The following is a 96,044-nucleotide window of genomic DNA, read 5'->3' as shown; positions in this document are numbered from 1 at the left end:
CGAGACCCCGCCTGAACCGAGCACCGCAGGTTGCCCGCAGCGAAGCGAAGGGACGCAGCAACCAGGGTCGCCTTTTCTTTTGCTTACTTTTCTTTTGGCGAAGCAAAAGAAAAGTGAGTAGCCGCCGGGCTACCCCCGGCCAGCAAGCCCAAGCAGATGGCACACACCCAGAACCACTACAGCTTGAGCGAAGAAGGCAAATACTTAGCCATCAAGTCCTCATAAAAAGACTTGAGTTCAGCCAACACCGGCGGCCGCTCATTCTTCGAATAAAGGTCATAAGGATTGAACCTCTGAACCCAAGGGAGGTTCGCCCCATCCTGGGCATCAGTCAAATGCCCATACCCCCCTTCCCTATGCCACGCATAAAACGAGTGATACCGGATCATGTACAGCGCCGGCAAGGGAAGGTGCGGCTTCATCAGCTGGTACAAATACTCGTCATGCCCCCACGACATGTGCACCGCATCCAGCCCGCAGCCGGGCGTATAAATGCCGTTCTCACTGTTGTAGCGCGCATCCGCGCTGTCGGTATTCAGCGCAAAGTACTCCGGATAGACGATGCGGTCTGAAAACCGGCACCCCACCGGAAAGGTATCCCCCACCACGGCCCATTGCGGCTCGCCGAACAGGCACAACACCTTGCCCAGGTCGTGGATAAAGCCTGTCAGCACAAACCAGTCCGGATGGCCGTCGGCGCGTATCGCTTCGGCGGTCTGCAGCAAGTGGCTGATCTGCGGCAGCTCGATGTCGGGATCCGACTCATCGACCAGGGTGTTGAGGAATTCCAGCGCGGCCCAGGGTGTCATTTCGCGCTGCGTGAAGCCCAGCCACTGCGCCTTTTTGGCCAGTACAAAGTCCAGCGTCTGGTGCTGGTGGTTGTTGCGATAGAAAGTGCGCACCCTGTCGAGGCCGGGCTGGGCGTAGTCGCGGTAGGCGGCCCGTTCGGGCTCGCCGGCCAGCAGGGCGGCTTGTACGGAAGGGCTGGCGGCGCTGATGGGTTGGGGCATGGCGGCGTTCATATACGGGCCATTGTAGGAAGCGCCGCCACTGCGTGCAAACCCCGCTCACGGGCCGGGCCGCAGCGGCTATATTGGCGGCAACCCCTGCCCCGGAAAGCGCCCATGCCACGCAGACACCTCTTACGCGCCCTCGCCGCCGGCCTGCTGCTGACCCTGGCTGGCCAGTCCGCTTTTGCGCAAAGCGCGGCAGCGCCCCGCGTCGTCGATATTCCCACGCGTCCCGGCGTCACCCAGCGGTTTGTCTACATCGCCCCCTCGGGCCCGCCCAAGGCCTCTGTCATCCTGATGGCCGGCGGCCATGGCGGCCTGCAGATTACCGACGGCGGCGGCTTCGCCGGGGGCGGCGGCAACTTCCTGGTGCGCACGCGCCAGCAGTTCGCCGATGCCGGCCTGGCCGTCGCCGTCATCGACGCGCCCTCCGACAAACAGTCGCCGCCCTACCTGAGCGGCAACCGGCAAAAGCCGGAACACAGTGCCGACGTGCTGGCCCTCATTGCCTGGCTGAAACAGCAATCACCCGTGCCTGTATGGCTGGTCGGCACCAGCCGCGGCACCCAGTCGGCCGCCTACATCGCCACCGAGGCCACACCAGCCCAGGGCGGCCCCGACGGCCTGGTGCTGACCTCCACCATCCTGGTCGACCCCAAGGGCCGCGCCGTGCCCCAAATGCCGCTCGAAAAACTCGCCATCCCCGTGCTCGTGGTCCACCATGAAAACGACGGCTGCAAGGTCTGCCTTTTCAGCGACATGCCGATGTTGATGGAGAAGCTCGCCAAAACCCCGAAAGCCGAACTCATCAGCGTAAGCGGCGGCCAGAGCCGGGGTGACCCCTGCGAGGCCATGGCCTACCACGGCTTCAACGGCCTCGAGACCGACGTGGTCGGCAAGATCAGCCGATGGGTGATTGCGGCAAAGCCTTGAACCTTTGAGAAGGCGGGCGGCTCAGGCCTGTTCGGGCTTGTCCAGCGCCATGTCCTTGGGGCTGCTGCCCATGGCCGCATGGTTCAGCGACAGGCTCACGCCCGCCCGCTTCTCCGCCTTCTGCGCCGTGTCCATCGCGTCCGGGTCAGGCGCCACACCCCAGGCCATGGCGGTGGTCAGCACCACCAGTGAGGGGATGGCGCGCAGGTAGCGCGGGCGGAACAGAAAGTCGGCAATCTTCTTCATGGCAGGCACTCCATCAGCAACAACAAATCAACAAGGGTTTGATGCTGCGCCGCCCGGCTTAGGGCTGTGCGTCTGCCGCGTTGCGGTTTGTAAGGAAATGCCTCAGCGCCAGGTAAAGATGCGCCCCGGAAGCCCTCATTCCAGGAAGCGGTTCACGCTCGCCATCACCAGCTCCGCCTGGTCCTTGTGCGCCTCATGGCCCGCGAAGGGAATGTTCAGCAGTTTCGCGCCGCGCACCTGCTCCACAAGCTCGAACACGCTGGCGCGCGACACCAGGGGGTCTTCATCGCCGCGAACCGCCAGCACGGGGCAGCGTATCCGCCTGACGCTGTCGCCGGGGTAGCCGTTGCCGCTGTCGTCCAGCCACATCGGCACGACGGCATTGACCAGCGCCTTGAAGTCGGGTTGCGGGTTGAGCGCCTGGTACAGCGTCACCGTCTCGGGAAATTTTTTCGTCCAGCTTTCCGCCGTGACGCCGGCCAGCAGCTTGCGCACCGGGTCGTCGGGCTTGAGCATCTTGTCGGTGCCTATGGCCACCAGCCGGTCGATACGCGCATCCGCCTGCGCGGCCATGCGCAAGGCCGTGATGCCGCCGTCGCTGAAACCCACCACGCTGTAGCGCTCAACGCCCAGGTGCCGCAGCACGCCGGCGGCGTCAAGCGCCAGCCGCTGGTAGCTCATCGCCGCCGTTCCCAGCGTTGACTTGCCGTGGCCGCGGCTGTCCAGGCCTATCACCCTGAAACGCTTCGCCAGCCGCGGCAGCACATCGTTGAAGTCCTTCATGGTGCCCAGCCCGCCGTGCAGGAACAGCAGCGGCGGGTCCGTGCTGTCGCCACGGACCTCAAAGTAGATCTTCGCGCTGTCCAGCGCCAGGTGGTCGCCGCTGTGGTGATTGAAAATTTCCACGCTCACGCCTCAGCGCCCCGTCGTGCCCCGGCGCGACTGCAGCTGGTTGCTGCCGCCCACATGCGACTCCCGGTCGCTGCGGCTGTTGGCCGTGCGCTGGCCTTCGTTCTTCTGCGTGGGCTTTTGTTCGCCCATCTGGTTGAAGTCGTTCTCGACCTTGCCGCCGTGGCCTGATGAGGCCTTGGGGTCGGTGTTGGTGCCGGTGTTGGTGTCTTCCTGCTCAATGGTCGGGTCGGCAGCGGTGCCGCTGATGCCCACGCTGCGCTGGATATTCGGTTTGCCGGGTTTGTTCGCCATGGTGTGTGTCTCCTTGTGAAGGGGTTTGAGAAAAAGTTCAGGCGTGTTCAGCCTGCGTCGCCGTGCCCGGCTCGGCGATCTTGCGGTGCTGCTCGGCCGAGACCTGCGAGGGCGTGACCTTGGCCATCGCCACCTCCAGCTTGTTCTTCAGGCCCGCCACCACGTCGGCCTCGCCGTCCATCATCGCCTTGAAGCCGATCTTCGCGACCTCGGCCGGGTCCATCTTGCTGTCGGTCGCGACCTTGGTGTCCAGCATGCCGGCCCGGGCAAAGAACTCCGTGTCCGTCGGGCCCGGCATCAAACAGCTCACCGTGATGCCCGTGTCCTTGAGCTCGTTGCGCAGCGCCGCCGCGAACGAATCGATAAAGGCCTTGCTGCCGTTGTAGACCGCCTGGAAGCTGCCCGGCGTAAAGCCCGCGATCGAACCCGTCAGCAGGATGCGGCCCCGGCCCTGCTGGCGCATCGCCTGCCCCACCTTTTGCACCAAATAAATCGTGCCCGAGATATTGGTGTTGATCACATGCAGCACCTCGGCAAAATCCTGGTCCAGGAAGCCGTGGCCCAGGCCGTGCCCGGCATTGGCCAGCAGCGCGTCCACCGTGCGGCCCCGCACGGCCGCCAGCAAGGCCTCCAGGCCCTCGCGTGTGGCCAGGTCAACCTGCACCGCATCCACCTGCGCGCCCAGCGCACTAAAGTCCAGCACGGCGGCATCCAGCGGCTGGTCCGCCGCGATCACCAGATCAAAGCCGTCCTGGGCCGCGCATTGGGCCAGGTGGTAGCCAATGCCCGAAGAAGCGCCCGTGACAATCGCCAGCGGGCGAAGCGAAGAAGATTCCATGATGGAGGCCTCCAGAAGAAGAAAAAGGGTTGAACACACGCCGGCGATGCTGGAAAGCCGGCCCGTATCAACCCATTCTGGAAACCCCGAAAACCCGACGGTGTCAGACAGCGCCCCGTACCCCCGCGCGACAAGGCGAGGCCCGGCGCTTATTAATCCGTCAGTCAGCCCGCAGCGGACATGTCCGAAAACTGCGCCTCGATCTTGTGCCCATCCAGGTCTCGCACAAAACAGCCGTAGTACTGCGGCCCATACATCGGCCGCGGCCCCGGCGCGCCAGCCCCCTGCCCACCCAGCTCCAGCGCCTTGGCATAAAAGGCATCGACCTGGGCCTGGGACACAGCCAGGAAGCCAAAGTGCGAGCCATTGCCCACATGCGCCTTGCCCCCGTCATGCGGCACACCGACCCAGAACTCCGGATACGCGCGGCCAAACGCGATGGCCCCGGGGTGCTCCATGATCACCTTGATCCCCAGCGCGCCCAGCACGGCCGTGTAGAAGGCCCTGGCGCGCGGGAAGTCGTTGGTGCCTATGGAGACGTGGGAGATGATGCTTTCGGGGAGGGCGGGGGTGTTGGGCACGGGCTTTGTCCTTGTTGGTTGGGAGAGAAAAGCTTAGCGAGCGACCCAGCCATTTGCAATGAATATGCCCGCCGTTCGGCGGGCTTTAATAGGTTTCACGACTTGTGATCAAGGCCTCCGGGACACGTTTCTTTCAGCCGAAGCTAGCGCGATAAGAAACAGGGTCAAGAATGCAATGAGCCGCCGGATCGCCTTGAAGCGAAAAGGCTCTCGGCTTCAATCGGAACTCAAACACACGGTAAATGTGGAACTGGCTTTCATTGAGTCGCGCAAATGCCAGTTCCGAGTTGGTAATAAAAAACGGAGTTGCCACACCAAATGCTGTGGTCTTCACTTCTATGAATTTGTCTTCGCCACTCGCATTAAATGAATGGATGTCGTAGCCAAGGCCATCACCTTTGGTTGTAGATACCCAATCGACCTTTGCAGCAAGCCGAGCTTCCCCGAATTGGCGTAATCGCCAGCGCTCGTACTCCAAAACAAACTCCTCACCAGCCCGACCAAGAGATCGGTTTCTAGCTTCGCGCTCAAGGTAATCCCTGCGGATAGGCGTAAACGCGTAGGCAGGCTCCTTTGCACGTGGCGCTAGTTTTGGGGGCTCACTTATTACGTTCGCGAAGTCTGTTGGTATCTGGGGCAGTGCTGGCAATTGGACTGCTGCTAGTGCGGCTTCATCAAGCCATGGTGCTGCGGCGATTTGTTCGGGTACGACGGAATCAAGAAGTCTTTGGTAATTCCACAATGGCTTATAGCCAGGCAAATAGTGAAAACCAAGCTTCTCGACCACCGCACTGATATTTGCGCGTTTTCTTTCGACTGACGCATCGTTGCGCCCAGCGAGCTTAGGAAGTAACTCACTCCGTCGCTGGGCTTTATTGACTTGTTGTCCCGAAAAGTGGGCAGCCAGCATCGCCAGGTAGTCGGCGACAACAATTTCGACTTCCTCTCGGGACCAATCCATCAACTGCCTCTTTTTATCTAGCGCCTCAACCAGAAGAAAATCCGTGGATCACGCGCCCATCCTTAAATCACTTATCCCATTCCTGCAGCTTAGTCATCAGCTGCATGGCCAGGGCATGGTAATCCATACACCGTCCAAACCACTCGCCATCGCACGCCCAGTTATGTCAACAACACAACGCTTCGCGTCTACGCGATCGACGATTTAGCAAAACTCTCTAAGATTTTGCTGCTGGGAACCGCAGCTAAGCTAACTAATTTGTTAGCTAGCGCTATTGGCAACAATGCGTTCTCGTACATGTCGCATTTGAGTTGCTCGATGTGCGTGAGGATGGCCCGCAAATTTGGTATATCTCCCTCAACCGGTTCTGGTTTGAGCATCTCTACGGGCAGGGAAACAACATACATCTGCCCACCTCGAGTTTTAAAAATAACTTTATGCCCATAGTAGGAAGTTACTGCATAGGGTCGTGTCAAACCGGCAGAGGGAGGTGTTATGTATTTATAAATATACGAGTTACCCAGCACGATAAAAGAACTAGCAGGCATCACTTGCTGAATCTGCCTCGCGTGCTCAACAAATGCGCCACTCTTCTCAAGTCCAGCAAGAAATACCCCGCTCGAATTAAAAAGCCAAGACATCAAATCCATCATTGGAATGATGAGTCGAGACGTGTTTCCAAAGAAACCCGTCGGCCGATCCATGATCATCAAGGACCGGCGCATACCTCCATCAAATCGCATTAAATTTCGAATCAAATGCAGAAGGATGAGATGTTCCACAACTCCAGCGACATAGCCACATATGCCCGCAGCACCCGTCTGCTCGTCAATACGTTCGTGAAGACGGAAAGCATCTATTAAATAAAGCGTCGCACCGGTCTGATCTTGGAACGTATAGCCAGACTTCATATCCAGCTCTTTGAAAACGAATCCACCTTCACCATGCGGCAAACTGGTGAGCTCGTACTCGCCCTCTTCGATTGAACGAGCGGCACCTTTGTATTGACGAAACAAGAACCACGCGAGAGTGTCCATTAGAGGCATTGATTCGCCCAACTTCTCCGCGCAAAGAAACTCATGCAAAGTAAGCCGTACAGAATCCACAAGTGATTCGCAATCATTCCGCCGCGTGTTAAGAGTGGGCAGTGGAAATTTCACGCGGTCAATATTCTTTAGCCGCGCCATGTCATCGGGGTCGGGGTGACGCGAGACTTCTAACTTACGTAGTGCCTCGAGCGTAAAGTGCACCGCCCCAAACTGAAAGAAATGCATCGCCGAGCCAGGAAATCCCTGTTTTAGCGGGGATTCCGTATATCCACCATCAATTGCAAATACATCAGTGATGCTAGTCTCTATCGGCTGAAACGGTATCGAATAGTCAGAAATTGAGTCCAATGAAACCGTCGGTGGAATATGCAATTTTCCGACTAGCGCCTGCACCCGCACATCATTAATGATGTGATGATGTGCCGCCTTGGACGCATATTCAATTGGCTTCGGCCCAGGGCTGGAGTAGGTCATTTCGACTCCGGGGCAAACCTGTCTACTTGCATGGGGATGACAAACGCGTTGCTATAAGTTTTTACGCGCGCAAAACCTTTATCTGTTTCTTGACTGAACTTGAGAAGTGAGTCACCAAAATCGCTGAAGTCGTAGTATTTTTTTAGCTCGCGAATTTCATCCGCGTTATTCAAATGAGAGATGAACCAATTCTGTGTATTTTTTAGAATATTGCCGCTTATAGAACTCACCTCCTGAGTCGCAAACACCAAACCCAGCTGCAACTTCGCTCCTTCCTTCGCCAAACGGTTATAAATCTGCGAGAGATCTTTATCCGCTTGCTTAGGAAACAAGTTGTGTGCCTCTTCGAAATAGAACTGGACGAAGTTATTTGGCAGGTTAGACGTAAACCGCCTCATTGAGTCGCGGAACACATGACGGCTAATTCGTTCTGAGTACATGCGCTGCAACTCTTCCTCACCACTTGAAAGGTCCACAATTACGATCCTTCCCTTCCGAAGATTTGAAAGAATGTCCTCTTCAAATGGCGCCTGATCAACGCTGGTGTGAAGTGCGGTGAGGCCCCTCAACGCAAGGTATCCAGAACAATCCGGTCCGTTCCCGGATTTTCTAGCCCTAGTCATCATGACTAGCAACGCTTTTAGATCGTCATCGGCCCATTCCTTACCGCCCTTATCCTTCTTGTACTTCGCGAAAAGTCCCGTGTCGTCATCATCATAAATTTTCCAGAATCGCTCCCACCAGTCAGCGATTTCCGCTAGAGACAGCCCCTTCCCGGGGTCCACTTGATCATTTACTAGCTTACGAACTTCAGCATTGGCTGTGAACTTCAACTGGAATCCAGTTGGCGCTTTAAAACCCGCGCGATGCAATATCGCGTGATAAACCGAAAGTCTCCGGTCATATCGGGTTTTAGCTGAGACATCGGTGTTGTAGTCTTCCGGTTTTTCAAGAACAACCGATCTAAATGCAGCCATGAATCGAGTGCCGTCGTCCGCCACGCTTGGGTGCGACCGAATGAGTTCGAAGCCACTCGATACTTCTTTATAAAAATTGACCTTTAAGACCTTAAAGCCGTCTTTCTCGACTATTGAATAGCGCTCTGTTTTTTCCTTGTACAAATCAAAAATCGCAGTCCCCGCGTCTTGAAGGTTCGCGTTGGCGTACTCACCGTTCATATCGAACACCAGCTGGCCGACAGGATATTTCGGTGAGCCATCGGCGGTAAATGGTTTAACGACCTCTTCAACGGACTCTTTCGCCACGTCAAGAACCAACGCAGCTTGTTCGCTTATCTGCTCATTTGCCTGGATGATTTTTTTTATCGTGTTGGACTTACCTGTACGCGTCATGCCAAACAGACCCGTCCTCTTTCCCGCAAAGTCGGTTGCCTTCACATAGATAGGAACCTCCTTTTCCGCGGCTTTGAAGCGCCTGCTTGAGCTGTAACGAACATGTCCGATGCGAATGTCTCCGGATCCTCCTGGAACACCAACCTCTCTGAAATTAACGATAAATTTCAGTAAATCAGACGTTGGTTTCACAACGGAGTAGTTGTGAGCGCTGAAGAAATTTTCCACGTCGGCGCCGAATCTCAACTTTCCATCATCCAGATAAAAACATCCCAAGATGGAACAAGATAGCCCACTGAATGAAAAGTCATACCGTGTGAATTGGTCTAACTTACTTCCCATAGTGCTGCCCGTTCGAATATTCTCTTTGTAATACTCGACCATCGCCCCAACGACGTCCCGCTCAGTGGGAAGAGGGGCAGGTTCACGGACCCTAAGGAGAAGAGCTTCTTCCAAATGAGGCTGCCCGGGGTCACAGTCATAGTAGGCAAGCAAAAAGCATCCTTGCGGAATCCCTTTTGCCTTCTCCTTCCACGCATCTCCAACGACTATTTTTGCTGTTGAAAAATCCAAATGAAAAGGGCGTCCTACGAACGCCCCTGTATCCCACTCCCAATCGTTGCCTTGCGAGCTCCGTTTGAAAAGATCGATGCCACCTAACTTTTCCGCTACGCTCATTTGAGACCTCCTTCTTTTTCCGACAACAAGGGATCCTTGAATCGCAATTTAGATTGCCGAACAAACTCGCGCTGAGCGTCAATGCTTAGCCATTGGCGCCCCAGCAGTGCAGACATATATCCTGTTGTGTTACTCCCTCCAAATGGGTCCAACACCAAATCTCTTTCATCGGTTAGATACTGAATGAAGAAGGAAGCTAGCCCACCGGGCATGCGTGCTGGGTGGGGTGTGATTTTTGCCTTCTTGCAAGCCTTGTGAAAAAAATCTGTCGAGGAATTATTTGCAAGCGAAAAGGCATTCGGCAATCGAACGATTCTTCCATCTTGCATACTTTCCAGTTCAAAAAAGTTATGCGCGATCGAGCCGCCCTGATCTTTCAGAAAACCCGTATCGCTAATTTGGTGTGCAGATGGCCGGCGTCCTGCGTTGTAGGCTCCCTTTTTTAGGAGGCTCTTCATTGCATTGCTATAGGGCCTCAGGACCTTCGTGTTATCAGCCTTGGGGAAATCTGACTTCGCAAGCCACCATACGTGTGTGAAGCTATCAACCGTTCTTATGCGGTCAACCGTAACCCAAGATGCCGGAGACGGCAGACGCGATGGGTTGTAGCAAACAAATTGCTGAATAAGACGAAGGCCAGCGGTGGGATGTTTAGCAAAACCAAGAAGCGCTTCCAAATGCAAAAGCGATTGAACAGGTCTTCCAGGTTCCCAGCTATTTCCGAGCTCAATGACTATCGAACCATTTGGCGCCAACATTTCTGAAAAAACGGGCGCTAACTCCGTGAACCACTTTAAGTAGTCGTCGCCTTTTAAGTTGCCATAGCTCTTTTTGTCATTCAGGGGATAGGGTGGTGAAGTTAAAAGAAGTTGAACTTTTCCCTTAACTTTCTTAAACGCATCCGAGCTAAGTAACTTAACCGAATCACCAACATAGTAAGCCCCACCATGCGTTGCGTACGCTTGCTTAGTTGTGTTGCTTGAAGGTAGCTGAATCAGTCTCTTTTTCTTTTTAACGGCTAGATCAAGGATTTCTGGGATGCTTTCCTCGGGCGCAACCAAACAATCTTCTTCCATCTTGCGCTCTGCTCGTTTTCGTTCCATATCCCCTCCCACATGGCATCTTTATAGAGATACGCGTGAAAATTTCTGAACAGTGAATACTTGCCGCGTGACCTGCTTATCAGAGGCTCATTCCAATTTCGGCATTGGCAAAATCAGGTGCTCATCACGCCGCTGAGCGTATTAGCCCACGCCTTCACGTCAACCGTCTGCGGACGACCTTCTGCGGCTTAGGCTCAAAGGAAAAGCGCTTGATTACGCATAACCATCGCATAGTAATCCATAGCCCCTAGAGCTCACAAGCTATCTCATCCAGACGCCAATATTCACGTATCGGCGTACCTAGCCATCAACGCCCCCACCCCCGGCTTGGCACACCGCTGCAACGCCAGCAACAAACCATGGTCAGGCCTGGCCACCCGGTGTCGGCTGCGCAAGTCATCCTGGATCTGCCCCAACAAGGATGCCGCCATCTCCGCATCGGCCATGGCCCTGTGGGCGCGGCCGGCTTTGGGCAGGCGGTGGTAGTCGATCAGCACGCCTAGCTTGTGGCTGGGCGCCTGGGGGTACAGCCTTCTGGCGACCAGCATGGTGCAGGCAAAGGGTTGGCTGGCTGCCTTCTCCCCTGCCAGGCCCAGCTCGGCTTCCCAGAAGCGGCGGTCAAAAGAAGCGTTGTGGGCCACCATGGGGGCGTTAGCGACAAAGCGGCTGGCTTCCCTCATCACGGTATCGGCCGCGGGTGCGGCGGCGACCATGGCGTTGCTGATGCCGGTCAGGCTTTCGACAAAGGACGGGATGTAGCGCCCGGCGTTCATGAGGCTCTGGAAGCTGTCGACCACTTTGCCGCTGGCCTGGTCCACCAGCACGATGGCGATTTCCGTCGCACGGTCGCCCATCGCCGGCGAGAGGCCTGTGGTTTCGAAGTCGATGACGGCGATGCAGTTGCTGCTCATAGCTTGCCGTCGTTGTGTTTGTTGTTGTTCATGCAAAGAAAAACACCATGAATGGACTCATGTGAGAGCTCACTCATGGTGTTCATCAAGGTCCGATCAGCGAATGCACCGAGCGGGCCAGGCCTTGTTGTTCGCTTACCTACTTATTTATAAAACGACTCGACCTTGCCTTTGAGCTTGATCATGAAGGGGTTGCCTTTGCGGTCGACCTTGTTGCCGACGGGGACCTTGATCCAGCCTTCGCTGATGCAGTATTCGGCGACGTCAAAACGTTCTTTGTCGTTAAAGCGTATGCCGACGTCGTGTTCGAAGATGGCTTTGACGAAATGCGGGCTGCGCTCGTCGGTCGAGAGGTGGTCGGGCAGCGCCGGGCGTTCGGTGGATGCTGCTGCTGCAGTTGCTGTTGTGATTTCTTCGGTCATGGGTATCAAAAGGCTGGTTGGCGTTTGTTGGCTTAAACGTCGATGTTGGCGGCGCGCAGCGCGTTCTGCTCAATGAACTCGCGGCGCGGCTCGACCTCGTCGCCCATCAGCATGGTGAAGACGCGGTCGGCTTCGATGGCGTCGTCGATCTGCACGCGTAGCAGGCGGCGCACGGTCGGGTCCATGGTGGTTTCCCAGAGCTGGGCGGGGTTCATCTCGCCCAGGCCTTTGTAGCGCTGGCGTGCCGTGGCGTTTTCGGCCTGGCCGATGAGCCATGCCATGGCCTGGCGGAAGTCGCTGATCTTTTCTTCCTTCTGGCGTTCGCCTTCGCCGCGCATAACTTTCGCGCCTTCGCTGATCAGGCCGCGGAAGGTGGCGGCGGCTTCGGCCAGGGTGGCGTAGTCGGCGCCGTGCACAAAGTCTTGTGTCAGCACGCTGCTCTTGACGTTGCCGTGGTGGCGGCGGCTGATGCGCAGGATGGGCTTGTCGTTGCGGGTGTCGAACTCGCCGGCCACTTCGGCGGGCGTGCCGGTGGTGTTGAGTTCACGCAGCTTGGCCTGCAGGGCGACGGCGGAAACTTCAGCGTCGGCCACGGTGTCGAGGTTCAGGCTCACGCCGTCGGCGATGGCGCGCAGGGCTTCGGCATCCATAAAGCCGCGCAGGCGAGCAATGACGGATTCGGCGAGCTGGTGTTTGCGGGCCAGCTCGGCCAGGGTGTCGCCGGTGAGGGTGGATTTTTCGTCGGGGCCGGTCTGCACGCTGGCGTCCTTGAGGGCGATGCGCAGCAGGAAGCCGTCGAGGGCGGCCGTGTCCTTGAGGTACTGCTCTTCTTTGCCGGCCTTGACCTTGTAGAGGGGCGGCTGGGCGATGTAGATGTGGCCGCGCTCGACGAGCTCGGGCATCTGGCGGTAGAAGAAGGTCAGCAGCAGCGTGCGGATGTGGGCGCCGTCAACGTCGGCGTCGGTCATGATGATGATGCGGTGGTAGCGCAGCTTGGCAACGTTGAAGTCGTCGGTGCCGGCCGTGCCGCCGACGCCGCCGGCCTTGCCGATGCCGGTGCCCAAGGCGGTGATCAGCGTCAGGATTTCATTGCTGGTCAGCAGCTTTTCATAGCGGGCTTTTTCGACGTTGAGGATCTTGCCGCGCAGGGGCAGGATGGCCTGGAACTTACGGTCGCGGCCCTGCTTGGCGGAGCCGCCGGCGGAGTCACCCTCGACCAGGTAGATCTCGCACATGGCGGGGTCTTTTTCCTGGCAGTCGGCGAGCTTGCCGGGCAGGCCCATGCCGTCGAGCACGCCTTTGCGGCGCGTCATGTCGCGGGCCTTGCGCGCGGCTTCGCGGGCACGCGCGGCTTCGATGATCTTGCCGACGATGATCTTGGCGTCGTTGGGGCGTTCCTGCAGGTAGTCGTGCAGCAGGCGGCTGACGATGTCTTCAACCGGGCCGCGCACTTCGCTGGAGACCAGCTTGTCCTTGGTCTGGCTGCTGAACTTGGGCTCGGGCACCTTGACGCTGAGCACGCAGCACAGGCCTTCGCGCATGTCGTCGCCGGTGACCTCGACCTTGGCTTTTTTGGCCAGCTCGCTGTCGTCGATGTATTTGTTGATGACGCGGGTCATGGCGGCGCGCAGGCCGGTCAGGTGGGTGCCGCCGTCGCGTTGGGGAATGTTGTTGGTGAAGCACAGCACCTGTTCGCTGTAGCCGCTGTTCCACTGCATGGCGACTTCGACGCCGATGTTGGTGCCCTGGTCGCTCTGGCGGTCGCCCATCGCCGCGAAGACGTTGGGGTTCAGGATGGTCTTGCCTTTGTTGATGAAATCCACAAAGCCGCGCACACCGCCGGCGCCGGAGAAGTCGTCTTCCTTGCCGGTGCGCTCGTCTTTCAGGCGAATGCGCACGCCGTTGTTAAGGAAGCTCAGTTCGCGCAGGCGCTTGCTGAGGATTTCGTAGTGGAAATCGTTGTTCTCTTTGAAGATGTCGGTGTCGGGCAGGAAGTGGACTTCGGTGCCGCGCTTGTCGGTGGCGTCCATGACCTTCATGGGTGACACGTCGATGCCGTCGACCTGTTCGATGATGCGGTTCTGCACGAAGCCGCGCGAGAACTCCATGACGTGGACCTTGCCGTCGCGGCGGATCGTCAGGCGCAGCATCTTGCTGAGTGCGTTGACGCAGCTCACGCCGACGCCGTGCAGGCCGCCGGAGACCTTGTAGCTGTTCTGGTTGAACTTGCCGCCGGCATGCAGCTCGGTCAGGGCGATTTCAGCGGCCGAGCGTTTGGGCTCGTGCTTGTCGTCCATCTTGATGCCGGTGGGGATGCCGCGGCCGTTGTCGGTGACGCTGACGGAGTTGTCGGTGTGGATGGTGACGACGATGTCGTCGCAATGGCCGGCCAGGGCTTCGTCGATTGAGTTGTCGACGACCTCGAAGACCAGGTGGTGCAGGCCGGTGCCGTCGGAAGTGTCGCCGATGTACATGCCGGGGCGCTTGCGCACGGCTTCCAGGCCTTCGAGGATCTGGATGGAGCCTTCACCATAGGCTTCGGACGCGCCGGCCTGGTTGGTGTCGATCTTGGGCTGGAAATTGGAGCTTTCCTCGGTGGCTGCGCCTTCGGACACATGCACCTGTTCGGCTTCGTTCACTTTGTTTTCTTCAGTCATATCCGGCTTCTCTTCCGATCTTTTTATCGATCATTTATCGAATTGCTTCGATTTCTTCAATCTCTTGAATGACCAAACCCGCGGAAGGTCGCGGGTCTGTCTGGGTTCTGGAGGTGTGCTGTGCGCTAGATGCGCATCGGCATCACCACGTATTTGAAGGCCGCATCGTCGGGGATGGTCAGCAGCGCGGAGCTGTTGGAGTCAGCCAGTTCGATCTTCACCATGTCCTGGTCCATATTGGCCAGGGCGTCGATCAGGTAGGTGACGTTGAAGCCGATTTCGATGGCGTCGCCGCCGTAGTCGATGTCGAGCTCGTCGACGGCTTCTTCCTGCTCGGCATTGTTGGAGGCCACGCGCAGGGTGCCGGGCTCGATGTTCAGGCGCACACCCTTGAACTTCTCGCTGGTCAAAATCGCGGTGCGCTGCAGGCTGGCCAGCAGGGGCACGCGGCCCAGGGTAATGATGTTTTTGTGGTTCTTGGGGATCACGCGGTTGTAGTCGGGGAACTTGCCTTCGACCAGCTTGGTGACGAACTCCATGCCTTCAAAGCTGAACTTGGCCTGGTTGCCGGCGAACTGCATCTCGATGGCGCCCTCTTTGTCGCTGAGCAGGCGCTGCATTTCGAGCACCGTCTTGCGCGGAAGGATGACTTCCTGCTTGGGCACTTCGACGTCGAGCATGGCCGAGGAAAAAGCCAGGCGGTGGCCGTCGGTGGCGACCAGGCTCAGCTGCTTGCCTTCGGCGACGAACAGGATGCCGTTGAGGTAGTAGCGGATGTCATGGACGGCCATGGCGAAGGAGACCTGGTTGAGCAGCTCCTTGAGCACCTTTTGCGGCACCGAGAAGCCGGGGCCGAAGTTGGCGGCTTCCTGGACCAGGGGGAAGTCTTCGGCGGGCAGGGTCTGCAGCGTGAAGCGGCTTTTGCCGCCCTTGAGGATCAGCTTGTTCTGCGAGGACTCGAGCGAGACGGTCTGGTCGCTGGGCATGGAACGCAGGATGTCGATGAGCTTGCGGGCACCCACGGTGGTGGTGAAGTTGCCGGCATCGCCGTCGAGCTCGGCCGTGGTGCGGATCTGGATTTCGAGGTCGCTGGTGGTGAGCTGCACTTGAGCGCCGGTTTTGCGGATCAGGACGTTGGCCAGAATCGGCAAGGTGTGCCTGCGCTCAACGATGCCGGCGACCGATTGCAGTACCGACAAAACTTTATCCTGGGTTGCTTTCAGAACGATCATGACTTCCTCTGTATATATCTTTAATTCTTTAATTCAAATTAGTAGTAGTAGATAAGGGCAGCGCCAATCTGTGGATAGCGCCATTTTCCCCTTTTTGATCAACCACTTGGCGTTTGTTTAACCATGTGTCCAGATACCGTGGAAGCCTGCTGCCGGATATGAACAACTTTCGATTGTCATCTGCTTCTGTGGATAAACCATGGGTTGTTCAAAAGTTGTCCCCAAACTTGTTGCGAAGGCATTTAAGCCGGGGATTGGGCCTGAAAAACTGAGCGCTAAAGGATTCATTTGCCATATTTGCGATGGGTGCCATATAGAGGGAGCGCTTTCAGCCCTTCAGGGTCTGCTCCAGCACATGCAGCTGCTGGTTGAGTTCGGTCATCTGCTGGCGCTCTGCGGACATCTTGCGGACGGCGTGCAGCACCGTGGTGTGGTCGCGGCCCCCAAAGAGCTCGCCGATCTCGGGCAGGCTCTTCTGGGTCAGTTCCTTGGCTAAATACATGGCGATCTGGCGCGGCCGGGCGATGCTGGCGGGCCGTTTCTTGGAATACATGTCGGCGACCTTGATCTTGTAATAGTCGGCGACGGTTTTCTGGATGTTCTCGACGCTGATCTGCCGGTTCTGGATGGACAGCAGGTCGCGCAGGGCCTCCCGGGCCAGCTGGATGGAGATTTCCTTGAGGTTGAAGCGGGAGTAGGCCAGGATCTTGCGCAGCGCGCCTTCGAGCTCGCGCACATTGGAGCGCACGTTCTTGGCGACGAAGAAGGCGACTTCTTCGGGCATGGAGGCGCCTTCGGCCTCGGCCTTGCGGATCAGGATGGCGACGCGCATTTCGAGTTCGGGCGGCTCGATGGCGACCGTGAGGCCGGAATCGAAGCGCGACACCAGGCGCTCGTGGATATCCGTGAGGCCCTTGGGATAAGTGTCGCTGGTCATCACAATGTGCGACTTTTTGGTCAGCAAGGCCTCGAAAGCGTTAAAAAACTCTTCCTGGGTGCGGTCCTTGTTGGCGAAGAACTGGACGTCGTCAATCAGCAGCAAATCCAGGGAGTGGTAACGCTCCTTGAATTCATCAAAAGTCTTGCGCTGGTAAGCTTTAACCACATCTGAAACAAACTGTTCAGCGTGGATGTAGAGAACTTTGGCGTTGGGGTTGTCGGCCAGCAGTTTATTGCCGATGGCGTGCATCAGATGGGTCTTGCCCAAACCGACGCCGCCGTAGATAAAAAGCGGGTTGTAAAGCTGGCCCAGGCTGCTGGAAACATGCAGCGCGGCGGCACGGCCCATGCGGTTGGCCGTGCCTTCAATCAGGGTGTCGAAGGTCAGCGCGCTGTTGAGGCGGTTTTTAAACGGCGCGCCGGCGGCTTCTTCGGGCACGCCCAGGCCGACCGGCTCGGGAATATTCGAGCCTTCGAAGCTGCGAATCAATGATGCAGATTTTACGGGCGCTTCACGAGGAGCGAGCGCTAACTCAAGCGGTATGCTCTGGCCGGAAATCTTCTCGAGCAGGGCTGAAATACGGCCGGCGTACTGTGCGCGCACCCAGTCCAGCTTGAAGCGATTGCCCACCAGAACGGTGACTTTGGAGAGGTCGGCCGCGACGTTGACCACCAAGGGACGGATCCAGGTGTTGAACTGCTGCTCGGGTAATTCCTGCGCCAGATGGTCGACGCAGCTTTGCCACAAGTCCTGGCTCAGGTTTTGGACGGATGCCTCACTCATGCTGGTTTTTGCCGGGTTGCCGGCCTGGCAGAAGAGGCCGGGCGGCGTGTCGCTGCTTGTGGATATTGTTAATTTTGAGCACCGGCAATTGTAGTCCGGACGGGGAGTTATCCACAAAATAATTGCTTCGGGTTTCAACCTATTTCGGGCTCCCCCAGCGGGGGTTCGGCCGGCTCCGGCGGCGCCCGGCGGACCGGCCAGGGGCTTCTCAGCCTTTACCCCCAATGAGCGGGCTAACTTGTTGCCAGCGTTGGGAAATCTGCGATAATCATGGGTTTCCCTGATTCGCAGCGGGTTTGATACCTGTTTGCAGACTTGCAGAGTTGGTTGTGTTGTACGGCCACCAAGATCATTCGAATCGCCCAGGGGGAAGCTTTGCAGCTGACCGGCTAACAAGCTAATAGGCTGACAAGCAAACAGGACCAGGACTCATCATGAAACGCACATACCAACCTTCCAAAGTCAAACGCGCCCGTACGCACGGCTTCCTGACGCGCATGAAAACGCGCGGCGGCCGCGCAGTGATCGCTGCACGCCGCGCCAAAGGCCGCAAACGCCTGGCTGTCTAAGCCTGTCGTTTTTGCTGGCCATCCGCAGTTTTTCGAACTGACGCCTGGCGCTCGTGCAGCGGCTTCAAACCCGTTCCCAGTTCCAGGCAGTCCTTGCCGGCGCCATCGTTGCAAAAACAGTGCATTTCGCATTGCACCGCAATGCGCTCGATGCCCAGCCCGTGCAAGCCGAATCCGGCAGCCTTGTTGATGTCCCCGCGGCAAGGTCGCTGTTCCCCGTCCAGGACGTCTGGCTCGGGGCGATGGTTCCCAAACGCTGGGCCAAACGGGCTGTCACGCGCAACGCCATCAAACGCCAGATCTACACCGTGAGCGCTGATTTTTCGCATCAGTATCCCCAGGCCGCGTATGTGGTCCGCTTGCGGCGTGATTTTTCGCGCAAAGAATTCATCAGCGCCACTTCCGAGCCGCTCAAGCAGGCCGTGCGCGCCGAAGTCCAGGCCTTGATGCAGGCGGGGGCCAAAGCGCCATGAATCCCGTGCTGGCCGCCGCCGTCCGCCTGCCGCAAACGCTGTTGATCGGCCTGGTCAAAGGCTATCGCCTGCTGCTCAGCCCCTGGCTGGGCTCGGCCTGCCGCTTCGAGCCCACCTGTTCCGCCTATTCCCTTGAGGCGCTGCAGCAGCACGGCGCTGCCGTCGGCAGCTACCTCACCTTGCATCGCCTGGCCCGTTGCCACCCCTGGTGTGAAGGCGGGCACGATCCGGTGCCGCCGGCCGCCTCAGCGGCGCGTCCTTTCTCTCTCTTTTCCCGCCTGGCCACACCCGTGGCCCCTACCCCTTCTAAAAAGACGCCGTCATGAACGACATCCGCCGCACCATCTTGTGGGTGATTTTTGGTTTCTCCATGGTCCTTCTGTGGGACCAGTGGCAGGTTTTCAACGGCCACAAGGCGACCTTCTTCCCCTCGAGCACGCAGTCCGCCAAGGCCCCCGCCGTGGGCGCCTCCGCACCGGCTGCCGGCGCCTCGGCATCTTCGGTGCCCGCGCCCCAGGCTTCTTCGAATGCGGCTCCGGCCACGCCCGGCGCCGTGCCCGCAGGCGCCCCGAGCACCGCGCCCGCGGCGACCAAAGAGCGTGTGGTGGTGAGCACCGACGTGCTCGCGCTGACCTTTGACAGCGAAGGCGGCACCCTGGTGCACTCGGCCTTTGCCAAATACAAAGACCAGACGCACAAGGACCAGGGTTTTGTGCTGCTGGATGAAAGCGCCAACCGCGTTTACGTGGCGCAGACCGGCCTGATCGGCAGCGGCAGCCTTCCCACGCACAAGACCCTGATGAAGGTCGTCCCCGGTGAGCGTTCGCTCAAGGAAGGCCTGAACGAGCTCGAAGTCAAGTTCGAGTCGGCCGACGTCGGCGGCGTCAAGCTGGTCAAGACCTATACGCTCAAACGCGGCGCCTACGACATCGCGGTGCGCCACGACATCGTCAACACCGGCACGGCGGCTGTTTCGCCGCAGCTGTACCTGCAGCTCGTGCGCGACGGCAACAAGCCGCCCGGAGAGTCCTCCTTCTATTCCACCTTCACCGGCCCGGCGATATACACCGATGCCAAGAAGTACCAGAAGGTCGAGTTCAAGGACATTGAAAACAACAAGGTCGACGTCGAGAAACAGGCCAGCAACGGCTACGCCGCCATGGTGCAGCATTACTTTGCCTCGGCCTGGATTCTGGGCGACGGCGTCAAGCGCGACCTGTTTTTCCGCAAGGTCGACACCAACCTCTACGCCGTCGGCATGATCACGCCGCTGGACGTGATCGCCCCCGGTACGACCAAGACCATTGATTCGAAGTTCTTCGTCGGTCCGCAGGAAGAAAAAACCCTGGAAGCCATTTCCCCCGGCCTGGAGCTGGTCAAGGACTACGGCTGGCTCACCATCCTGGCCAAGCCCTTGTATTGGCTGCTCGACAAGCTGCATGGCTTTATCCACAACTGGGGCTGGTCCATCGTGGCGCTGGTGCTGCTGCTGAAGGTCGCTTTCTACTGGCTCAATGCCAAGGCTTACGCCAGCATGGCCAAGATGAAGGCCATCAATCCCAAGATCATGGAAATGCGCGAACGCCTGAAAGACAAGCCGCAGGAAATGCAGCAGGCGATGATGAAAATCTACCGTGAGGAAAAGGTCAACCCCATGGGCGGCTGCTTCCCGATCATGATCCAGATCCCGGTGTTCATTGCGCTGTACTGGGTGCTGCTGTCCAGCGTCGAGATGCGCAACGCGCCCTGGATCCTGTGGATCCACGACCTTTCAGCGCCCGATCCTTTCTTTATCCTGCCCGTTGTGATGACGCTCACGACCATGCTGCAGACGGCGCTCAACCCCGCGCCGCCGGACCCGATGCAGGCCAAGCTGATGTGGTTCATGCCGCTGATCTTCAGCGTGATGTTCTTCTTCTTCCCGGCCGGCCTGGTGCTGTACTGGATCACCAACAACATCCTGTCGATCGCGCAGCAGTGGGTCATCAACACCCGCATGGGCGTGCCGCCACAGTTCAACCTGCCTAAATTCAGGTAAGGCGGACAGGGAATAAAAAAATCGGGCCGCTTCGCGGCCCTTTTTCTTGGGAAATCGCCTGGGGGGCGGGCCCTGCCCTCAGGCGGCCCCGCCGGGCGTTTGCCCCTTAATATCTACCTCTACCACCATGCTGGCCCGACACCACGACCCCATTGTTGCCATTGCCACCGCGCCGGGCCGCGGGGCCGTGGGCATCGTGCGTGTGTCGGGCAAACACATCGCGCCCGTCATTGAAGCGATTTGCGGCCGCGCGCTGCAGCCGCGCCAGGCAAGCTACCTGCCCTTCCGGGACGCGCACGGTGCGGCCATAGACCAGGGGCTGGCCCTGCATTTCCCGGCGCCGCATTCCTATACCGGCGAAGATGTGCTGGAGTTGCAGGCGCATGGCGGCTCCGTGGTGCTGCAGCTGCTGCTGGCGCGCTGCCTCGAAGCCGGCGCGGTGCCGGACCCGGTGACAGGCCAGGCGGCGGTGCCGCGGCTGCGTGTGGCGCAACCCGGCGAATTCACCGAACGCGCCTTCCTCAACGACAAGATAGACCTGGCGCAAGCCGAGGCGATCGCCGACCTCATAGACGCGAGCACCGAAACCGCGGCGCGCTCGGCGGCGCGTTCGATGTCGGGCGAGTTTTCGCTGGCGGTCAACACGCTGCTCGAGCAGCTGATCCATTTGCGCATGCTGGTCGAAGCCACGCTGGACTTTCCCGAGGAAGACATCGACTTCCTGCAGAAGGCCGACGCGCAGGGCCAGCTTGAGCGCCTGCAAACGACGCTGGCCGGCGTGATGCAGCGTGCCGTGCAGGGCGCGCTGCTGCGCGAGGGCATCAAGGTCGTGATCGCGGGCCAGCCCAATGCGGGCAAGAGCTCGCTGCTCAACGCACTGGCCGGCGCCGAGCTCGCCATCGTCACGCCGATTGCCGGCACCACGCGCGACAAGGTGTCGCAGCTGATCCAGATCGAAGGCGTGCCGCTACACGTGGTGGACACCGCCGGCCTGCGCGAGGCGCTTGATGAAGTGGAAAAAATCGGCGTGGAACGCGCGTGGGCTGAAATCGCCAGCGCCGACGCCGTGCTCTTCCTGCATGACCTGACCCGGCACACCGCTGATTACCTGGCCGCCGACGCGCACATCGCGCAGGTGCTGGGCCGCGAATTGCCGCGCAACACACCCATCATTGATGTCTGGAACAAGTCCGATGCGGCGGGCGCGGAGCTGCTGGGCACGATCAGCGGCGGAGTGTTGATCTCCGCCAAAACCGGCGCCGGCCTGCAGGACCTGCGCCGCCGGCTGCTGGAGGTCGCGGGCTGGCAGGCGGTGCCTGAAGGCGTGTTCATGGCCCGTGAGCGCCATGTGCGTGCTTTGAACCAGGTGCAAGAGCAACTCGTGAAAGCCGGCGCACAACTTCATGCCGTGCAACCGGCGCTGGATTTGCTCGCCGAGGATTTGCGGCAGGCCCAAATGCATCTCGGCGAAATCACCGGCACGTTCACGCCGGACGACCTTCTGGGCGAAATTTTCTCGAGATTCTGCATCGGAAAGTAATGAACCGGCGACAGGCGGGTGCCGTGCACGGACCAGCGGTCACAGACCCTCGGTAATGGTCAAAAATGGCCTTCTCTCGAGGGGAAATTACAAAATCAGACCCTCCTGTATCAGGTGTAAGCGGGCGTTAGTGGCCCTTGCTGCGCTTGTAATGCGAAGGTATCTTCCGTTGCACTATGAACGCTCCACTCCCCGCCGCCATCCGTTTTGACATCCAGGGCCTTGCCCAGGCCATCCTGCATTGCCACGCCAGCGATGCCTTGCGGTGCCAATTCAACCAGCCGCACTGGGACATCCTGGCCAGCTACCTGCAGCCCTTTGCGCTGAACAGCGGCCAGGTGTTGATGGAGCAAGGCGCGCTGGACCGCACGCTGTACTTTGTCGAAAGCGGCACCTTGAGTGTTCATTACGAGGATGAAAAAGCGCGTGTGCGCATGGCGCTGGTCGGCGCCGGCACGGTGCTCGGCGAAGGCGCGTTTTTCTCGCACATGCCGCGTAGCGCCACGGTGCATGCTTCCACCCCCTGCAAGCTCTGGTGCCTGACTCCTATGCGCTTCCTGGAATTGGCCAACCGCCACAGCCCCATCGCACTGGAGCTGACCATGGCCATGGGTTCGGTGATGGCCAAGCGCCTGTACAACCGTCCCAAGCGCGTCGCGGTGACCTGAGGCGAAATGCGGGCGCATTCATAGCTCGCACAGCAGTTATCAGAAGACGGCTTCTTGAAAACTAAAGGTTTCGTCGACCAAATGGCAAACCGGCAACGCGCGTGATTTTTTACCGTGCGGTGCTGCGGGCGATTCGATAAAGTCATCCTTAATCAACCGCCAAACAACAGCGTTCCGGATTTGTGGGCATTGCTTACAGACTTGGCGCCCCGCCTTGACGGAAAATGCAGTTTCATTACAAGAACGCCGAACATGTCTTTTCTACACTGGTTTTCCAGCAAGCCGCAGCAAGCCAAATCTTCTTCCGCGGAGGAGCACAAGCGCGCCTCCGCCGGGCGTGACAAGTCACCTCCCTCCATCCCGGGCCGGCTCCCTGTCGAACCTGTCATGCCCGGTGACGGCACCAAGCTCAAGCGCCATGCCCGCCGCGAACAGTTGTATATCGCGATTCGCGAATCCATGACACGCTCCGGCGTGCTGTCCGCCAGCTATAAATTCAAGGTGCTCTCGCTGGACCAGCGCGGCAACGAGTTCCTGGTCATGATGGACCTTGCCAAAGCCTTCGGCCGCCCCACGGAGCAGCTCGGTGAGATTGAAACGCTGATCATCCAGAATGCCAGGGCGCGGTTCGAAATCACGGTGCCGGCGGTGTACTGGCGCATCGATGAAACAGCGGTGGTGGTCAAACCCAAGCCCCTTGCCCAGGACGCGCCGCCACAAAGCGCGGCAGTCCCCGCGGCCGCCGCGGCCGATACGGTGGTCAAGTCCGCCAGGCCGGGCGCTCCGCGCTACGAGCCCATCCAGGCCGACGAAGTGGCCGCGTTCAAGCAGGCCCTGCAGGCCGCGTCCGCCCAGGGGCCGGCCGCCGCCGCGCCCGAGAACAACGCCAAGGACGGGGTCAAGGTCAAAAGCGGACCGCGTTCCTATGCATTGCTGACCGGCTTCGAAGACACGGAGATGCCGGAATCGCCGGCTTCGCCGGCGCTCAGCAGCACGCAGTACGGCGACCTGATCTAGGCGCTCACTGCGCCGGCCGGACGCCGGCGGCGTTCAATGCCCGGCGAAATCCACCAGCGTGAACAAAGGCAGGCCCGCGGCCCGCAGCTTCGCCGACCCGCCCAGTTCGGGCAAATCCACAATGGCCGCGCCTTCGGTCACGGTGGCGCCCAGCTTCTCGAGCAGCTTTTTGCCGGCCATCATGGTGCCGCCGGTGGCGATCAGGTCGTCGATCAACAGGACCTTGTCACCGGCTTTCACGGCGTCGGTGTGCAGCTCCACGGTGGCACTGCCGTATTCCAGCTCGTAGGTTTCCTGCACCGTGGTGAAGGGCAGCTTGCCTTTCTTGCGGACAGGCACAAAACCGACATTCAGCTCATAGGCCACCACGGCACCCAGGATGAAGCCGCGAGCGTCCAGCCCGGCCACCACGTCGGGACGCAGCGCCGGGTCCATGTAGCGGTGCACAAAAGCGTCTATCAGGACGCGGAACACCTTGGGGTTTTGCAGCAGCGGCGTGATGTCGCGAAACTGCACCCCCGGCGCGGGCCAGTCCGGCACGGTGCGGATGTGGTCTCGCAGGTACTCGCTCGCGGACTGTTTTGGCATGGCAAACACTTTCAGGAAACGCCGGTATCCCGGCTGGCCGCGAATGCGCACAGCACCGGCAGCACCCCCAGCAACAAGGCCGCGGGCAACAGCAACAACAGCACGCCCGCGGCGGCGGCAAGCTGGCCGCCCAGCAGCTTCAACAGGGACATCAAAAGAAAAGCCACAAGGAGTGCGGCGGCGGCAAGGGCCAGCAGGCTGAAGACGGCCACGGCAATGCTTGCCCAGCGCTGCGGCGAAGTCTGCATGACCAGGTGCAGGCTGCTTTTCGCGGAGAGCCCGTCGATCAGCAATGCCGGCAGGAACACCCAGAGGCAGGGTACCCACGCGGCGGGCCACAAAAGGAAGGACAGAGGCCCCACAAGGTAAGACCCGGCCACCAGTACGAGGCCTGCGGCCGCGAGGGGCAGCGAGACCCCAAAAATCCTGCCTGCCGATGCGGCCCAGCCCAGCGCCAGTTCCGTGAACGGCACGCTGGGCCGCAGAGCTACGCGCCAGGCCAGCAGCAGGATGGTGCACAGGAACAATGAAAGCACGAGCAAAGACAGCACCAGGCTCAACACATCGCCGGAACCCAGCCAGGCGGTGGCCAGGCTTTCCAGCAGGGCCAGGCCGAGCCACAGCAGAGGGCGTGCAAACAACAGGCCGGTACCCTGTTTCAGCCAGCGGGACCCGGTCAGCCATGCGCGATTCCAGTCGATACCTGCCATGGCGGTCGGCCTAGCCTCTCAGCAGTTTTTCTTCGGCGATCGCCAGCGCGGCGGACCGCCCTGACAGCACCAGGGTGTCACCGCCCTCCAGCCGGGTTTCATCATCGGCCTGCAGCGTCTTGCCGTTGTTGCGCCGCAGGCTGACGACACGAACGCCCACCGCCTGCAGCGCCAGGGCGGCCAGGGGCTTGCCGGCGGAGCGGTTTCCCAGCGGCAAGGTCACGGTGGACAGCCGCTCCTGCTCCAGCTCATTGACCGTGTCGTCGTCGGCGCCGCGGAAGTAGCCGCGTAGCAGGTTGTAGCGCGCGTCGCGCTGGTCCTGCACCACGCGGATCACACGGCGCATGGGCACGCCCACCAGCGCGAGCGCGTGGCTGGCGAGCATCAGGCTGCCCTCGATGGCTTCAGGCACCACTTCGGTGGCGCCGGCCGCCTGCAGCTTTTCCAGGTCGTGGTCGTCCACCGTGCGCACGATCACCGGCACCGTGGGCGCATGGGCGCGCGTGTTGGCCAGTACCTTGAGGGCGCTGGCCGTGTCCAGGTAGGTGATGACCACCGCGCTGGCGCGCGCCAGGCCGGCGGCCATCAGGGCTTGCAGGCGCACGGCGTCGCCGAACACCACGGAGTCGCCGGCGGCGGCGGCCTGCCGCACGCGGTCGGGGTCCAGGTCCAGTGCCATGTACTGGATGCCTTCGCGTTCCAGCATGTGGCCCAGGTTCTGGCCGCAGCGGCCGTAGCCGCAGATGATCACGTGCTTGTTGGCGTTGATGGACTTGCGCGCGATGGTGGTCATCTGCAGCGACTGCTGCAGCCATTCGCTGGAGACCAGCTTCATCACGATGCGGTTGCTGTACATGATGATGAAAGGCGTGGCCAGCATGGACAGCACCATGCTGGCCAGGATGGGGTTCAGCAGGGCCGGCGGCACCAGGTGGTTCTGCTGGGCCAGCGTGAGCAGCACGAAGCCGAACTCGCCGGCCTGGGCCAGGTAGAGGCCGGTGCGCAGCGATACGCCGGCGGTGGCGCCCAGCGCGCGGGCCAGCGCGGTGACCAGCACCAGCTTGAAGACAACGGGCAGCGTCATCAGCAGCAGCACCAGCGGCCAGCGCTCCAGCACCAGGCGCCAGTCGAGCAGCATGCCGATGCTGATGAAGAACAGGCCCAGCAGGACGTCGTGGAAGGGCCGGATGTCGGTCTCGACCTGGTGCTTGTATTCGGTTTCGGAAATCAGCATGCCGGCGATGAAAGCGCCCAGCGCCAGGCTCAGGCCGGCGCGTTCTGTCAGCCAGGCCAGCGCCAGCGTGACCAGCAGCAGGTTGAGCACGAAGAGCTCTTCGCTTTTGCGCCGCGCCACGATGGTGAGCCACCAGCGCATGACGCGTTGCCCGCCCGTCAGGAGCAGCCCCACCAGGACGGCAGCCTTGAGCCCGGCGATGGCCAGCGCCATGAGAAGCGCGTCGGCGGGCGCGCCCAAGGCGGGAATCAGCACCAGCAGCGGCACCACGGCCAGATCCTGGAACAGCAGCACGCCCATGATGCGCTTGCCGTGTTCGGACTCCAGCTCGAGCCGCTCCGACAGCAGCTTGACGACGATGGCGGTGCTGCTCATGGCGATCGCGCCGGACAGCGCCAGCGCGGTCTGCCAGCCCATGGTCCAGAGGCTGGGCGCCATGCTGGCGAGGAACAAGGAGCCCACCGTGGCCAGCACGATGGTGAGCGCCACCTGCAGCAGTCCCAGGCCGAACACGTGGCGCCGCATGGAGCGCAGCTTGGGCAGGTTGAATTCGAGCCCTATCACGAACATCAGGAACACCACGCCGAACTCGCCGAGGTGCCGCACGCCGTCGGAATTCTGCGCCAGCGCCAGCGCGTTGGGGCCTATGACCACGCCGACGGCCAGGTAGCCCAGCATGGGCGGCAGCTTGAGCGAACGGCACGCGACCACGCCCAGCACGGCGGCCAGCAGGTACAGCAGGGTCAGTTCAAGCGCGCTCATGCGCCGATGGTAGCTGAGGAAGTCCGGGCGGCATGGGCCTTTGTGCGCCTCTATAGAATGCAGCCATGAACCCGGACCCCGTGAAAATTGACGCCGAGCAGGTGCTGGACCTGGCCCGCAAGACCTTTGAGATAGAAGCCGCTGCCGTGATGGGTCTGGCGCAGCGCCTGGGCGGCGAATTTGCCCAGGCGGTTGAATTGGTACTGGCCTGCCCGGGCCGCGTGGTGGTCATGGGCATGGGCAAAAGCGGCCACATAGGCCGCAAGATCGCGGCCACGCTGGCCTCCACCGGCACCCCCGCCATGTTTGTGCATCCGGCCGAAGCCAGCCATGGCGACCTGGGCATGATCACCGGCCAGGACGTGGTGCTGGCGATCTCCAACAGCGGCGAAAGCGAGGAACTCACGGTGATCCTGCCGGTGCTGAGCCGCCAGGGCGTGCCCATGATCGCCATCACCGGCGGCGCCCAGTCCGCGCTGGCGCGCTACGCGCGCGTCACGCTCGACAGCAGCGTCGCGCTGGAAGCCTGCCCATTGAACCTGGCGCCGACGGCCAGCACCACCGCCCAGCTCGCCATGGGCGATGCGCTGGCCGTGGCGCTGCTCGACGTGCGCGGCTTCAAGGAAGAGGACTTTGCCCGCTCGCACCCGGGCGGCGCGCTGGGCCGCAAGCTGCTGACGCACGTCAGCGACGTGATGCGCAGCGGCGACGACGTGCCGCAGGTGCGGCCCGACACCAGTTTCACCGACCTCATGCGCGAGATGAGCGTCAAGGGCCTTGGGGCCTCCGCCGTGGTCGACGGCGCGCGGCGCGTGCTCGGCATTTTCACCGACGGCGACTTGCGCCGCCTGATCGAAAAAGGCGTGGACCTGCGCAGCAGCAAGGCCGGTGACGTGATGCATGCCGACCCGCGCACCGTGCGGGCGGATTCGCTGGCGGTTGAAGCGGTCGCGTTGATGGAGCAGCATCGCATCACCAGCGTGCTGGTGGTCGACGAGGCCGGCGTGCTGTGCGGCGCGCTCAACACCAACGACCTGATGCGCGCGAAAGTCATCTGATGGCTGTCACGCCTGTCCTGAACTTCGCTCCCGAACTGCTGCTGCGTGCGCAGGGGGTCAAGGTGGCTTTTTTTGACGTCGATGGCGTGCTGACCGACGGCGGCCTGTATTTCTCGGAGTACCCAGACGGCCATCCGCTGGCCCAGCCCGGCGGTGGCTACCGCCCCGCTGGTGAAATCATCAAACGCTTCAACACGCTGGACGGCCACGGCCTGAAATTGTTGCAGCGCTGCGGCATCACCCCGGTGATCATCACCGGGCGTGACAGCCATGTGCTGCGCGCCCGCCTGCAGGCGCTGGGCATTGCGCATGCGTATTTCGGCACTGAAGACAAGCGACCCGCGGCCGAAACCACACTGCAGGCGTTGGGCCTGGATTGGACCGCGGCGGCCGCCATGGGCGACGACTGGCCGGACCTGCCGGTGATGTCCCGCGTAGCCTTGAGCTGCGCGCCGTCCAATGCGCACGCGGAAGTCTTGGCGCAAGCCCACCATGTCACGCGGGTGCCGGGTGGCCAGGGCGCGGCGCGCGAGTTCTGCGACCTGTTGCTCGTCGCAAGCGGGCGCTACGCCGAGCTCCTTGAGGAATACCGCCAATGACGACCGCGACGCAGAACTCAGGCGCGGGCCGCAGCGGCCCGTTCCGGCCGCTCAGGAGGGCCTGGCGCAGCTTGCTGCGCGTGTGGGACAGCATGGCCATCTATATGCCGCTGCTGATGATGGGCGCGCTGGCGCTGGGGACCTACTGGCTGGTGCGCAACACGCCCATTTTCAGCACGCCGGAAGCCGTGCGCGAAGCCAGCCACGACATTGACTATTTCATGCGCAAGTTCACCGTCAAGACTTTTGACGAGGGCGGCCAGCTCAAGAGCGAGATCTACGGCATCGAGGCCAGGCATTTCCCGGACACCGACATTCTTGAGATCGACCAGGCGAGGATCCGCAGCATCAGCCCCGACGGCCGCATCACCGTCGCCACGGCCAACCGCGCTTATTCCAACGGCGACGGCTCGGAAGTGCAGCTGGCCGGCAATGCGCGGGTGGTCAGGGAAGCCAGCACGGATGCCAGCGGCAAGGAAACGCCGCGCATGGAGTTTCGCGGCGAGTTCCTGCATGCTTTCCTGAACGACGAGCGCGTGAAATCCCACAAGCCCGTGTTGCTGATCCGCGGCACCGACCAGTTTGTCGGTGACACTTTCGCGTATGACAACCTGGACCAGGTGGCCGACCTCAAGGGCCGCGTCCACGGCATCCTGGTGCCCCGCTCCGCGGCGAGCGCTGCGGGCCTTCCCAGCTTGACCTTGCCGACGGCACCATCGGCGCCGGCAAGTTCCACCAGACCGGCCACGCCTTAGCGGCCGGCTTTTTTAACGGCCGCCTATGTCCAGACTCGTATTCATCACCGGAGCGTCCAGCGGCATAGGCCAGGCACTGGCCATGCGGTTTTATTCAGCGGGCTACCGGCTGGCGCTGGCCGCGCGCCGCACGGCGGAGGTCCAGGCCTGGGCAGAGGCCAACGCCCTTGGCGCGGGCCGCTACCAGGTCTACAGCGCCGATGTGGCCGACACCGACAGCATCGTCGCGGCAGGCCTGGCCTGCGTGGCCGCGCAAGGCGTGCCCGATGTCGTGATCGCCAACGCCGGCATCAGCGTCGGCATGGACACCGCCGTGCGATCTGACCTGGACGTGATGGCGCAAACCTTTGCGACCAACAACGTCGGCGTGGCGGCTACCTTCCATCCCTTCATGGCCGGCATGGCGGCGCGTGGAAGCGGTACGCTGGTGGGCATAGGCAGCGTGGCCGGCATACGCGGCCTGCCCGGCCACGGCGCGTATTGCGCCAGCAAGGCGGCGGTCATCGCGTATTGCGAAAGCCTGCGCGGTGAGCTGCGCCCCAGCGGCGTGAAAGTGGTGACGATCTGCCCCGGCTATATCGATACGCCGCTGACCCGCGAAAACCGTTACCCCATGCCCTTCCTGATGAAGGTCGACACGTTCGCCGACAAGGCGTTCGCGACCATTCATGGGGGACACAGTTATCGCGTAATTCCCTGGCAAATGGGCATCGTGGCCAAGCTGATGCGCCTGCTGCCCAACGCGCTGTTTGACAAGGCCGTGGCCGGGCGCGCGCGCAAGCATCGCCAGGATGAGCGCTGACCGCGCTTTTCTCAGGCCGAAAAGCAAAAAGGCGTCAAAACCGAAGTCTTGAAGCCTTTTTAGCGCTCTTTCAGCCGGGGCTGAAGAGCGGGTTCAGCAGGGCTTAGTAGCCGCCGCGTCCACCACCACCGCCGCCGCCTGAACGGCCACCGCCGCTACCGCCGCCGCCGTAAGGGCTGCGGAAACCGCCGTCGCTGCCGCCGCCGGAACGACCACCACCGCCGCCGCCGTAGCCACCACCGCCGGAGCGATCGCCGCCACCGCCGTAGCCGCCACCACCGCCGCCGAAGCCGCCGGTACGGGGAGGACGTGCCTCCATCGGACGGGCTTCGTTCACCACGACGCTACGGCCGCCCAGAGGCTGGCCGTTCATGCCGTTGATGGCTGCCTGGGCTTCTGCATCGCTGCCCATTTCGACAAAGCCAAAGCCCTTGGAGCGACCCGTGTCGCGTTCCATCATGACTTTAGCGCTGGTGACAGCGCCGAATTGGCCAAAAGATTGTTGCAGGTCTTCGTCGCGAACCGAGTAAGGCAGGTTGCCGACGTAAAGTTTGTTGCCCATGAAGGGACTCCTCTAAAACACAAAAACAAAAGCGATGGGGTCCCGAAAGCACAACAAATCTTGATACGTACCGCTGTAGCGCGCGAAACTGACCGATCACCTAACGTGTGCGAATGCTGGCATTCGCACCGGCATATTATGCTCGACGAAAATAAAACACAATCCTCTAGCGTTACTACCTAGACTGCGCCAGCCCGCATGAACAGGGGCTCTCCGGCCTCTTGTGGTGCCAGCTGGAGCCGGGTTTTTGCGGCCAAAGCGAGTCCATAACGAGTGGCGACGGCAAGCCAAAATGAAGCATAAAGACTTCCATGCCTTGCCAACCTCCAACGGACTTGACTTCTGAAAATTCTTTTTAAAAAACAAGCCGCAACTGATTTACGAGCTAAGTTAGTGCCTACATTGAAAAAATCGATGTCATAAAAACCAGAGCCGTGCTGGTTTATTGGGCTTGCGAAGCACGGCCGGGTTAAACCCTTGGACCGCCGCGTGTGAACCTCCACAAAGAGCCGAAAGAGAGCACGCTGCGCACGTAGTTTGTTCCAACTTCAGGGAAATAGTTACACAAATTTGCATTCACGAAGAGTGCTGTTCTTGTCTGTGTAGCGCGCTCTCTTTTACGCGCGGCATCGGCCCCCGTCGGCCGCGCAACAAGGCGCTATTTCGGTAAATTGTCTGCGGCCCGGCCTGCCGCCGCCTGCTCGGCCGCGCCGGTGTAGTGGCGCCAGCGCTTCATCGCGACGCGCAGGGTCAGAATCTGGTTCTCGAATCGGGGGCAAGCCTCGCAGGCCATCAGGTGCAGCTTGAGCGCGACGTGGTCCGGCAGGCTGAGCGCGCGATCCTCGCGCGCAATCAGCAGGGCCGCGGCCTCCCGGCAGGTGCGTCGTAACAGGGTGATCTTGGGTTTCACGTCAGGGGTGGAAAGCGTCAGGTGCCGGGTTGGCCGAACCAGTGGATATTCAGGCACTCCTGCAGGCGCAGGCGGGCCCGGTGCAACTGGACATAAAGATTGGTCGGTGTCAGCGAGAGTTCCTTACAGACTTCTTGTGAGGAAAGCTCCAGCCATTCGCGCATCAGGAACAGCCGGCCCAGCGCCGGCGGCAGGCGCTCCATGCAGGCGTCCAGCACCTGGAAGAACTGCACCTGCTGCAGGGTCTGGTCGGGGTTACCCCAGTCGTTGGGCGTTTCGGCGAAATGGCCGTCGGCCTTGAAGGACAGCCGGTCAAGCTCGTCGCCTTCCTCGTCGGCCTGCGCATCGGGCACGGCCACCAGGCGGGCATTGCTGCGGATCAGGTCTATGACCTTGTGTTTGAGGATGCCGACCAGCCAGGTCTTGAGTTGCGAGCGGTTGCCGAAGGATTGGGGCTTGGACAGCGCCGCGAGCAGGGTCTCCGACACCGCGTCTTCCGCCCATTCGTCGTTGCGCAGTTGCAGGCGCGCAAAGCGAAGGAGGTAGAGCCGGTGTTCGACCAGCTGCTCTTCAAAAGTAGGCATGGCCGGAAGTCTAGCGGCAGGCGGCGCTGGCCGCTACCAATTGACTTCGCGGTCCGGCGTCGCGCCGATGCGGTGGATCGAAAGGTCGGCGCCTTCAAACTCTTCTTCCTGGCTCAGGCGTAAGCCCATCGTCGCCTTGAGGGCGCCGTAGACGGCAAAACCCGCCAGCAATGCCCAACCCACGCCCATCGCGCTGCCTATAAGCTGGGCGCCAAAACTCACACCGCCCAGGCCGCCCAATGACTGGCTGCCGAAAATGCCGGCCGCGATACCGCCCCACAGGCCGCACAAACCGTGCAGCGGCCAGACGCCCAGCACGTCGTCGATCTTCCATTTGTTCTGCGTCAGCGTGAACATCACCACGAACACAGCACCGGCCACACCACCGGTCACCAGCGCGCCCAGCGGGTGCATCAGGTCCGAACCGGCGCACACCGCCACCAGCCCGGCCAGCGGGCCGTTGTGCACAAAACCGGGGTCGTTCTTGCCGAAGGCCAGTGCCGCCAGCGTGCCGCCCACCATGGCCATCAGCGAGTTGACGGCGACCAGGCCGGAGATCTTGTCAATGGTCTGCGCACTCATCACGTTGAAGCCGAACCAGCCCACAGTCAGGATCCAGGCGCCCAGCGCCAGGAAGGGAATGTTCGACGGCGGATGGGCCGATACCGCGCCGTCCTTGCGGTAGCGGTTGCTGCGCGCGCCCAGCAAAATCACCGCCGGCAACGCCAGCCAGCCGCCCACCGCGTGGACCACGATGGACCCTGCGAAGTCATGGAATTCCGCGCCGGTCAGCGACTTGATCCAGGTCTGCACGCCGAAGTGCTGGTTCCAGACAATGCCCTCGAAGAAGGGATAGACCAGCCCGACGATGACGGCCGTGGCGATCAGCTGCGGATAAAAGCGCGCGCGCTCGGCGATGCCGCCGGAAATAATCGCTGGAATCGCCGCGGCAAAGGTCAGCAGGAAGAAAAACTTGACCAGCTCGTAGCCGTTTTTGGCGGCCAGCTGTTCCGCGCCGACGAAGAAGTGGGTGCCGTAAGCGACGCCATAGCCCACCACAAAATACACCACGGTAGATACAGAAAAGTCCACCAGGATCTTGACCAGCGCATTGACCTGGTTCTTTTTGCGAACCGTGCCCAGTTCCAGAAAGGCAAAACCGGCATGCATGGCCAGTACCATGATGCCGCCCAGCAAGATGAACAAGGCGTCCGAGCCCTGTTTTAGTGCTTCCATAAGTCCCTCTTCAGATGAAATGTGATGTATTGGTGCGTAATTCCGCGAATTTCAGGAGCCGCACCAAATACAAGCAAGAAATGCGCCGGAACTGTGCGAAATGGCCTGCCAGAGCGGGTTGAGGAGGCATTCGAGGGGAAGCTTCGGAGACTAAGGATAGAATGCAGGTTGTCATTGGGGAGTAGCCAGCCTTTCAATCCTGAAAGGGGCTTGCGTCAACAGACTTGTTCTAGAACCTGTTTTCAATCTATACGAGGCCGCGCAAGCGCCTTCTCGGGATGGGATGCAAGGCGCGGCGCGCCAGCCCATAGCACCGCTATGGGCCAGCGCCGCAACGCCGCAGACCGCCCGAGAAGGCACTTGCCCTCCGGGTTGGGGTGAAATCGGGCGATTGAGCCACCCGGGCCCTTGCATGGGCATTAGCCCATGCGGCGTTCCCGGTCGGCCCACTCATCCCGATTGCACCCCAACGCGGCCCCGTATAGATTGAAAACAGGTTCTTTGGGCATGGCGCAAGCGGTCTTCGGATCACGCGAGACCTTTGACTGCACAGCCTCCGCTTCAGGCCGGGGATGCCGTGCAGTCATGGGTTTCGTCCGGCCGGAGTCTTTTTGAATGGAAGCTTTCCTCGTCTCCACGGGCATCGTCGCCCTCGCCGAAATGGGCGACAAGACGCAACTCCTCGCGCTCATCCTCGCGGCTCGCTTCAAAAAGCCCTGGCCCATCGTTGCCGGCATCCTGGTCGCCACCCTGGCCAACCATGCCCTGGCCGGTGCCGCCGGCGCCTGGGTGACCACGCTGATCAGTCCCCAAATGCTGCGCTGGATCCTGGGCGCCTCGTTTCTGGCCATGGCCGCCTGGATGCTGGTGCCCGACAAGCTGGACGCGGACGAGGACGAAAAACCGCCGCGCTACGGCGTCTTCTTCACCACTGTGCTGGTGTTCTTCCTGGCAGAGATGGGCGACAAGACGCAGATCGCCACCGTGATGCTGGCCGCGCGCTACGACGCCATCGCCAGCGTGGTGGCAGGCACAACGCTGGGCATGATGCTGGCCAACGCGCCGGTCGTCTGGCTGGGCGAACGCGTCACGCGCCTGGTGCCGCTGCGCGCCGTGCACATTGTGTCGGCGCTGATTTTTGCCGGCTTGGGCCTGGCCGCTCTCTTGATGTGACCCCGGCTTGCTATACTGGCCCTCAGCGCCGATTTGCTCAGCTTGCGGGCGCTTAAAAAGTACAGCTAAAGACGACCTCCAGAAACCCGGACTCGCTTTAGCGACGCCGGGTTTTTTGTTTTGCAGGTGATTTTTTGACACTTATTGCCACCCCGCTCAGCATGCATTTTGTCGAGGCACTGCCGCTGCAGAGCGGCGCGTCGATACGCGCCTACGACCTGAGTTATGAAACCTACGGCGAACTCAACGCCGACAAATCCAATGCCGTGCTGATCTGCCACGCGCTCAATGCCTCTCACCATGTGGCGGGCGTCTACCTCGATGCGCAGGGCCAGCCGATCGACAAATCCGAAGGCTGGTGGGACACCATGATCGGTCCCGGCAAGCCGGTCGACACCGACCGCTTCTTCGTGATCGGCGTCAACAACCTGGGCTCCTGCTTCGGCACCACCGGCCCCATGCAGCCCAATCCCGACACGCAGGAACTCTACGGCGCCGACTTCCCCGTCGTCACGGTGCAGGACTGGGTCAGCGCGCAAGCCCGCCTGCTGGACCGCTTGGGCATACAGACCCTGGCCGCCGTGATGGGCGGCAGCCTGGGCGGCATGCAGGCCCTGGCCTGGACGCTGCAGTACCCGGACCGCGTGCGCCACGCCGTGGTGGTGGCCAGCGCGCCCAACCTCACGGCCGAGAACATCGCTTTCAATGAAGTGGCCCGGCGCGCCATCGTGACCGACCCCGATTTCCACGGCGGCCATTTCTATCGCCACGGCGTGCTGCCCAAACGCGGCCTGCGCATCGCCCGCATGATCGGCCACATCACCTATTTGAGCGACGACGTGATGAACGAAAAATTCGGCCGCCAGCTGCGCCAGGCGGTCGCCGAAACCGTGAATGCCGACACACCCTACAAATACACCACGCAGGACATCGAATTTGAAATCGAAAGTTATCTGCGCTACCAGGGCGACAAATTCAGCGAGTACTTCGATGCCAATACCTATCTGCTGATCACGCGCGCGCTCGACTACTTCGATCCGGCCCGTAGCTACGGCGGCAGCCTGACCCAGGCGCTGGCCCACGTGAAGGCCAAATTCCTGCTCGTGAGCTTCACCACCGACTGGCGCTTCTCCCCCGCGCGCAGCCGCGAGATCGTCAAGGCGCTGCTCGACAACCAGCGCGACGTGAGCTACGCCGAAATCGACGCGCCGCACGGCCATGATGCGTTTTTGCTGGAGGACGACCGCTATCTCGGTGTGGTGCGTTCCTATTTCCAGAGCAAGGTGGCTGTATGAACCCGACGACTGTCGACCTCAATGTGCAGCCTTCGGCCGACCTGCTGTCCATCGCCCGCCTGGTGCCGCCCGGCTCCCGCGTGCTCGACCTGGGCTGCGGCACCGGCGAAATGCTGGATTACCTGATCCGCGAGCGCGGATGTTCGGGCTACGGCGTCGAGATCAACGACGCCAACGTTCAGGCCTGCGTGGCGCGCGGCGTCAACGTGATACAGCTCAATCTTGAGGAAGGCCTGGCGCTGTTCGGCGACAGTTCATTTGACGTGGTACTGCAGATAGACACCCTGCAGCACCTGCGCAACGCCGAAACCATGCTGCGCGAAACCGCGCGCGTGGGCCGCGCCGGCGTCGTCGTGTTCCCGAACTTCGGCCACTGGCCGAATCGCCTGGCTGTTGCGCGCGGCCGCATGCCGGTGACCAAGGTGCTGCCTTACCAGTGGTACGACACGCCCAATATCCGTGTCGGCACGCTGCAGGATTTCGAAGCGCTGGCGCTGCAGAACCAGCTGGAGATCCTCGAGGCCTTCGGCCTGCAGGACGGCCGCGAAGTGCGCTTCTGGCCGAATGCCCGCGCCAGCCGCGCGGTGTTCAAGTTCAAGCGTGAGTAGCGCTGGCGCTGTCTGATCCCTGACGACGGCTTCGGCCAAAAGCAGGCATAAGCCGCAATTCCGAATGGGTCGGCCGGAATTCTGAGCTGGCACCCCCGCGCCCCCAAGTCGTGCTGGGGCATGTTGCGACGCGTTCGAAAGCTGTCAACCGCACGTTTTCAGCAGAAATCCGACGATTCCTCTTGTAACAGTCATCACTTCATGAGATGATTGCTTCATGAACGACTGGCTGGTCCTTACTGCAACACTGCCGACCACCCCGAGTGGCCTGCGGGTCCGGGTGTGGCGCGCACTCAAGGCTACAGGTGCGGGAACGCTTCGGGAGGGGGTCTATGTCCTTCCGGCCACCGCGCCCTCCGCCCTTGCCCTCCGGGAGCTCGCCAAGACGATTGCCGACGCCGGCGCTGACGCCTATTTGCTCGAATTGCGCGCGCGCGATGACGCCCAGGAACAGGCGTTTCGCGCCCTGTTCGACCGCTCCGAGCACTATGCAGAACTCGTGCAGGCCGTGAAGGATGCCCGCAAGGGCATCAAGTCGGCCAGCGAAGCGGAACTTCATAAGACACTGCGCAGCCTTGAGCAGCAATTGCAGCAGGTCCAGGCAAGCGATTTCTTCCCGGGCAAGGAGAGCGCAGGGTGTGTCGAGGCAGTCTCGGCTCTGCGGCGTGAGATTGAACTGCACCTCTCGCCGGACGAGCCGTCGCCTACAAGGGCTGTTGTCCCCGCGCTTTCCATCAAGGACTACCAGGGCCGCACCTGGGCCACCCGCAAGCGCCCCTGGGTAGACCGCCTGGCCACAGCCTGGCTGGTCCGCCGCTTCATCGACAAGTCCCCCAACTTCATCTGGCTGGCGGATCCGAAGAAGTGCCCTAAACAGGCTCTCGGCTACGACTTCGACGGAGCGGCTTTCACGCACGTGGGTGAGCTGGTGACCTTCGAGGTGGTCGCCAGGAGTTTCGGCCTTGACGAGAAGCCCGCCCTGGCGCGGCTCGGGCAGCTTGTGCACTACATCGACGTCGGGGGCGTTCCGCTCGACGAAGCGCCGGGCATCGAAATGATCGTTCGTGGCTTGCAAGCGCAGCACGGGGACGACGACCAGTTGCTTGAAGCGGCGTTCGCTTTTTTTGACACCCTGCATGCTGCTCTGAAGGCCGCCAAATGACCACTCATATCGCCGACCAGACAGCGCCCGAATCCATCACCCGCGGGGAAGCGTTCTCCTTCTGGCTGAAGCTTGGCTTCATCAGCTTCGGCGGACCCGCAGGGCAGATTGCCATCATGCACGAGGAGCTCGTGGAGCGCCGGCGCTGGATTTCCGAGAACCGCTTCCTGCACGCCCTGAACTACTGCATGCTGCTGCCCGGCCCGGAGGCGCAGCAGCTGGCGACCTACATCGGGTGGTTGATGCACCGGACGTGGGGCGGCATTGTCGCCGGCGGGCTGTTTGTCCTGCCGTCGCTGTTCATCCTGGTTGCGCTGTCCTGGGTCTACATGGCTTTCGGCCACGTTCCGGCCATCGCGGGCCTGTTCTACGGCATCAAGCCCGCGGTCACCGCACTGGTCGTGCATGCCGCATACCGGGTCGGCTCCCGCGCCCTGAAAAACGGCTGGTTATGGGGCATCGCGGCCGCGGCGTTTATCTCCATCTTTGCATTCAACATACCGTTCCCGTTGATCGTGCTCGCGGCGGGCACCATCGGCTACTTCGGCGGGAAGTACGCACCCGACAAGTTCAAGACCGGCGGCCACGGCGCTTCCGCCAAGCAGTTCGGCCCGGCCCTCATCGATGACCACACGCCCACACCCGCCCATGCGCTCTTCACCTGGAAGCGCGTCAGGCAAGTGCTGGTCGTCTGCCTAAGTTTGTGGGTAGCCGCCATCGGCGCTCTCACGGCTGCATACGGGTGGGACGCGGTGCTCACGCAGATGGCGTGGTTCTTCACCAAGGCCGCGCTGCTGACGTTTGGCGGCGCCTATGCGGTGCTGCCCTACGTCTACCAGGGCGCGGTGGACAACTACCAATGGCTCACCGCCCCCCAGATGATTGACGGCCTGGCGCTCGGCGAGACCACGCCCGGCCCGCTGATCATGGTCGTCGCGTTTGTCGGCTTCGTCGGTGGCTGGACCAAGGCCATTTTCGGCCCTGAGGCGCTGTTCCTGGCCGGTGCCGCCGCGGCGACGGTGGTCACCTTCTTCACCTTTCTGCCGTCGTTCTTCTTCATCCTGCTCGGCGGGCCTTTCATCGAGTCCACGCACGGCAACCTGAAGTTCACGGCCCCGCTCACTGGAATCACAGCCGCCGTGGTGGGCGTGATCCTGAACCTCGCTGTGTTCTTTGCCTACCACGTGCTCTGGCCGCAAGGCCTCTCGGGCCGCTTCGAGTGGGCTTCAGCCGTCATCGGAGTAGCAGCCGCCGTGGCGCTGTTCCGCTTCAAGGTTGGTGTCATTCCCGTCGTGCTGGTCTCCGGCATCGTCGGGCTGACGCTGCGGCTCAGCAACATTATTTAAAGGTGCACCCATGGACGCTCAAATTCACGACCTCTCCTTCGATCCTGCCGGCATGAACGGCCTATCGGAGAAATTGCTGCGCAGCCACCACCAGAACAACTACAGCGGTGCCGTCAAACGGCTGAATGCCATCCGCGGCCGGTTACGGGAGATGCCTTTCGCGGCTGCGGCCGGCTTCGACCTGAATGGGCTCAAGCGGGAAGAACTGATCGCCACCAACTCGATGCTGTTGCACGAGCTGTACTTCGACTGCCTGGGTGCCACCGGCGAGCCGCTGACACCGGCGGCGATCCTCGCGCTGCAATCGAACTTCGGCAGCGTTGAACGATGGCGCGAGGAGTTCGTCGCCATGGGCAAGGCCCTGGCCGGCGGCTCCGGCTGGGTGCTGCTGGTATTCCAGCCGCGCGAGGGAACCCTTGTGAACCAGTGGGCCGCGGACCATACGCACGCGGTGGCGGGTGGCATCCCCATCCTGGCGCTCGACATGTACGAGCACGCCTACCACCTGGATTTCGGCGCGGCCGCCGGCCAGTATGTCGACGCCTTCATGGAGAACATCAACTGGACGCGCGTGTACGAGCGCTACCAGGCCGCGGTGGAGGCTTCAAGCGAGCCGTTCGCCGCCACTGCGGACGACCTTGCCGGCGCCCACGTTCTGGATGTCCGGCGGGCAGGGGTCTTCGACCAGGCGGACTCGCTCATTCCAGGTGCGCAGTGGCGAGACCCGGCCCAGGTGAACGACTGGTCGGCGCAATTGCCCAAAGACAAGCCGGTGATGGTCTATTGCGTTTACGGGCACGAAGTCGGGCGATCCACCACCATGCGCCTGCGTGCGGCAGGGGTCGATGCCAGGTTCCTGAGCGGCGGCATTGACGGCTGGAAAGCGGCAGGCCGGCCGCTCGCGGCAAAACAAACCTGAGGCGTGATTCATGGACGTGATCGACTTTCACTGCCACTTCGCCGGAACGGGCATTCCAGTCGATGCGTCCAGAGGCAACGCGAACGCGCGGCGCCTGCTGCACGCCTAAGCCTTTAAGGAGCTGATCATGCCCAGACCTTCCGTCGCATTGCTCTACCCAGGTGATCGCGCCATGCGGGATCGCGCGGATCCGGCGGAAAGCCGTTTTGCCGCTTTGTTCGAGGCGTTTGCAGGCGCTGGCGTGGCCGCCGTCCCGGCTGTGTACAACGACGCTTTTGCAGAGGAAGTGGAGGCGCAGTTGCGCGACTGCCGCCTTGTGCTGGCCTGGTGCAACCCCATCGAAGGCGGACGAAGGCGGGACGTTCTGGACGCCATGCTGCGCCGGGTTACCGACTCGGGAGTTGTGGTCAGCGCGCACCCGGAGACCATCCTGAAGCTGGGAACCAAGGACGTTTTGTTCCACACGCGCGATCTCCCGTTTGGCAGCGACGTTTGCCGAATCGAAAGCCTCAAACAGCTTGAGGCCGAATTGCCGGAACGACTCCGCCAGGGCCCACGGGTGCTCAAGCAATACCGGGGGCATAGCGGGATCGGTGTCTGGAGAGTGGAACTGGCGGGCCCCATCGGCACACCCGTGTGCCTGCGCGTGCGCCACGCCCAGCGTGGCAGCGACGAGGAGCTGATGGAGCTTCCGGCGCTCCTGGCAAGACTGGCTCCGTACTTCGAGCCGGCGAATGGCGGGCACATGATCGACCAGGCATGGCAAGCGCGGTTGGTGGAAGGCATGGTGCGAGCCTACCTGGTGGAGGATCGCGTCGAGGGCTTCGGGCACCAGTCGGTGAACGCGCTCTACCCCTCCAAGCCTGGAGAGCCGGCACCGCCATCCGGCCCGAGGCTGTACCACGCCGCCGATCTGCCGCAGTTCCAGTTCTTGAAGGAACGGCTTGAGACCGAGTGGGTTGACTTGCTTCGTGCACGCGTCGGTCTTTCGCGCGAGCAGCTTCCCTTCCTCTGGGATTGCGACTTCATGTTCGGCGAGCCTCTCGTCGGCGTCATAGAACACTACGTGCTGTGTGAGATAAACGTCAGCAGCGTCTCACCATTCCCGGACTCTGCCATCCGGCCGCTGGTTTTGGCTGTGCAACGCCGTCTGGAGCAGATTTGATCGCCTGTCGGCGGGCGTTGCTATAGCCAAGGCACCTGATCGCCGCGGTGGATACCGGGGCGCTGGGCGCGGTATGCTCAGGCCCTCGTGATGGAACCCTCAGCCGCCCACGCACCCCGGTCATCGATTCCGCTCCTGGAGCGCCTGTTCGGCGACTGGGTGCGCGAGGTCTCGCCCGCCACCGTGCGAGCCGACGCGATGGCCGGCCTGCTGGGCGCGGTGCTGGTGCTGCCGCAAGGCATCGCCTTCGCGACGCTGGCCGGCCTGCCGCCGGCCTACGGCCTTTACACCGCCGTGATTCCCTGCATCATCGCCGCGCTGTTCGGCTCCAGCCGGCACGTCATGTCGGGCCCCACCAACGCCAACTCGCTGGCCCTGTTCGCCATGCTCTCGCCGCTGGCCATGGCCTTCAGCCCGCTCTACATCCAGCTCGCGCTGGCCGTCACCGTGATGGTCGGCGTCATGCAGTGGCTGATAGGCGCGCTGCGCCTGGGCGTGCTGGCCAACTTCATTTCTCCGGCCGTGCTTTTCGGCTTTACTTCAGGTGCCGCGCTGCTGATCGCCGTGCATGCGCTGCCCGACCTGCTGGGCCTTGCGCCCGCGCCCGAACACAGCGCCGCGGCCGTGCTGGGGCATGTGCTCACGCATCTCGGCGCCGCCCAGCCGCTGGCGCTGGGCGTTGCCGCCATCACGCTGGCCGTGGCACTGTTGCTGCGCCGCCTGCGCCGCAACTGGCCTTACATGCTGATCGGCCTGGTGGTGGCCACCGCGCTGGCCTGGGTCTGGAGCCGCTGGCTGCACCCGGAGGCCACGCCGTCGGCTTCGCTGCGCACCGTGGGGCAAATCCCCGTGCCCTGGCCGCGCTTTGAAGTGCCGCGCATCAGCTGGGCGCAGGCGACCGACCTTGTCGGCCTGGCCTTCGCGCTGACCATCGTGGCGCTGGGCCAGGCGATTTCGATCGCCAAGACCGTGGCGCTGCGTTCAGGCCAGCGCATAGACGCCAACCGCGAATTCCGCGGCCAGGGGCTGTCCAACATCGTCGGCGGTTTCTTCTCGAGCTATGTCTCCTGCGGCTCCATGAACCGCTCCATGCCCAACCTGGAAGCCGGCGCGCGCACGCCGCTGGCTTCGGTGTTTTCAGCCCTGCTGCTGCTGGCGCTGGTGGCGGTCAGCGCGCCGCTGCTGGCGCAGATTCCCATGGCCGCTTTGGCGGCGCTGCTGGTACTGGTGGCCTTCGCGCTGCTCGACGCCGCGCGCTGGCGCCAGCTGTTCACCTTGAGCCGCAGCGACTTCGGTGTGGCGCTGGCCACCGTGGCGGCCACGGTCACCATACGGCTGGAAATCGCGATCCTGCTGGGCATGATTTTGTCGCTGATGTCTTTCCTCTATCGCACATCCAGGCCCGCGATGCGCAGCATGGGCTTTGACAGCCGGGGGCTGGATCGCCAGTTCGTGGTGATAGACAACTCGCCCGACGCGGGGCTGGAAGCCAAAAAAAATACGGGCCCTGACGGGCCCGAAGAAACGCCGCGCCAGGTGCTGCCGGAATGTCCACAGCTCAAGCTGCTGCGTATGGAGGGCGAGGTCTACTTTGGCGCGACCCAGCACGTGGCCGACATCCTGCACGCGCTGCGCACCCAGCCACAGCCGCAAAAACACCTGCTGGTCATGGGCAAGAGCATGAACTTCATCGACCTGGCCGGCGCCGAGCTGTGGGAGGCCGAACTCGCCGCGCGCCGCGCCATGGGCGGCGACCTGTACTTTCACCGGCCGCGTCCCGAAGTCATCCGCATGTGGCGCAAAACCGGTTTCACCAGCGTGCTCGGGGCCGAACACCAGTTCCCCGACAAGTTCACCGCGATCTCCACCATCTTTAACAAGCTCGACCCGGAAATTTGCCGGCGCTGCACCGCGCGGATATTCTGGGAATGCAAAACCGCACCCGGCCCCGACACACCCGCCGCCTGAAATCCCATGCCCCAATTCGCCGCCAACCTCAGCTGGATGTACACCGAGCTTCCCATGGAGCAGCGTTTTGCCGCGGCCGCGCGCGACGGCTTCACGGCCGTGGAAATCCTCTCGCCCTACGCCTGGGCGCCGCAGGAGCTCAAGGCCATCCTTCAGGAGCACGGCCAGCAGCTGGTGCTGTTCAACGCGCCGCCGGGCGGCGTGGATGTGGCGAGCATCGAGAAGGCCTGGAGCTCTTCACAAAAAGGCACGGCCTGCCTGCCCGGCCGTGAGGCCGAGTTCCGTGCCGGCATCGCGATTGCGCTCGACTACGCACAGGCCCTCGGCTGCCCGCGCATCCACGTGATGGCCGGCATATTGCCCGCCGGCATGGAACGCGAGGCGGTGCAGCCCACCTATGTGAACAACCTGCGCGAGGCGGCCGTGCTGGCCGCCAGGGTGGGTGTGGACCTGCTGATAGAGCCCATCAACACGCGCGACATTCCGCGCTTCTTTCTGAACCGGCAAGACCACGCGCATGAAATCATCCGCGAAGTGGGCGCGGCCAACGTCAAGGTGCAGATGGACCTTTACCACTGCCAGGTGGTGGAGGGCGACCTGGCCATGAAGCTGCGCAAATACCTGCCCACGGGCCAGGTCGGCCATTTGCAGATCGCGGGTGCGCCCGGCCGCAATGAGCCGGACGTCGGCGAAATCAACTATCCCTACCTGCTGGCGCTACTCGACGAGCTGGGCTACAGCGGCTGGGTCGGCTGCGAATACCGGCCGCTGCGCGGCGCTGAAGCCGGCGCCACGCCGGACGGGCTGGGCTGGCTGAAAAAATTTCGCGAACGCGCCTGAGCGCGTTCGGCGCATTCAGCGCGCGCGGCGAAACGTCAAATTGATACGCTGCCGGCCCAGGCGCGCATGTTCGCCTTCAGCCAGCGGCGCCACGCCATGGTAGGCCAGCCGCGATGGTCCACCCCACACGGCCACGTCGCCGTGCTGCAGGCGGTAGCGCGCGGGCCTGTCGCCGCGGCTCGAGCCGCCGAACAGAAACACGGCCGGCAGGCCCAGCGACACCGACACGATGGGCGCGTCCAGCGTGCCCTCGTCCTTGTCCTGGTGCAGCGAAAGCCGCGCGCCGGGTTCATAGCGGTTGATCAGGCAGGCGTCGGGATGGAAATTTTCAAAGCCGGCCTCCTCCGCGGCGCGCAACGCGAGTTCGGCAAAGCAGGCAGGCATGGCTGGCCAGGGCTTCCCGGAGAGCGGGTCCTTCGCGTCATAACGGTAGCCGCTGCGGTCGGATACCCAGCCCAGCGCGCCGCAATTGCTCATCGCGACCGACATGGTGTAGCCGCCCGGCGTGACCAGGTGGCGCAGCGGCGCGGCCGCGATGACGCCTTCCACCGCTTGCAGCAAGGCTTCATCTACATCAAGCGCAAAACCGCGCAGCAGCGCCGCGCCCGGCGCGATCGCCTCGGGTGCGGCATAGGGTGGCGGTGCGTCATCAAAAAGGCCTGGAGTCAAACCATCTCCTTGATTCCTTACGTGCGCGCGCGGCAAGCTCACTGCGCGTCATGAAAAATAATCCCCAGCGTGTGGCGGTGGCCGCTGCGCACGGTGCTCACACCATGCCGCATGTTGACCCGGTAAAAACCCCGGCTGCCCTGCACCGGTCGATGGTGTACGGCGAACACCACGGCATCGCCCTGCTTCAGGGGCACCACCTCGGGCCGCGACTGCATGCGCGGGCGCTGCTCGGTCAGCACAAACTCACCGCCGCTGAAGTCCTCAACCGGGCGCGACAGCAACACCGCGACCTGGAGGGGAAACACATGCTCGCCGTACAGGTCCTGGTGCAGGCAGTTGTAGTCGCCGGGCCCGTATTGCAAGAGCAGCGGCGTGGGCCGCTGCTGGCCGGCCTTGTGGCAGCGTGCCAGGAAATCGGCATGGTCGGCCGGATAGCGCACGTCTATCCCCATGGCTTCGTTCCAGGCATTGGCCACGCCGACCAGGCGCGGGTAGAGCGCGGCGCGCAGATTCGCAACGATATCGGGCAGCGGGTAACTGAAGTACTGGTATTCGCCCTGGCCGAAGCCATGGCGCTGCATCACCACGCGGCTGCGGAAGCGGCGCATGTCCGCGTACAGGCTGGCGACGGCTTCGCATTCGCGCACGCTCAGCAGTTGCGGCAATACGGCGCTGCCATGGCGGTTCAGCGTGGCTGTGGTGATATCCCAGTCATCGGCGCCTGCAAGGTCGGGCAATAAGGTGGGTGCTTCGGTCACAAGAGGCATGGGTGGTCCGTGGGCGATGGAAATACCATCAACACCCTCAGGATAAATCCGGCGGCTCGCTTTCGCTCGCCGGAATCGGACATTCCATTCGGGGGCCGGATCAGGCCGCCAGCTCGCTCAGGATGGGGCAGTCGGGCCGGCTGTTGCCCTGGCAGCAGTGGGCCAGGTGGCCCAGGGTCTGCTTCATGGCCTGCATCTCGGCGATGCGGCGCTCCAGGTCGGCCACATGGGCCAGCGCGATGCGCTTGACGTCCGCGCTGGCGCGGCGCTTGTTCTGCCACAGCTTGAGCAGCTCGGTGATCTCGGCCATGCTAAAGCCCAGCGCGCGGGCGCGGCGTATGAAGCGCAGCGTGTGCACCTCTTTTTCGCCGTACTGGCGGTAGCCCGCCTCGGTGCGGTGCACCGTGGGCAGCAGGCCCAGCGACTCGTAGTGGCGGACCATCTTGGCCGACACGCCCGATCGCGCGGCGGCCTGGCCGATGTTGAGGGGGCCGATGTTAATGGCGTCAAGGGTGTCGATGGCTTCAGTCATGGGCGTTTCCTTTCCAGCGGTGCAGCAGCAAGGCGTTCATCACCACGCTGGCACTGCTCAGCGCCATGGCGGCGCCGGCGATCACGGGGCTCAAAAACCCCAGCGCGGCCAGCGGGATGCCGACCACGTTGTAAACAAAAGCCCAGAACAGGTTCTGGCGTATCTTGGCGTAGGTGCGGCGCGAGATGTCGATTGCGCCGGCCACCAGCGCCGGGTCGCCGCGCATCAGCGTGATGCTGGCTGCGTGCATGGCCGCGTCGGTGCCGGTGGACATCGCGATGCCGACGTCGGCGGCGGCCAGGGCCGGCGCATCGTTGATGCCGTCGCCGACCATGGCCACGCGCCCGCCTTTTGACTGGATGCCGGCCTTGAGCTGCCCGATGATGGCGGCCTTGTCTTCCGGCAACACCTGGCTGTGCACGATGTCAATGCCGAGTTGCCGCGCCACGGTTTCGGCGCTGCCACGGTTGTCGCCGGTCACCAGGGCGGTCTGTATGCCCAGCGCGTGCAGGCGGGCAACGGCGGCCCCCGCGCTGGTCTTAAGCGTGTCGCCAAAAGCCAGCAGCCCGAGCAAGCGGGGGGCGCCGGAGGCATCGGCGAGCCAGGACACAGTCCGGCCCTGGGCTTCGAGTTCTTTGGCGCGAGCGTTCAGCACGGCAAAGCCGGTGAGGTCCAGGCCCAGCTCCTGCATGAAGCCCGGGCTCCCGAGCCGGAGTTCGCGGCCCGCCACCACGGCAGCCATGCCGCGTCCCGCGACGGCGCGCAATTGGGTTGCCGCGGGGACCTCGAGCGACTGCTCAGCCGCGCGCCGTATCACGGCCCTGGCCAGCGGGTGTTCGCTGCCCGACTGGATCGCCGCGGCCCAGGCCAGCAGTTCATGGTCCGCGATGCCGTGGGGCTCAAGTGCCACCAGCTCGGGCTTGCCTTCGGTCAGGGTGCCGGTCTTGTCGAAGGCCACGATCTTGACGCTGTGCGCCACCTCCAGCGCCTCGGCATCCTTGATCAGGATGCCCTGGCGGGCGGCGGCGCCGGTGCCCACCATGATGGCGGTCGGTGTGGCCAGGCCCAGCGCGCAGGGGCAGGCAATCACCAGCACGGCGACGGCGTTCAAAATGGCAGCTTCCCAGTTCTGCGTCGCCAGGCCCCAGCCGAGCAGGGTCACCACGGCAATGCCTATCACCACCGGCACGAAGACCGCACTGACCTGGTCGACCAGCCGCTGTATCGGCGCTTTTTTGGCTTGCGCGGACTCGACCATGCGCACGATGCGGGCCAGCGTGGATTCCGCGCCTATGGCCGTGGTGCGGACCACGATCAGGCCTTCGGCGTTGACCGCGCCGCCCGTGACCCGGTCGCCTGCGTGCTTCATGACCGGCAGGCTTTCGCCGGTGATCAGGGATTCGTCCACCTGCGTGGCGCCTTCGACGATCTCGCCGTCCACCGCGATGCGCTCGCCGGGGCGCACCACCACCAGGTCGCCGAGCTGTATTTCTTGCAGGGCGACGTCTTCATCTTTCCCGTCGCGGCGGCGGCGCGCGGTGTCGGGTCGCAGCGCCTGCAGCGCGCGTATCGCGGCGGTGGTCTGATGCTTGGCGCGTGTTTCCATCCACTTGCCCAGCAGCACCAGCGTGATGACCACGGCCGAGGCCTCGAAATACAGGTGGGCCATGCTGTGGCCGCCATGGCGCAGCAACTGGTAGACGCTCAGGCCGTAAGCCGCCGAGGTGCCCAGAGCGACCAGCAGGTCCATATTGCCGCTGCGGGCGCGCAGCGCGCTCCAGCCGGCACGGTAAAAGCGCGCGCCCAGCCAGAACTGCACCGGCGTGGCGAGCAGCCATTGCAGCCATCCGTCGAGCATCCAGTCCTTGCCGAAGAGTGTGCCCACCATGGGCAAGGCCAGCGGCGCCGACAGGACGGCCGCCAGCGCGATGGGCCACCAGGGGGCGGCGGGGCTGTTCACGGCGCCCTCACCGGCGGCCGGGATTTCCCGCGCCTGGTATCCAGCCCTGGCCGCCGCCGCCATCAGCGTGGGCAGCATGGCGGCGCTGCCGGCCACGCTGACTTCGGCGGTCTCGGTCGCCAGGTTGACGTTGGCCGAGAGCACGCCCGGCACCTGCCTGAGCGCTTTTTCCACGCGCGAGACGCAGGAAGCGCAGGTCATGCCGTCTATCCTGAGTTGCAGGGATTGCTCAGCCACGCTGTAGCCGGCTTTGGCGACGGCGGCCTTCAGCGTGTCCACGCCGACATCGGCGCGCGCCTTCACGCTGGCCTGTTCGGTCGCGAAATTGACGCTGACGTCCTGGACGCCGGGGACATTGGCCAGCGAGCGTTCCACGCGCGCCACGCAGGAGGCGCAGCTCATGCCCTGGACGGGAAACTGCCACTCGGCCAGCGCGGCCGCGGCGGAAGGTGTTTTGAAGGAGGCGCTTGTGTTCATGGGGATAGTCTGAACCTTACCACCATGGGAGGGTCAAGCCCGAGGGACAATAGCCACGGAAGCGGGGAGGGTTTGGCCGGCCTGGCTTGACCCTGCCCCCATGGAAAGGTTCAGACTGCTGTTCAAACCCTTTATTTCACAACCCAAGGAATCCTCGATGGAATTCACCATCCCCGCCATGAGCTGCGGCCACTGCGCCGGCGCCATCACTCAGGCCGTCAAGTCGCTGGACCCGGCCGCGCAGGTCCGCGTGGACCTGGCGGCCAAAAAAGTCGTGGTGCAGTCCTCGCAAGACCGGCCGGCCGTGGCGGCGGCGCTCGCCGAGGCGGGTTATCCCGCACAGTAAGCCGCCTTCGGACGACGGCGGTGGCGTTTGGGCATCGATAGAATGGCCCTTCCTCCACCCTTCAAGCCGCCTAGTGTCCGACCGATTCGCCGTCCTTCCCCAATACCTGTTTCCCAAGCAGGCGCTGACTTCCTTCGCCGGTTTCGTGGCCTCGCGCGAGCGCGGCTGGGTCACCACGGAAATCATCCGCCGCTTTGTCGCCAAGTACCGGGTCAACATGGACGAGGCGCTCAACTCCGACATCGCCAGCTACCTCACCTTCAACGACTTCTTCACGCGCGCGCTCAAGCCCGGCGCGCGCCCGTTGGCGGCGGCCGAGCTGGTGTCGCCGGTGGACGGCGCGATCAGCCAGTTCGGCGGGATCGAAAAAGACCAGATCTTCCAGGCCAAGGGCCACAGTTATTCCACCACCGCGCTGGTGGGCGGCGACGCGGCGTTGGCCGCCCACTACCAGGACGGCCACTTCGCCACCTTGTACCTGAGCCCCCGCGACTACCACCGCATCCACATGCCTTGTGACGGCCGGCTGGCGCGCATGATCTATGTGCCGGGCGAACTGTTTTCGGTCAACCCGGTCACCGCGCGCGGCGTGCCGGGGCTGTTTGCGCGCAATGAACGCGTGGTCTGCGTCTTCGAATCGGCGCGCGGGCCTTTTGTGCTGGTGCTGGTCGGTGCGACGATTGTCGGCAGCATGGCCACGGTATGGCACGGCGTGGTCAACCCGCCGCGCGGCAAGGTGGTGCGGCAATGGGACTACCCTGATGAGCCGACTTCCGCGATCCGCCTGAAGCAGGGCGAGGAAATGGGCCGCTTCCTGCTGGGCTCCACCGTCGTCATACTGTTTCCCAAGGGGCCGCTGCGCTTTAACCCGGAGTGGGCGCCAGGCCGTGAAGTACGGCTGGGCGAGGCCATGGCTGTCTACAACTAGGCAGGGGGCGTAAAGCCCAGACGGCTTAAAAACGCCATGGCCGCGGCCGGCGCCCTCTCCTTGGCGCCGTTGATGAAATACACAAATACGTCGCGCGGCTTGCCTTGCGACGGTGCGTCCTCCAGCATCGGCAGGTCGGCAGGCGCACCGCCTGCGGCCCATTGCCTTGAACGCTCGGCCCAGGCGTCCAGCGCGCCTTCCTCATAGCCGGTTTCCAGGCCTGCTTCGCTCATCATCAGGCGGGCATAGGCGAAGTCGCCCGTGAGGTCGGCGAAGGACGGGAATTTGTCAGCGTCGGTAAATACGGTGGCGACCCTGTAACGGCGCGCCAGCGCCAGGTAGTCGGGCGACATAAAGCTTTCGTGGCGTACGTCGACCACGTGGCGCAGGGCCCGGCCGTCCACCTGCTTGGGCAGCAGTGACAAAAAGGCCTCGAAATCCCCGGCTTCAAACACCTTGCCGGGCATGAACTGCCAGACGATGGGGCCCAGCTTGTCGCCCAGCTCGCTGATGCCGCTTTCCGTGAAGCGCTGGATGGACTCGCCGGCCTCGGCCAGCACGCGGCGGTTGGTCGCGTAGCGCGAGGCCTTGAGGGAGAACACGAAGCCGTCGGGGGTCTCGTCATGCCACTTCTTGAAACTGGCCGGCTTGAGCGTGCCGTAATAGGTGCCGTTGACCTCGATGGCGCTCAACCGGCGGCTCGCGTATTCGAGCTCGCGGCTGTGCGGCAGGCCGGGCGGAAAGAAATTGCCGCGCCAGGGCTCAAAAGTCCAGCCGCCCACGCCCGCGCGGATGCGGGAATGAGCCGGCTCGGAAGGGCTGGCTGGGGTGCGGCTGGCTGGTGTCATGGCGGCTCCGTGGCGTGCTGGTCACTGGTTTGTTCTCCCGTCCAATCTCGTCCAGATAGGGGAGAAATGCAGAAGTTATCTTTGCCCCCGCCGGCTGCGAGCGCTGTAGCTTGAATTCTCCAATTGCGGGTCTTCCCCTGGCCGGTGGCGCGGTCTGTGTCGGAAGCGTACAGTAGCAGCTGCCGCGGCCAAAAGCCGCCCTGAAAAGCCGACAATTTCCCTCGGAGCCCTTCCATGAACGCCCCCCTGTACCGCGAAATCCCCGCCAGCATCCTCAACGCCGCCCAGGCCCTCTCCCAGGTGACCGCCCAGTGGGACGGCGACATCGTCAAACAGATCACCGACTACATCTCCATTCCCGCCAAGTCCCCCACCTTCGACAGCGACTGGGCGCAGCACGGTTTCATCGACACCGTCATGCGCAATGCGGCGGCCTGGGTCGAGGCGCAAAAGGTCGAAGGCCTCACGCTGGAAGTCGTGCGCCTCGAAGGCCGCACCCCGGTGCTGTTTTTTGAGATCCCGGCCACGCGCGCCGACTCGACGCAAACCGTGCTGATGTACGGCCACCTCGACAAGCAGCCCGAATTCACCGGCTGGCGCAATGACCTGAGCCCCTGGGCGGCCAAGTACGAGGACGGCAGGCTCTATGGCCGCGGCGCCGCCGACGATGGCTATGCCGTCTACGCCAGCATCGCCGCGGTGCAGGCGCTCAAGGCCCAGAACGTGCCCCACCCGCGCATCGTCGGCCTGATCGAAACCTGTGAGGAAAGCGGCTCCTACGATCTGCTGCCCTATGTCAACGCGCTGCGCGAGCGCCTCGGCGAGGTCGCGTTGGTGGTGTGCCTGGACTCCGGCGCGGGCAATTACGACCAGCTGTGGCTCACCACCAGCCTGCGCGGCAACGCGGCCGGCGTGCTCAAAGTCGAAATCCTCACCGAAGGCGTGCACTCCGGTGACGCGAGCGGCCTGGTGCCCTCGAGCTTTCGCATCATGCGCCAGGTGCTGGACCGCCTTGAGGACAGCAAGACCGGGCGCCTGCTGCCGCAGAGCTTCCATTGTGAAATCCCGGCCGACCGCCTGGCCCAGGCGCAGGCCACCGCCAAAATCCTCGGCGAGGAAATCTACAAGCGCTTTCCATGGGCGCACTATGACTGCGAAGGCTCCGGCAGCTTCGCCTTGCCTACCACCACCGACCCGGTCGAAGCCCTGCTCAACCGCACCTGGCGCCCTACGCTGAGCGTGACCGGCGCCGAGGGCTTCCCGGCGCTCAAGGACGCCGGCAACGTGCTGCGGCCTTACACCGCCTTCAAGCTCTCGCTGCGTTTCCCGCCGCTGATCGACGCCGGCGCGGCGGTGCAGGAACTCAAGACGCTGCTGGAAGACAACGCGCCCTACCAGGCCAAGGTGACCTTCGAAAGCAACGGCGGCGCGACCGGCTGGAACGCGCCCGGCACCGTGCCCTGGTTCGAGAACGCGCTCAACGACGCGTCGCAGAGCTTTTTCGGCGCGCCTTGCGGCACCATAGGCCAGGGCGGCACCATTCCGCTGATGAACATGCTGAGCAAGGGTTTCCCCAAGGCGCAGATGATGGTCTGCGGCGTGCTGGGTCCCAAGAGCAATGCCCACGGCCCCAACGAGTTCCTGAACGTGCCTTATGCCAAGAAGCTGACCGCCGCGGTCGCGCACGTGATGGCACGCGTTCCCGGTTGACTCGGGTGCGCCGCCCTTCTTCCCCGCATCGCGGCCTGCCGCGCGCGCTTGCCCCAGGCCAGGCTTACGCCGCCGCATGCATTCGACCATCCTAGCCCCCTTCACTGCCCGCGACGGCGAAAACCTGGCCCTGTACGAGTGGCCGCTGGACGCCTGGGCCGACGAAATGGGCCCGCACGCGCCGCCGCCGCGCGCCGTCGTGCTGCTGGTGCACGGATTGGGTGAACACGCCCTGCGCTACGACCATGTCGCGCGCCAATTGATGGAATGGGGTTTCGCCGTGCGCGCTTACGACCAGCGCGGCCACGGCGAGTCCGGCGGCGCGCGCGGCGTGCTGCCCCAAGACAGCACCTTGCTCGACGACCTGGCCGAAGTGGTCGATGACACGCGGCTGCGCTGCATGCGCATGCTGCGGGAATCCGCGGCGCCGGAATCCGCCCAGCTGCCGATCGTGCTGCTGGGCCACAGCCTGGGTGGCCTGGTGGCCAGCCGCTTTGTCTCGCTGGGCATACGCCCCGTCGACGGCCTGGTGATGTCCTCGCCGGCACTGGATGCCGGCCTCGGCCCGCTGCAGAAACTGCTGCTGGCTTTCATGCCGAACCTGGCGCCCAACCTGTGTGTGGGCAACGGCCTGGATCCGCACTACCTCTCGCACGACCCGGAGGTGGTCAGAAAATACCTGGCCGACCGGCAGGTGCACAACAGGATTTCACCGCGGCTGGGCAAGTTCATCGCGACAGCCGGCCCGGCAACGATAGCGGCCGCCGCCCGCTGGCGCACGCCGACGCTGCTGATGTATGCGGGTGCGGACCGCCTCGTTGACCCGGCGGGCAGCCGCGCCTTTGCGGAAAGCGCCGCGAATTCACGGGACGTCATGCCCGGCACAGTGACCACGCGCTGCTTTGAAGGCCTTTACCACGAGATCTTCAACGAAACCGACTCGGCGCCGGTGTTCGATAGGCTCAAATCCTGGCTGGACGCGCGCTTCTAGCCCGTTGCTTGAGGCCGGCTCCGGCCTCAAAAAAATCAGCGAGCCTGCTGCAGCAGGCCGCCCAGCATGCCCATCAGGTCTTCGCCGTTGCCCAAGCCTTGCGCGGGTGCCTGGCCTTCGGGCGTCAGGTGGTTGATGAGGCCCGGCAGCATCTGGGAAAGCTGGTTGGCGGCATCACCGGGATCCACGCCCAGCCTGGCGGCGATGTTGGATACGGTGCCGGCGCCCAGCGCGCTGGTGACCTGGTCGCCGGAAACCGGCTGGTTGGGCCCGCCGCCTATCCATGACTGGATGGCGTCGCCCAGGCCGGCCTCTTCAAACTTGCTGACCAGGCCGCCCAGCCCGCCTTGCCCGCCGTTGTTGGCCAGCATACCCGTGACGATCTGGATCAGCTGGGGATTGCTGGCCAGCATGCCGATGAGGCCGCCCAGTCCGCCGGCCGCGCCCGCCGAGTCCTGTCGGCTGTTGTTGTTGAGGACGCTGCCCAGGACGGAATCGAGTAAACCCATGACGAACTCCTCAAGTGATGAATGACGTGAGCCAAAAGGCTCTCAGGCATTCTGTGCCTTGCGACGGCCCAGTGCAAGCCAGGCCAGCGCCGCGCCGGTCAGGCCTAGCGGCAGCAGCGAACCGAGGTTCAGCAAGGCCCAGCCCTGCGTGGTGACAAGCACGCCCGACGCCAGAGAGGACATCGCCAGCACGGCAAAAATGCAGAAATTGAGCGCGCCCTGCGCCTTGTCCTTTTCCTCGGGACGGTAGGCCGTCAAGGCCAGTGTGGTGGCACCTGTGAACAGGAAATTCCAGCCCAGCCCCAGCAAAAACAGCGCCGCCAGGAACTGCTTCAGGTCCACGCCCGAAAGCGCGATCAGCACACACACCACGTTCAGCGCCACGCCCACCGCCATGATGGGCAGGGCGCCGAAGCGGCGTATCAGGTGGCCGGTGAAAAAACCGGGCGCGAACATGCCGATCACATGCCACTCCAGCACCAGCGCGACGCTGGAAAACGGCAGGCCGCAGACCTGCATGGCGATCGGCGTGGCGGCCATCAGGAGGTTCATCACCCCAAAGCCCAGGGCGCCGGCGGCCGCGGCCACGATGAAGACCGGCTGCCGCATGATTTCGCCGAGTGGCCTTCCGCCGCGTGCCGCGTGCGCCTCGGGCGGCGGCGGAAACTGGATGAAGGCCAGCAGCGCCATGGACAGCAGTGCCACGCCGGCCAGCGCCAGGTAGGCGCCGGCAAAAGGTACGTCGGTCAGCTCCCGCGTGTGGGCCGCGAGATTGGGCCCGGCGACGGCGCCCAGCAGGCCGCCGGCCATGACCAGCGAAATGGCTTTTTCGCGAAAAGCCGGCAGGGCCAGCTCGGCCGCGGCAAAGCGGTAGAGCTGCGCGTTGGCGTTGTAGTAGCCGGCCACCACCGTGGCCGCCACCAGCAGCCAGAAATTCCTGCCGTAGGCCGCGTAACAGCACAGCAGGGCCGAGGCCACGGCTACCAGCAGGCCGAGCTGGAAGGAGGCCTTGCGCCCGAAGCGCGCCTGCGTGCGCGCCACCACCGAGGTCGACAGCGCTCCGCCCACCACATAGCCCATGACGGGCAGGGTCGCCATCCAGCCCAGCGGCGCCAGGTTCAGCCCGACCAGGCCGTTGATGGCGATGAAGGTGACGTTGTTGGTCAGGAACAGGCCCTGGCAAACGGCCAGCAGCCAGAGGTTGCGGTTCATGCGGCACCGCCCAGTGTCAACAGCGACAGGCAGGCCAGCGGCGCGGTTTCGGCCCGTAGCACGCGCGGGCCCAGCGTGACGGGGCTAAAGCCCCGGGCAATGGCCGCGGCTTCTTCGGCGAGGCTGAGGCCGCCCTCGGGGCCGCTTAAAAATGTCAGCGGACCGCTGCCCGGAATCGCCTGGGCCAGCGGCCGGCTGCCTTCGCGCAGCGACAGCAGCAGCCGGCTTCCGCCCGCGGCCGCATCTTCCAGGCCTTTGAGCCAGTCGGCCAGGCTGGCGACGTCGTGGATCAGCGGCACGCGGCTGCGGCCGCACTGCTCACAGGCGGCGACGGCCACGCCGTGCCAGTGCGCGATTTTTTTGTCGGCGCGTTCGCCCTTGATGCGCAGCACGCTGCGCTCGCTCATCAGGGGCTGGATGCTGGCCGCGCCGAGTTCGGCGGCTTTTTCGACCAGCCAGTCCATGCGCTCGTTGGCGGGCATGCCGACCGCCAGGTGGATGGCGCGGCCGGCCTCGCGCGCCGTGGGGTTGTAGGCGCCGACGATCACCTCGACCTCGCTGCGGCCCATGCGCGCGACCGTGGCGTCGAATTCCCCTTCGCTGCCGGGCTGGCCGTCGCCCCTGCCGTTGAACAGTGAAAGCGCGTCCCCGGGCTGCAGCCGCAGGACCTGGACGTGGCGGGCGGCGGCCGGCGGCAACTGGACCGTCGTGCCCGGCACCAGCGCCATGTCGGCATAGAAACGCGCGCTCACGGCACGGCCCTGGCGGCGGGAGGGCGGTGGAGGGAGTGCTTCATGCGGTCAGAACGTGTAGCCTACGCGGGTTTCATTGCCTTCGATCTCGTCGAGCAAGACCATCAGCGGGCCCAGCTGGCGGTAGCGCGCGGCGGTGTTGCGGGCGTAGCGGATGAAGCGCGGCGTGTCGGCCAGGTATTTGGGCTTGCCGTCGCGCAGCGTGAGGCGCGCGAAGATGCCCAGAATCTTGAGGTGGCGCTGCAGGCCCATCCATTCGACGGCCCGGTAGAACTCGCCGAAATCGTCGCCGACCGGCAGGCCCGCCTTGCGGGCCTTCTGCCAGTAGCGCACGGTGATGTCGAGCACAAAATCCTCTTCCCAGCTCAGAAACGCATCGCGCATCAGGCTGGCGATGTCATAGCTGATGGGGCCGTAGACCGCATCCTGGAAGTCTAGTACCCCAAGCGGCGGCGCGTCCGCGAGAGCCGCTGGTGAGCCGCTTGGGATCATCAGGTTGCGCGGCATGAAATCGCGGTGCACAAACACCCGCGCACCTTCGAGCGAATTCAGGTTGCTGGCCTTGATCTGTTCAAAGAGAACGTTCAGCTTTTCCTGCAGGCCCGTGTCCAGCGGCAGCTTGCGGTGTTTGGCGACATACCAGTCGGGGAACAGCGAGAGTTCGCGCGACAACAGCGCCTCGTCATAGGGGGGCAGCACGCCTGGTTTCGAGGCAAGCTGCCAACGCACCAGCGCGTCCACCGCATGGGTGTACAGCTCGTAGTGGGCGGAGGTGGGGCTGGCAATCGCGTCAACCGCGGCGGGAGGCGCGATCAGCTCCATCATGGTTTGCGCGCCGAGGTCGCTCAGCAGCATGAAGCCCAAAGGTTCGTCCCATGCCAGCACGCGCGGCGCGTTGAGGCCCGCCTCCGCCATCAGGCCGGCGACCTTGGCGAAGGGTTTGCAGTCTTCCTGCGCGGGCGGCGCATCCATGATGATGCAGCTGCCCTCGCCCGATGCGGCGTCGACCCTGAAATAGCGGCGAAAGCTGGCGTCGGCCGATGCCGGCCTCAGCGTGCCGGCCTGCAAACGATGCAGGCGGGCCATGTCGGCCAGCCAGTTGTCGAAGGCGGCGGCGCGTGCCGGGTCGGCCCAGGCGATGGACGGCGCGGTCATGCTTGCGCGGCCTTCGCCGGGCTCGGCTTCTTTATTCTGGGGATGGGCTGGAGGGTCATGGATAATCGGGCCTGATTTTACAAACGGGTTTATCTCACATAAACGATGCGCCGCGCATCCCCCTCGCCTTTTATTCTCTCTCCGGTGGCTCTTGCTGTCTCCAGGCTGGTCGTGTTTTGCGCCACGCTGGGGATGACTGTTGCGGGGACGGCGCACGCCCAGGCGGTGCCCGCGGCGCCGGCAGCGGCGCGTGGCGCGCCAGCTCCCACGCCGGCGGAGATGGCGGAGTCCGAGGGCGCCCTGAAGCTCAAGCCCACCCCCATGCTGGCCGAGGAAGTCTCCAGCGACCCGCAGGACCGGGGGCCGACGTTTGTCTTCGGCGACCGTGTGTCGGGACGCCCGGACCTGGAAACCGTGATCGACGGCAATGCGGAACTGCGGCGCGGGGCCACCTCCATACGCGCCGACCGCATCGAGTATTACCAGCCCGACGACCAGCTCAAAAGCCGCGGCAACGTGCGCATCAACCGCGCCGGCAACCGCTTTCAAGGCCCCGAGCTGGAGCTCAAGCTGGACCGGTTCGAGGGCTTTTTCACCACGCCCGATTACCGCTTCCTGAGCAACGGCGGCAACGGCCGGGCGCTGCGGGTCGATTTCCTCGACGAGAAACACCTGACGGCCGAGCGCGCCACCTACACCACCTGCGAGCGTGATGACGAGGCGAGCTGGCAGCCTGCGTGGGTGCTGCGCGCCAGCCGCTTCGAGTTCGACCTGGAGACCGAGGTCGGCGTGGCCCACAATGCCGTCGTCCGCTTCAAGAGCGTGCCCATCCTGGCTTTTCCCAGGGTGAGTTTTCCGCTGAGCGACAAGCGCAAGTCGGGCCTGTTGCCGCCTACCATCAGCATGGGCTCGACGAACGGGTTTGAGTTTCGCCAGCCGTATTACTTCGACATCGCACCCAATCGGGATGCCACCTTTTCACCGGCGATCCTGAGCAAGCGCGGCGTAGACCTCGCCGGCGAGTTCCGTTACCTGGAACCCAGTTACCAGGGCGAACTGCGTGCCAATTACCTGCCCAGCGACAAGCTGCGCGACCGGGACCGCTGGTCCTACGGCTACCAGCACACCGGCACCATTGCCACCGGCCTGGCTTCGGTCGGCAACCTCGGCCTCAACCTCAACCTGAATCGTGTCAGCGACAACGATTACTGGAAGGATTTTCCGGCACGCTCCGGTTACACCACCCAGCGCCTGCTGTCCCAGGATGCCACCCTGACCTGGGGCAGGGGATTCTTCTCCAGCACCCTGCGAACCCTGAAGTGGCAGACCTTGCAGGACGTGACCTCGCCCATCGTCCCTCCGTATGACCGGCTTCCGCAGCTCACGGCCGCCTACACCCGGGTGGACGCCCCCCTGGGAGGGCTGGGCAACGGCTTCGACTGGTCGATCGAGGGCGATTACACCCGCTTCTCCGCGGACCGCACGCTGACGAACCAGCCCAACAGCAACCGGGCTTTCACCAAGCTGCAGATCAGCCGTCCCTGGCTGTCGTCGGCGGGTTTCATCACGCCCAAGGTGCAGCTGCATGCCACCAGCTACCAGTTCGACGCGCCGCTGGTGGGCGGGGCGAAGACGGCCTCGCGTGTGGTTCCGACCTTCAGCCTGGACAGCGGCCTGCAGTTCGAGCGTGAGGCCAGCTTCCTGGGCCGCAATTTCACCCAGACGCTGGAGCCGCGGGCTTTTTATGTCCGCACGCCCTACCGCGACCAGAGCCTGCTGCCCAACTATGACTCCGGCATCAACGACTTCAACTTCGCGACCGTCTTTACCGAGAACGCTTTTGTCGGCAATGACCGCATTTCCGACGCGAACCTGCTGACACTGGGTGTGACCTCCCGCCTGCTGGATCCCGCGACCGGCGCCGAAGCCGTGCGCGTCGGTATCGCGCAGCGCCTGCGCTTTGAAGACCAGCGGGTGACCCTGCCCGGCGCACTGCCGGTTACCGACCGCATCAGCGACATACTGGTCGGCGCGTCCGTCAACTGGGTGCCGCAATGGTCTTTCGACAGCACGGTGCAATACAACCCCAAGACCCGGCAGTCCGAGCGCGCCTCGTTCGGCGTGCGTTATAACCCGGGCAATTACCGCGTCATCAGCGCCGCATTCCGGCGCCAGCGCAACGTCAGCGAGCAGATCGATGTGGGCTGGCAGTGGCCCATCAACGACCTGTGGGGCGACAAGGGCAAGGACCTGGGTCCCGGGCAGGGCCAGGGGCCGGGGCGTTATTACGCGGTCGGCCGGCTGAACTACAGCGTGCTGGACAAGCGGCTGGTCGACTCCATCATCGGCGTCGAATACGACGGCTGCTGCTGGATAAGCCGCGTCGTGCTGCAGCGCTCGCAGACCAGTACCGGCACTTCCGACACCCGGATCATGTTCCAGCTGGAGCTGGTGGGCTTCTCCCGCATTGGCGGGAACCCCCTGGAAACCCTCAAGTCAAATGTCCCGCGCTACCAGTACCTGCGTGAGAAAATCGAGGCTCCAAGCCGCTTTACCACTTATGACTAATATCCGTTTTCTTCCTGAACTCTCCCCAAGCCTGCCGCGCGCCGCCGCCCTCACCCTGGCGCTTTCGGCCTTGCTGGCGGTTCAGGTGCAGGCCCAGGGGCTCAAGCCGTCCAATCCCCTGCGCCTGTCCGACCCGGCTGCCGCCGCGCGCGCCCCGGCCCAGGGTGGCGGCGGGCAACGCCAGGCCGATTTCATCGTCGCGGTGGTGAATTCCGAGCCGATCACCAACAGCGAGGTCCGCCTCAAACTGATACGCACCGAGCAGCAGATCCTCCAGCAGGGCACGGCCCTGCCGCCGCGCAGTGAACTGGTGCCGCAGATCCTGGAGCGCATGATCAGCGACAAGGCGCAGCTGCAGCTGGCACGCACCTCGGGTATCCGGATCGATGAAAACACCATCGAAAACGCGGTCCAGACCGTGGCCAGCCAGAACCAGATCTCGGTGGACCAGCTGCGCAGCCGCCTGAAGGGGGACGGCATCGACTACACCCAGTTCCGCTCCGAAGTGCGCGATGAGCTTCTGGTGGGCCGCTTGCGCCAGCGCGAACTGGAGTCGCGCGTCACCGTGAACGAGCAGGAGATAGACCAGTTCCTGCGCGACCAGGAAGGCGGCGGCGCCGAGCCTTCCGCCTTGGCCCTCAACCTGGGCGAAATTCTGGTGCCGGTGCCGGAGAACGCCACGCCCGACCAGGTCGCGGCGCTGCAGGCCAGGGCCCAGCAGGTGGTGGATCGTGCCAAGGCCGGCGGCGATTTCGCTGCGCTGGCCGCGGAGTTCTCCGCATCCGCCACACGCGCCACCGGCGGCCAGATGGGCCTGCGCACGGCGGACCGCTATCCCCCCCTCTTTGTCGAAGCAACCAAAAACCTGCAGACCGGCGGACTGGCCGGCCCGGTGCGAAGCGGCGCGGGCTTTCACATCCTCAAGGTGATCGAGAAGCGCCAGGGCGGTATGCCCGGCGCCACCGTGACGCAGACCCATGCCCGGCACATCCTGCTGCGCTTGAACCCCAAACAGACGGAAGCCACCGCGACGGAAAAACTCGCCGAGCTCAAGAAACGTGTCCAGGCGGGGAAAGCCGATTTTGCCGCCCTCGCCCGCGAAAACAGCGAGGACGGTTCGGCCAAGGAAGGCGGCGACCTGGGTTGGGCCAGCCCCGGCATGTTTGTGCCTGAGTTTGAGAAGGTCATGAACAGCCTGGCACCCAACCAGGTCTCCGATCCACTGGTGACCCGATACGGCGTGCACATCATCCAGGTGCTGGAGCGCCGCGACACGCAGCTCTCGCTGCGCGACCAGCGCGAGATCGCGCGTAACGTGCTGCGCGAGAAGAAGCAAAACGAAGCTTACGCACTCTGGGCCCAGGAGGTCCGTGGCCGTGCGTATGTGGAGTATCGTGATCCTCCTCAATAATGTGGCCCCCACGGTCGCTCGCTTCGCGTAGCTCCCTGCCCCTTTCCTCACGAAAGGGGCCGTTGCGCCTGCGGTCTGGCAAAGCCAGTCCCGCGGCCCCTGCTGGTTTAGGGCGTGAGGCCGCTATATATGAAACACATCCCGCGCAAACGCTTCGGCCAGCATTTCCTGACTGACCAGGGCATCATTGAAGGCATCGTCCAGGCGATCGCGCCGCGGGCTGGCCAGGCTGTGGTGGAAATCGGGCCCGGGCTTGCGGCCTTGACGCAGCCGCTCGTCGAGCGCCTTGGCAAGCTGACGGTGATCGAGCTGGACCGTGACCTGGCGCGGCAACTGCGCGAGCACCCCCAGCTCAGTGTGGTCGAATCCGACATCCTCAAGGTCGACATCCGTGAACTGGCGCACACCGCTTGCGCGCAGGGGCAAAAGCTTCGGGTCGTCGGCAACCTTCCGTACAACATCTCCACGCCTATCCTGTTCCACCTGCTGGATGCGGTCGACGTGATTGAAGACCAGCACTTCATGCTGCAAAAGGAAGTCATAGACCGCATGGTGGCCGCACCGGCCACCAGCGACTACGGCCGGCTCAGCGTGATGCTGCAGTGGCGCTACGCCATGGAAAACGTGTTGTTCGTGCCGCCGCACAGCTTTGACCCGCCGCCGCGCGTGGACAGCGCGGTGGTGCGCATGGTGCCGCATGCCGTGCCGGCGGCGCTGGATGTCAAGCTGCTCAGCGAACTGGTGCAGGTGGCTTTCAGCCAGCGCCGCAAGCTGCTGCGCCACACGCTGGGGCAATGGCTCACCGCGCGGGGCTTCGGCGGAACTTTTGACGTGCAGCGCCGTGCCGAGGAAGTGCCGGTGGCCGAGTACGTCGCGCTGGTGCAGGCGCTTTAAGCCGGAACGGCAACAGCCGGCATAAAAAAAGCCCGTCAAGGACGGTCTTTTTTTGCGGGCGCTTGCGGCGCCCACGATGTCGTTTTTGCTTTAAGCAGCGGCGAGCCAGTAACCCGCGTTAAACGGGCTGCTCATGCGCAACGCCAGAGGTGACACGTCTACCAGTTTGTCGGTAGGCATGACTTCTTCACCTTCTGCAACTGCTTGCTGGGCCTCATTCGCCCGATCCCCTTGGCCGATGTCTGGGGAGCGGGCTACAGAAAAGAATAGAAACATCTGAACGGTATCTTGCGATCCGCCCAGTAGTCCGAGGCATCCCGGAAGATGTCGAGCAGCTGCTCGCGCGCTTCCTTGTCGAATTTGGCGTTGGCCGGAATCTGCTCGAGCACGACGATGAAGCCGGGCTGCGGGCCTGATTTGTGGACCAGGTCCGTCATGCAGTCGTACAGCGCGTCGAAATTCTTGCCGAAGTGGGCCGGGAAGGTGTATTGCGCCGCAATCATGTCCAGCACGTCCTGCTTGCTCTGGGCATTGCCCAGGTTGGCATACAGGAAATGCTGGTTCAGCTGTGTCGCTGCGTCCTGCAGATCCTGCACCCGGAAGGCACGTATGGATTGAACGATATTGGGCCGCACGCCGCGCAAGGGCGTTTCGCCGTCCTTGCGCACCGGCGTCTCGTTGTCCCGACGAAGTGGTGTATCCATCTCCGCTACTCTTTCTCTGAAGTCAAAAACTTGAAATAACAACCACAGTTCATTTACTGAACGATTCTGCGAAAACTCGCATAGTGGTCGTCGGTGTAATAACAGGCATCCGGAGCGGTGGGTTTCAAGCCGCCACAAACAATGCGCCGGGCTCCCCGGCTGCGTTCATTGGGCGTCCTGACGGTGTATTCGCGGTAGTAACCGCGACGGTTGGCCGGAAGAAGTCGCTCCCGGTTGCCAAACACCACGCCGTCCTTGTCATGCCTGAACGGCCCACCCTGGTAAATCAGCGTCATCATGTCGCGCCCTTGCGGGGGCAATTGGGCCGTTGCGATCGTGCCGGCCGCTGCCGGTGTATCCGCACCCTTGGCCTGCACCACGCTGGGGATCAGCCCGCTCAGGCTGGTTGTCAAGACCAGCAGGCCGACCATTCTGGCCGCCTGCCAACGTCCCCACCCATTGCGCAACATGAAAAAGAAGCCTTTCCTGGAACCTAAGGCCAGCCCGCCGATTTCGGGTTAACCCTTAAATTTCAAGAGAGGTAGTTTGCCGCATATGGCCAAAAAACGCAAGTGGCTGCTGAAAATTTAGGCAGTAAAGACTGGGCTTATTACCTAAATAAGTTAGTACTGGCTATCTAATTTTGGCTTATCGGGCGGCGTTCGCATCCGCGACCGTCAGGGCCGTCATGTTGACGATGCGGCGCACCGTGGCGGTAGCGGTCAGGATGTGCATGGGTTTGTTCGCGCCCAGCAGCACGGGGCCGATAGCGATGTTGCCGCCGGCCGCCGTCTTGAGCAGGTTGTACGAAATATTGGCCGCATCAATATTGGGCAGGACCAGCAGGTTGGCCTCGCCCGTTAGCGTGCTGTTGGGCATGATCAGTGCGCGCGCGTCGGCGTCCAGCGCCATGTCGCCGTGCATTTCGCCGTCGACTTCCAGCCAGGGCGCCTTTTCGCGCAGCAGTTCCAGCGTGCGGCGCATCTTCAGGGCGCTCGGCAGGTTGGACGAGCCGAAGTTCGAATGCGACAGCAGGGCCGCCTTGGGCTTGATGCCGAAGCGCATCATTTCCTCGGCCGCCATGGTGGTGATCTCGGCGAGTTGCTCGGCCGTCGGGTCGCAGTTGACGTGGGTGTCGAGCAGGAACACCTGGCGGTTCGGCAGCAACAGGCCGTTCATGCAGGCATAGGTGTTGACGCCTTCGCGCTTGCCGATGACCTGGTCCAGGTAGTCCAGGTGGTGGGCGGTCGTGCCCCAGGTGCCGCAGATCAGGCCGTCGACGTCGCCCTTGTGCAGCAGCATGCCGGCGATCAGCGTGAGGCGGCGGCGCATCTCGATCTTGGCGATCTGCACGGTGACGCCGCGGCGCTCCATCATGCGGTGGTAGGTCTGCCAGAAGTCGCGGTAGCGGTGGTCCTGCTCGACGTTGACCACGTCGTAGTCGAGCTCTTCCTTCAGGCGCAGGCCGAATTTTTCGATGCGCTGGGCAATGATGGCCGGGCGGCCGATCAGCGTCGGCCGTGCCAGGCCTTCGTCCACCACAATCTGGCAGGCGCGCAGTACGCGTTCTTCCTCGCCCTCAGCGTAGGCCACGCGCTTGCGGCTGGCGGCCTTGGCGGCCGCGAAAATCGGTTTCATGACCGTGCCCGAGGCGTAGACGAAGCTCTGCAGCTTGTCGCGGTAGGCGTTCATGTCCTGGATCGGCCGCAAGGCCACGCCGCTGTCGGCCGCCGCCTGCGCCACGGCGGGCGCGATCTTCATCATGAGGCGCGGGTCAAAGGGCTTGGGAATCAGGTACTCGGGGCCGAAGGCGAGCTTCTCGCCCACATAGGCGGCCGCCACGACTTCACTCTGCTCGGCCTGTGCCAGCTCGGCGATCGCATGCACGGCCGCGATTTCCATCTCGATGGTGATGGTGGAGGCGCCGGCATCCAGCGCGCCGCGGAAGATATAAGGAAAGCACAGGACGTTGTTGACCTGGTTGGGGTAATCGGTGCGGCCGGTCGCCATGATGGCGTCGTCGCGCACGGACTTGACGTCCTCGGGCGTGATCTCGGGATTCGGGTTGGCCAGCGCCAGGATGATGGGCTTGGCGGCCATCTTGGCGACCATGTCCTTCTTGAGCACACCGCCGGCCGACAGGCCCAGGAAAATGTCCGCGCCCGCGATCACGTCGCTGAGGGTGCGCGCGTCGGTCTTCTGCGCGAACTGGATCTTGTCCTCGTCCATCAGCTCGGTGCGGCCTTCATAGACCACGCCGGCCAGGTCGGTCACGAACACGTTCTCGCGTTGAATGCCCAGCTTGAGCAGCAGGTTCAGGCAGGCCAGCGCCGCAGCGCCCGCGCCGGAAGTCACCAGCTTGACCTGGCCGGGGCCTTTGCCGACCACCTTGAGCGCATTGAGGACCGCCGCACCCACGGTGATGGCAGTGCCGTGCTGGTCGTCGTGGAACACCGGGATCTTCATGCGCTTGCGCAGTTCGCGCTCGACGTAGAAGCAATCGGGCGCCTTGATGTCTTCAAGGTTGATGGCGCCGAAGGTCGGCTCCAGCGAGGCAATGATGTCGACCAGCTTGACCGGGTCTTTTTCGTCGATCTCGATGTCGAACACGTCCACGCCGGCGAACTTCTTGAACAGCACGCCCTTGCCTTCCATGACCGGCTTGGAGGCCAGCGGGCCGATGTCGCCCAGGCCCAGCACGGCGGTGCCGTTGGTGATCACGGCCACCAGGTTGCCGCGGCTGGTGTACTTGAAGGCGTTGTTGGGGTCCTTGACGATCTCTTCGCAGGGCGCCGCGACGCCGGGGGAATAGGCCAGGGCCAGGTCGCGCTGGTTGGTCAGCTGCTTGGTCGCTGCGATGGCCACCTTGCCGGGGGTCGGAAACTCGTGGTATTCAAGTGCGGCGCGGCGCAGTTCGGCGCGTTTTTCTTCGCGGTCATCGGGCATCGCGGCGGGTGGTGTCGGCATCAGCAAGGTCTCCAGCGGGAACGGTCGGTTGACCGTCAATTTCTTGTAAGGTCTGCGATTGTAGGCCGTTGGAGGGGAAAACCCTAGTAAGTGAATCTACGCAAAAAGGTGGATCGCTTTTGACTTTTCGGCATGGAAAGCCGCTTCGCCGCGAAGCTTGTTCACGATAGCGGCGCGTAGCCGTTTTTTGCGCGCTTTAAGCGCGAAATGCAGAACGGGTGGCAGGGCCGGCGGCCCGGCCGCTCAGCGTGCCACGCCCAGCAACTGATCCAGGCGCTCGGGCTGCTCGCGCAGGGCCTGGGCTGTTCCCGTGTGCACCACCGTGCCGCGGTCCAGCACCACGGCGCTGTCGGAAATCGCCAGGATGGCCTGCGGATGCTGCTCCACGATGATGGCGCTCAGGCCTTCTTCGCGCGTGATGCGGCGTATGGCGCGCAGCAGTTCCTCCACGATGATGGGCGCCAGGCCTTCCAGCGGCTCGTCAAGCAGCAGCAGCTTCGGATTGAGCACCAGCGCCCGGCCCACGGCCAGCATCTGCTGCTCGCCGCCCGACAGCTGCGTGCCCAGGTTGCCCTTGCGCTCGGCCAGGCGCGGGAACATGGCGTACACGCCCTCGGGATTCCATTTGCCCGGGCGCGCCACCGCTGTGAGGTTTTCGTGCACCGTCAGCGACTTGAAGATGTTTCGCTCCTGCGGCACCCAGCCTATGCCAGCTGCCGCGCGTTCATGCGAGGGCAACTGGTGCAGCGCGACCATGGCCGCGCCCGCGCCGAACGAAATGGCGCCGCCGTGCTGCCGCGTCGCGCCCGCCAGCGTGTTGATCAGCGTGGTCTTGCCGGTGCCGTTGCGGCCCAGCAGTGCGAGCGTCTGGCCTTCACCCAGCGTGAACGACACCTCGTGCAGCACCACGGCCTCGCCGTAGCCGGCGCGCAGTTTGTCGACCTTGAGCAGCTCAGCCATGGGCCACCTCCTCGCCATGTTCCTCTCCATGTTCCTCGCCATGGCCTAGGTACACCGCCTTGACCTGCGGGTCGGCCGCGATTTCCTCGGGCGTGCCCTCGGTCAGCAGCGTGCCGTTGACCAGCACCGTCATGGTGGTGGCGAAGCTGAACACCAGGTCCATGTCGTGCTCGATCAGCAGCACCGACACATCCGCGGGCAGCGCGGCCACGGTTTGCAGCAGTTCCTCGCGCTCGCCGGCCGGCACGCCCGCCACGGGTTCGTCCAGCAGCAGCACGCGCGGTTCGCAGGCCAGCGCCACGGCGATCTCCAGCAGGCGGCGCTTGCCGTAGGCCAGCACGCGGGTCGGCTGGTCCATCACCTCGGTCAGGTGAAACTGCTCCAGCAATTGCTCGCAGCGCTCGGCCACGGCCCGGTTGCGGCCCAGCGGCTGCCACCATTTCGCGCCCAGGCCCGTTTGCTGCGACACGGCCAGTGCCAGCGTCTGCAGCGGCGTGAGCGAGTCGAACAGCTGGTTGATCTGGAAGGTGCGCACCATGCCGCGCTTGACGCGCTGGTGCGGCGCCAGCCGCGTGATGTCTTCCCCTTCGAGCAGGATGCGGCCCTCGGTCGGTTGCAGCACGCCCGTCAGCAGATTGACCAGCGTCGTCTTGCCCGCGCCGTTGGGGCCTATCAAGGCATGGCGCGCGCCGCGCCGCAGGTTCAGGCTCACGTTGTTGGTGGCGGTGATGCCGCCGAAGCGCATCACCAGGCCTTGCGCGGACAGCACCGCGTCCTGCGTCGTGTCGCTCATGGCCGGCCTCCGTGCCGGCGCTGCGGCAGCCAGGTCCAGGGCCGGACCAGCCGCTCGCGGCCCACCAGCACCAGCACCACCAGGAAGAGACCAATCCAGAAGGTCCAGTACTGCGGCGTGATGGACGAGAGCGCATCCTGCATCAGCTTGAACACAATCGCCCCGGCCACGCCGCCATACAGCCAGCCCACGCCACCCACCACCAGGATCAGCAGCACGTCGGCCGAGCGGTGGAACTCGAACAAATCCAGCGAGGCGAAGCCGGTGGTCTGCGTCAGCAGCGCGCCGGCCGCGCCGGCCACGCCCGCCGCCACCGTGTAGACCACCGCCAGCCGCGACGCCACCGGAATGCCGATGGCCATGGCGCGCAGGCGGTTGTCGCGTATCGCCTCCAGCGTCGCGCCCAGCGGCGAATGCACCAGGCGGCGCATCAGCACGAACAGCAGCAGCAGCACGGCCAGCGAATAGTAGGCGGCGGTGCGCCCCGCGAGGTCGAATTCGAAGCTGCCCAGCAGCGGCCCCATGACCACGCCCTGCAGGCCGTCGGCGCCGCCGGTCAGCCAGTCGAGCTTGTTGGCCAGCTCCAGCAGGATCAGCGCCACACCCAGCGTCACCATGAGCCGCGTCAGGTCGCTGCCGCGCTGGATGGTGAGCGAACACACGGCGCCCAGCAGCGTGGCGGTGGCGATGCCCACGGCCAGGCCCAGCAGCGGGTCGGGCATGACCAGCTTGGCGAACAGCGCCGCCGCATAGCCGCCTATGCCGAAGAAAGCCGCATGGCCCAGCGAGACGATGCCGGCATAGCCCAGCACCAGGTCCAGCGACACCGCGAACAGCGCGACGATGGCGATCTCGTTGATAAGGGACGCATGGCTGGGCATCAGCACCGGCGCGGCGAAGGCGAGAAGCCAGAGCACCGGCTCCCAGGGCTTCCAGCGGCTGCTCTTGAGCAGCGATGTCTGCGTGTTCATTTATTTGCCTCCCTTGCGCACAAAGAGGCCCTGCGGCCGCCAGATCAGGATCACGATCATCAGGCTGTAGACGATGAAGGCGCCCAGCTTGGGGATGTAGTACTTGCCCGCCACGTCGGCAATGCCCAGCAGCAAGGCGGCCAGCAGCGGCCCGGTGATCGACGAGGTGCCGCCCACGGCCACCACGATCAGGAAATAAATCATGAACTTGAGCGGAAAGCTCGGGTCCAGGCCCAGCACCTCGGCGCCCAGCGCGCCGCCCAGGCCGGCCAGGCCCGAGCCCACGGCGAAGGTCGAGAGGAACACCAGGTTGACGTTGATGCCCAGTCCGGCCGCCACGCGCTGGTCGTCCACCGACGCACGCAGCCGGCTGCCGAAGCGCGTGCGCGCCAGCAGGTACTGCAGGCCCACCGTCAGTCCAGCGCACACCGCGATGATGAACAGCCGGTAGTGGCCCATGCCCAGCATCCAGGCGCCGCTGCCGATCTCGGTGCGGCCTTTGAGCCATTGGGGCAACTGCACGATCTGCTGCGTCGAGCCCACGAAATAATCGACGCTGGCCACCGCCATGAACACCAGGCCGATGGAAAACAGCACCTGGTCCAGGTGCGGCTTGTTGTAGAGCGGCCGGTACAGCGTGCGTTCCAGCACCGCGCCCAGCAGCGCCGAGCCGATGAAGGCCAGCGGCAGGCACAGCAAAAAGGGCACGCCGAAATGCTGCATCAGCAGCACGGTGATGTAGCCGCCGGCCATCGCGAAGGCGCCGTGCGCGAGGTTGATGAAATTCATCAAGCCCATGGTCACCGCCAGGCCCACCGCCAGGATGAACAGCAGCATGCCGTAGGCGATACCGTCGAAAAGAAGGGTCAGCATGCTTTGGCCGGAGGATCAGTGTTTGCTTGAAAGAGGTCCATGCCAGGAACGGCGCGGAACCGGCTTTGCCGGGCCGCAGAGGTTGCCCCCAGCAGGGGGGAGGCGCCGCGAAGCGGCGCTTCGGGGGTTACTTATTCTTCCCGGGATCCTTGACGTCCTTGATCACGTCAAATTCCACGTTGTAAAGCTGGCCGTCCTTCTTCTCGACCTTGCGCAGGTAGACGTCCTGCACGATGTCGCGCGTTTGCGCGTCGATGAAGATCTTGCCGCGCGGGCTTTCAAACAGCTGGCCCTTCATGGCCGCGAGCAGCGCGTCGCCGCCGCCCTGGCCCTTGCTGGTTTTGAGCGCTTCGTAAATCACCCGCATGCCGTCATAGCCGCCCACGGCCATGAAGTTGGGGCGCAGGCCCTTGTTGGCCTTGGAAAAAGCTTCCACGAATTTTTTGTTCATGGCCGAGGGGTGCGCCGCCGAGTAGTGGTGCGAGGTCACCACGCCCAGTGCGCCGTCGCCCATGTCGTTGAGCTGGTCGTCGTCCGTCACGTCGCCGGTGGCGATCAGCCGTATGCCGGCCTTGTCCAGGCCGCGCTCGAGGAACTGCTTCATCACCGCGGCGCCCGCGCCGGAAGGCACGAAGACGAACAGCGCGTCGGGTTTGTTGTCCCGCACCTTCTGCAGGAAGGGCGCGAAGTCGGGGTTGCGCAGCGGCACGCGCAGCGCGTCGGTCACCTGGCCGCCGTTGAAGGTCAGGCGGTCCTTGAAGAATTTTTCGGCGTCGATGCCGGGGCCGTAGTCGGACACCAGCGTGACCACCGTCTTGATGCCGTTCTTGGGCGCCCAGTCGGCCAGCGCGACCGAGACCTGCGGCAGCGTGAAGCTGGTGCGCACGATGTAGGGCGAGGACTGCGTGATGCTGGACGTCGCGGCCGCCATCACCACCATCGGTGTCTTGGACTGCGTCGCGATGGGCGCGGTGGCCAGGGCCGAGGGCGTGATACCGAAGCCCGCCAGCACGTTGACCTTGTCGTTGACCACCAGCTCCTGCGCCAGGCGGCGCGTGGTGTCCGGCAGCGAGGTGTCGTCCTTCACGATCAGCTGGATCTTCTTGCCCGCCACGGTGTCGCCGTTCTGCGCCATGTAAAGCCGGGCGGCCGCCTCGATCTGTCTGCCCGTGGTGGCTTGCTGGCCCGTCATCGGCAGGATCAGGCCTATCTTGAAGGTGTTGTCCTGGGCCAGTGCGGGAGCGGCAAGTGCCGCGGCCGACAGCGCGGCGGCGGTGAGGAAGGTACGTTTTTTCATGCTTGTCTCCTGGGTGGTTTTCAGTTCTTGCTGCTGCGTCAAATGCGGCGATGTTCAGGTTGCCGGCATCCGGCCGTAAAACGGTGCGAGTCTAGTATGAGTGCGGTATCGGCACAAATGTTCGATATGTGAACACATCGGCCCGTGCCATCCATGGCTTGATTTTGTCGGTTGCCGCTCCCGGCGTTGCCGTGCGTTCGCTATCGGTTGCGCGATCATCGCGCGCATGGCCCGGTGATCGCACACAAGTTGCCTCCTCAGGCGTCGGGCCGGTAGGACGAGTCCAGCGTCACCGAGCCGACCACGCGCGAGACACAGGCGCACAGCCGTGTGTTCTGCTGTTTCTCGTGCTCGCTCAGAAAGACGTCGCGGTGGTCGATCTCGCCGTCCAGCGCCAGCACGTCCAGCGTGCACAGGCCGCATTCACCGCGCTTGCAGTCGGACACCGCTTCCACGCCCGCCTGCTCCAGCGCGTCCAGCAGGCTGCAGCCGGGCGGCACGGTGATGTCCAGCGCGTGGCGCGGAATCAGCACCCTGAAAGCCTGCGGCGAAAAGCGCCCGCTGTTGCCGAAGGTCTCGTAACGCAGGTCGGTCGCCGGCCGGCCCGAGGCCTCCCAGGCGTGGCGTGCGGCGTCCAGCATGGGCACCGGGCCGCACACATACATTTGCGCGCCCACCGGCAATGCCGCGATCTCGCCGGCGAAATCGATGCGCGCGTCGACGGCTGCTTGCAGCCGCCCGCCCAGGCTGGCCCGCAGCATTTCGCCGTAAGCCAGTTCAGATTCGCTGCGCACGCCGTACAGCATGCGCAACGAGCGGCCCGATTGAGCACAGCGGCCGGCCAGCGCCTGGGCCATGCCCAGCAACGGCGTGATGCCTATGCCGCCGGCCACCAGCAGGTAGGCCGGTGCGTTGAAGTCCAACGGGAAATGGTTGCGCGGGCCGCTGACCTGCAGCCGGTCGCCGGCGGCCAGCCGCCACATCGCGCGCGAACCGCCGCGGCCGTCGTCCAGCCGCTTCACCGCGATGCGCCACGTTTGCCCGTCGGGCTTGCCGACCAGCGAATAAGAGCGCAGCTCCGGCCTGCCGTCGACCAGCAGCTGCACCTGCAGGTGGCTGCCGGGTTCGTGGCGCTGCACAGCGGCCGCATCACCCGCGGGCCGGATGCGGAACTCGCGCACGGTGGGCGTGAGGTCCTCAAAAGATTCAATGACCGCATCGGTCCAGCTGGCGTTGGCTTTCATTATTTTTTCCGTATTAAACGCACGCCCGGCATCTGGTCCAGGTTGTGGCTGGCCACGGCGGCGCGCAGGTTGCGCTGGGCCAGGCGCGAGTGCTCGCGCATGATGGCCTCGGCGCGCGAGCCTTCGCGCTGCTCGATGGCGTCCAGCACCTGGCGGTGCTGGTCCTGCGCCACGATGAGCATGTCGCGCGCGCGCGGCGAGTTGGCCTGCACCACCACGAATCCCGAGGCCGAGGCGAAGGGCAGGCTGGACACGCGGTCCAGCTCTTTGGCGATCACCTCGCTGCCCGCCATTTCGCTGAGCAGCGCGTGAAAGCGCTCGTTGAGCGCCACATAGCTTGAGAACGCCTCGTCGTTGAGGGCCGGCTGGCTCAGCACTTCGTCGATGCGGTTCAGGCATTCGCGCGCTTCGCCGAGCACCACGGTGGGCGCGCCGCGCTCGGCCGCCAGCCGCGCTGACAGGCCCTCGATCGTGCCGCGCAATTCGATCGCCTCGGACACGTCGCGCTCCGAAAACGTGCGCACCGCGAAGCCGCCGTTGGGCAGCGATTCGAGCAGGCCCTCCTGCTCCAGCCGCATCAGCGCCGCGCGTATCGGCGTGCGCGAGACGCCCAGCTTTTCGACGATGGACAGCTCGGCGATGCGCGCGCCGCCGGGCAGTTCGCCCGCCAGGATCATCTCGCGCAGCTGCAGCTGCGCCCTCACCTGCGCGCTCTCCAGGCTGTTGGGGGCGGCTGAAGGGTTTGTCGTGGCCATGGGGATTATTTTTGTCATGGAGTTCAGGCCGCAAGGCGTATCGGGATCACCGTCGCCGTCGGCGCTTCCTGCGCGATCAGCCGGTCTATCAGGCGCCGCGCCCACATGGACCCGGCGTCGATGTTGAGGTTGTAGAACTGGTGGTCGGGGTGTTCATCGATGGCGATTTGCTGGGCTTCCAGCACGAGTTCGTCCTCGCGGAAGATGCCGGCCACGCCTTCGCGCAGCTGGTGCGTCAGGCGCTGTTCGCCCAGGCAGTAATTGCGTGCGAAGGCCCAGAAGTAGTGGCAGCTGCCGTCCGTCTCGGGCGTCACCGTGTTCAGCACAAAACCGTTGACGCCCTTGCTGCGGTCGCCGGGCCGGCCGTCTTTGGGCGGCGCGCCCGACCCGGCCTCGGCCACGCCGACGTCGATGTTCACGGTGCAGGGCGCTTCGAATTTGATGATCTGCCAGCGGTCCACCTTGCCGGTGTAGCCGCGCGCGTGTTCGATCTGCCCGGCCCAGAAGGGCGGCGCGTCTATGTTTTCCATCCAGCGCGTCACGGTGGCCGTGCGGTCGCCATGCGTGGCCACAAAGGGTGCCTCGGCCACGGCGCGCTGGCCTATGCTGGAACCGTGCACAAAGGTCTCGTGGGTCAGGTCCATCAGGTTGTCCACCACGAGGCGGTAGTCGCACTTCACGGTGATCAGCTTGCCGTCGCCGGCCCAGGCCGCATCGTCGTTCCAGTGCATGTCGGGCACCAGCGCCGGGTCCGCCTTGGCCGGGTCGCCGGGCCAGACCCAGATGAAGCGGTGTTTTTCGACCACCGGGAAGGCGCGCACGCAGGCCGAGGGGTTCAGCGTTTCCTGGCTGGGCATATGGGTGCAGCGGCCCTGCGCGTTGTAGACCAGGCCGTGGTAGCCGCAAGTCACTTCATCGCCCTCCAGCGTGCCCATGGACAGCGGCAGCAGCCGGTGCCAGCAGGCGTCCTCCAGCACGGCGACCTGGCCGTCGGTGCGGCGGAACATCACGAGCTTCTGCTTGCACACCGTGCGCGCCAGCAGCTTGCGGCCCAGCTCGACGTCATAGGCGGCGGCATACCAGGCGTTGAGCGGAAAAGTGGGTTTTTTGGCTTCCATGGATACGCAATGTATACATAAACCGTCCAAAAGCCAAGAAAACTAGGGAAATTCAGGGTAAATACGGAGTTTCTGTATTCAATGAGGGTAGTTCCGGCTGGAATACCATGAGGCCCTGTATCTGCAAACTATGGAGACTTTCCCATGAGCGCCAAACTACCCGCCCGCTACGACCACGTCGGCAGCTTTCTGCGTCCCCAGTACCTGCTCGAAGCCCGCGAGCAAAAAGCCAAGGGCCAGATCACGCCTGAACAACTGCGCAAGGTCGAAGACCAGGCCATCACCGAGATCGTGAAGTTCCAGGAAGACGTGGGCCTTAAAAGCATCACCGACGGCGAATTCCGCCGCACTTATTTCCACATCGATTTCCTCGAACAGATCGGCGGCGTGAAGACCGACATCCCGGTCACCATCCAGCGGCCCGACGGCAGCATGGAACTGGCGCCGCCCGTGATGCGTGTGATCGACAAGGTGCGCCACGTCAAGGACATCCAGCTCGCCGACTTCCAGTACCTCAAGAGCCAGGTCAGCGCCGGCAATACGCCCAAGGTCACCATCCCCTCGCCCACCATGCTGCACTTTCGCGGCGGCCGCGCCGGCATCAGCAAGGAGGCTTATCCCGAGCTCGACCCGGCCTTCTACGACGACGTGGCCAAAGCCTATGGCGACGAGTTGCGCAGCCTGGCCGCGGCCGGCTGCACCTATGTGCAGATGGACGACACCAACCTGGCCTACCTCTGCGACGAAAAAATGCGCGAAGCGGCGCGCCAGCGCGGCGACGACCCCAACGAGCTGCCGCATCGCTACGCCAAATTCATCAACAAGGTGGTGGCGCAAAAGCCCGCCGGCATGACCCTGGCCATGCACCTGTGCCGCGGCAACTTCAAGAGCACCCACGCCGCGGCCGGCAATTACGAGCCGGTGGCCGAGGCGCTGCTCAAGGAAATGGACCTGGACGCCTATTTCCTCGAATACGACGACAGCCGCAGCGGTGACTTCAAACCCCTGCGTTACCTGCCCAAGGGAAAAACCGTGGTGCTGGGGCTGGTCACCACCAAGTTCGGCGAAATGGAAAGCAAGGACGACCTGAAGCGCCGCATCGAAGACGCGGCGAAATACGCGCCACTGGAGCAGCTGGCGCTGTCACCGCAGTGCGGCTTCAGCAGCACCGTGCACGGCAACAACATCGCCGTCGAAGCGCAGCGCAACAAGCTGCGCCTCGTAGTCGAAACGGCGCGCGAGGTGTGGGGCACGGCCTGAGCGGCTCAGCGCATAGCCGCTAGGCGCGGGTGGTGGACAGGACGGCTTGTGCCTGCGCAGGCGCGGCCGGGCGCTGGCCGCCCCAGCGCTGCCAAGCCTTTTCATGGAAGAAAAAGGCAAAAGCCTGCACCGTCGGCTCGAGCAGGCTCAGCGTGATCGCCAGCAGGAAGTTGCCGGTCACCGCATAGGCCACCAGCGCCGCCACCGTCACGTGCACCACGTAATAGCTGGCGGTTTTCTTCAGGGTGGGCAGGTTGGCGCGTACCAGTTTGCTCATCGGCTGTTCCTTCAAAATAGCTAAAAGCGATTGATTCCTATCCAATGGTAGGAATTGCCTAAGCTTCAGGCCAATTGATTTGGCCTAAATGATCCATAGGGCTATGAGCCGTAAATAGCGCGCAAAGCCGATTTCTTACAAATTGCAACATTTGAGGGCAGCCTCTTACGCTTGTAGCGACTGGCATCAAAAAAGTGTGAAAAAACAAACAGATACGAGCTAAACCTGCGCCCCGAACAGGGAAAGCGTTGGACAGAATGAATGCAAAAGGCTACAACCGGATTGCAACACTTTGTTGCATTCTGGCTTGAAAGGTCTGTCCTTGTTCCGTCCTCCTGTTCTGGTGCTCCGGCCTTTGGCCTGGGCTGTACTGGCTGCCGTCGCCGCCGGGAGCGCGCCTGCGTTCGCCCAGGTGCGGCCGGATGCCGGCACCTTGCTGGAGTCGCCAGGCCCGTTGCCCTTGCTGCCGCCCCGCGGCACCCCGCCGGTGGAACTGCGCCAACCCCAGCCGGCGGCACCTGCCGCCGGCACCGCCCGCATCACGCCGGCCGCTTTCAGCTTTACCGGCAACACGGTGTTTTCCGGCGAGCTCCTGGCAGCGCTGCTCGCGTCCCGCCTGCAGCAGCCCACCAACCTCGCCGGCCTGACCGACGCGGCCAACACCATCAGTGCCTACTACCGGCAAAAAGGCTACCTGCTCACGCAGGCCTACCTGCCCGAGCAGGCTTTCCCCGCCGAGGGCGGCACCGTCACCATCGCCGTGCTGGAAGCGCGGGTAGGCCGCGTCACGGTGCGGGTCGACGGCACGGGCATTTCGCAGGCCTTTGCCGAAGCCCTCGTGGCCGGCCAGCTGAAGCCGGGCGACGCCGTCACCGACTACGCGCTCGACAAGCCCGTGCTGCTGCTGCGCGACCTGGCCGGCTACGATGCCGCCGCGACCGTCCAGCCCGGTGCGAACCCGGGCCAGGCCGATGTGCTGGTCACCGTGCAGGCCAAGGGCCCGCGCTTCGACGGGTCCGTGAGCGTCGACAACCACGGCGCGCGCGCCGCCGGCGCCGTACGCGCCGCACTCAACGCCAATCTCAACAACCTGCTGGGCCGCGGCGACGTGCTCGCCCTGAGCGTGCAGCAAAACGACCAGGCCGGCTCGGCCCTGTACCGCATCGGCTACACCGTGCCGGTGGGCGCGCAGGGCACGCGGCTGGGCCTGAGCCTGGCGCGGCTGGACTACGCGCTGGGCAAGCAGTTCCAGGCGCTGGGCGCTAGCGGCCGGGCGGACATCGCCGGCATCAGCGTTTCCCAGCCTTTGCTGCGCGGGCGTGGCACCAACCTCTACGGCTTCATCAGCGCCGAGCAGAAGAAACTGGTCGATGAGACCCGCACACCGGCGCTCGCCAGCGCACGCGACATCAGCGCGCTCAGACTGGGGCTGGCCGGCAACTTTATCGACGGCGTGGCGGGCGGCAGCGGCCTGAACAGCTACGCCGTGAACCTCACCTTCGGCCGTCTGGCGCTCTCCGCGGCCGACCAGGTGTTTGATGACGGCCTGGGCGGCCTGCGCACCGCGGGCGGCTTCAGCAAGCTGAACCTGGAATTCCAGCGCTCGCAGTTCTTCGACGCACCCTACAGCTTTCACCTCGCGGCGCAGGCCCAGCTTGCATCCAAAAACCTCAGCTCGGCCGAAAAAATGATGCTGGGCGGGCCCAACGGCGTGCGCGGCTACCCGGTGGGCGAAGGCGTGGGCGACGCCGGTTTCCTGCTGAACCTGGAGTCGCGTTACCAGTTCCCGCAGGCACCGTGGGGCGAGCCGCTGACCTTGCTGGCCTTTTACGACTTCGGCCGCGTGCGCTTCAACCAGAACGGCCCCACCCTGCCCAGCAATGCCAACACCTTGAGCCTGGGCTCCTTCGGTGTGGGCGCCACGCTGGGCCGGCCCGGCAAGTTCCTCATCAAAACCTACCTGGCCTGGCGCACCACGCCGGCACAGCCCTCCACCGGTGACCCCGACCGCGCGCCGCGCGCCTGGCTGTCGGCCCAGACCTGGTTCTAGTTACCCGTTACCTCCGAATGCCCACCATGACCACCACCTCCAATTCCCACGCCGCTTACCGTCCCTGGTCAGTGCGCACCGTGGTGGTCCGCCTCTCGCGCAAGCTCTCGGCCACCTACCGCATCCGCACCGGCCGCCGCCTGTCGCAATTGCTCGCGACGCTGCTGGCGGCCGTCTCGCCCTGGGCCACCGCCCTGCCCGAAGGCGCGCAGGTGGTGGCCGGCCAGGCCAGCGTCAGCACGCCCTCGGCCAATGCCATGGTGGTCAACCAGGCCAGCGACAAGGCCGTGCTCAACTGGCAAAGCTTCAACATCGGTACCGGCCAGTCCATGCAGTTCGTGCAGCCCGGCGCCGCCTCCGTCGCGCTGAACCGCGTGATCGGCAACGGCGCTTCGTCCATCTTCGGCTCGCTGAGCGCCAACGGCCAGGTCTTCCTGGTCAACCCTTCGGGCGTGATGTTCGCGCCCGGCGCGCAAGTCAACGTCGGCGGCCTGGTCGCCTCCAGCCTGGACATCAGCAACGGCGACTTCATGGCCGGCCGCTACAACTTCAGCGGCAGCGGCACTGGCGCCGTCAGCAACCACGGCAGCATCACCGCCGCGCGCGGCGGCTACGTGCTGCTGGCCGCGCCGCAAGTCACCAATACCGGCGCCATCAGCGCCGAAGCCGGCTCCGTCGGCCTGCTCGCGGGCTCGCGTGTGTCGGTCGACGCCTCGGGTGTGGGCCTGGTGAGTTTCTCGGTCGACGCCGCGGCCGCGCAAGCCGCCATCGACAACAGCGGCAGCATCACGGCCACAGGCGGCCAGGTCGCCGTGCTGGCCAGCGCCATGGGCGACGCGATGGCCACCGTCATCAACCAGTCGGGCGTGATACGCGCCAACTCGGCGGTGGAGCGCAACGGCACCATCGTGCTGAGCGGCGGCGCCACGGGCGTGGTCCATGTCTCGGGCACGCTGGACGCCAGCGGCGCGGCGGCCGGCCAGAGCGGCGGCACGGTGCAGGTGCTGGGCGACAAGGTCGCGCTGGACAGCGGCGCGCGGATTGACGCGTCCGGACAAGCCGGTGGCGGCACAGTGCTGGTGGGCGGCAGCTATCAGGGCAAGGGGCCGGAGCAGAATGCCGCGCTGACCCTGGTCGCATCCGACGCATTGATTGATGCCAGCGCCGTGGCTTCGGGCGACGGCGGCAAGGTCGTCGTCTGGTCGGATGGCAGCACCGGTTTCTTCGGCGGCATCAAGGCCACGGGCGGCGCACAAGCCGGCAATGGCGGCATGGTCGAGGTATCCGGCAAGAATACGCTGGCGTTCGACGGCGCTGTTGACATGAGCGCGGCGCACGGCACTGCGGGCACCTTGCTGCTGGATCCCCTGAATATCATTGTCGGCGCGGCAGGCCCGGCTACCTATGCCGATGTCAGTACCTTCGGCGCCCAGCCGGGCACTACGCAAACCGTGTCGGTTGGCACCCTCAATGCCGTCGCCGGCAACATCACGCTGCAGGCCACCAACGACATCACGCTGGGGAGCGCTTTTGTCGCGGGGGCCAACAAGAGCGTCAGCTTCGAGGCCAACAACAACATCAATATCAATGCCGCGCTCGCCACTTCGGGTAGCGGCGCTGTCAACCTGAAGGCCGACGCGGATGCGTCCGGCTTCGGCACGCTGGCGCTGGGCGCCTCCGTGACATCCCAGTCCGGCGGTATCGCCCTTTCCGGCGCGAGCATTACCAGCATCGCGACCGGCGCCATCATCACCACCGGCGCCGGCAATGCCAACGCCGGCAACGTCACCCTCAACGCCAGCGGCATCATCAACCTGGCCGGCGGCATCACCGCCAACGGCGGCGCGGCCACGGCCGGCAACCCGGGCCGCAGCGGCGGCGCCGTCAGCATTACGGGCGCGGGTGTCACGGTCGCCGCCATCACGGCCAGCGGCACTCCCGGATCCGGAGCCACGCAACCTGGCGGCGCCGGCGGCAACATCAGCATCACCTCCACCAACGGCATTGCCGCCACCGGCACCCTCGCGGCGAGCGGCGGCATTGCCGGCACAGGCGTCGCGGTGGGCGGCAACGCGGGCAGCATTACCCTGGCCAACAGCGGCGCCGGCAATATTGCGGTAGCCGGCCTGACGGCGAGCACCGGCAATGCGACGACCACGGGCGCCGGCGGCACGGCCGGCAGTGTTTCAGTGACCAACAGCGCGGCCGGCGCCAGCCTGGGCACCGGCAACATCACCACCACGGGCGGCGCCAACGGCGACGGCGGCGCCATCACGCTCAACTCCGCCGGTGCGCTCAGCGCGGGCATCGTCACCAGCAGCGGCGGAGGGACCTTGGCCAACACCTCGGGCCGCAATGCCGGCGCGATCAACATCACGGCGGCCGGCGCCATCACCGCGCTGGGCGCCGTGACGGCCAGCGGCACGGGCGCCAACACCACCGGCAACGGCGGCAACGCGGGAGCGGTTTCCATCAGCGCCGCGGGCGGCATCGCAGGCGCGACCATCGCCGCCGGCGGCGGGGGCGGCGCGGGCGCCAATGGGTCGGGCGGCAACGCGGGCGTCATCACGGTCACCAACAGCGGAAGCGGCAACATCGTGACGGCGGTGCTGGCAGCGCAAACCGGCGCGGCCACAGGCACCGGCGCCGCCGGCACGGCCGGCAGCATCGCCATCACCAACAACGCGGCCGCCGGCAACCTCAACACCGGTGCCATCAACACCGCGGGCGGCGCGGGCGGTAGCGGCGGCGCTGTCACGCTAGCCTCGCAGGCCGGCGTCACCGTGGCCGGTTTGCTGAACACCAGCGGCACCGTGCTGGCCGCCGGCACACGCGCCGGCAGCAACGCCGGCAACATCACGATCACCGGCGTAGACCGCTCCGTCACTGGCGTCATTACCGCCATCGGCAGCACGGCCAACGGCACCAACCAGGCCGGCGGCAATGCTGGTGTGGTCAGCATCACCGGCAGCGGCACGCTGGGCACCGTGGCCATCGCGGCGTCAACGGGCGCGGCCACCGGCACAGGTGCGGGCGGCACGGCCGGCAGCCTCACGCTGAACGGCACGGCGGTCACGGTCGGCGCGCTGACCACCATGGGCGGCGCCGACGGCGACGGCGGCAACATCAGCGCCACCTCGACGGCCGGCGTGCTAACGACGGGCGCCATCATTTCCAGCGGCGGCGCGGCCAATGCCGGCACCACGGGGCGCAATGCGGGCTCCGTCACGCTACAGGCTGCGGGCGGCCTGCTCACCGCCAGCACCATCACCGCCAGCGGCACCAACGGCACGCTCACAGGCGACCAGGCCGGCGGCAACGGCGCGGCGATTTCCATCACCGGCAACAGCGGCATCACGGTCAACACCCTCGCGGCCAGCGGTGGCGCGGGCGTGGGCACCAACGCGGCGGGTGGAAATGCCGGCAGCATCACGATCAGCAACAGCGGCAGCGGCGACATCGTCGCCGGAAATCTGGGGGCGCAAACCGGCAACGCGGTGGGCACCGGTGCCGGGGGTACGGCCGGCAGCATCACCGTCACCAACAACGCGGCTGCCGGCAACCTCAGCACCGCCGCCATCAACGCCTTGGGCGGCGCGGGCGGCAACGGTGGCGCGGTGACCCTGGCCTCGCAGGCCGGTGTCACCGTGACCAACTGGCTGAACGCCAACGGTGCGGCGCTGGCCGCCGGCACGCGCGCCGGCAGCAACGCCGGCAACGTCACCATCACGGGCGTGAACCGCTCCGTCACAGGCTTGATCAGCGCCATCGGCAGCGCGGCCAACGGCGCCAACCAGGCGGGCGGCAATGCCGGTGTGATCAGCATCACCGGCACCGGCACGCTGGACACGGCTGCGGGCATCGCGGCCTCGACCGGCGCTGCAACCGGCACGGGTGCCGGCGGCACGGCCGGCAGCATCACGCTGAACGGCAGCACCGTCACCACCGGCGCACTCACCACCACGGGCGGCGCCAACGCTGACGGCGGCGCCATCAGCGCCACCTCGACGGCCGGCGTGCTGACGACGACGGGCGCGATCATCTCCAGCGGCGGCACGGCCAATGCCGGCACCAGCGGGCGCAATGCGGGCGCCGTCACGCTGCAAGCCACGGGCGGTCTGCTCACAGCCACCACCGTCACCGCCAACGGCACCAACGGCACGCTCACAGGCGACCAGGCCGGCGGCAACGGCGCGGCGATTTCCGTCACCGGCAACAGCGGCATCACGGTCACCAACCTCACGGCCAACGGCGGCGCGGGCGTGGGCAGCAACGCGGCCGGCGGCAATGCCGGCAGCATCACCCTCAACAACAGCGCAAGCGGCAACATCGGCACCGGCACCTTGACCGCGCAAACCGGCAACGCGCTGGGCACAGGCGCGGGCGGCACGGCCGGCAGCGTCAGCGTCACCAACACGGCCGCCGCGGGAACGCTCTCCACCGCGGCCATCACCACGACGGGCGGCACCAAGGGCAACGGCGGCAATGTCAGCCTGTCGGCGCTGGGCCAGGTCGCCACCGCCAACAACAGCATCACCACCAGCGGCGGCGCCACCGTCAATGGCCTGGCCGGCCGCAATGCCGGCACGGTCACCATCAGCGGCGGCGGCCTCAACATGGGCACAGGCAGCATCACGGCCGGCGGCGGCGCGGCGGTGGCCACCTCTAACCAGAAGGGCGGCAGCGGCGCGGCCGTCAGCATCACGTCCACCGGAGCGGTCACCACGGCGGCCATCATCGCCAGCGGCGGTGCGGGTGGCACGACCAACGGCGATGGCGGCGACGCCGGCAGCATCAGCGTGCAGAACAACTCCACGACGGCCGGCGCGATTGCGCTGGGCGCGCTCACGGCACGCACCGGCGCGGCGGTGGGCACGGGTGCGGGCGGCGCGGCCGGCAGCATCAGCGTGAGCAACAGCGCGGCCGGCGCCAACCTCAGTACCGGCGCCATAGACAGCAGCGGCGCAGCCGGCGGCAACGGCGGCGCGGTGACGCTGGCCTCGCAGGCCGGGGTGACGGTCGCCGGCACGCTGAACACCAGCGGCACGGTGCTGGCCGGCGGAACCGGTGCCGGCCGCAATGCGGGCAATGTCACGATCACGGGCGTCAACCGTTCCGTCACCGGCCTCGTCAGCGCCAGTGGCAGCGCGGGCCTGGGCACCAACCAGGCCGGCGGCAATGCCGGTGTGGTCAGCATCACGGGCAACGGCACGCTGGATGCGGCTACGGGCATCCTGGCTTCGACCGGCGCTGCAACCGGCACGGGTGCCGGCGGCACGGCCGGCAGCATCACGCTGAACGGCAGCACCGTCACCACCGGCGCACTCACCACCACGGGCGGCGCCAACGGCGATGGCGGTGCCATCAGTGCAACGTCAACGGCCGGCGTCCTGACGGCGGGTGTCATCGCCGCCAGCGGTGGCGCAGCCAATGCAGGCACGACCGGCCGCAACGCGGGCACGGTGACCTTGCAGGCGACGGGTGGCCTGCTTACCGCCAGCAACATCTTCGCCAGCGGCACCGGCGGCTCGCCCACAGGCGACCAGGCCGGCGGCAACGGCGCGGCGATTTCCATCACCGGCAACAGCGGCATCACGGTTAGCAATCTCGCGGCCAGCGGCGGCGTGGGCGTGGGCACCAACGCGGCCGGCGGCAATGCCGGCAGCATCACCCTCAACAACAGCGGCAGCGGCAACATCGCCACCGGCACCCTGACCGCGCAAACCGGCATTGCGCTGGGCACGGGCGCGGGCGGCACTGCCGGCAGCGTCAGCGTCACCAACACGGCCGCCGCGGGAACGCTGTCGACCGCCGCCATCACCACGACGGGCGGCACCAAGGGTAACGGCGGCAATGTCAGCCTGTCCGCCCTGGGCCAGGTGTCCGTGTTGAACAACAACATCACCACCAGCGGCGGCGCCACCGTCAATGGCCTGGCCGGCCGTAACGCCGGCACGGTCACCATCAGCGGCGGCGGCCTCAACATGGGCACCGGCACCATCACGGCCAATGGCGGCGCGGCGGCTGCTGCGTCGAACCAGAAGGGTGGCAGTGGCGCGGCCATCAGCATCACGTCCACCGGGGCAGTTACCACGGCGGCCATCACTGCCAGCGGCGGTGCGGGTGTGGGCACCAACGCGGACGGTGGCGATGCCGGCAGCATCACGGTGACCAACAGTACCAGCGGCAATATCAACACTGGAGCCTTGACCGCGCAAACCGGCGCGGCGGTGGGCACAGGTGCGGGCGGCGCGGCGGGCAGCATCAGCCTCACCAACAACGCAGCCGGCGCCAACCTCAGCACCGGGGCCATCAGCACGGTGGGTGCCGCTGGCGGCAACGGCGGCGCGGTCACGCTGGCCTCACAGGCCGGGGTGACGGTTGCCGGCACGCTGAACACCAGCGGCACGGTGCTGTCCGGCGGAACCGGCGCCGGCCGCAATGCGGGCAATGTCACGATCACGGGCGTGAACCGCTCCGTCACCGGCCTCGTCACCGCCAGCGGCAGCGCGGGCCTGGGCACCAACCAGGCCGGCGGCAATGCTGGCCTGGTCAGCATCACCGGCAGCGGCACGCTGGCCGCCGCCGGGGGCATCACGGCCTCGACCGGCGGTGCGACCGGCACAGGCGCCGGCGGCACGGCCGGCAGCATCACACTGAACGGCACGGCTGTGACCACAGGCGCGCTGACCACCACCGGCAGTGCCAACGCTGACGGCGGTGCCATCAGCGCCACCTCCACGGCCGGCGTGCTGACGATGGGCGCCATCATCTCCAGCGGCGGCACGGCCAATGCCGGCACCAGCGGACGCAATGCAGGCGCCGTCACGCTGCAGGCCGCAGGCGGCCTGCTCACCGCCAGCACCATCACCGCCAGCGGCACCAACGGCACGCTCACAGGCGACCAGGCTGGCGGCAACGGCGCGGCGATTTCTATCACCGGCGACAGCGGCATCACGGTTAGCAATCTCGCGGCCAGCGGCGGCGCGGGCGTGGGCACCAATGCCGCCGGCGGTAGTGCCGGGAGCATCGCGGTCAACAACAGCGGCAGCGGAAACATCAGCACCGGCACCTTGACCGCGCAAACCGGCAATGCCTTGGGCACAGGCGCGGGCGGCACGGCCGGCAGCATCAACGTGAGCAATGCCGCAGGCAACCTCACGGCAGGCACCATTACCACGCTGGGCGGCACTTCAGGCCATGGCGGCAATGTCAATATCTCGGCCGCCGGCGGTACTGTCGCCGTGGGCGCCATCAACACCACCGGCGGCGCGGCCATCGGCACGGCCAACGGCCGCAATGCCGGCACTGTGGACGTCTCGGGGGCCGGTGTCACCACGGCCGCCATCTCGGCCAACGGCAGCAACGGCAGCGGTACCGGCGTGGGCGGCAACGGCGCCGCGATCAACGTGAATTCCACGGCGGCCATCAGCAGCACCGGCACGCTCAGCGCGATCGGCGGCAACGGCGTGGGCATCGGCCAGGCCGGCGGGCAGGGCGCGGCGGTATCGGTCGTTTCGACGGGCGGCAATGTGTCGGTCGCGGCGATCACGACAAGCGGCGGCAATGCCGGCGCTTTGGGTGCGGCGGCGGGCGGCAATGCCGGCGGCATCACCCTCGATGCGGCGGGCGCCACGCCCACCATCACGCTGGCCGGCGGCCTCACGGCGCTGGGCGGCAACCAGGTCGGTGCCGCGGTCTCGGGCGCAGGCGGCGCGATCCGCATCAAGGACGATGCCCTGCTCAATGCGGCCAGCATCACGCTGGATTCGCGCGGCGGCAATGCCGGCGTCGGCGTCGGCGCCAACATCCAGTTCGACGGCGCGGTCAACAGCCTGGCTTCGGGCCGCGCGCTGGTGCTGCAGGCGGGCAAGGGCGATGTTGCCATTACCGGCACCACGGGCGCCAGCCTGGCCCTGTCGGCCCTGACGGTGACCGCCAACGACATCGCCGTGGGTGCCATAGGCGGCGCCTCGGCCGGCGTCAGCGGCGCCACCTCGCTGACGGCCACCACCAACGGCGCCGACACCGGCGACATCAGCCTGAACGGCGCGCTCAACGTCAATGCGCTGACGCTCACGGCCGGCAGCGCTCTCACGCAGACCAGCGCCATCAAGGCCACCACCGCCACCCTGGCGGTGGGTGCCGGCAACAACATCGCGCTGAACAACGCGGGCAACGATTTCAGCGGCGCGGTGTCGGTGGTCTCGGGGCTCAACGTCAGCCTCGCGGACGCCAACGCGCTGGCGCTGGGCACCTCCACGGTCTCCGGCACGCTGACGGTGAACACGGCCGGCGCCATCACACAAACCGGCGCCCTCACCGTGACCGGCGCGACCACGCTGGCTGCCGGTGCGACCAACGACATCACGCTGGCTAACGCCGGCAACAATTTCTCCAGCGTGGCCGTCACCAGCGGCAACAACGTTTCGCTGCGCGACAGCAACGCCATCGCTCTGGGCGCTTCCACGGCCGCCACCAGCCTGACGGTCGTGGCCGGCGGCGCCATCACCCAGACGGGTGCCATCACCGCGCCCACGCTGGTCGCCAAGACGCTGGTCAACGCCGGCGCCGCGATCACGCTGAACAACGCCGGCAACGAAGCCGCCAGCGTGGACCTGCGCGCGCGCGATGCCGCCGATGCGGTCAATGCCGCCGGCGCAATTTCCTACCGTGATGCCACCGGCTTCAATGTGGCCGCGGTCAACACCACGGGCACGCTGGCGCTGCAATCCAACGGCAACATCACGCAGTCGGGCGCCGTCACGGCCGCCTCGCTGGCGGTGGCCGGCACCGGCGCCGGTTCGCTGAATTTCGGCACCCAGGCCAACGCCATCGCCGCCCTCAACAGCATCACGGCGGCCGGCGGCTTCGCGCTGAACAACGGCAACAACGGCGTGACGCTGACGGGCAACCTCGGCACCACCAACAGCGCGGTCTCCATAGACACCGGCACCGGCAGCTACACGCAGAACAACTTCGACGTGACCGCCGGAACCGGGCCCATCACGATCACGGCCGACACGGTCGCCATCGCCGCGAACACCGGCAACAACGCGCTGGCCACCAGCGGCGTGCTCACACTCAAGGCCAAGACCGCGAGCCGCACCATGTCGCTGGCGGGCGCCGCCGGCTTTGACCTCACGGCCGCGGAAATCACCGCTTTTGCGACAGGCGCCACCGGTCCCATCGTGATCGGCGATACGGCCAGCACCGGCGTGATGACGATAGGCGGGCCGGTCGCCCTGGCCGGCAAGACGCTGACGCTCAATGCCGGCTCCATCACCGATGTGGGCGTGCAGACCATCACCGCGCAGAACGTTTCGCTCAACGCCAACGGCCAGATCGGCACGGACGCCAGCAACGGCATCGACATCGCAGCCACCAACCTCAGCGTCAACACCACGGGCAATGCCAACGCCTTTGTGCGCAGCGCGGGCGCCGTCAACCTCGGCGTGGGCGCTACGGCCTCCAACGTGGGCAGCGGCACGCTGGACCTGGCGGCGCTGGGCGCGGTCACCCAGACGGCGGGCACGGGCAACATCACGGCCGGGACGCTGAAGGTCAAAACGCTGGTCAATGCCGGTGCCGCCATCACGCTGAACAACAGCGGCAATGCCGGCACGGCCATCAACCTGCAGTCGCGCAATGCCGCGGACACGGCCAACGCGGCCGGCGCCGTCCAGTACGCCAGCGCGGGCGGATTCGACGTGGCGGCGATTGCCACCACCGCCAACGCCACCTTGTCCGCCGGCGGCGCCGTCAGCCAGTCCGGCGCTATCGCGGCCTCGGGGCTTGCGCTGACGGGCACAGGCGCCTATACGCTTACCAACGCGGGCAACGCCGTCACCACGCTGGCCGCCAGTACCGGCAGCGTGGACTACAAACAGGCCGGCGCGCTGGCCGTGGGAACCGTCGGCGCCACCGCCGGCGTGACGGCGAGCGGCACGGTCAAGATTGAAACCACCGGTGCGGCCTCCAACCTCACGCTGAACAGCGCCGTGAGTTCCTCGGCCACCGGCGATGCCGTGGTCTTGAAGGCCGGCAGCGCCAATGCCGCCGGCGTCAGCACCGGCGGCCAGCTCATCAACAACGTGGGTGCGGGCGGCATCGTGGCCGCATCCGGGCGTTACCTGGTGTACAGCGGCGACCCCGGCGCCACGCTCGAAGGCGTCGCCGGTTACAGCAAGCGCTACAACAGCGATGCCAGCTATGTGCCGGCCGGCAGCGCGAACACTTTCCTCTACCGCATCGCACCGACCTTGACCGTCACCGCCGACAACAAGAGCAAGGTCTACGGCGACACTAACCCGCTGCTCACCGGCGTGGTGGGCGGCCTGATTGACGGCGACACCGTCGCCGGCCAGGGCGTGAACTACACGACCACGGCCGTCGACCGGACCGCCGTGGCGGCCGGCCCGGTGGCCATCACCGCGGGCGTGGGGGCCAACAGCGAAAACTACACCCTGGCCCTGACCAATGGCGCGCTCACCATCACGCCGCGCGCGCTGACGGTCAGCGCCACCGGCCAGAATCGCGTGTACGACGGCGGCACCACCGCGACCGTCACGCTCGCTGACAACCGCCTCAGCGGCGACGTGCTGACCGCGAGCAATACGGCAGCCAGCTTCCTCGACAAGAACGTCGGCACCGGCAAGACGGTGAACGTCAGCGGCATCGGCATCACCGGCACCGACGCCGGCAACTACAGCGCCAACACCACCGCCGCGACCACGGCCGACATCACGCAGCGCGCGCTCACGGTCAGCGCCACCGGAGTCAACAAGGTCTACGACGGCAATATGACGGCCGGCGTGACCCTGGCCGACAACCGCGTCGCCGGCGATGTGCTGACGGCCAGCAACACGGCGGCCAGCTTTGGCGACAAGAACGTGGGCACCGGCAAGGCCGTCAGCGTGAGCGGCATCGCCCTCACCGGCACCGACGCCGGCAATTACAGCGTCAACACCACCGCCGCGACCACGGCCGACATCACGCAGCGCGCCCTCACCGTCAGCGCCACCGGCCAGAACCGGGTTTACGACGGCGGCACCGTTGCCACTGTCACTTTGTCCGACAACCGCGTCGCGGGTGATGTGCTCAGCGCCAGCAATACCGCTGCCAGCTTTGGCGACAAGAACGTGGGCACCGGCAAGGCCGTCAGCGTCAGCGGCATCGGCCTCACTGGCACCGACGCCGGCAACTACAGCGTCAACACCACCGCCGCGACCACGGCCAATATCACCCAGCGCGCCCTCACGGTCAGCGCCACGGGAAGCAACAAGGTCTACGACGGCAACACCACCGCTGGCGTGACCCTCGCGGACAACCGCGTCGCGGGCGATACGCTTACCGCCAGCAACACGGCCGCGAACTTCGCCGATAAGAACGTCGGCATCGGCAAGGCCGTCAGCGTGGGCGGCATCGCCATTACCGGCACCGACGCCGGCAACTACAGCGTCAACACCACCGCGGCCGCCACGGCCAACATCACGCAGCGCGCCCTCACGGTCAATGCCACGGGAAACAACAAGGTCTACGACGGCGGCACCGCCGCCGGCGTGACCCTGACGGACAACCGCGTCGCGGGCGACGTGCTCAGCGCCAGCAATACCGCTGCCAGCTTCGCCGACAAGAACGTCGGCACCGGCAAGGCTGTGAGCGTGGCCGGCATCGGCATCAGCGGCACAGATGCCGGCAACTACAGCGTCAACACCACGGCGGCGACCACCGCCGACATCACGCAGCGCGCCCTCACGGTCGGCGCCGCGGCACAAAACAAGGTGTACGACGGCGGCACGGCCGCAACGGTGACGCTCAACGACAACCGTGTTGCCGGCGACGTGCTCGCCGCCAGCAACACGTCGGCGGCCTTCACCGACAAGAACGCCGGCATCGGCAAGACGGTGAACGTCGGCGGCATCGCCATCACGGGTACCGACGCCGGTAATTACAGCGTCAACACCACGACCACCACCACGGCGACCATCACGCCGGCCTCCATCGCCAATGTCAGCGGCATCACCGCCGCCGACAAGGTGCAGGACGGCACCACGGCCGCCACGCTGGCGACCGGCGCCGCGGCCTTTACCGGCCGCATAGGCGCGGACGTGCTGACGGTGGGCGCCGCGACCGGCAACTTCGACACACCCGCGGTCGGCAGCGGCAAACCCGTCAGCATCACCGGCATCACGCTGTCGGACGCGGACGCCGGCAATTACGTGCTGCTCAACACCACGGCCGCGACCACGGCCAACATCACGCCGGCGCCGGCCAATATGGCCGAGCGGACCGGGGATTTGCGTGTCGTCAACGGCACCGCGCTGCCGGTGCTGGAAGCCGACGACCGGCGTGAACAGGCCTTCCGCCGCGCGGCCGGCATACGGAGCACGCAGGAACTGGCCGAGACGACGGAAGCACCACCCTTCCGCCTGGCGGGCTTTCCCGACACGCCCAATGCCGCCAATCCGGCGCAGGGCGACTGCACCGTCGGGGCCGGTACCGTGAATTGCCTGGCCGGCGTGCCGCAGGCGGGCTCGGGGCAGTAAGCGGCGCCATCCGGCGTTGACCTGGCCCGTCTGCGCTTGCGGACGGGATTCACCGCCTGATGTCGTTTTCGCCGGGTATCATGTGGCCGACAACTCACTTCATAGCAAAGGGGAGCGCGCCATGGCACTAATGGACTTCATCAAGAAACAGTTCATCGACATCATCCAGTGGACCGAGGACGGCGACGGCACCTTGGCCTGGCGTTTCCCGATGGCCGACATGGAGATCCAGTACGGTGCCTCGCTCACCGTGCGCGAGTCGCAGATGGCGGTGTTCGTCAACGAGGGCAAGGTCGCCGACGTCTTCGGCCCCGGCATGTACAAGCTGACCACGCAGACCATCCCGGTCCTGACCTACCTCAAGAACTGGGACAAGCTATTCGAATCGCCCTTCAAGAGCGACGTTTACTTCTTCAGCACGCGCCAGCAGATCGACCAGAAGTGGGGCACGCCCCAGCCCATCACAATCCGCGACAAAGACTTCGGCGCCGTCCGCCTGCGCGCCTTCGGCAACTACAACTTCCGCATCGCCGACCCCAAGCTTTTCCACACCGAGATCTCGGGCACGCGCGAGCGCTACAGCACGGCCGACCTCGACGGCCAGCTGCGCGGCCTGGTGCTGCAGAATATTTCCAACGCCATCGCCTCCAGTGAAATCGCCTTCCTGGACCTGGCCGCCAACCAGCTGGCCTTCGCGCAGGCGCTGGTCACGCAACTCACACCCGAGTTCGCCAAGATCGGATTGAAGCTCGAGGGCATGACGGTGCAGAACGTCTCGCTGCCCGAAGAGCTGCAAAAAATCCTGGACCAGAAAATCGGCATGGGCATGGTCGGCAACGACATGGGCAAGTTCATGCAGTACCAGACGGCGCAGGCGATCCCGAAGTTCGCCGAGGGCGCAGGCGGTGGTGGCGGCATTGCCGGCGACGCCATGGGCCTGGGCGCCGGCGTGGCGCTGGGCCAGGTGCTGGCGCAAAACCTGCAGCAAGGCCTGCAGGGCAATCCTGCGCAGGCCGCCGCGGCGGCTGCCGCCGCCGTCAAGCCCGACGACGTGATGGCCACGCTCGAGAAGCTCGGCGAACTCAAGGCCAAGGGCATCCTCACGCAGGAAGAGTTCGACGCCAAGAAGGCCGAGCTGCTCAAGAAGCTGGTCTGATGCCGGTTCTGCCGCGCATCGTTCACTGACCGCCCATCTTGGCATCCGAGCCCCAGCAACGCGCGTACCGCGCGCCGTGTCCCGGCTGCGGCGCGCCCGTTGAATTTCGCAGCGCGCAGTCCACGCACGCGGTTTGCGGCTATTGCCAGAGCACGGTCGTGCGCGATGGCGACACCTTGTCGCGCATCGGCAAGATGGCCGAGCTGTTCAATGACTTCAGCCCGCTGCAATTGCAGGCCTCGGGGGTCTGGCAGGGCCGCAACTTCACGCTGGTCGGCCGCCTGCAATATCGGTACGCGCAAGGCACCTGGACCGAGTGGTACGCCGTGCTGGACGACGGCAAGCCGGCCTTCCTGAGCGAAGACAACGGCGCTTACGTTTTCAGCCTGCCCACCAGCCTGAAGCGCGAGGTGCCGCCGGCCCAGAGCTTCCGCGTCGGCGCCACCACCGCCATCAACGCCAAGCCCTTCAGCGTGGCGTCGAACGAGGGCGTGTCGCTGCTGTCGGCGCAGGGCGAGCTGCCGCGCCTGCCGGCGCTGGGCGCGCCTTTTGCGATGGTCGAATTGCGCAGTGCCGACGGCGATGTGCTCAGCATCGACTACGGCATGGTGGCCGGCGGCGGGACGCCCGCGCTGTCGCTGGGCCGTGCCGTGCTGCTGGACGAGCTCAAGCTCAGCGGCCTGAAGGACGAATCCGCCAAGGACGAAAAAGGCAAGCAGTTCAGCTGCCCCAACTGCGGCGCGCCGGTCGAGGTCACGCTGGCCGGCAGCAAAAGCATCACCTGCCGCTCCTGCAACAGCATCATCGACCTCACGCAGGGCACGGGCGCCGCGCTCAAACATGCGATCCAGGACGAGCCCGTCAGCCCATTGATCGCCCTGGGCAGCATAGGCCAGCTGTCGGGCGCGCAATGGCAGGTCGTGGGTTTCCAGCACCGCATGGGCTACGAGGCCGACGACCCGGACGAGCATTTCGGCTGGGACGAATACCTGCTCTACAACCAGAAGCGCGGGTTTACGTTTCTGGTCGATGCCGAGGACGGCTGGAGCCTGGTCAAGCCCATCACCGGCGCGCCCATCTTCAAGCCCGGCGAAAACAGCGCCGTTTACCTCAAGACGAACTACCCGCTGCAAAGCAGCTACCAGGCCGAAACCAGCTATGTCGCCGGCGAGTTCTACTGGCAGGTCCAGCGCGGGCAAAAGACGTATAACCGGGACTTCCGCAGCGGCAGCGCCTTGCTGTCGCAGGAAGAAGCGCCCCATGAAATCACCTGGTCCAGCGGCAGCAAGCTGGACGGCGAGCTGGTCGCCAAGGCCTTCAAGCTCGACGGCAAGAAGGATTTGTTCAAGCGCGAAGACGCCAAGCCGCTGAGTGGTGCCGCCGGCATGGGCTGCGGCACCATCATCGTGGTGGTGCTGCTGATTTTGCTGTTCCTCTTTCTGATAGGCCGCTGCTCAAGCTGCGACCCGAAGATTGAAAATTGCTCCTCCTCCAGCAGCGCGCGCAGTTCCGGCGGCTCGTTCGGCGGTTTTTCCGGCGGGGGCGGCCACAAATGAAGGCTGCCTCTTTTTGTTTCTTCTGTTCAACCTGGCAGACTTTTTCTGGAGACCATCATGGGACTTGAATGGCTTAAACCCGCCGCTTTCCTCGGCTCGATTTTGTTCGCGCTGATCGGCGTGATCATCTTCTGGCTGAGTTTTGTCATCATCGACAAGATCACGCCTTATGACTTGTGGCTGGAAATTGTCGAGAAGCAGAATGTGGCGCTGGCGCTGGTCGTCGCTGCGATGGCGCTGGGCATTTGCATTATCGTAGCCGCCGCCATCCACGGCTAGGCTCGTTCCGGGCTACTGCGCGGACCGGGGGCGGCGTTGGTCCGGTGCTCGGAATCCTCACGTACCTGAAGTACGTTCCGGTTCCTGTGCTCCGTCCGCCTTGCCCGCGGCCCGCTCGCTACGCCCTGTGCGCCGCCGTTGATCGGCTCGCTGCGCGTCGCCTCACTTACTCTCTGCAATCATCTGCTCTGCCTTGAACACTGAAACCCCCTCCACCACCCCACCGCGCCCCCTCGAGGTCGCGCTGCTGGCCAGCGTCTTTGTCGTGGCGGCCTGTGGGCTGGTGTATGAGCTGGCGGCGGGGGCTCTGGCTTCTTACCTGCTCGGTGATTCGGTGCTGCAGTTTTCCACCATCATCGGCAGCTATCTGTTCGCCATGGGCATCGGGTCCTGGCTGTCGCGGTTTTTCGAGCGGCAGCTGCCGGCCCATTTTTTGCGCATTGAGTTGATGGTGGCGCTGGTCGGTGGGGCCTTGCCGGCCGTGCTGTTCCTGGCGAATGCTTATGTCCCCGGCGCGTTCCGCTTTCTGCTGTATGCCATGGTGCTGCTGGTGGGCACGCTGGTGGGGCTGGAGATTCCGCTGGTGATGCGCATCCTGCGGCGCAACGTCGCGCTCAAGGAACTGGTCTCGCAGGTGCTGACCTTCGACTACCTGGGCGCGCTGGCGGTGTCGCTGGCGTTTCCACTGGTGCTGGTGCCGCAGCTGGGCCTGATCCGCACCGGCATGCTGTTTGGCCTCATGAACGCGGCCGTCGCGCTGTGGGCGCTGTGGCTGTTCCGCCATGAGCTGCGGCACGTCAAGGCGCACGCCATGGCCTGCCTGGCGGTGTTGTGCGCACTGGGCGCCGGCTTTGTGGGCGCGAACCAGATCACCACGCTGGCCGAAGACCATTTTTACCAGGACCGCGTGGTCTTCACCGCCACCACGCCTTACCAGCGCATCGTGGTGACCAACGGCCGCGGCGGCCACCGGCTGTTCCTCAACGGCAACCTGCAGTTCGCCGAGCGCGACGAATACCGTTACCACGAAGCGCTGGTGCACCCGGTGATGAGCGCGCACGGCGCCCCCAAAAAAGTCGCCGTGCTGGGCGGCGGCGACGGCATGGCGGTGCGCGAGATCCTCAAGTACCTCGGTGTGGAAAGCATCACGCTGGTCGAGCTGGACCCGGCCATGACCGATCTCTTCAGCCAGCAGCCGGCCTTGAAGCGCCTCAACGGCGACGCCTTGTTGTCGCCCAAAGTGAAGGTGGTGAATGCCGACGCCTTCCAGTGGCTGGACAAGAGCGCGGACATGTTCGACATCATCGTGGTCGACTTCCCCGACCCCACCAATTTTTCGATCGGCAAGCTCTATACCAACTCGTTCTACGCGCTGCTCGACAGCCACCTTTCGGCCAGCGGCTATGCGGTGATCCAGACCACCTCGCCGCTGGTGGCGCGCCGCAGCTACTGGACGGTGGTGAACACGCTGGAGGCCGTGGGCCTGAAGACCGCGCCTTACCATGCCAATGTGCCCAGCTTCGGCGAATGGGGTTTTGTGGTCGCCAGCCGACGGCCTTTCAGCCCCGCGACACAAGCCGGCGCCCTGCCCTCCGGCCTGCGTTTTCTGGACCCGCAAACCCTGCCGCTGCTGTTTGATTTCCCGGTCGACATGGCGCGCGTGCCGGCGCCCGTCAACCGGCTCTCCAACCAGGAGCTGGTGCACAGCTACGAGCAGGAATGGGGCAAGGTGCTGCGTTGAAGCGCCGTGATTTTTTGGCAGCGTCCGCGTTGCCATTGGCGCTGGCCGGCTGCAAAGAGGCTCGGCACATCGACGGCGGCTTTATCGGCGTGAACCACGAACGCGGCCACACGCTGCGCCCGTCCGCTAACGGCGAAACGCGTGCCTGGCCCTCCCCTTCGGTCACCCGGCGCACCCGTGTGCTGATTGCCGGCGGCGGTGTCGCCGGCCTCGCGGCGGCGCGCGCGCTGCGCCTGCGCGGCATGAATGATTTCGCGATGCTGGAGCTTGAGGACAGCGCCGGCGGCAACAGCCGCGGCGGCGTGGTCGGCGGCCTGCCTTGTCCGCTGGGCGCGCACTACCTGCCGGTACCCGGCGACGGTGCACGCGAGGTGCAGGATTTTCTCGAAGAGCTGTCGCTGCGCCGGCGCGTGGCCGGCCGCTGGGAATATGACGAGCGCCACCTGTGCCACAGCCCGCAGGAGCGCCTCTTCATCAACGGCCAGTGGCAGGAGGGCCTGCTGCCCCAGCAGGACATGGACGTCGCGCTGCTGGCCGACTACCAGCGCTTTGCGCGGCTGGTGCGGCAGGCCGCGGAAGCCGCGCCCTTTTCGATTCCGCTTTCCGGCAGCGCACCGCCGCCGCCGCACCGCGTGCTGGACAGCCTGACTTTTGAAGCCTGGCTGGACCAGCAGCAGCTCACGCGCGCGCCGCTGCGCTGGTACCTCGACTACTGCTGCCGCGACGACTACGGCGCCGGCCTGGACACGGTTTCGGCCTGGGCCGGCATCCATTATTTCGCGAGCCGCCACGGCTTCCAGGCGCCCGGCGAGCCGCCTTCGGCCGAGCGCGACGCCGGCGTGCTGACCTGGCCCGAAGGCAACGGCTGGCTCACGCGGCAACTGGCCGCGCCGCTGGGCGAGCGCCTGCATACCGGCCGTGTGGTCATCCGCGTCGCCGCGGGCCGGCACGGCGTGGAGGTCGACGCCTTCAACGCGGCCACGCAGGCCGTGGAACGCTGGCAGGCCGAGCACTGCATCCTCGCCCTGCCCTTGTTCATCGCCGCCCGCGTCGTGGAAAGCCCCCCGCCCGCGCTGCGCGAAGCCGCCGGCCAGCTGCGCTATTCACCCTGGCTGGTCGCCAACCTGCACATTGATTCAGCCCTGCACGACCGGCCCGGCGCCGCGCCCAGCTGGGACAACGTGGTCTACGGCGACAACCCCGGCCTGGGGTACGTCGACGCCACGCATCAGAGCCTGCAAGCCGTGCCCGGTGCCACGGTGCTCACGTATTACCGCGCTTTCGGCATTGGGGCGGCTGGTCGCAAGGCCCTGTATGAGCGGCCCTGGACGCACTGGCGCGACAGTGTGCTCACCGAACTCTCGGTGCCGCATCCCGACCTGCCTGGCAAGGTCACGCGCATGGAGGTTATGCGGTACGGGCATGCTATGAGTACGCCCGTACCGGGGGTGCGGAGCAGTTCGGCGCTGCGGGCCTTGCAAGACGCTTTGCCTTTGCCTTGGCGGCGGCTGCATTTTGCGCATGGTGACTTGTCTGGGTATTCGGTGTTTGAAGAGGCGTTTTCTCAGGGGCATAGGAGAGGCGCGTCTTTGGGATTGGTTTGAGGGGTTTCCGACGGAGTGGTCTTCTCTTGGTTCTGCTGGCCGGGGGTTGCCCGGCTGCAAGTAACTTTCTTTTGCTTCGCCAAAAGAAAGTCACCAAAGAAAAGGCGACCCGCAGTCTGGGTCCCTACGCTTCGCTGCGGGCAACCTGCGGTGCTCGACTACGGCGGGGTCTCGCGCAAACTCGCTTCGCTCAGACAAGCGCGAT

General features: G+C 64.6%; 79 protein-coding genes and 1 other RNA gene. 37 read left to right on the top strand and 43 right to left on the bottom strand.

What is annotated here, in order from left to right; all coding sequences use genetic code 11:
- Positions 1 to 176: 176 nt before the first annotated feature.
- On the bottom strand, positions 177 to 1,010 hold the full coding sequence (locus AC1D1F_RS15515) for an inositol oxygenase family protein (protein ID WP_477677749.1): 834 nt from the start codon (positions 1,008 to 1,010) through the stop codon (positions 177 to 179).
- 114 nt (positions 1,011 to 1,124) lie between these two features.
- Between AC1D1F_RS15515 and AC1D1F_RS15510 the strand changes: the two genes are divergently transcribed.
- On the top strand, positions 1,125 to 1,943 hold the full coding sequence (locus AC1D1F_RS15510) for an alpha/beta hydrolase (RefSeq protein WP_477677748.1): 819 nt from the start codon (positions 1,125 to 1,127) through the stop codon (positions 1,941 to 1,943).
- A 21-nt stretch (positions 1,944 to 1,964) separates the two neighbouring features.
- Here the strand turns inward: AC1D1F_RS15510 and AC1D1F_RS15505 are convergent, their stop codons facing one another.
- The 14 genes from AC1D1F_RS15505 to dnaA all read right to left on the bottom strand — a co-directional run bounded on the left by AC1D1F_RS15505 (position 1,965) and on the right by dnaA (position 17,373).
- The gene (locus tag AC1D1F_RS15505; RefSeq protein WP_477677747.1) at positions 1,965 to 2,189 is read right to left on the bottom strand and encodes a hypothetical protein; all 225 of its coding nucleotides are present in this window, start codon (positions 2,187 to 2,189) and stop codon (positions 1,965 to 1,967) included.
- 135 nt (positions 2,190 to 2,324) lie between these two features.
- Complete coding sequence (locus tag AC1D1F_RS15500; protein ID WP_477697279.1) at positions 2,325 to 3,095, bottom strand: alpha/beta fold hydrolase; 771 nt, start codon at positions 3,093 to 3,095, stop codon at positions 2,325 to 2,327.
- Between the two features lie 9 nt (positions 3,096 to 3,104).
- The gene (locus AC1D1F_RS15495; RefSeq protein ID WP_477677750.1) at positions 3,105 to 3,320 is read right to left on the bottom strand and encodes a hypothetical protein; all 216 of its coding nucleotides are present in this window, start codon (positions 3,318 to 3,320) and stop codon (positions 3,105 to 3,107) included.
- A gap of 109 nt (positions 3,321 to 3,429) precedes the next feature.
- Entirely contained in the window at positions 3,430 to 4,230 is an 801-nt protein-coding gene (locus AC1D1F_RS15490; protein ID WP_477677745.1) for an SDR family NAD(P)-dependent oxidoreductase, read from the bottom strand.
- Between the two features lie 164 nt (positions 4,231 to 4,394).
- Entirely contained in the window at positions 4,395 to 4,811 is a 417-nt protein-coding gene (locus AC1D1F_RS15485; RefSeq protein WP_477677744.1) for a VOC family protein, read from the bottom strand.
- 133 nt (positions 4,812 to 4,944) lie between these two features.
- Positions 4,945 to 5,772 (bottom strand): protein NO VEIN domain-containing protein, encoded by an 828-nt coding sequence (locus AC1D1F_RS15480; RefSeq protein ID WP_477697277.1) that lies wholly within the window; start codon positions 5,770 to 5,772, stop codon positions 4,945 to 4,947.
- 188 nt (positions 5,773 to 5,960) lie between these two features.
- Positions 5,961 to 7,295: a hypothetical protein gene (locus tag AC1D1F_RS15475; protein ID WP_477677742.1), complete on the bottom strand. Its 1,335-nt coding sequence runs from the start codon at positions 7,293 to 7,295 to the stop codon at positions 5,961 to 5,963.
- Positions 7,292 to 9,325 (bottom strand): ATP-binding protein, encoded by a 2,034-nt coding sequence (locus AC1D1F_RS15470; protein ID WP_477677741.1) that lies wholly within the window; start codon positions 9,323 to 9,325, stop codon positions 7,292 to 7,294. The genes AC1D1F_RS15475 and AC1D1F_RS15470 overlap by 4 nt, the downstream gene beginning before the upstream one ends.
- The gene (locus tag AC1D1F_RS15465; RefSeq protein WP_477697276.1) at positions 9,322 to 10,428 is read right to left on the bottom strand and encodes a DNA-methyltransferase; all 1,107 of its coding nucleotides are present in this window, start codon (positions 10,426 to 10,428) and stop codon (positions 9,322 to 9,324) included. Before AC1D1F_RS15465 ends, AC1D1F_RS15470 begins: the two co-directional genes overlap by 4 nt.
- Positions 10,429 to 10,712: 284 nt before the next feature.
- Entirely contained in the window at positions 10,713 to 11,339 is a 627-nt protein-coding gene (locus AC1D1F_RS15460) for a 3'-5' exonuclease (RefSeq protein WP_477697275.1), read from the bottom strand.
- A 143-nt stretch (positions 11,340 to 11,482) separates the two neighbouring features.
- Positions 11,483 to 11,761: a DUF3297 family protein gene (locus AC1D1F_RS15455; RefSeq protein WP_477679074.1), complete on the bottom strand. Its 279-nt coding sequence runs from the start codon at positions 11,759 to 11,761 to the stop codon at positions 11,483 to 11,485.
- Between the two features lie 32 nt (positions 11,762 to 11,793).
- A complete protein-coding gene (gene gyrB, locus AC1D1F_RS15450; protein WP_477700768.1) occupies positions 11,794 to 14,418 on the bottom strand; it encodes a DNA topoisomerase (ATP-hydrolyzing) subunit B in 2,625 nt (874 codons plus the stop codon).
- A gap of 125 nt (positions 14,419 to 14,543) precedes the next feature.
- Entirely contained in the window at positions 14,544 to 15,650 is a 1,107-nt protein-coding gene (gene dnaN, locus AC1D1F_RS15445; RefSeq protein ID WP_477655973.1) for a DNA polymerase III subunit beta, read from the bottom strand.
- Between the two features lie 328 nt (positions 15,651 to 15,978).
- Entirely contained in the window at positions 15,979 to 17,373 is a 1,395-nt protein-coding gene (dnaA, locus tag AC1D1F_RS15440; RefSeq protein ID WP_477655972.1) for a chromosomal replication initiator protein DnaA, read from the bottom strand.
- Between the two features lie 434 nt (positions 17,374 to 17,807).
- Here dnaA and rpmH point away from each other — a divergent pair, with 434 nt between their 5' ends.
- The 7 genes from rpmH to AC1D1F_RS15405 all read left to right on the top strand — a co-directional run bounded on the left by rpmH (position 17,808) and on the right by AC1D1F_RS15405 (position 23,678).
- Entirely contained in the window at positions 17,808 to 17,942 is a 135-nt protein-coding gene (gene rpmH / locus AC1D1F_RS15435) for a 50S ribosomal protein L34 (RefSeq protein ID WP_007862708.1), read from the top strand.
- A 53-nt stretch (positions 17,943 to 17,995) separates the two neighbouring features.
- Positions 17,996 to 18,415 carry a ribonuclease P protein component gene (locus AC1D1F_RS15430; RefSeq protein ID WP_477677693.1) on the top strand — a complete coding sequence of 140 codons (420 nt, stop codon included), beginning with the start codon at positions 17,996 to 17,998 and terminating at the stop codon, positions 18,413 to 18,415.
- Complete coding sequence (gene yidD / locus AC1D1F_RS15425; RefSeq protein WP_477677694.1) at positions 18,412 to 18,741, top strand: membrane protein insertion efficiency factor YidD; 330 nt, start codon at positions 18,412 to 18,414, stop codon at positions 18,739 to 18,741. Before AC1D1F_RS15430 ends, yidD begins: the two co-directional genes overlap by 4 nt.
- Positions 18,738 to 20,453, top strand: a complete 1,716-nt coding sequence (yidC, locus tag AC1D1F_RS15420; RefSeq protein WP_477677695.1) for a membrane protein insertase YidC — start codon at positions 18,738 to 18,740, stop codon at positions 20,451 to 20,453. Before yidD ends, yidC begins: the two co-directional genes overlap by 4 nt.
- A 127-nt stretch (positions 20,454 to 20,580) precedes the next feature.
- Positions 20,581 to 21,993 (top strand): tRNA uridine-5-carboxymethylaminomethyl(34) synthesis GTPase MnmE, encoded by a 1,413-nt coding sequence (mnmE, locus tag AC1D1F_RS15415; protein ID WP_477697218.1) that lies wholly within the window; start codon positions 20,581 to 20,583, stop codon positions 21,991 to 21,993.
- Between the two features lie 176 nt (positions 21,994 to 22,169).
- A complete protein-coding gene (locus AC1D1F_RS15410; RefSeq protein WP_007862691.1) occupies positions 22,170 to 22,661 on the top strand; it encodes a Crp/Fnr family transcriptional regulator in 492 nt (163 codons plus the stop codon).
- 252 nt (positions 22,662 to 22,913) lie between these two features.
- Positions 22,914 to 23,678: a hypothetical protein gene (locus AC1D1F_RS15405; protein WP_477678776.1), complete on the top strand. Its 765-nt coding sequence runs from the start codon at positions 22,914 to 22,916 to the stop codon at positions 23,676 to 23,678.
- 33 nt (positions 23,679 to 23,711) lie between these two features.
- Here AC1D1F_RS15405 and AC1D1F_RS15400 read toward each other — a convergent pair whose 3' ends face one another.
- Genes AC1D1F_RS15400 through AC1D1F_RS15390 form a run of 3 tightly spaced genes read right to left on the bottom strand, consistent with a single transcriptional unit; the run spans position 23,712 to position 26,972 of the window.
- On the bottom strand, positions 23,712 to 24,266 hold the full coding sequence (locus tag AC1D1F_RS15400) for an adenine phosphoribosyltransferase (protein ID WP_477678777.1): 555 nt from the start codon (positions 24,264 to 24,266) through the stop codon (positions 23,712 to 23,714).
- An 11-nt stretch (positions 24,267 to 24,277) separates the two neighbouring features.
- Positions 24,278 to 24,976 carry a hypothetical protein gene (locus AC1D1F_RS15395; protein WP_477697217.1) on the bottom strand — a complete coding sequence of 233 codons (699 nt, stop codon included), beginning with the start codon at positions 24,974 to 24,976 and terminating at the stop codon, positions 24,278 to 24,280.
- 10 nt (positions 24,977 to 24,986) lie between these two features.
- Positions 24,987 to 26,972 (bottom strand): monovalent cation:proton antiporter family protein, encoded by a 1,986-nt coding sequence (locus AC1D1F_RS15390; protein ID WP_477678779.1) that lies wholly within the window; start codon positions 26,970 to 26,972, stop codon positions 24,987 to 24,989.
- 65 nt (positions 26,973 to 27,037) lie between these two features.
- On the opposite strand from AC1D1F_RS15390, the gene AC1D1F_RS15385 reads away from it, so the two are divergent.
- From AC1D1F_RS15385 to AC1D1F_RS15370, 4 genes are read left to right on the top strand one after another with little or no spacing between them, the layout of a single operon-like run.
- Complete coding sequence (locus AC1D1F_RS15385; RefSeq protein ID WP_477697216.1) at positions 27,038 to 28,030, top strand: KpsF/GutQ family sugar-phosphate isomerase; 993 nt, start codon at positions 27,038 to 27,040, stop codon at positions 28,028 to 28,030.
- Positions 28,030 to 28,629 (top strand): KdsC family phosphatase, encoded by a 600-nt coding sequence (locus tag AC1D1F_RS15380; protein WP_477679103.1) that lies wholly within the window; start codon positions 28,030 to 28,032, stop codon positions 28,627 to 28,629. Before AC1D1F_RS15385 ends, AC1D1F_RS15380 begins: the two co-directional genes overlap by 1 nt.
- Complete coding sequence (gene lptC, locus AC1D1F_RS15375) at positions 28,626 to 29,384, top strand: LPS export ABC transporter periplasmic protein LptC (RefSeq protein ID WP_477679104.1); 759 nt, start codon at positions 28,626 to 28,628, stop codon at positions 29,382 to 29,384. Before AC1D1F_RS15380 ends, lptC begins: the two co-directional genes overlap by 4 nt.
- 25 nt (positions 29,385 to 29,409) lie before the next feature.
- Positions 29,410 to 30,186: an SDR family oxidoreductase gene (locus AC1D1F_RS15370; RefSeq protein WP_477697215.1), complete on the top strand. Its 777-nt coding sequence runs from the start codon at positions 29,410 to 29,412 to the stop codon at positions 30,184 to 30,186.
- Between the two features lie 103 nt (positions 30,187 to 30,289).
- Here the strand turns inward: AC1D1F_RS15370 and AC1D1F_RS15365 are convergent, their stop codons facing one another.
- The 4 genes from AC1D1F_RS15365 to AC1D1F_RS15350 form a co-directional block, all read right to left on the bottom strand.
- Positions 30,290 to 30,748, bottom strand: coding sequence for an RNA recognition motif domain-containing protein (locus AC1D1F_RS15365; RefSeq protein ID WP_477697219.1), 459 nt, complete (start codon positions 30,746 to 30,748; stop codon positions 30,290 to 30,292).
- A gap of 658 nt (positions 30,749 to 31,406) precedes the next feature.
- A complete protein-coding gene (locus AC1D1F_RS15360; protein ID WP_477679029.1) occupies positions 31,407 to 31,658 on the bottom strand; it encodes a zf-HC2 domain-containing protein in 252 nt (83 codons plus the stop codon).
- A gap of 17 nt (positions 31,659 to 31,675) precedes the next feature.
- A complete protein-coding gene (locus AC1D1F_RS15355) occupies positions 31,676 to 32,242 on the bottom strand; it encodes a sigma-70 family RNA polymerase sigma factor (protein WP_477679030.1) in 567 nt (188 codons plus the stop codon).
- Between the two features lie 33 nt (positions 32,243 to 32,275).
- Positions 32,276 to 33,478 (bottom strand): ammonium transporter, encoded by a 1,203-nt coding sequence (locus AC1D1F_RS15350; RefSeq protein WP_477679031.1) that lies wholly within the window; start codon positions 33,476 to 33,478, stop codon positions 32,276 to 32,278.
- A 615-nt stretch (positions 33,479 to 34,093) separates the two neighbouring features.
- Here AC1D1F_RS15350 and AC1D1F_RS15345 point away from each other — a divergent pair.
- From AC1D1F_RS15345 to otnI, 9 genes are all read left to right on the top strand, one after another.
- Positions 34,094 to 34,651: a TMEM165/GDT1 family protein gene (locus AC1D1F_RS15345; RefSeq protein WP_477679277.1), complete on the top strand. Its 558-nt coding sequence runs from the start codon at positions 34,094 to 34,096 to the stop codon at positions 34,649 to 34,651.
- 134 nt (positions 34,652 to 34,785) lie between these two features.
- Positions 34,786 to 35,946 (top strand): homoserine O-succinyltransferase MetX, encoded by a 1,161-nt coding sequence (metX, locus tag AC1D1F_RS15340; RefSeq protein ID WP_477700767.1) that lies wholly within the window; start codon positions 34,786 to 34,788, stop codon positions 35,944 to 35,946.
- Positions 35,943 to 36,554, top strand: coding sequence for a methionine biosynthesis protein MetW (gene metW, locus AC1D1F_RS15335; protein WP_477677944.1), 612 nt, complete (start codon positions 35,943 to 35,945; stop codon positions 36,552 to 36,554). The genes metX and metW overlap by 4 nt, the downstream gene beginning before the upstream one ends.
- A 217-nt stretch (positions 36,555 to 36,771) precedes the next feature.
- Positions 36,772 to 37,716 carry a chromate resistance protein ChrB domain-containing protein gene (locus AC1D1F_RS15330; protein ID WP_477677943.1) on the top strand — a complete coding sequence of 315 codons (945 nt, stop codon included), beginning with the start codon at positions 36,772 to 36,774 and terminating at the stop codon, positions 37,714 to 37,716.
- Positions 37,713 to 39,062, top strand: coding sequence for a chromate efflux transporter (gene chrA / locus AC1D1F_RS15325; RefSeq protein WP_477677942.1), 1,350 nt, complete (start codon positions 37,713 to 37,715; stop codon positions 39,060 to 39,062). Before AC1D1F_RS15330 ends, chrA begins: the two co-directional genes overlap by 4 nt.
- A gap of 10 nt (positions 39,063 to 39,072) precedes the next feature.
- Complete coding sequence (locus tag AC1D1F_RS15320) at positions 39,073 to 39,981, top strand: Fe-Mn family superoxide dismutase (protein ID WP_477677941.1); 909 nt, start codon at positions 39,073 to 39,075, stop codon at positions 39,979 to 39,981.
- Between the two features lie 127 nt (positions 39,982 to 40,108).
- Positions 40,109 to 41,146, top strand: a complete 1,038-nt coding sequence (locus tag AC1D1F_RS15315) for a Cj0069 family protein (RefSeq protein ID WP_477677940.1) — start codon at positions 40,109 to 40,111, stop codon at positions 41,144 to 41,146.
- Positions 41,147 to 41,236: 90 nt separating this feature from the next.
- The gene (locus AC1D1F_RS15310) at positions 41,237 to 43,114 is read left to right on the top strand and encodes a SulP family inorganic anion transporter (RefSeq protein WP_477677939.1); all 1,878 of its coding nucleotides are present in this window, start codon (positions 41,237 to 41,239) and stop codon (positions 43,112 to 43,114) included.
- A 6-nt stretch (positions 43,115 to 43,120) separates the two neighbouring features.
- Complete coding sequence (gene otnI, locus AC1D1F_RS15305) at positions 43,121 to 43,954, top strand: 2-oxo-tetronate isomerase (RefSeq protein WP_477677938.1); 834 nt, start codon at positions 43,121 to 43,123, stop codon at positions 43,952 to 43,954.
- A gap of 15 nt (positions 43,955 to 43,969) precedes the next feature.
- Here the strand turns inward: otnI and alkB are convergent, their stop codons facing one another.
- The 4 genes from alkB to AC1D1F_RS15285 all read right to left on the bottom strand — a co-directional run bounded on the left by alkB (position 43,970) and on the right by AC1D1F_RS15285 (position 48,362).
- Entirely contained in the window at positions 43,970 to 44,623 is a 654-nt protein-coding gene (gene alkB / locus AC1D1F_RS15300) for a DNA oxidative demethylase AlkB (protein WP_477696630.1), read from the bottom strand.
- A gap of 38 nt (positions 44,624 to 44,661) precedes the next feature.
- A complete protein-coding gene (locus AC1D1F_RS15295; RefSeq protein ID WP_477678632.1) occupies positions 44,662 to 45,393 on the bottom strand; it encodes a 2OG-Fe(II) oxygenase in 732 nt (243 codons plus the stop codon).
- A gap of 100 nt (positions 45,394 to 45,493) precedes the next feature.
- The gene (gene cueR, locus AC1D1F_RS15290) at positions 45,494 to 45,925 is read right to left on the bottom strand and encodes a Cu(I)-responsive transcriptional regulator (protein WP_477678633.1); all 432 of its coding nucleotides are present in this window, start codon (positions 45,923 to 45,925) and stop codon (positions 45,494 to 45,496) included.
- A complete protein-coding gene (locus AC1D1F_RS15285) occupies positions 45,918 to 48,362 on the bottom strand; it encodes a heavy metal translocating P-type ATPase (protein WP_477678634.1) in 2,445 nt (814 codons plus the stop codon). Before AC1D1F_RS15285 ends, cueR begins: the two co-directional genes overlap by 8 nt.
- A 157-nt stretch (positions 48,363 to 48,519) precedes the next feature.
- Between AC1D1F_RS15285 and AC1D1F_RS15280 the strand changes: the two genes are divergently transcribed.
- Together AC1D1F_RS15280 and asd are read left to right on the top strand one after the other, a co-directional pair.
- Complete coding sequence (locus tag AC1D1F_RS15280; RefSeq protein WP_477665218.1) at positions 48,520 to 48,708, top strand: heavy-metal-associated domain-containing protein; 189 nt, start codon at positions 48,520 to 48,522, stop codon at positions 48,706 to 48,708.
- Positions 48,709 to 48,781: 73 nt separating this feature from the next.
- A complete protein-coding gene (gene asd, locus AC1D1F_RS15275) occupies positions 48,782 to 49,636 on the top strand; it encodes an archaetidylserine decarboxylase (RefSeq protein ID WP_477696629.1) in 855 nt (284 codons plus the stop codon).
- On the opposite strand, the gene AC1D1F_RS15270 is transcribed toward asd, so the two are convergent.
- A complete protein-coding gene (locus AC1D1F_RS15270) occupies positions 49,633 to 50,484 on the bottom strand; it encodes a DUF72 domain-containing protein (RefSeq protein ID WP_477675552.1) in 852 nt (283 codons plus the stop codon). The genes asd and AC1D1F_RS15270 overlap by 4 nt on opposite strands.
- Before the next feature lie 234 nt (positions 50,485 to 50,718).
- On the opposite strand from AC1D1F_RS15270, the gene AC1D1F_RS15265 reads away from it, so the two are divergent.
- Together AC1D1F_RS15265 and AC1D1F_RS15260 are read left to right on the top strand one after the other, a co-directional pair.
- Complete coding sequence (locus AC1D1F_RS15265; RefSeq protein ID WP_477696628.1) at positions 50,719 to 52,194, top strand: M20 family metallopeptidase; 1,476 nt, start codon at positions 50,719 to 50,721, stop codon at positions 52,192 to 52,194.
- A 76-nt stretch (positions 52,195 to 52,270) separates the two neighbouring features.
- Entirely contained in the window at positions 52,271 to 53,185 is a 915-nt protein-coding gene (locus AC1D1F_RS15260) for a lysophospholipase (protein WP_477675554.1), read from the top strand.
- A gap of 35 nt (positions 53,186 to 53,220) precedes the next feature.
- On the opposite strand, the gene AC1D1F_RS15255 is transcribed toward AC1D1F_RS15260, so the two are convergent.
- The 4 genes from AC1D1F_RS15255 to AC1D1F_RS15240 are packed head-to-tail and all read right to left on the bottom strand — an operon-like array spanning position 53,221 to position 56,813.
- The gene (locus tag AC1D1F_RS15255; RefSeq protein ID WP_477675555.1) at positions 53,221 to 53,694 is read right to left on the bottom strand and encodes a YidB family protein; all 474 of its coding nucleotides are present in this window, start codon (positions 53,692 to 53,694) and stop codon (positions 53,221 to 53,223) included.
- Between the two features lie 42 nt (positions 53,695 to 53,736).
- Positions 53,737 to 54,906 (bottom strand): MFS transporter, encoded by a 1,170-nt coding sequence (locus tag AC1D1F_RS15250; protein ID WP_477696626.1) that lies wholly within the window; start codon positions 54,904 to 54,906, stop codon positions 53,737 to 53,739.
- The gene (locus AC1D1F_RS15245) at positions 54,903 to 55,658 is read right to left on the bottom strand and encodes a 16S rRNA (uracil(1498)-N(3))-methyltransferase (RefSeq protein ID WP_477675557.1); all 756 of its coding nucleotides are present in this window, start codon (positions 55,656 to 55,658) and stop codon (positions 54,903 to 54,905) included. Before AC1D1F_RS15245 ends, AC1D1F_RS15250 begins: the two co-directional genes overlap by 4 nt.
- Before the next feature lie 48 nt (positions 55,659 to 55,706).
- Positions 55,707 to 56,813 carry an aminoglycoside phosphotransferase family protein gene (locus AC1D1F_RS15240; RefSeq protein ID WP_477675558.1) on the bottom strand — a complete coding sequence of 369 codons (1,107 nt, stop codon included), beginning with the start codon at positions 56,811 to 56,813 and terminating at the stop codon, positions 55,707 to 55,709.
- 105 nt (positions 56,814 to 56,918) lie between these two features.
- On the opposite strand from AC1D1F_RS15240, the gene AC1D1F_RS15235 reads away from it, so the two are divergent.
- The 3 genes from AC1D1F_RS15235 (at position 56,919) to rsmA (ending at position 61,686) form a co-directional block, all read left to right on the top strand.
- The gene (locus tag AC1D1F_RS15235) at positions 56,919 to 59,381 is read left to right on the top strand and encodes an LPS-assembly protein LptD (protein ID WP_477696625.1); all 2,463 of its coding nucleotides are present in this window, start codon (positions 56,919 to 56,921) and stop codon (positions 59,379 to 59,381) included.
- Positions 59,374 to 60,792: a peptidylprolyl isomerase gene (locus AC1D1F_RS15230; RefSeq protein WP_477675560.1), complete on the top strand. Its 1,419-nt coding sequence runs from the start codon at positions 59,374 to 59,376 to the stop codon at positions 60,790 to 60,792. Before AC1D1F_RS15235 ends, AC1D1F_RS15230 begins: the two co-directional genes overlap by 8 nt.
- A gap of 129 nt (positions 60,793 to 60,921) precedes the next feature.
- Positions 60,922 to 61,686 carry a 16S rRNA (adenine(1518)-N(6)/adenine(1519)-N(6))-dimethyltransferase RsmA gene (gene rsmA, locus AC1D1F_RS15225; protein WP_477675561.1) on the top strand — a complete coding sequence of 255 codons (765 nt, stop codon included), beginning with the start codon at positions 60,922 to 60,924 and terminating at the stop codon, positions 61,684 to 61,686.
- A gap of 254 nt (positions 61,687 to 61,940) precedes the next feature.
- Here rsmA and AC1D1F_RS15220 read toward each other — a convergent pair whose 3' ends face one another.
- The 11 genes from AC1D1F_RS15220 to AC1D1F_RS15170 form a co-directional block, all read right to left on the bottom strand.
- Positions 61,941 to 62,390 (bottom strand): barstar family protein, encoded by a 450-nt coding sequence (locus tag AC1D1F_RS15220; protein WP_007869336.1) that lies wholly within the window; start codon positions 62,388 to 62,390, stop codon positions 61,941 to 61,943.
- 53 nt (positions 62,391 to 62,443) lie between these two features.
- Positions 62,444 to 62,821, bottom strand: a complete 378-nt coding sequence (locus AC1D1F_RS15215; RefSeq protein WP_477675562.1) for a guanyl-specific ribonuclease — start codon at positions 62,819 to 62,821, stop codon at positions 62,444 to 62,446.
- A 217-nt stretch (positions 62,822 to 63,038) separates the two neighbouring features.
- Positions 63,039 to 65,357, bottom strand: coding sequence for an NADP-dependent malic enzyme (locus AC1D1F_RS15210; RefSeq protein WP_477696624.1), 2,319 nt, complete (start codon positions 65,355 to 65,357; stop codon positions 63,039 to 63,041).
- Positions 65,358 to 65,600: 243 nt separating this feature from the next.
- Positions 65,601 to 66,317, bottom strand: coding sequence for an ABC transporter ATP-binding protein (locus AC1D1F_RS15205; RefSeq protein WP_477675564.1), 717 nt, complete (start codon positions 66,315 to 66,317; stop codon positions 65,601 to 65,603).
- Positions 66,310 to 67,110, bottom strand: coding sequence for an ABC transporter ATP-binding protein (locus AC1D1F_RS15200; RefSeq protein ID WP_477696623.1), 801 nt, complete (start codon positions 67,108 to 67,110; stop codon positions 66,310 to 66,312). The genes AC1D1F_RS15205 and AC1D1F_RS15200 overlap by 8 nt, the downstream gene beginning before the upstream one ends.
- Positions 67,107 to 68,081 (bottom strand): branched-chain amino acid ABC transporter permease, encoded by a 975-nt coding sequence (locus AC1D1F_RS15195; protein WP_477675566.1) that lies wholly within the window; start codon positions 68,079 to 68,081, stop codon positions 67,107 to 67,109. The genes AC1D1F_RS15200 and AC1D1F_RS15195 overlap by 4 nt, the downstream gene beginning before the upstream one ends.
- On the bottom strand, positions 68,082 to 68,954 hold the full coding sequence (locus AC1D1F_RS15190; RefSeq protein ID WP_477675567.1) for a branched-chain amino acid ABC transporter permease: 873 nt from the start codon (positions 68,952 to 68,954) through the stop codon (positions 68,082 to 68,084).
- Between the two features lie 127 nt (positions 68,955 to 69,081).
- The gene (locus tag AC1D1F_RS15185; protein WP_477675568.1) at positions 69,082 to 70,251 is read right to left on the bottom strand and encodes an ABC transporter substrate-binding protein; all 1,170 of its coding nucleotides are present in this window, start codon (positions 70,249 to 70,251) and stop codon (positions 69,082 to 69,084) included.
- 257 nt (positions 70,252 to 70,508) lie between these two features.
- Entirely contained in the window at positions 70,509 to 71,495 is a 987-nt protein-coding gene (locus AC1D1F_RS15180; protein ID WP_477675569.1) for a PDR/VanB family oxidoreductase, read from the bottom strand.
- The gene (locus AC1D1F_RS15175) at positions 71,495 to 72,250 is read right to left on the bottom strand and encodes a GntR family transcriptional regulator (RefSeq protein ID WP_477655983.1); all 756 of its coding nucleotides are present in this window, start codon (positions 72,248 to 72,250) and stop codon (positions 71,495 to 71,497) included. Before AC1D1F_RS15175 ends, AC1D1F_RS15180 begins: the two co-directional genes overlap by 1 nt.
- A gap of 23 nt (positions 72,251 to 72,273) precedes the next feature.
- Complete coding sequence (locus tag AC1D1F_RS15170) at positions 72,274 to 73,368, bottom strand: aromatic ring-hydroxylating dioxygenase subunit alpha (RefSeq protein ID WP_477696621.1); 1,095 nt, start codon at positions 73,366 to 73,368, stop codon at positions 72,274 to 72,276.
- A gap of 144 nt (positions 73,369 to 73,512) precedes the next feature.
- Between AC1D1F_RS15170 and AC1D1F_RS15165 the strand changes: the two genes are divergently transcribed.
- Positions 73,513 to 74,628 (top strand): 5-methyltetrahydropteroyltriglutamate--homocysteine S-methyltransferase, encoded by a 1,116-nt coding sequence (locus tag AC1D1F_RS15165; RefSeq protein WP_477696620.1) that lies wholly within the window; start codon positions 73,513 to 73,515, stop codon positions 74,626 to 74,628.
- Between the two features lie 19 nt (positions 74,629 to 74,647).
- Here the strand turns inward: AC1D1F_RS15165 and AC1D1F_RS15160 are convergent, their stop codons facing one another.
- A complete protein-coding gene (locus AC1D1F_RS15160) occupies positions 74,648 to 74,905 on the bottom strand; it encodes a DUF2061 domain-containing protein (RefSeq protein WP_477676396.1) in 258 nt (85 codons plus the stop codon).
- Positions 74,906 to 75,260: 355 nt separating this feature from the next.
- Between AC1D1F_RS15160 and AC1D1F_RS15155 the strand changes: the two genes are divergently transcribed.
- The 8 genes from AC1D1F_RS15155 (at position 75,261) to AC1D1F_RS15120 (ending at position 95,839) form a co-directional block, all read left to right on the top strand.
- Positions 75,261 to 76,955 (top strand): ShlB/FhaC/HecB family hemolysin secretion/activation protein, encoded by a 1,695-nt coding sequence (locus AC1D1F_RS15155; protein WP_477696619.1) that lies wholly within the window; start codon positions 75,261 to 75,263, stop codon positions 76,953 to 76,955.
- A 26-nt stretch (positions 76,956 to 76,981) separates the two neighbouring features.
- On the top strand, positions 76,982 to 89,503 hold the full coding sequence (locus AC1D1F_RS15150; RefSeq protein WP_477696618.1) for a YDG domain-containing protein: 12,522 nt from the start codon (positions 76,982 to 76,984) through the stop codon (positions 89,501 to 89,503).
- Between the two features lie 121 nt (positions 89,504 to 89,624).
- Positions 89,625 to 90,659 (top strand): SPFH domain-containing protein, encoded by a 1,035-nt coding sequence (locus AC1D1F_RS15145; RefSeq protein WP_477696617.1) that lies wholly within the window; start codon positions 89,625 to 89,627, stop codon positions 90,657 to 90,659.
- A gap of 38 nt (positions 90,660 to 90,697) precedes the next feature.
- Positions 90,698 to 92,215 carry a DUF4178 domain-containing protein gene (locus AC1D1F_RS15140; protein ID WP_477696616.1) on the top strand — a complete coding sequence of 506 codons (1,518 nt, stop codon included), beginning with the start codon at positions 90,698 to 90,700 and terminating at the stop codon, positions 92,213 to 92,215.
- 57 nt (positions 92,216 to 92,272) lie between these two features.
- Positions 92,273 to 92,494 carry a DUF350 domain-containing protein gene (locus AC1D1F_RS15135; RefSeq protein WP_477655915.1) on the top strand — a complete coding sequence of 74 codons (222 nt, stop codon included), beginning with the start codon at positions 92,273 to 92,275 and terminating at the stop codon, positions 92,492 to 92,494.
- Positions 92,495 to 92,553: 59 nt separating this feature from the next.
- A non-coding RNA gene (locus AC1D1F_RS15130) (sX9 sRNA) lies at positions 92,554 to 92,628 on the top strand.
- Positions 92,629 to 92,687: 59 nt separating this feature from the next.
- A complete protein-coding gene (locus AC1D1F_RS15125) occupies positions 92,688 to 94,235 on the top strand; it encodes a polyamine aminopropyltransferase (protein ID WP_477696615.1) in 1,548 nt (515 codons plus the stop codon).
- Entirely contained in the window at positions 94,214 to 95,839 is a 1,626-nt protein-coding gene (locus AC1D1F_RS15120; RefSeq protein WP_477678538.1) for an NAD(P)-binding protein, read from the top strand. Before AC1D1F_RS15125 ends, AC1D1F_RS15120 begins: the two co-directional genes overlap by 22 nt.
- Positions 95,840 to 96,044 lie beyond the last annotated feature (205 nt).

It is taken from the genome of Polaromonas sp. P1_H6 (genome assembly GCF_056405195.1).
The sequence above is the reverse complement of the archived record's forward strand: the minus strand, read 5'-3'. Positions and strand labels throughout refer to the sequence as shown.

Coding starts and splice junctions, on each gene's coding strand:
- AC1D1F_RS15515 (WP_477677749.1), bottom strand. CDS start 1,010: ATGCCCCAACCCATCAGCGCCGCCAGCCCTTCCGTACAAGCCGCCCTG.
- AC1D1F_RS15510 (WP_477677748.1), top strand. CDS start 1,125: ATGCCACGCAGACACCTCTTACGCGCCCTCGCCGCCGGCCTGCTGCTG.
- AC1D1F_RS15505 (WP_477677747.1), bottom strand. CDS start 2,189: ATGAAGAAGATTGCCGACTTTCTGTTCCGCCCGCGCTACCTGCGCGCC.
- AC1D1F_RS15490 (WP_477677745.1), bottom strand. CDS start 4,230: ATGGAATCTTCTTCGCTTCGCCCGCTGGCGATTGTCACGGGCGCTTCT.
- AC1D1F_RS15480 (WP_477697277.1), bottom strand. CDS start 5,772: ATGGATTGGTCCCGAGAGGAAGTCGAAATTGTTGTCGCCGACTACCTG.
- AC1D1F_RS15475 (WP_477677742.1), bottom strand. CDS start 7,295: ATGACCTACTCCAGCCCTGGGCCGAAGCCAATTGAATATGCGTCCAAG.
- AC1D1F_RS15470 (WP_477677741.1), bottom strand. CDS start 9,325: ATGAGCGTAGCGGAAAAGTTAGGTGGCATCGATCTTTTCAAACGGAGC.
- AC1D1F_RS15465 (WP_477697276.1), bottom strand. CDS start 10,428: ATGGAACGAAAACGAGCAGAGCGCAAGATGGAAGAAGATTGTTTGGTT.
- AC1D1F_RS15460 (WP_477697275.1), bottom strand. CDS start 11,339: ATGAGCAGCAACTGCATCGCCGTCATCGACTTCGAAACCACAGGCCTC.
- AC1D1F_RS15455 (WP_477679074.1), bottom strand. CDS start 11,761: ATGACCGAAGAAATCACAACAGCAACTGCAGCAGCAGCATCCACCGAA.
- gyrB (WP_477700768.1), bottom strand. CDS start 14,418: ATGACTGAAGAAAACAAAGTGAACGAAGCCGAACAGGTGCATGTGTCC.
- dnaN (WP_477655973.1), bottom strand. CDS start 15,650: ATGATCGTTCTGAAAGCAACCCAGGATAAAGTTTTGTCGGTACTGCAA.
- dnaA (WP_477655972.1), bottom strand. CDS start 17,373: ATGAGTGAGGCATCCGTCCAAAACCTGAGCCAGGACTTGTGGCAAAGC.
- rpmH (WP_007862708.1), top strand. CDS start 17,808: ATGAAACGCACATACCAACCTTCCAAAGTCAAACGCGCCCGTACGCAC.
- yidD (WP_477677694.1), top strand. CDS start 18,412: ATGAATCCCGTGCTGGCCGCCGCCGTCCGCCTGCCGCAAACGCTGTTG.
- yidC (WP_477677695.1), top strand. CDS start 18,738: ATGAACGACATCCGCCGCACCATCTTGTGGGTGATTTTTGGTTTCTCC.
- mnmE (WP_477697218.1), top strand. CDS start 20,581: ATGCTGGCCCGACACCACGACCCCATTGTTGCCATTGCCACCGCGCCG.
- AC1D1F_RS15410 (WP_007862691.1), top strand. CDS start 22,170: ATGAACGCTCCACTCCCCGCCGCCATCCGTTTTGACATCCAGGGCCTT.
- AC1D1F_RS15405 (WP_477678776.1), top strand. CDS start 22,914: ATGTCTTTTCTACACTGGTTTTCCAGCAAGCCGCAGCAAGCCAAATCT.
- AC1D1F_RS15400 (WP_477678777.1), bottom strand. CDS start 24,266: ATGCCAAAACAGTCCGCGAGCGAGTACCTGCGAGACCACATCCGCACC.
- AC1D1F_RS15395 (WP_477697217.1), bottom strand. CDS start 24,976: ATGGCAGGTATCGACTGGAATCGCGCATGGCTGACCGGGTCCCGCTGG.
- AC1D1F_RS15390 (WP_477678779.1), bottom strand. CDS start 26,972: ATGAGCGCGCTTGAACTGACCCTGCTGTACCTGCTGGCCGCCGTGCTG.
- AC1D1F_RS15385 (WP_477697216.1), top strand. CDS start 27,038: ATGAACCCGGACCCCGTGAAAATTGACGCCGAGCAGGTGCTGGACCTG.
- AC1D1F_RS15380 (WP_477679103.1), top strand. CDS start 28,030: ATGGCTGTCACGCCTGTCCTGAACTTCGCTCCCGAACTGCTGCTGCGT.
- lptC (WP_477679104.1), top strand. CDS start 28,626: ATGACGACCGCGACGCAGAACTCAGGCGCGGGCCGCAGCGGCCCGTTC.
- AC1D1F_RS15370 (WP_477697215.1), top strand. CDS start 29,410: ATGTCCAGACTCGTATTCATCACCGGAGCGTCCAGCGGCATAGGCCAG.
- AC1D1F_RS15365 (WP_477697219.1), bottom strand. CDS start 30,748: ATGGGCAACAAACTTTACGTCGGCAACCTGCCTTACTCGGTTCGCGAC.
- AC1D1F_RS15355 (WP_477679030.1), bottom strand. CDS start 32,242: ATGCCTACTTTTGAAGAGCAGCTGGTCGAACACCGGCTCTACCTCCTT.
- AC1D1F_RS15350 (WP_477679031.1), bottom strand. CDS start 33,478: ATGGAAGCACTAAAACAGGGCTCGGACGCCTTGTTCATCTTGCTGGGC.
- AC1D1F_RS15345 (WP_477679277.1), top strand. CDS start 34,094: ATGGAAGCTTTCCTCGTCTCCACGGGCATCGTCGCCCTCGCCGAAATG.
- metW (WP_477677944.1), top strand. CDS start 35,943: ATGAACCCGACGACTGTCGACCTCAATGTGCAGCCTTCGGCCGACCTG.
- AC1D1F_RS15330 (WP_477677943.1), top strand. CDS start 36,772: ATGAACGACTGGCTGGTCCTTACTGCAACACTGCCGACCACCCCGAGT.
- chrA (WP_477677942.1), top strand. CDS start 37,713: ATGACCACTCATATCGCCGACCAGACAGCGCCCGAATCCATCACCCGC.
- AC1D1F_RS15320 (WP_477677941.1), top strand. CDS start 39,073: ATGGACGCTCAAATTCACGACCTCTCCTTCGATCCTGCCGGCATGAAC.
- AC1D1F_RS15315 (WP_477677940.1), top strand. CDS start 40,109: ATGCCCAGACCTTCCGTCGCATTGCTCTACCCAGGTGATCGCGCCATG.
- AC1D1F_RS15310 (WP_477677939.1), top strand. CDS start 41,237: ATGGAACCCTCAGCCGCCCACGCACCCCGGTCATCGATTCCGCTCCTG.
- otnI (WP_477677938.1), top strand. CDS start 43,121: ATGCCCCAATTCGCCGCCAACCTCAGCTGGATGTACACCGAGCTTCCC.
- AC1D1F_RS15295 (WP_477678632.1), bottom strand. CDS start 45,393: ATGCCTCTTGTGACCGAAGCACCCACCTTATTGCCCGACCTTGCAGGC.
- cueR (WP_477678633.1), bottom strand. CDS start 45,925: ATGACTGAAGCCATCGACACCCTTGACGCCATTAACATCGGCCCCCTC.
- AC1D1F_RS15285 (WP_477678634.1), bottom strand. CDS start 48,362: ATGAACACAAGCGCCTCCTTCAAAACACCTTCCGCCGCGGCCGCGCTG.
- AC1D1F_RS15280 (WP_477665218.1), top strand. CDS start 48,520: ATGGAATTCACCATCCCCGCCATGAGCTGCGGCCACTGCGCCGGCGCC.
- AC1D1F_RS15270 (WP_477675552.1), bottom strand. CDS start 50,484: ATGACACCAGCCAGCCGCACCCCAGCCAGCCCTTCCGAGCCGGCTCAT.
- AC1D1F_RS15265 (WP_477696628.1), top strand. CDS start 50,719: ATGAACGCCCCCCTGTACCGCGAAATCCCCGCCAGCATCCTCAACGCC.
- AC1D1F_RS15260 (WP_477675554.1), top strand. CDS start 52,271: ATGCATTCGACCATCCTAGCCCCCTTCACTGCCCGCGACGGCGAAAAC.
- AC1D1F_RS15255 (WP_477675555.1), bottom strand. CDS start 53,694: ATGGGTTTACTCGATTCCGTCCTGGGCAGCGTCCTCAACAACAACAGC.
- AC1D1F_RS15250 (WP_477696626.1), bottom strand. CDS start 54,906: ATGAACCGCAACCTCTGGCTGCTGGCCGTTTGCCAGGGCCTGTTCCTG.
- AC1D1F_RS15240 (WP_477675558.1), bottom strand. CDS start 56,813: ATGACCGCGCCGTCCATCGCCTGGGCCGACCCGGCACGCGCCGCCGCC.
- AC1D1F_RS15235 (WP_477696625.1), top strand. CDS start 56,919: ATGCGCCGCGCATCCCCCTCGCCTTTTATTCTCTCTCCGGTGGCTCTT.
- AC1D1F_RS15230 (WP_477675560.1), top strand. CDS start 59,374: ATGACTAATATCCGTTTTCTTCCTGAACTCTCCCCAAGCCTGCCGCGC.
- rsmA (WP_477675561.1), top strand. CDS start 60,922: ATGAAACACATCCCGCGCAAACGCTTCGGCCAGCATTTCCTGACTGAC.
- AC1D1F_RS15220 (WP_007869336.1), bottom strand. CDS start 62,390: ATGGATACACCACTTCGTCGGGACAACGAGACGCCGGTGCGCAAGGAC.
- AC1D1F_RS15215 (WP_477675562.1), bottom strand. CDS start 62,821: ATGGTCGGCCTGCTGGTCTTGACAACCAGCCTGAGCGGGCTGATCCCC.
- AC1D1F_RS15210 (WP_477696624.1), bottom strand. CDS start 65,357: ATGCCGACACCACCCGCCGCGATGCCCGATGACCGCGAAGAAAAACGC.
- AC1D1F_RS15205 (WP_477675564.1), bottom strand. CDS start 66,317: ATGGCTGAGCTGCTCAAGGTCGACAAACTGCGCGCCGGCTACGGCGAG.
- AC1D1F_RS15200 (WP_477696623.1), bottom strand. CDS start 67,110: ATGAGCGACACGACGCAGGACGCGGTGCTGTCCGCGCAAGGCCTGGTG.
- AC1D1F_RS15195 (WP_477675566.1), bottom strand. CDS start 68,081: ATGAACACGCAGACATCGCTGCTCAAGAGCAGCCGCTGGAAGCCCTGG.
- AC1D1F_RS15190 (WP_477675567.1), bottom strand. CDS start 68,954: ATGCTGACCCTTCTTTTCGACGGTATCGCCTACGGCATGCTGCTGTTC.
- AC1D1F_RS15185 (WP_477675568.1), bottom strand. CDS start 70,251: ATGAAAAAACGTACCTTCCTCACCGCCGCCGCGCTGTCGGCCGCGGCA.
- AC1D1F_RS15180 (WP_477675569.1), bottom strand. CDS start 71,495: ATGAAAGCCAACGCCAGCTGGACCGATGCGGTCATTGAATCTTTTGAG.
- AC1D1F_RS15175 (WP_477655983.1), bottom strand. CDS start 72,250: ATGGCCACGACAAACCCTTCAGCCGCCCCCAACAGCCTGGAGAGCGCG.
- AC1D1F_RS15170 (WP_477696621.1), bottom strand. CDS start 73,368: ATGGAAGCCAAAAAACCCACTTTTCCGCTCAACGCCTGGTATGCCGCC.
- AC1D1F_RS15165 (WP_477696620.1), top strand. CDS start 73,513: ATGAGCGCCAAACTACCCGCCCGCTACGACCACGTCGGCAGCTTTCTG.
- AC1D1F_RS15160 (WP_477676396.1), bottom strand. CDS start 74,905: ATGAGCAAACTGGTACGCGCCAACCTGCCCACCCTGAAGAAAACCGCC.
- AC1D1F_RS15150 (WP_477696618.1), top strand. CDS start 76,982: ATGACCACCACCTCCAATTCCCACGCCGCTTACCGTCCCTGGTCAGTG.
- AC1D1F_RS15145 (WP_477696617.1), top strand. CDS start 89,625: ATGGCACTAATGGACTTCATCAAGAAACAGTTCATCGACATCATCCAG.
- AC1D1F_RS15135 (WP_477655915.1), top strand. CDS start 92,273: ATGGGACTTGAATGGCTTAAACCCGCCGCTTTCCTCGGCTCGATTTTG.
- AC1D1F_RS15120 (WP_477678538.1), top strand. CDS start 94,214: ATGGGGCAAGGTGCTGCGTTGAAGCGCCGTGATTTTTTGGCAGCGTCC.